This is a genomic window from Bacillus sp. FSL K6-1005 (genome assembly GCF_038000225.1).
In the GTDB taxonomy this organism is placed as follows: Bacteria; Bacillota; Bacilli; order Bacillales; family Bacillaceae; genus Bacillus; species Bacillus mojavensis.
Genome location: NZ_JBBOBP010000001.1, coordinates 3,610,344 through 3,725,686 on the forward strand (window position 1 = coordinate 3,610,344; position 115,343 = coordinate 3,725,686).

Consider the following 115,343-nt stretch of genomic DNA (forward strand, 5'->3'; position numbering starts at 1 on the left):
TGTAAACAGCAACGAGCAGTGAGATGATCATGGCAGTCGATGCATTTCCGATTAAACGGATGAAAGCCAGGAAACTGTTATCCGCAAATCCTATTGTTTCCTGAAGCAAATCAATGATGGTAGCGATCGACATGATGATAATCGGAAGCATTGCTGTAAATACACTGATTCCAAAGCCTGGTGTTTCTTCAAGCTTGAATGTTTTTTGTGTACCGAGTGACGATATATTTCCGTTTTTCGCAAATGATGCAGGAACGATTTTTTTCGCCAACTTTGTAAATATTGGCCCTGCAATCAGCACTGTCGGAACAGCAACAATGAAGCCGTACAGCAACACTTCACCGATGTTTGCGCCGTATTCCCCGGCAATCGCTGTTGGTCCCGGGTGCGGCGGCAGGAAACCGTGTGTGACGGATAATGCTGCGACCATCGGAATACCGAGATATAAAATAGAAATCTTCAATTCTCTTGAAATCGCAAATACAATCGGGATTAAGAGAACCAATCCTACCTCAAAGAACAACGCGATTCCGATAATAAATGAAGCAATCACAACAGCCCACTGTATATTTTTCTCGCCGAATTTGTTGACGAGCGTCATTGCTATACGCTGTGCGCCGCCTGAATCAGCAATCAGCTTGCCCAGCATCGCACCGAGTCCGAAGATGAGTGCGATGTGGCCAAGTGTCCCCCCTATACCTTCTTCAATGGAACTGACAACTTTATCAAACGGCATCCCAAGTGCCAGTGCCACGCCGAATGATACGATCAGTAATGAGATAAATGTGTTTAATTTTAAGCCCATAATCAAAATCAGTAAAGCTAGGATCCCAAGTGCAACAATGATTAACGGCATGGTAATGCCCTCCCCTTCATGTCATGTGCTATTTGTGTGTAATTAGGCTTCTTTGATAATTTGCAATTTGGGTATATTGATTTTCTAATGATCTTGATAGATTAATGAAAATCGGCATTAATGTTCTATATTCTTTGGCCGAATCTTCAATTGGCGTATGTCTGTACGTGCTGCCGACCATGTCGGACACGGCATCGAACGAATCGATTGTCCCTGTCGCATACAGGCCTAAAATGCAGGCGCCGAGACATGAACTTTCATAGCTTTCCGGAACGACAACCTCTGATTCAAAGATATCCGACATCATTTGCCGCCAAACCTCTGATCTTGCAAAGCCGCCAGTCGCTTGAATTCGGGTGACCGGTCCGTCCATGCATTCTGTTAGCGCCAGGAACACAGTGTACAGATTGTAAATGACCCCTTCTAATGCTGCACGTATCATATGTTCTTTTTTATGTGACATGGTCAGGCCGAAAAATGAGCCCCGTACATCCGAGTTCCATAACGGAGCGCGTTCCCCGGCGAGATACGGATGGAACAGCAGGCCGTCAGAACCCGGTCTGACGCGTTCAGCAATCTTTGTCAGCACGTCATACGGGTCAATTCCCAGTCTTGTCGCTGTTTCGATTTCTGATGAAGCAAATTCATCTCTGATCCAGCGAAGAACGATGCCCCCATTGTTCACCGGACCGCCGATGACCCAATGCTTGTCCGTTAACGCGTAGCAGAAAATTCTCCCCTTTTCGTCGGTTTGCGGCTGGTCGATAATGGTTCGGATAGCGCCGCTCGTACCGATCGTAACGGCGATTTCTCCTTTTTTAATGGCATTCACACCGAGATTGGACAGTACGCCGTCGCTTGCGCCGATGACAAAAGGTGTGTCCGGATTGATTCCCATCTGTATTGCTAATTTCGGGCTGCAGTGCTGAAAGATCTCGGTTGTCGGCACGAGTTTGGATAAGTGATCCGGCGTAATGCCTGCGATCGTCAGTGCTTCCTCGTCCCAATCCAAGCTTTTCAGGTTCATCATCCCTGTCGCTGATGCCAATGAGTAATCGATTACATACTCATTAAATAGCTGTTTGAAAATGTACTCTTTGATGCCGATATATTTTTTGGCTTTAGAAGCAATTTCTTTTCGTTCGTTTGTGATCCATGTAATTTTGCTTAACGGTGACATCGGATGAATGGGTGTTCCTGTTCGTTTGTAAACCTCATGCCCATTGAGCTCATCTTTAATCTTATGCGCCCAGCCTTCGCTTCGGTTATCTGCCCACGTGATGCATGGCGTCAGCGGCTGATCATTTTCGTCCATGGCAATGACGCTGTGCATGGCGCTGCTGAAGGAAATAAATGAGATTTGTTTATCCGGGTGCTGTTTCGTGATTTTTGCTGTTGTATGGATGACAGCCTGAAAAATCTCTTCCGGATTTTGTTCAGCTGTTGAGATGTCCGGTGTATGGAGCGGGTAGCCGATGCTTTCTTTCTGTACCACTTCTCCGTTCTCAGTGAATAATACAGCTTTTGTGCTGGTCGTACCGATATCGATTCCTAACATATAACTAGTCATTTTGGTGTTCAGCTCCTTTTGCCAGCATTTGTTGTGAGAGCCAGAGGTCCTCTACTTTTTCTTGCACATCGTCAAAATTCTGGTGCAGAGACTGAACCATCAGCGCCCTGTCCTTTGTTTTGATCGCTTGAATATATAGCTCATGGTTGTCCAGAATCCTTGAGAAATCTTCGTACTTTTCCTTTAACCGTACCCGCATTGATAAAAGAATAAAGCTTTCCATTACGGGTTTTAGATTGTTCCAGATCATCTGAATGTATGAGTGATCAATGGCGCGGATAATCGTTTCATGGAATAACACATCCTGAAATGAAAACTCGTCCGCGTCCTCGTATTTGATGGAGACTTTCATGATTTCTAGAATCTTGCTGAGATCTTTGACTAAAGGCTCAACGTCGATTTTGACAAGCCGTTCAAAGACAAACGTTTCTAATAATAAACGCACGTCATATATTTCTGCGATTTCCTTTTCAGTTAACCCAATCACAACCGCTCCCATTCGTTCTAAACGGATGATTTTTTCGGAAGCCAGTATTTTTAACGCTTCGCGAACCGGCGAACGGCTTACGGAAAACTCAGCCGCGATTGTATTTTCTGATAGAATGGTACCGCTTTCAATCATGCCTGAAATAATTCGCATTCTCAGCTCGCAAGCAACGCGAACGCCGGTTGACGCTTTTGAAAGCCATTTTGCGGGATATAACAGGTCCTTGGAATCTAGCATACGCTCACCTTCTTCACTAAGGAGTATACTTGTATACAAGTATGATAACGTGAATGTTTTATTAATGCAAACACTTTCATTTCTAATTTTTAATAAAATTTTTCCTTGTAAATTGGTATATATCGCCAAAAGTAATTATGGTAAATTGAAGAAAAGACACTATAAATCATCACTTTTTGAAAGAGGCGATTGGATGAAAATCATTATTGCACCAGATTCTTTTAAGGAAAGCTTATCAGCGTTGGAGGCGGCTCATGCCATAGAAAGAGGCTTCAAAACAGTTTTCCCGAATGCTGAATATCGGAAGCTGCCGATGGCGGACGGCGGTGAGGGAACGGTACAGTCATTAATCGATGCCACAGGCGGAATCATAAAAGAGCAGATGGTTACGGGTCCGCTCGGGGAACCGGTAAAAGCGTTTTTTGGCCTAATGGGAGACGGAAAAACGGCTGTGATTGAGATGGCTGCCGCATCGGGATTGCACCTTGTGCCCGCAGAGAAGAGAAATCCGTTTGCCACATCTACTAGAGGAACGGGAGAATTAATCGGAGCCGCTCTTGATGCGGGTGCGGAGCATTTGATCATCGGAATCGGCGGAAGCGCCACAAACGATGGCGGAGCCGGGATGGTTCAGGCGCTGGGCGGGAGGCTTCTTGATGAATCAGGCCATGAAATTGGACCCGGAGGCGGTGCGCTTTCTCAGCTTTCTTCAATAGATTTGGCAGGACTTGATCCCAGATTACGAAATGTAAAAATCGAAGTCGCCTGCGACGTGGATAACCCGTTAACAGGGCCAAAAGGGGCTTCCGCTGTTTTCGGTCCTCAAAAAGGCGCCACGCCTGACATGGTGCGTATCCTTGACCAGAATCTGTACCGCTTTGCGGATGTGGCAGAGAAAACGCTTGAAACAAGCTTCAGGGAAACAGAGGGCGCCGGTGCAGCAGGCGGTCTCGGATGGAGTCTTCTTGCTTTTCTCCGTGCTGATTTGAAGAGAGGCATTGACATCGTCCTCGATGCGGTCCAGTTTGAAAGCGAGGTTCAGGATGCAGATCTTGTGATTACCGGCGAAGGGCGGATTGACAGCCAGACAGTTTACGGGAAGACGCCGATTGGCGTGGCCAAAGCGGCTAAGGCATACGATGTGCCTGTCATTGGACTTGCGGGATCCGTTTCGCGAGACAGTGATGCGGTCTATGCACACGGGATGGATGCCCTTTTTAGCATCGTGCCGGGAGCCGTGCCCCTTGCAGACGCACTTGGGCATGCAGCCGAGAATATGGAAAGAACGGCAAGAAACATTGCGGCATCCTTAAAACTGGCGAAAACGATGTATCTGATATAATGCCGGGGCAAGCACATGCCCGTGCATATTCACCCTCCTTTCTGGGTACAGACAGGTAACAAGCACAACCTAGAAGGAGGACGCAGACATGACTGTACAAGAAATCAAAGGCAAAAAACTAGGTAAAGGCATCGCGCCGAATGTGAAACCCGAAGCCTTATTAAATGATAAACGAAAAGTATTTTTGTTTGGTTCTCCGAGTTACACAAACATCGGAGACCAAGCGATTGCGTATGCGGAAGAGAAATTTATTAAAAATCGTTTTCCGTACTATGAATATATTGAAATTATGGACTATGCGACGGATGAAGGCATCGAATTGGTGAAGGAAATCATCCGTGAAGACGATATTGTCTGCTTTACCGGCGGAGGAAATTTAGGCAATCTTTATCTCGATATTGAGGAGGACAGAAGGAAGGTCTTTGCAGCGTTTAAAAACTATAAATCCATTTCTCTTCCTCAATCCGTCTATTTTGAAGATACAGAGGACGGAAACAAAGAAAAGAAAAAAACACAGGATGCGTACCATCAAAATCCACATTTAACGATTGCCGCGCGGGAGACGCAGACGCTCGATGTTGTGAAAGAAACCTTCAATTCAAATGTGATCTTTACACCGGATATGGTGCTGTCTTTGGATATCGTACCGAAAGAGCTTGAACGGGACGGCGTTCTTTTTATTTTAAGAGCGGACAAGGAGAAGGTAACCGATGAAGATTTTATTTCACACATGATGAAATGGGCAGAAAAAACAACCTACGCGGAGCGTACAGACACGGTGCTTGATACGGTCGATATGATTGATTACGAGGATCGGGAAAAGCATTTTATGGAGATGCTTGACCGCATCGGTTCAAGTAAATTGGTCATTACCGACCGCCTTCACGCAATGATTTTCTCGATTATCACCAAAACACCATGCCTCGTCTTTGGAAATAGCTACGGCAAAGCGAAACATTCATACCGGGATTGGCTTGAAAGCTTAAACTTCATTGAATACACAGATAAAAATGATATTGAGGAATTAGAGCAAATGATTGACCGCCTGCTTCAAGCAGAGCCGAATGATGTTGATTTGTCTAAGGATTTTCAGCCGCTGGTTGATTTCTTTAGATCGTAATGGAGAAAAGCAGACTGGGAACAGTCTGCTTTTTTCTGTGCTAATGATCGTTTTCCAGACGCACAGTTTCATTCGTGATTCGTTCTCGCTGCGCCACTTTGTCGGAGATAATATCTTCCTTATTTTAAGCTATATTGACTCTCTACTTTATAAGCCAATGGAATTGATTACACTCGAAACATCAGAATGAACTTTATCAAATGAAAGGTGATCTTTCATTTTATCAGTGACACTATCTATTGCTTTTCCAGACATATGATGGTTGAGGATTTCTCGTTTTGTCTTTATAGCCTGCTCGGCATCTGTAATGTTTTCAAGGATCGAAGACAAATTCTTACGGTCTTCCTGGAATGCATAGCTTAATTGTTTTTTGATTGAATTCATTAACGCCAATTTTTGTTCTTGTCTCTTCCTCTCTTTGAACGCAGCCAATTGTTCAGGTGTCATTTCAGAGGTATTTACACCAGCATTTGAAAAAATCGAAGTGCTTGAATGCTGACTCGTCATTCTTTGCATAAAACGGTCAGCGTCTGTTGGTTTCTTATTCATAAAATCCATGTTTCTTTCTCTCCTTATGAAATCCCCATTCGACTGGCCGCTGCCAGATCTGCATCATGATACGCATGTCCCATATGTCCGAGATCATCTGCAATCATCTGTAGAAAGTGTTGCAGATTGAGCGCTGCATCTACTGCCTGATCATATTTTTCTTTTGAGTAAAAAAGGTGGTGCGGTTTGTTCATTTTGATCTTATTGATCAGATCATCGACATCGGAAACTGATAATTCATCATAGGCGCCAAAACCAACCATTCGTGCATGCATATTCCTGACATCCTCAATTGTATCCTTTACTTTGTCATCGATTCTTTCAATCTGGCGTATCATTTTTGACCATTCCGTTTCGGCAATATGCTTCAACTGAGTACTTGTATTCATTAATACATGTGATTTGATCAGAATCGAAACACCTGTATTGGCCTTTACATTCGTTGATTTCATTTGCTTAAGCATCGCTAATGCAAAGTCAGGGTTGTTCTTTAAAACATCATCCACAGTTTGGACAGAGCCATCTGAATGGAAGCTGTATCGATCCAAGCCGTGACTTCCCATCAAGGCTTCAGCAAATAGTGTAATATCAAGAGATTGATTACCATAATGTTTAAGTCCAAGGCCCAGCATTTTCACTTCATCAGGGAGGCTATTATTCTGTACACCACTCGGCAAAGCTTCGTCATACATCACTTTTACTTTGCCTACTTCAGCAGCATCCCGATTCAGCAAGGATAATCCATCATTTAAATTAATATATTCTGTTAAACGGCTGCGAAACTCTCCCTTTAACGCTCGGGCTTTTACATCCTCAGGCAGGTTTTTATATATGTTAGGATTCTCGAAAGTGACACCGCGTTCTATAAAGTCATTCATCACTACGACATAGCCTGCATTAGAACCGCCTAATGAGTGACCCGTTACTTGAATGTCAGCATTTTTAAAACTTTGATGTATTGTTTTTGCATATTGATCTGCCTGAATGGCCTGATTATCTGTTCCATCATCAAACGGCTTTTTGCCAACTAGATAACTAGTATCCATGTGAAGCCAATCTTGGATGATTTCATTTGCATATTCAGAGAAACCTGTTACTGAGTCAAAAGAAGACCCATCTTCATCAGCTGGGATATTGATCCCTTTTTTCTCAAGTTCTTTAATGAGCTCTTCTCTTTTTCCACGCTGGTTTGTTTCCTTAATCGTTTCTTTTAATTGGTTAGTGCTGATAGGTTCTGATCCGCGGTATGCGATGATGGCGTTTTGGATTTTTTCTTTGTCTTTTCCATTGTTTGAAATTGTATAATCTCTTTCATTAACAAGAGTTAAAGCATCAAGACCCTTTTCAGTTTTTTTATAATCAACAACATACAGCTTTTGGCCGTTGCTAATTTTTATTGTTTGACCAATGTGGTATTTTTTAAGGTTATATGCTGAACTGGAAATTTCATTATAATCTTCATCACTAATTTTTAAAGTGTTTTTTCTTATAGCCATTTCGATATTCCCCCAAACTTTACCTATCTTGTATAATAAAATAAAAAAGGATGAAATACCATGATAAATACCAAAAAAATACTGATTGTAGGGGTAGTTTTATTAATCTCACTAACATGTGCTTTTTATATTAATCATCAACTAAATAAACCAGAAAAACCGGAGGTCACAGGAGGTAAAAAAAATATGAATAATAAAGAAAAAAGCGAACAAGAAAAAGCAGAAGCATACGTTGAGGAAATGAAGCCAAAAATAGAAGAAGAGTTAAGAAAAGAGGATATTCATCATTTTATAAAGTCTGTGACTTTTGAAGATAAAGTTAATATAAACCCGATGGGAAGAATTGTAGTAAATGGTTATATAAATGACAACCCAGAGAAATTCGATTTTTCCGCAGATTTGATATACGAGTCCAATAAAGTTGATGGGATAAGTTATTCCCAAGATGTCTCAGACCGTTTCAGAGATTGGAGCGAATATAGCAAAGAGGTAAAAGATAAATATATCAAAACCGCTTACCCTGATAAAAAAGATCGTGAACAATATTTAAAAGACATAGGGGAAATGAAATAATCTATGAAAAAACAAGCGCCATTTAAATTGCTAGTTTTTGTTAGCGTTTTGTTAATTTTAATGGTTGGCTTCATTTAGAAATCAAAAAAACGTCAGACACTTCTAAGGATAATGAATACATAACTAGTAAAGAAAAAAGTGAACAAGAAAAAGCTGAAGAGTACGCTGAAAAGATGAAACCGAAAATAAAGGAAAAATTGAAAAAAGAGGATATTCATCATTTTATTAAGGATATTAAGTTTAATGAGAAGGTAACAATAAGTCCAATGGGAATGATTGAAGTTACTGGTTACATCAATAATGAGCCAGAGAAATTCTCATTTGATGCCTCTTTATATTATAAATCGAATGAAGTAGATTCTATTGGCTATTCAAAAGAAGTGGGAGACCGTTTTACAGACTGGAGCGATTACAGCAAGAAAGAAAAAGAAGAATATATCAAAACCGCATACCCTGATAAAAAAGAGCGTGAACAATATTTAAGAGACATAGGGGAACTAAAATAAACAGGCGAAATGCCTGTTTATTTTTTCGAGGCCGGCTTACTTCCTTCGCTTCATCATCCCCCAAGCCGCCAGTCCGGCAATAACTGCCGCAGTTACCGCCGGGCGCTTTGTGGCCTTTGCATAATAGCTTCTTGACCGAAGCCACCCTTTATTTGTCCCCCTGTCATGCATGCCGTAGCCCGCATGGTAAAGCGCGCTTTCTTCACGCGGTTTGGACGGTCTTTCCGCATGCTGGCTGTAGTACATGATTTTTTCCATCAGTCTGTCGGTCAGCCGGGGAAAGAGAGCACCCAGCATGGCGATGGCTTTTGCCTGCGAGCCGATGTACATGTCGCGTTTCGGATGTTCAGCGGCAAACAGGATGGCTTCGGCTGCAGCTTCCGGCGGATAGATCATAGAGCGGGAATGAGCCGGCTGTTTGTCCAGGTAGCTTCTGGCGTGTTCGTTGTAGGGTGTGTCGATTCTGCCTGGATGGATGAGTGTGACCGAGACGGGTGCCTGTTCTTTTTCAAGCTCCATTCGAATGCTTTCTGTCCATCCGTGAAGCGCGAATTTCGCAGACGCGTAGGTGGATTGAATGACGGTTCCTCTGTCGCCGAATAGGCTTCCTACATTGATGAGAGCACCCGGATCGCCTTTGCTTGTAAAGTGTTTGACGGCTGCCCTTGTTCCATAGACCGGACCCCAGAAATTGGTGTCAAACACGCGCTTCATGTCTTCGGTGGTAACGTCCATGGCGTGTCCGAAAACCGAAACAGCAGCGTTGTTAACCCATGTGTCAAAATGGTCGAATGTGCTGATCGCGGTTTCTGCGATGCGGTTGACGTCTTCTTCTTTTCCCACATCCGCTTTTACATAGATGGCTTCGTGCCCTTTTTTCTTTACTTCGTCAACGAGCTCCTGAAGGGCCTCTTCATTTCGGGCTGCTGCGACGACTTTTGCTCCTTTTTCGGCTGCCATTCTCGCGGTGACGAGGCCGATTCCGCTTGTAGCACCGGTAATGACGATGACTTGATCCTTTACTTTTTTCAGTTTGAGCTTCGTTTTCGGGTTTTGCTGTTTTTCAAGCTGTTCAGTATTGGTGACCGTATCATCATTTGGCATCGAGAATCCCCTCCTAGACATGTTTGTCTACATTTACCCCAACCGGGAGGCCACTACCCCTTTTTGACAATCCCAAGGTTCTTTTTTATATTATATAAGTCGCTCTACCATACCTAGGAGGGAATGTTTCAATGACTAGCAGAGGAGATTCACGTGAAAAAATCCTTCACACAGCATCACGTCTGTTCCAGCTGCAAGGATATCACGCGACGGGCTTAAACCAGATTGTGAAAGAAAGCGGTGCTCCTAAGGGATCGCTTTATCACTTTTTTCCGAATGGCAAAGAAGAATTAGCAATTGAAGCGGTTTCATATACAGGAAAGATCGTTGAGCATGTGATACAGCAAAGTATGGATGAATCCTCTGATCCAACAGAAGCGATTCAGCATTTTATCAAAAAAACCGCCAGCCAGTTTGACAATACGGAAAGCATTCAAGGGATTCCAGTCGGCTTGCTGGCGAGTGAAACGGCGTTAATCAGCGAGTCGCTGCGCACGGTTTGCATGAAGGTGTTTAAAAGCTGGGAAGCGGTTTTCGCCAGAAAATTAAAGGAAAACGGATTTGCAGAAGAAGAAGCAAATCAGCTTGGGATGCTGATCAATTCGATGATTGAAGGCGGTATTATGCTTTCGTTAACGAATAAAGACAAAACGCCCCTTCTTCTCATTGCCGAACAAATTCCAGTATTGGTGAGGAAAAAAGGGTAGCAATTTGTTATCCTTTCCCCTACAATTATATAGAACGGTCTAGTTAGAAACCTAAAATATATAGACTGGTCTAAATTGGAGGAAACAACATGAAAACGTTAAGTAAACATTCACTGCCCAAAGAAAAAGTGCCTTACTTGCTCCGCAGCGGAGAGGGAGAGCGCTACTTGTTCGGCAGACAGGTTGCGACAGTGATGGCAAACGGAAAGAGCACGGGAGATTTGTTCGAGATCGTACTGCTTTCTGGGGGAAAAGGGGATGCCTTTCCGCTTCATATTCACAAAAATACGCATGAAGGGCTTCTTGTTCTGGACGGTAAGCTTGAACTGACACTTGATGGTGAACATTATCTTTTAGTAGCTGGTGATTATGCGAATATTCCGGCCGGAACGCCGCACAGCTACCGGATGCATAGCCACAGAACACGGCTGGTGTCTTACACAATGAAAGGGAATGTCGCACATATGTATTCCGTGCTTGGAACGCCGTATGATCATGCTGAACATCCGCCGCACGCAAGCGAAGAGGTATCAAAAGAGCGTTTTGCAAAAGCGATTGAGGTGGCGGACATTATGTTTGCGGAGGATGAAAACCCTGCCGGTGCTCCAAAACTTGTGGAGAATACAGAACTTCCGGATGGCGTTGTTCCATATGTGCTTGAGTCTGGAGAAGGAGACCGTTTGTTGACGGGCGATCAGCTACACCGGATAGTGGCTGCGCAAAAGAATACAGACGGGCAATTTATCGTTGTATCATCTGAAGGCCCTAAAGGCGATCGCATCGTTGATCATTACCATGAGCATCATACAGAAACATTCTATTGCCTTGAAGGGCAAATGACGATGTGGGCCGATGGTGAAGAAATTCAGCTTAATCCAGGAGATTTTCTGCATGTTCCTGCCAACACTGTACACTCCTATCGCTTGGATTCTCACTATACAAAAATGGTGGGGGTATTGGTTCCGGGCTTATTCGAGCCGTTTTTCCGCACGTTAGGAGATCCGTATGAAGGGCATATCTTCCCGAGTGAACCTCAAGCTTTGCGATTCGACCGTGTCTTGCAGAATATCGACACATTAGATTTAAAGGTCATGAAACCATAATATCTCCGGGCTTCCTGTGAAGCCTGGTTTTTTATTGTGAAGGTGACAGGACTGTAAGGTTTTTCCTTTGTGTTGCCATCTAAATCGATGTTTCTTCGCTTCTTTTTTTCATACGCTTGAGGTATAGAAAAAAGGAGCGTGATCCATATGGCTTCATTACAGCCGATTCTGACAAATGAGCGTATTGGTGTGCTTGACGTGTTAAGAGGAATTGCCATTTTCGGCATTCTATTTGTGAATTTGGCGCACTTCAGTTATCCGGATATGTATTTGTCTATGCTTGAAAAGGATAATTTTTTCACGGAAAAGTGGTCTGGTGCCGACTTTGCTGCAGCAGACATATTGAAATTTTTGATTCAAACCAAATGTATTTTACTGTTTTCATTTTTATTTGGGTTTGGCATGGTGGTGATGATGGAGAGAGCGTTAAGCAAAGGAAAACGTTTTGTCCCGCTTTATATCAGAAGATTATTGGCACTCTTCATCTTTGGAACCATTCATGCTTTTTTGATATGGGACGGGGATATCTTAACGGAATACGCCCTGCTTGGCTTGGTTTTCCTTTTGTTCAGAAAAGCAAAGCCGAAAACACTGTTGATATGGGCAGCCTCTTTGTATCTCCTGTTTTCGCTTCCGTTCATTTTGGCAAGCTTTCATCAAGCGAACGGTCAAGAATGGGCACAGGCGGCCAGTCAGCAGGCGAAGCAGGCGCTGCATGCTTACGGAAACGGCACCCTGAAAGACATTGCGGAACAGCGAATCCACGACCGTCTCGTTTATATGTCAATGAATGGCATGCTGACCTATAATCCGCTGAATTTCTTTTTTGCCTCCATCCAATATTTCAGTATGTTTTTGCTGGGCGCCGCGGCGGCAAAATCAAGATTGCTGCATCAGCCGGAAAAGCACCGCAAAGCGTTAAAAAGAGTATGGCTGTCTGGGCTGCTCATTGGCATCAGCGCTCATATATTGTACAGTGTGACCGAAAAAGAAGTATGTTTGCTGGTTGGAGCGCCTTTTCTTATGTTTTTCTACGTCACTACGATTGTGTATCTATATCATAAGACAAGACTGGCTAAGCCGCTGCAATACTTTTCCGCAGTCGGGAGAATGGCATTTACCAACTATCTCATGCAATCAATCATTTGTACGTGGATTTTCTATCATTACGGGTTGGGGTTATACGGCAAAGTGTATCCGGCTGCGGGCGTGCTGATCACGATCGCGGTATGTGCCCTTCAAATGATTTTCAGCCATCTTTGGCTTCGGGCATTCCGAATGGGGCCGTTTGAGTGGCTTTGGAGGAGCCTTACGTATATGAAATGGCAGCCGATCTTGAAGAAATCAAGATAAATAAAAGTCTAGACTCATATTGGAGTCTAGACTTTTTCATGTTTTCAATTATTTATATACAACTCGTGTGCGGCAAATGATGTCATGCAGGCCTTTTTTCTCTCCGAATGCCACCATGATAAAACCGATATAAAAGATAATTCCAGATAATATGTACGCAAAGTAACGGCCGATTGCCTGCCCGATAGACACGCGTCCGCCTTGTTCATTGACTACTTTCAGCCCGAGAATTTTTTTGCCGAGCGTGCCTTGCATTTTAGAAGCTGTAAGCAGCCCGTAATATAACACACTGATGACGATCATGATCAGCATGGTTGGCAAAAAGGCAAGCGTTAAGTATTTCACCATATATTCGTCTTTTGTCATGTATGGGTCTGTTGCGATGGAACCAGCGATAAATACAGAATTGATAATAAATAGAATAATATAGCTAGGAACAGATACAATAATGCCATCAATCAAATAAGCTAAAACACGAATCCAAAATCCTGCCGGTTTTTCCATGTATATTTCTCTCTCCTTTGAATTAATCTGGAACAGTATACTTTGTAAAAAAAGCTTTTGCAATATGATATGGTGATAAAATCCTGATATTACTGAAAAATGAGTCTTTTATCCTTTCTTTTCTACTGTATAAATATACCAGAGATCATTAAAAAGCATGTCTTATACATTATTAGAAGCCATAAAGCAGTGCCAAATGACTGAGGATGAAGTTCGTGAGAAAATTGGCTTGCTTCTGCCGGATAAACGAAAGGCGAAGGGCATCGGGGGTTTAGTGAGGACGATAAGAAACGACTGCTGTTGATCGACAGACGGGTTGGATGATATGAGCACGAGCTGCAAGCAGGTATGGGAGCTAATTGAAGCGAATCTGGAGAGCGAGGAAGGGTTTGGACCCTCGCATACTGGGTATTTACACCAGGTTTTGGCATAGAACACAACACTGAAATTAAGGTAGAAACACCATCGATTTCTATTAGTTTTTCCTTTATGATAATAAAGGTTAATATTTCTATTTTAGGAGGTGTCAATTGATCATGTCCAGAAAAAATCGCGTGGTGATCTTGACTGTGATTTCTGCATTCCTTTTTTGCGCTATGATTGCTGCGGCTTCACTTTCTCCGCTGGCAGACACGGGGTCCTCAGCCAATCAGTTCAACTCTATCGGTATGTGGTCGGCAATTGGTATGATACTTGTTTTCTATTTCATTCCCATCCTCATGTACATGCTGGGTGTGGATGCGATGAAATTTGTGATGGCGGCGCTTTGCGGCATGGGTTTGCTGCTTCACTTATCTACTGCCGCCATTGTGCTGATGGTCAGTATATTCAGTGACCATCCGCTCTCTGATGTGATCACTGTGATGGGGCTCTGTCTCGCTTCAGCGGCTGTAAACATCATTTGGTTTTTTGCCGCTTTTCGTTCTTCGTCAAAGAAACCTGTCACAAGGAATTTTACATAGTTTTCTATTTTTGCTGATGCATGATTTTTCTGTGAACTACATTTATTCACAAATTGGAAATGACTGAACTGGGGATGATAGAAAAAGAGAATCTGCAAGGGATGCAGATTCTCTGAACCATGTTTATTTAGTTGCTTGAATAAACACACCTTTTTCATGGGAGAACTCTTTAAATCCATATACCCCATGGTAAGAGCCGATTCCGCTTGTGTTGACGCCGCCGAATGGCAGGTTGACGTCACTGAAATGAACGACGACATCATTGATGGCTGCATTTCCTGATGTGGTATGTTGAAGGACATTGTCGATCAGGTCTTGGTTGTGGCTGAATACATAAAGCGCGAGCGGTTTATCGCGGTCATTTACGTAATCAATGACTTCATCGATGTCTTCATAGTTCATCATCGGCAGGATCGGTGCAAAGATTTCTTCCTGCATGATCTTCATATCTGGCGTAACGTTTTTCAAAACGGTTGGCGAGATCGTACGGTCGCTTGCATCAAATACGCCGCCGAACACAACTTCCGCGCCTTTCTCGATGGCATCGTCGTATAAAGCTTTGACGCGGTTAAAGTTGCGGTCATTGACAATTTGCGTAAATTTGTTTCGATCCGGCGTGTAATCATCTTCCATAAATCCTGCGTTGACGATGGTTTGCAAAATGCCCGCGAACTTGTCCTGCACGTCTTTTTTAATGAAGACATAATCCGGCGCGATGCAGGTTTGACCGGCATTTACGAACTTGCCGACAGCAATTTTTTTAGCTGCGTCCATTAAGTCGTATTCACTGTCGATGATGGTCGGACTCTTGCCGCCAAGCTCAAGCGTGACAGATGCCAAGTGCTTGGCGGCTGCTGTCATGACGATTTTTCCCACATTTGTGCTTCCGGTGAAGAAAATGTGGTCGAACGGCTGATCAAGAAGTTCAGTGGCCACTTCAACCTCTCCTTCAAAAATGGCAACTTCTTTTTCGTCGAAAGCATCTCGGATGACTTTTGCGGCAATGTTGCTCGTGTTCATCGTAAAGTCTGACAGCTTCACAATGGCACTGTTTCCTGCTGCGATAGAAGCGGCAAGCGGCGCCATCGTCAGCATAAACGGGTAGTTCCACGGACCGAGTATAAGCGTAACGCCTTTAGGCTCGTACATGAGGATTCCGTTGGCATCAGAGCTTAAGGATGAACCGACTTCTTTGGGTGTCATCCATGTTTCCAGGTTGTTCATATTATCTCTGATCGCTTTTTTTGTACCTTCGATTTCTGCTTTTTTGACCTCGTGATACGGCTTCCGCACGTCTTTGCGGATCGCTTCGATAATTTCCTCTTCATGTGCGATGACGGAATCCAAAAAGCGCTGAAGCTTTTCTTTGCGCTGTTCCGCTGTTGAAGCGCGCAGCACTTTTTGCTGTTTTTTCTGAAGCTGGAAGACGCGCTGAATGTCGTCTTTTACTTGCTGTTCCATTGTAAAATCCCCCTCATTTGCTTTCTGCTTATCTCGGAACTATTATAAAGTGGTATCTTTTCTATAAGAAAGACAACGGAGAATCATCTATACGTTACCGTACATATATCGAACATCTGTCTAAGTTTGGAGGTGAACCTTTTGCCGGAATCTGCTGAGGCTCAAATCAAACAGGCGCTTCAGGATTTATTAGAAAAAAGGGATATTCGACAGATTACAATGAAAGAAATTGCTGAACACGCACAAGTGAGCCGCGGGACACTCTATCTTTATTACGAGGATAAGTTTTCGATTATTGAGGATTTGATGGGTGACATGCAGGAAGGATTGAGCGAAGCGCTCTATGAAGCCTTCAAGCATATGGATACACTTTATCTCAGCCAAAAGCGGCAAACCGTGCATCCGACATTGTCTTTTGTTCATCAGCATCAATCTTTCTTCTCAGCAATGATGATTAGAGACAACGTACCGTATCACAATTTCCACCGATTTTTTAAAGATGTGTTTCAGCAGGATGTCATGCTGTCTCCGATTCATGTGAATTTGACGCCGATGGAGCAGGAGATTTACGGACATTACAGGGCTTTGTATACGTATGCGATTATTTTGTACTGGCTGAATGAGGATGCGTCTGCGTCTCCAGAAGCCATCAGCCACAAGGTATGGGAACTTGTTTCTCAGAAACGGTTTTATTGGCTGTTTGGGCAGGCTGTTGAAGCCGAGCCGGAGGAGAACAAGCAAATTGACCGTCGTGTTGTCCGCACGAGACAGGCGCTGCAGGAGGCGTTGCTGGACGTATTGGCGGAGAAAAAAGACTATGCGGCGGTGACGATTTCGGATATTACCAGAAAAAGCAACATTCGCAGGGCGACCTTTTATGATCACTATGCCAATAAAGATGAGCTGGTACAAGCGATGATTCATCAATCGTGTGCAGATATGATTGACCGGCTGACGGTGAGTGCCAGTCCGGATGAGCTTTCTTTAGCGGAAGCTGAGACGGCGCTTGCCAGCCTGCTTTCTGCGTTATCGGAGCGCTCGCCTATTGTCCGGTTTCTCAATCCTGAATGGGGAATTCCTCATGTGATACCCAGCATGTTCAAAGCGCTGGAATCTTTTTACCTGCATCAGCAGCTTGATATCCGCGCGGGAAAGAAACTTTATGCTTATTATGTTTCCGCTATGATTATCGGTTTGATGTTGTATCGGCTGGATGAGGGAAAGGCGCACGATCCGAGGGTGCTGGCCAGGGAGTTTTTGCAGTTTTTGGATGTGAAGAAGTATAAGGTTGTATTGCTTTGAAGCGGCCCGGAGACTTGACCCGGGCTTTGTGTTGTTAAGATACTTGGTCTTTTGATTTTCTTTCTTTTAAAGTGAGATTGAGAAATAGAAGAGCCAAAAGAATAAAAGCAATATTCACCGTCCAAGACTTCCAGCTTCCAGTGGGGACTAAAATCGTATTGAAGAGCAGGCGAACGCTTGAAGAAAATGAAAAGAGTAAAAATAATAGTTTGTTTTGAGACATGATTCTATACGTCCTATACCTTTCTTATAAAAAATAAAATGCCTCAAAGCAGATTCTCATCTGCTTTTGAGACATATATGAACATTTCTCTAAATGGAAATTAACGTAAGTGTAATACATCTAAAAAATAATCAATATATCTTTTTGAATCAACGATAATTGATACATCTGTCTGCATGCCATTTTTTAAATGTATTTTTGTTCCGTTATCTTTAACAATTTCTTTGCTTTCTATCGTGCTTTCAGCAATATAAAATTTTTGCCCGTTTTGATCACTAATACTGTCTGGACTTATTTTTGTAATGACACCTTTAATGGTTTGATTTGTATTTTCAATATGGAATCTAACCTTATCTTTTTCATTAATATTTGTGATCTCATGACTCGGAATATAAATGTTACCTTTAAGCTTCTCTTTATCAGGGACAATAGTCAAAATAGCAGTGCCTGCTTGTAAATTGTCACCTGGAGATATATTTGTTAATACATTAACATAGCCATCACTTGTTGCTTTTATTTTATATTTTTCTAATTGTAAATCTATCATCTTTAGATCATCTTCTCTTGATTTAAGAGTGGTCTGAAGATCTGTTTGCTTTTGAGATGTTTGATTTAGCAAGTTTGTTTTGAGTTGCTCAATTGAAAGCTTATAATTTGTTTGCTCTGAGTTATCGGAATCACTGTCAAAATCGTTACTTTTCATTGAACTGTTAATCTCATCAAGAGATTGTTTTAATTCGTCTTTTTCTTCACTTAGTTTTACTAACATATCTTGTTTTAAACTTTCTAGCTGTCCGTTCAGATTCTCTTTCTGCTGTGAAAAACTGTTTTTATCGAGCTCATCTTTCATCTTCTGTAGATCATCAAGCTGCTGCGCCACATTTTGTTTGTTAGTTTGATAACTATTATAGTAAGAACTATACTTATCATCCTGTTTGGCAAAGGATTTATTGTTTTTAATGGAGTCTTGCAGATCAGAAATTCGTCGAAGCTTTAATTCCACTTTGTTTTTTTTCTTATCGAGACTATTTTTTGCGGTTTTTTTCTGCTTCTCAAGTTTATTCTGTTGAGTTTTTGCATTTTCTTCTGATGACTCTAACAAATTACTCTGTTTTTTGTAAGAGAGATATTGATCTTGATAACCCCAATGATCATCCTCACTGAATAAGTTTTTGTCATTTTCAATACTTTTTTTTAGAGTTTTGTTTAACGCAGCTTGTTCTTTTAAATCTTTGATATCTGCTTTAACCGCCTTTTTCTGCGCTTGAATTTCAGTATTTTCTAGCGTAAGCAGTGTATCTCCCTTTTGTACCTTATCAACTTGTTTAAAAGTAACTGTCTTTACTTTCCCGGCTACTTCGTTTGTTACGTTGCTGTCAGGTATAGTATATTGGATGTCAGCTGTTGTTTTTAGAATCACTTCTTTCTTTCCATAGAAACTAAAAACAATAACAGCTATTAATAAGGCCATGAGTAAATAGACAAAGATTAGACCAATTGGTTTTGGTTTTGATTCATAGAGTTCTCTGCTGTCTTTTAATTCTTCTATATTAAAAAAGTTATATTTCATAACTAATTAGTCACCAACTTTTCTGATGACGTTTGATTATCCCACAAATTAAAATATTTACCTTCTAAGCATATTAATTCCTGGTGATTACCTTGTTCTAAGACTTCTCCGTTTTCAATTACAAAAATTTTGTCGCAATTTTTTACTATACTTAATCTATGAGCAATTATTATAGCGGTAATATCTTTTGAAAGGTTTCTAATAACTTTAGAAATCTCTATCTCAGTTAACGAGTCTAAATTACTTGTCGATTCATCCATTATTAGAATAGAAGGTTTTCTTAGCAATGCCCGTGCAATTGCAAGTCTTTGTTTTTGGCCACCGGACAAATTTGATCCATTTTCTTCAATAACTGTTTCGTAGCGGAAGGGTAGATCATTGATAAAGTCATGAATCATTGTTAATTTACAAATTTTAACTATTTCTTCAAAAGTATAAGAATTTGAAGATCCTAATAATAAATTCTCAATAATTGTTCCATTAAAAAAATAAGGTTCTTGTGGTATGTAACTAATTGCTTCCCTTAAAGTAGTTATACTTATATCTTTTAAATTATTTTCGTTAATTAAAATATCTCCACTTTCTACCTTATAAAAATTCATTAACAGTTTGGCTAGAGTAGACTTACCGGATCCGCTTTCTCCTACAAAAGCAACCTTTTCTCCAGATTTTATATTTAAAGTAACCTCGTTTAATATTTTTCTTTTTAAATCATATTGAAAACTGACTTTATTGAATTGAATAGGCCCTTTTATTAGTTCAGTATTAGTTATTTTAGTTCTAGCATTTTCTGTGTTTATTAGTTCTGGCTCTATCTCTAGAACTTCTTCTAGTCTTTTGGAAGCAACAGTAGCTGATTGGAGTTTAGATTGTAAACCAAGTAAACTTTGCAAAGGATCAAAAAAGTAAACTAGTAAAGCATTATAAGCAATAAGTTGTCCGATTGAAAGGTTGCCTTTCATCACTTGAATTGATCCTATCCAAAGGATAACAATGCCGCTTGTTAAATCAATAAAAACTTTTATCGAATTTTGGAAGTTATCAAGAACTCCATGTTTATATGCTGATCGTAGATATTTTACTAATTTTTTTTCTGTATCAGCAGTTACTTTATATTCGGCATTGTGAGCTTTAATTGTTTCCATGCCCTCTAGATAATCAACAATTGTAGAAGTTAGTTGTGCATTATTCTCCATTTCTTCATCATTTATCCTATGATAGGGTTTTACAAATAAAAGTACCACAAATATATATACAGGGACTATTGCTAAAACAACAAAGAATAAAGTTGAATTCTGCAAAAATAAAAATATTCCAGCTAACAGAAGCATAAATGTATCTAGAAATACAGAAATAGAAACACTTGCAATTGCATCAATTACTTTCGTAGCATCATTAAATCGTGATATAATCTCTCCTATTTTTCTGGTATTGAAAAATTTCATAGGGAGTTTTACTACATGTTTAAAGTATCCAAACATGATTGATATACTCAATTTTTGCCCTAAAATAATCATGAGATATTGCCTGAATGCAGTTAAAACTACTTTAAATAAAAACATTATCAGCATTCCTATAGAAAGGATGTGTAAAGTTCCTACTGAATTGTTAGGCAAGATATCGTCAATTATGTACTGAAAATAAAAAGCCCCCGTAATACCGAGGATTGTTATAATTAATGAAGTTAAAATTGTATGGATTATAAGCGATTTTTGATGTGCTATCAAGCGAAAAATATCTTGCTTTACTGTACTTCTCTCGTTATATTCCTTATAATTTGCTGCAGGGAGCATTAGTAGTAATACTCCAGTCCATATGCTTAAAAATTCTTCTTTTGTATACCTTACTAATCCCCTTCCAGGATCCGCTATAATTATTTCGTTTTTTTTGATTTTATGAATAACAACGTAATGCATTAAATTACCATCAAGAACGACATGAGCAATAGCAGGTAGCCCAAAGGGTTGATCTAAAACTGTATGATCTCCCCTGACCCCTTTGGCGGAAAAACCCAACTTTTCTGCAGCTTTAACTATACCTAAAGCGCTTGTTCCCTCTTGATTTGTGCCAGCAATGTCACGAATTTTCGACAAAGAAATTCGTGATCCATAATGCCTTAAAATTGTAGCTAAACATGCTGCTCCACAATCTTTTTCATCAAGTTGTTTTACACAATGATACTTTTTAAATAGCATTTTTTTCTCCAATAATTACTGAAAGTGAAATATTTATAATGAAAAAATTATATTTTCATAGGTGAAAGTTCATTTGCTTTTTAATTGATTTAGTTTTGCCTCAAGAAGTGTATAAAAATATGTTCCTACAAAACACAAAATTGCTATTACGGACAAGTCCATACATGCACCTAAGTAATCATGGGTCCTAAAGTAGGAATAAAAATCTTTATAATGCATGCCGCAAAAAATGAAAAAGAATGGCAAGCCCCATCCAAGTAAATTTAGTTTAAAATCCTTTTTAGTCATTTTCTTCAAATTAAACACCCATCTCATTATTCTTAAATCAAATTATCCCTCTTCGAAGAAGAGAGATAATTTACTATAATTAATGACGAATTGATTTATAGACACCATAGCCTGCACCAATGGCTCCCCCAAGAATCATGCCACCAACTATACTAGAACCTCCGGATACAGGAGCGCCTACCATACCGCGAATAAGTCCTTTACCTGCTCCTGTAATAGCACCACCTACAGCACCACCTACAGCATCACGTGCTACTGTTTTCCAGCCTCCTCCGTCTATTTCTAGTAATTCTTGTTCATTTAGTTCTAAACAATTTAAGTTTTTCAACAATATACCCTCCTATATTATGTTAATATGTATACTTTATCAATCCCCAGTAATCAAATATTTTACTGAGCTTCCGATTGCTCCGAAATGAGCTCCTACAAAAGCGCCTGCAGGGCCAGCAATTAAAGCGCCTGATCCGGCGGAGAAGGCAGTACCTGTTAATAACGTTTTAGCATAACCTTTAGCCGAATACTTACCTCCATCGATATTCATCAGTTCTTTTTCATCTAAAGCAATAAAGTTTGTATTCAGATCTTTTTCAACAGACATTTGAAAAAACCTCCTTTTCATAAATATATCGACGTCGCAAAAAGATTATATAGAAAAAATATACATAAATCAACATTTTATTTCAATTTTATGATCTTATATAACTGTTTATATGTATTTTTATAGACTTAAATACCCCCAAAAAGTTCGTGAGAATTCATCTTTAATAAATATTTAGGATTAAGTTTAGTTTGGATTTTTCAGGTTGCTCAATTATTATAAAGTAGTTAACCCTACATAAAATCACTATGGTTTTTTCTGATTATCTGTACAATTTTATTTACCTTATATTAAATAAGACGAGTCTAAGATTATTAAAATAAACGTAATAAAAAGAGAGAGGGACATTCCCTCTCTTACTTCTCTTCCTTCCATTTCTCATCAATCAGCATCTTCCCAGGCCATGTATACGCCATGATGCCGCCGTCTGCGGTGATGTCTTCGCCTGTGACGTATGAGCTGTCGTCAGATGCGAGGAACAGTGCCACCGTCGCCATTTCCTTCGGTTTGCCGAGTCGGCCGAGCGGCGTGATCCATTTGTTGGCTTCGCGGAATTTCTCGCCCATTTCCTGTTCCTTGGTGCCAGCTAATTTGTCAATCAGCGGCGTTTCAATCGTACCCGGTGAGATGGAATTGACCCGAATGCCGTTTCTTGCGTAATCAATTGCCATCGCTCTTGTCAGGTTTGTGATACCGCCTTTTGCGGCGTTATAGCCGGAGCGGTCAAGGTCCGCAGCCCTGCCTGACATGGAGGAGGTGTTGATGATGGAGCCTCCTTTTTCGAGCATGAGCGGAATCAGGTATTTGCTGCAAAGGAACGTGCCGCGCAGATCGACTGCGATAATGCGGTCAAACAGGTCAACGGGATATTCGTGGACTTTTCCGCCTTCCTGATCGACGCCGGCGTTGTTAAAGAGAATATCAATTGTGCCGTACGCGTCTTTGAGTTGATCAGCAAATTGTTTCACATTTTCTTCATCTGACACATCAAGATGAAAAGCCTCAGCCTGTCCTCCGTTTTGTCTGATCGTTTCGACTGTCTCTTTCATTTGATCTTCATTAATGTCGCCGACAATCACACGCGCGCCTTCATTGGCAAAAACCTCTGCCGTTGCTTGTCCAATGCCTGTCGCAGCGCCTGTGATCACAGCTGTTTTGTTTTCTAATCGTCCCATAACAAGAATCCTCCTTTTTTATTTGTCTTCCCGCTGTGTGCAGTGATAAACATGTGAAAAAAGTAATACCTGTATATGGTAAGATGAATGAGAAATTGTTGGGAGGTTTTATGTGTTTTGAAGGTACAGCATAAGAAGGAACTCAAATTTTATTGTCTTGTCACGATTCCGGCTGCGTTTGCTGTGCTGACTGTCATCTCTTTTTTATTGCAAGAGATTACGTTTCCGGTTACAGCTAGCGCACTTCTGAATGCTTCATGGCATAATCTATTGTTTCTGATACCGTTCTGTTTGTTTTTCTATCCGGTGCATATTTGGATGAAGCGGGAGTTTGGCCGTTGGAATGATGCAGGACAAAAGAGAGGCTGATCCTCTCTTTCTCTTATCCGATTGTCTAGAAAAAATAGTGAAAACTCACCCAACTAATGTTAAATTGACATATATATGCATCTATCGTTCTTTGATGAAAACCATATTGACAGAAGTCATCATTTGTGATAAATAGATGCTGAAAAGAGTTTACATAACATCACAAAGCATGAAAAAGGAGCGAGCGGAATGGCCAAAAAAGAGTTTAAAGCAGAGTCCAAACGGCTGCTGGATATGATGATTAATTCCATTTACACCCAAAAAGAAATTTTTCTGCGCGAGTTAATTTCCAATGCGAGTGACGCGATTGACAAAATCTATTACAAAGCGCTGACTGATGATGCGCTAACCTTCGATAAAGACAATTACTACATAAAAGTTGCGGCTGACAAAGGTGCGAGAACGCTGACGATCACGGATACAGGGATCGGAATGACAAAGGACGAGCTTGAACAGCACCTCGGTACGATCGCGAAAAGCGGCTCTCTTGCGTTTAAAAAAGAAAACGAACTGAAGGACGGCCATGACATCATCGGGCAATTCGGTGTCGGATTTTATGCGGCGTTTATGGTTGCCGACGTGGTGACCGTTATCAGTAAGGCGCTCGGCAGTGAAGAAGCGTATAAATGGGAGTCTGCAGGTGCGGACGGCTACACAATTGAGCCGTGTGAAAAGGATTCTGTCGGCACAGACATTATTCTGAAGATCAAAGAGAACACGGAAGATGAGAGCTATGATGAATTTTTAGAAGAATATCGTTTAAAAGCAATCATCAAAAAGTACTCCGACTTCATTCGCTACCCGATCAAAATGGATACAACAGTTAACAAGCCGAAGGAAGGCAGCGAGAATGAATTTGAAGAGGTACAGGAAGAACAGACAGTTAACAGCATGGTGCCGATCTGGAGAAAAAACAAGAGCGAGCTGACAGATGAGGACTATGAAACGTTCTATTCTGAAAAGCATTATGGATTTGATAAACCGCTCACTCACGTCCATATCAGTGTGGATGGTGCCGTTCGTTACAACGCGATTCTATTTATTCCTGAAAACATGCCGTTTGACTATTACTCTAAGGAATATGAGAAAGGCTTGGAGCTGTATTCCAACGGCGTGCTGATTATGAACAAATGCGCGGATCTGCTGCCGGACCACTTCAGCTTTGTAAAGGGTATGGTCGATTCTGAGGATCTGTCGCTGAACATTTCCAGAGAAATGCTGCAGCATGACCGCCAGCTGAAGCTGATTGCGAAAAACATCAGCAAAAAGATCAAAAGCGAGCTGCAGAGCCTGCTGAAAAAAGACAGAGAAAAATATGAGACCTTCTACAAATCATTCGGCAGACAGCTGAAGTTCGGCGTGTACAATGATTTTGGCGCGAATAAAGATCAATTGAAGGATCTCTTATTATTCTACTCTTCCAAAGAGAAAAAACTGGTCAGCCTAGACGAGTATGTATCCAGAATGCCTGAAGAACAGAAATATATTTACTACGCGACCGGTGATTCATACGATCGCATTGAAAAACTGCCGCAAACGGAAATGGTAGCGGACAAAGGCTATGAAATTCTTTACTTTACAGAGGATATTGATGAATTTGCGATCAAGATGCTCGCTTCATATCAAGAAAAAGAGTTTAAATCTGTATCAAGCGGCGACCTTGGCATTGATTCAGATGAGGATCAAAAGCAGTCTGAAGAAGAAGAAAGCAAATACAAGGATCTGTTTGAGGAAATGAAAAATATACTGTCCGGCAAAGTGAAAAACGTCAGAGTATCCAAACGCCTCAAATCTCATCCGGTCTGCCTTGCAGCTGATGGTGAAGTGACAATCGAGATGGAAAAAATCTTAAATGCGATGCCGGACAGCCAAAATGTAAAAGCGGACAAAGTGCTGGAAATCAACCCGAATCACGAGGTATTCAACACGCTGCAGAACGCTTTCGAACAAGATAAAGAGAAACTAAGCCTGTACACATATCTCCTGTACAATCAGGCGCTTCTGATCGAAGGTCTGCCAATTCAGGACCCTGTGGAATTTACGAACAATATGTGCAAAGTAATGGTGTAAGAATAAAAAAAGGGAATCGTCCAAATGAGACGATTCCTTTTTTTATTTATGACGTCCGTTCATTGAGCACACGGCTTTGTCTGTTGTTCTTTCTTTTAAAACGTTGTTTCAAGCTTGCTTCAATTTCTTCTAAGCTTTTCCCTTTGGTTTCAGGAACCATGTAAAGGGCGAAGAAAAATGAGAGAAGACAAATGACTGAGAAAATCATAAAGACCCATGCGATGCCCATCACGCTGAGCATGAGCGGGAAGACGAGCGACACGATCAGGTTGGCCGCCGATAGCACCAAAGTGGTGAACCCTGTCGCTGCTCCGCGCGCTTTGGACGGGAAGAGCTCAGGCATGAGCACCCAAACCACCGGCCCCCATGTCGCCTGGTAGAATACGATATAAACTCCGAGAAATACGACGGTGAGCCAAGCTGTTGATGTAGAGAGCCCCAGCATCAGGAGCACACCCGATAGTGCGGCCAAGCTCAGCGTAATGCCGACACTTCCCCAGATCAGAAGCTTTTTGCGGCCGACACGGTCAATTAAGATCATGGCGGTGATACACATGATGACGTTGAGGACACCGATTCCCATTGTGCCGAGTGCAGAAGCTGACGTACCAAGGCCAGCCTTTGTAAAAATGGTTGGCGCATAGTATATCACCGTGTTAATGCCGACAGCCTGCTGGAATATAGCAAGACCGACCCCAATCAAAAGCATGGGACGAATCCATTTGGCTTTTAACACGCCGAGTGTTGTTTCTTTTTTCTCAGCTTCCCCTTGCTTCATCTCCGCCAATTCTATTTCAATATCTTTTGGATCATGAGTGATTTTCATGATTCGTTTCGCTTCATCTTCACGTCCGCGCTTCACGAGCCATCTTGGCGATTCCGGCATAAACGCGATCCCAATTAATAAAAGCACGGCAGGAACCGCAGCCAGCCCCACCATCCAGCGCCACGCTTCAAACGGTGTGAATAGAAAGTTTACAATATATGCAAGTAAAATACCGGTGACAATCATTAGGTTGTTCATCGTGCCGAGTGTTCCGCGGATTTTTGTCGGCGCCATTTCTGAAAGGTAGACAGGCACCAGCGCCGTTGAACCGCCTACGGCTAAACCGAGAATGACCCGAGACATTATTAGCATGGTGACGGTTTGAGAAAACGCACAAGCGAGCGCTCCAATGATAAAAATGATGGAAAGGACAAATACGACTTTTCTCCTGCCCCAGCGATCGGAGCACGTTCCGCTGAATGCGGAACCAAAAATCGCGCCGAGTAGCAGCATGCTGACAACCAATCCTTCTGTCAGTGTTGTTAAAGGGATATCATTGTTGATAAATAGCAGTGCGCCCGAGATGACGCCCGTATCGTAACCGTAAAGCAGCCCCCCTAAAGCGCCGAAAAAGTAGATCAAATATTTCCTTATATTTGTCTTCACAAATGTTCCTCCTCAGTCTTTGAGCCAATGAGTATGTACTATATTTAACAAAGTTAATAGAGTAGTACCCTTTTCCTAATCGATTTGAAACATTTGTTTGAAGAAATCTTGATTTCACAAAAGGAAATTCAAAGCCAAAACGAGGGATATTGGCGGTTTTTACGCAAGTTATTGATCACGATAGCGAGGATCACAATGATGGCAGATCCAATGAAAACGGGAAACAGTAATTACAGCACTTCATGGACGGGAGGAAAAAACATAAAAAAACCTTACTCGCCCGGAGTAAGGTTTTAATTAGGACATTTTTATGCTTCTCCCTCGTTGACGAAAACCAAGGCGGAGAATCCTTTTTTCTTATCAAACTGCAATTCAACGACGGTAACGTCTGGATTGAAGTTATGGTACTCCTCTAAGAACTGAATAATGCCTTCTGAAATGTCATCCGACTCAAGCTGCTTGTGATGCAGGCCATATTTGGCTTCAGCGAAAAATCCTGTACGCTTGTTGTAAGACAGCTCTTTTACTTCAACGTCTTCAGGGTAAATCTCTTCTTCATTAGAAATATACACACAAATCCCGTCTACAATTTCTTGCTCGTTTAATACTAATTTCATTACCTAAAAGCTCCTTCTGTACGTCTTCGGTGTTTTAAATGCGCGAATGATTGCAATGACAATGATTAATATAATGATCAAAGCGATGACATCAACGATCCAGGCAATAGGCGAAGCGCCATAAGAAACATAGCCTGGGCCCCCGACTGGATGATAAGTGTAACCCCAAGGGTGCATCATGCTGATCATGAACATGCTCGTTGTGAATCCGCTATAATAGCCAAACCATCCTGATGGCGAGAATCCTGCATTGTAATAATGATTCACTGAAACATAACGTCCGCCAACATAAGCTTTAGATGTTTTTCCGCTGTATGTCTTTCCGCTTACTTTTGATGTGGCACCGGAAAACGTGCCTGACGATGTTTTAGAGCTTGATGAGCTTGTCTTATCGGAAGATTTCTTTTTCAGCGAAATCGATGATGATGAATCATCAGACGTTTTGGAGTTTTTGCTTGAAGAGCTTGATCCTGAACTGTAGCTTGATTTCGGGCTGGATTTATAGCTTCCGCTGTATGACGAGCTTGAACTTCGGCTGCTGTGACTGGATGATGAGCGGCCACTTAAACTTTTTGCATGAGAAATGGTTGATGGCAGCAGTACACCTAAAGCAACGGTTACTGCAACTAAGGCTTTTACATATTTCAGTTTCATTCTGTTTCCTCCATAGGCCGTAACGGCCCGTTATTTCTGGTTTGAATCATCAGCAAAAGTGAAAGAGAGGCCAGATAGATGAGCTTATTCTAGCGTTATATCAATCTTTCATATCGTATTTAGCTTTTTCAATCACTTTCTTTCTGAGATAAACTCCCTTTATTTTATCGGATTCATGACTCTTTTTGTAAGTTTTACATTAAAATCAAACCAATTTCTGGGCAAATAAAAACAGCCTTCCCAATGGAGAAGGCTGTTTTTTTCTTATGCGAACAGTTGATCAATAAATGAAATATCCTCTTGAGAAAGCGTCACGTCAGCTGTTTTGATGTTATCAAGCAGCTGATCGGCACGTTTTGCGCCAGGGATTAAAATATCGATTTCCGGTCTTGCCAAATACCAAGCCAATACGATGTGAGGGATGTCCACGTTGTGCTTTTCAGCAATTGGCGCAAGCTTGTTGACCTTTCTGATATTTTCTTTGAAACGCTCACCCTTGAAGTGCTCCTGTTCGTTTCGCAGGTCTCCTTCAGGGAACGTTGTATCTTCTGTATACTTTCCTGCCAATAATCCAGACACGAGCGGGAAGTAAGGAATAAATGAAATATTATGCTCCTTCGTATACGGGAAGAATGTGTTTTCCGCTTCACGGTTTAACAGGTTGTATTCGCCTTGCAATACATCTACTAATCCGTCTCTGTTTGCTTCTTTCAATTGCTCTAAAGAGAAATTGGATACACCGATGGAACGGATTTTTCCGGCTTGCTTCATTTCATTCAGTGCGTTAACCGCTTCATCCTTCGGCGTATGTTCATCCGGGAAGTGAATGTAGAACAGATCGATATAATCAGTTTTCAAACGCTTCAGGCTTTCATCAACCGATTTTTTAAGAAATGCTGGTGAATTATCAAAGACAAAGTCATTTCCTTCTTTTCGGTGTGCGGCTTTCGTGGCGATGACGACATCTTCGCGGTTGAATTCGCGCAGCACCTCACCAATTAATTCTTCGGAACGGCCGATCCCATAAATGTAAGCGGTATCTAACATGGTCACGCCATTGCGAATGGCCTCGCGAACCAATTCTTTTCCGGTTTCTTCATTCAGATTCGGGTAGAGGTTATGTCCTCCTACAGCATTTGTTCCTAATCCGATAGGGAATACCTGCAGGTCTGATTTTCCGAGCGTTGCTTTTTTCATGATCTACCTCCTGAAATAAAATTGATGAAAGACTCTCAATACTATTGTAAACGTTAAGCTAGATGAATGCCGATTTGGTGCTCATGGCAGTACTGCGTGTACTCGTCATCTAACGGCTGAGATGTCACAATACAATGCAGCCTGTCAAAGGGCGCATAGGTCAGCAGCGTTGATTTTCCGAATTTAGAATGATCGGCCAATAAATACACTTCTTTCGCTTTTTCAGAAATCCTCTTTTTAATGTCGTACTCGAGCAGATCCGAATTGGTCAATCCATGTGTCAGTGTTGTTCCGGTTGCGGACATAAAGGCTTTGTTGATATTGTACTTCTCCAAGGTACCGGGATCATCCATGCCGACAAAGGAGCGTGTTTTTCTTTTATAGTTGTTTCCGATGATGATTAAGTTGATATGTTTCAAAGCCGCCGCCGCATTGATAATGTCCAAACTGTTGGTTAAAATGGTGACATTTTTGTTCGGATCAAGCGTATCGAGAATCGATTTGGTCGTTGTTCCTGAGTCAATGAAGATTAAGTCATGGTCTTCAATAAAACGAGAGGCGTAATGGGCAATTTTTGTTTTCTCATCTTGGTGCTGGATGGTGCGATTCTCAAAAGGAACCAATGCGGTTTTCTCAATTGATGTTACGCCGCCGTATACTTTTTCGATGGCACCCTTTTCCGTTAGCTTGTTGATATCGCGTCTGACTGTGTTTTTCGAGACATTGAAAACCTGGCACAGCTCATCTAAGGAAACAGTGCCATGCGATAAAATGTACTCCTCCATTTCCTGTATCCGCATCAGTTTCATACAAAAAACTCCTTCTTGAATCTTAAAGTAATGTAAATATATAATAAAAATCAAAAGTTAATCAATAGTTGCTTAAAAAATGATAACATTGGTATAATTTTTTTTCAAGACTCACCGAACTTCCAGGCGATCTCTTCCATTGTTGAAAGATTAGTATAATAAAAATAATGAGAAAATTTAGTGTTTATGATTGACTTATGGGTATTATACGATTAGAATATAACCAAGAAATGACCAAGAAGTAACCTGACATATGTGATTTCAGTGATGAGATGGTTGCTTGCATAACACATGTATCTAACCATTGATTTTTTTTGGTTTTTTTGAAAGCGTTTAATTCTTATCATATGAATCTATCCTGAACCATCCATACAAGTGTATGTGTTTACTAATGAAGGAGGCAATAAGAATGGCAGAAATCAGAAAATTAAAAAACTATATCAACGGTGAATGGGTTGAAAGCAAAACAGATCAATATGAAGACGTTATCAATCCGGCAACGAAAGAAGTGCTGTGCCAAGTGCCGATTTCTACAAAAGAAGACATTGATTACGCGACTCAAACAGCGGCTGAGGCATTTAAAACATGGTCGAAAGTGGCGGTTCCGCGCCGTGCGAGAATTCTATTTAACTTCCAGCAGCTGCTGTCTCAGCATAAAGAAGAACTTGCTCATCTAATCACCATCGAAAACGGCAAAAACACAAAAGAAGCTCTGGGAGAAGTGGGACGAGGGATTGAAAACGTTGAGTTCGCGGCAGGCGCGCCTTCTCTGATGATGGGAGACTCACTTGCATCTATTGCGACGGATGTTGAAGCGGCCAACTATCGCTACCCAATTGGAGTTGTCGGCGGAATCGCACCATTTAACTTCCCGATGATGGTTCCTTGCTGGATGTTCCCAATGGCCATTGCACTCGGCAACACATTTATTTTAAAACCGTCTGAGCGTACGCCGCTGTTAACGGAGAAATTGGTTGAGCTCTTCGAAAAAGCGGGTCTTCCTAAAGGTGTTTTCAACGTCGTATATGGTGCACATGATGTGGTAAACGGCATTCTGGAGCATCCTGAAATTAAAGCGATTTCATTTGTTGGCTCTAAGCCTGTTGGCGAATACGTCTACAAAAAAGGTAGCGAAAACTTAAAACGTGTTCAATCTCTGACAGGCGCGAAAAACCACACGATTGTCCTGAATGATGCGAATCTCGAAGACACGGTCACAAACATCATCGGAGCAGCCTTCGGTTCAGCTGGAGAACGCTGCATGGCTTGTGCGGTTGTGACAGTTGAAGAAGGTATCGCTGATGAATTCATGGCGAAGCTGCAGGAAAAAGTGGCTGAGATTAAAATCGGAAACGGCCTTGATGACGGCGTGTTTTTAGGACCGGTTATTCGCGAGGACAACAAGAAACGCACGCTCAGCTATATTGAAAAAGGATTGGAAGAAGGCGCGAGACTCGTTTGTGACGGACGTGAAAACGTATCTGACGACGGCTACTTTGTCGGCCCGACAATCTTCGATAACGTCACGACAGAGATGACGATCTGGAAAGATGAAATTTTCGCTCCGGTCTTATCCGTCATCCGCGTGAAAAACCTGAAAGAAGCCATTGAGATTGCCAACAAGTCTGAGTTTGCGAACGGCGCCTGCTTGTTCACATCGAACTCAAATGCCATCCGCTACTTCCGTGAAAACATTGATGCGGGAATGCTCGGCATCAACCTGGGTGTGCCGGCACCGATGGCGTTCTTCCCATTCTCAGGCTGGAAATCTTCATTCTTTGGAACGCTGCATGCGAACGGTAAAGACAGCGTCGACTTCTACACGCGTAAAAAAGTGGTGACGGCAAGATACCCGGCACCTGATTTCAACTAAACGACGAACAGCCGAACGGCGTGTCTCTGCGCTGTTCGGACTCATTCTTACCATAGAAAGAGGAGGGCTTAACCATGAGTCATTTGTTGCGTAAGCCGCAGTCGAATGAAGTATCAAAAGGCGTCAACCTTGTGCATGAAGTAACGAAATCAAACTCAGATCTTACCTATGTAGAGTTTAAAGTGTTAGATCTTACATCCGGTGCAAGCTATGCAGAAGAATTGAGAAAACAAGAAATCTGCATTGTGGCAGTGACGGGAAAAATCACAGTGACGGATCATGAATCTACGTTTGAACATATCGGTACGCGTGAAAGCGTATTTGAGAGAAAACCGACAGACAGCGTCTATATCTCCAATGACCGTGCCTTTGAGATTACGGCAGTGAGTGATGCGAGAGTGGCGCTTTGCTATTCGCCATCAGAGAAACAGCTTCCGACAAAGCTGATCAAGGCGGAAGACAACGGGATTGAACATCGCGGAAAGTTTTCGAACAAACGGACCGTTCACAACATTCTTCCGGATTCAGACCCTTCAGCTAACAGCCTTTTAGTGGTTGAAGTGTATACAGACAGCGGAAACTGGTCCAGCTACCCGCCTCATAAACACGATCAAGACAACCTGCCTGAGGAATCCTTCTTGGAAGAAACCTACTACCATGAATTAGATCCGGGCCAAGGCTTTGTATTTCAGCGCGTATACACTGACGACCGCTCCATTGACGAGACAATGACTGTAGAAAATGAAAACGTTGTCATTGTTCCTGCGGGATATCATCCGGTTGGTGTGCCGGACGGATATACTTCCTACTATTTAAATGTCATGGCAGGGCCGACGCGAAAGTGGAAGTTTCATAATGATCCGGCTCATGAGTGGATTTTAGAACGCTAACAAGTGAGGAGTGGCTGTTTACGATGAAGTATACATTCAATGAAGAGAAGGACTTTGATATTGTTGCCATCGGTCGGGCGTGTATTGACCTGAACGCGGTTGAATACAATCGTCCAATGGAAGAAACAATGACATTTTCGAAATACGTCGGCGGTTCGCCTGCGAATATTGCGATTGGCAGCTCAAAGCTCGGCTTAAAAGCGGGCTTTATCGGCAAAATTCCAGATGACCAGCATGGCAGGTTCATAGAGTCCTATATGAGAAACACCGGTGTAGACACAACGCAAATGATCGTTGATAAGGAAGGGCATAAAGCCGGTTTGGCATTTACGGAGATTCTGAGTCCGGAAGAATGCAGCATCTTAATGTACCGTGATGACGTAGCGGATCTTTATCTTGAGCCATCGGAGGTAAGCGAGGACTATATCGCCAATGCGAAAATGCTGCTCGTTTCCGGTACAGCGCTCGCCAAAAGCCCGTCTCGGGAAGCGGTGATAAAAGCCATTCAATATGCAAAAAAGCATCAGGTAAAAGTCGTATTCGAACTGGATTATCGTCCATACACTTGGCAGTCAGCGGATGAAACAGCGGTTTACTATTCTTTGGTCGCTGAGCAGTCCGATATCGTTATCGGAACACGGGATGAATTCGATGTTATGGAAAATCGCACAGGCGGCAGCAATGAAGAGTCTGTCAATTCTTTATTTGAGCATTCAGCCGATCTCGTCGTCATCAAGCACGGCGTAGAGGGCTCTTACGCATACCGCAAATCGGGCGAAGTCTTCCGCGCCCAAGCGTACAAGACAAACGTGCTGAAAACCTTTGGGGCCGGTGATTCGTATGCTTCGGCCTTTATCTACGGGCTTGTCAGCGGAAAAGACATTGAAACCGCATTGAAATACGGCAGCGCGTCAGCCTCCATTGTTGTCAGCAAGCACAGCTCATCGGAAGCCATGCCGACAGCGGAAGAAATCGTACAGCTTATTGAAGCACAGTCATAATTGAAAAAGATCGAGTAAAGGTGGGATCGTTTGTGGGTAAGAAAATTCGCTTAACAACAGCACAAGCACTGATTAAATTCTTAAACCAGCAGTACATCCATGTTGATGGAAAAGAAGAGCCTTTTGTTGAAGGGATTTTCACGATTTTCGGCCATGGAAATGTATTAGGGATTGGGCAGGCGCTTGAGCAGGATGCAGGCCATTTAAAAGTGTACCAAGGGAAAAATGAACAAGGAATGGCGCATGCCGCAATGGCGTACAGCAAGCAAATGCTGAGAAGAAAAATTTATGCGGTCTCAACATCTGTCGGACCGGGAGCGGCCAACTTAGTGGCGGCAGCCGGCACGGCATTGGCAAACAACATTCCTGTTCTCTTGATTCCGGCAGATACATTTGCGACAAGACAGCCAGATCCTGTACTGCAGCAAATGGAGCAAGAATACAGTGCGGCGGTTACGACAAACGATGCATTGAAACCTGTATCGAGATACTGGGATCGCGTTACACGCCCTGAGCAGCTGATGAGCAGCTTGCTTCGCGCTTTTGAAGTCATGACTGATCCGGCCAAAGCAGGCCCGGCGACCATTTGCATTTCTCAGGATGTCGAAGGTGAAGCGTACGATTTCGATGAGAGTTTCTTCGTCAAACGGGTTCACTATATTGATCGCATGCAGCCGAGCGAGCGTGAGCTTCAAGGTGCGGCGGAGCTGATTAAAGCCAGCAAAAATCCTGTGATCCTCGTCGGCGGAGGCGCAAAATACTCCGGTGCGCGCGATGAATTGGTTGCCATTTCTGAAGCGTATGACATTCCGTTAGTTGAAACGCAGGCAGGAAAATCGACAGTTGAAGCTGATTTTCCGAATAACCTCGGCGGAATGGGCATCACAGGTACACTTGCGGCAAATAAAGCGGCCCGCCAAGCTGATTTGATTATCGGTATCGGCACAAGATATACAGATTTTGCGACATCTTCTAAGACCGCTTTTGATTTTGATAAAGCGAAGTTTCTGAACATCAATGTCAGCCGAATGCAGGCGTATAAACTCGATGCGTTCCAAGTGGTAGCGGATGCAAAAGTGACGCTTGGCAAACTGCACGGCTTGCTTAAATGCTATAAGAGTGAATTCGGTTCAACGATCAAGGAGCTGAAGGACGAATGGCTCGCTGAACGTGAACGCCTCAGCAAAGTGACGTTTAAACGGGAAGCATTTGATCCGGAAATCAAACATCATTTCTCTCAAGAGGTTCTAAATGAATACGCTGACGCGTTGAATACGGAGCTTCCGCAAACAACGGCATTGCTGACGATCAACGAGACCATTCCTGAAGACAGCGTCATTATCTGTTCGGCAGGCTCTCTTCCTGGAGATTTGCAGCGTCTGTGGCATTCTAATGTTCCGAATACGTATCACTTGGAGTACGGATACTCCTGCATGGGCTATGAAGTGTCCGGGACACTGGGGCTTAAATTAGCCCACCCTGATAGAGAAGTGTATTCCATTGTCGGGGACGGCAGCTTCCTGATGCTTCACTCCGAGCTGATTACGGCGATTCAGTACAACAAGAAAATCAATGTGCTGCTTTTTGACAACTCTGGTTTTGGATGTATCAACAACCTGCAAATGGACCACGGAAGCGGCAGCTACTACTGTGAGTTCCGCACAGATGACAACCAAATCTTGAATGTCGATTACGCGAAAGTCGCTGAGGGTTACGGTGCGAAAACGTACCGTGCTAACACAGTGGAAGAGTTAAAAGCGGCGTTAGAGGATGCGAAGAAACAAGACGTATCAACGTTGATTGAAATGAAAGTGCTGCCAAAAACAATGACGGACGGCTATGACAGCTGGTGGCATGTCGGAGTAGCTGAAGTATCTGAACAAGAAAGCGTTCAAAAAGCATACGAAGCAAAAGAGAAAATGCTCGAATCTGCTAAGCAGTATTAGAGGGGAGGCAACATGATGGGCAAACATGAAATCCTGTGGGGGATCGCTCCCATTGGGTGGCGGAATGATGATATGCCTGAAATTGGAGCGGGAAATACACTTCAGCATTTGTTAAGTGATATTGTCGTCGCACGTTTTCAAGGGACGGAAGTCGGGGGCTTTTTCCCCGAGCCTGCCATCCTCAACAAAGAGCTTAAGCTTCGCAATTTGCGCATTGCCGGAAAATGGTTCAGCAGCTTCATTTTGCGTGACGGACTCGGTGAAGCGGCGAAGGCTTTTACCCTGCATTGTGAGTATTTGCAGCAAGTGAATGCGGATGTCGCAGTTGTCTCTGAACAAACCTACAGCGTGCAAAGCCTTGAGAAAAACGTGTTTACAGAGAAGCCGCATTTTACTGATGAGGAATGGCAACGGCTTTGTGAAGGATTAAATCATCTTGGGAAAATTGCCGCTCAGCATAGCTTAAAGCTGGTATATCATCACCACCTCGGTACTGGTGTCCAAACAGCGGAAGAAGTGGACCGCCTGATGGAGGGAACAGACCCTGCACATGTGCATCTCCTCTATGATACAGGCCATTCATATATTTCTGACGGCAATTACATGGGCATGCTGGAAAAGCATATTGATCGCATTAAACACGTGCATTTTAAGGACGCCCGTCTGAATGTCATGGAACAATGCAAACTCGAAGGGAAATCGTTTCAGCAATCGTTTTTACAAGGCATGTTTACGGTTCCCGGTGACGGATGCATTGATTTTAAAGAAGTGTATCAGCTGCTGTTAAAGCACAATTATTCCGGGTGGATTGTTGTTGAGGCTGAACAGAATCCCGATATCGCAAACCCGCTGGAGTACGCATTGATCGCCAGAAACTACATTGATAAGCAATTGTTGGGTGTGGCGAAATAACTAGAGGGGGAGTGAATATATGGGCAATACCATTGCAGATTCGGCCCTCAATAAACGGACCATCGCGGCAGCCTTGGCCAACTATATTGATGCCGGTTCGATTGTGGCTGGATCTGCTGGTTTATCGTTATGGGTCAGTTACCTGAAACTGTCAGATACCCAAATCGGTCTGCTTGGCGCGTTGAGCGCAAACGCCATTTCTGCCGCTGTCGGCGCTTTGCTCGGCGGATTTCTGGCGGATAGAGTTGGGCGGAAAGCTGTTTACACCAACAGCATGCTCGTTTACGCGCTTGGGATTTGTTTAGTCCTGTTTGGAGTCAATTTCCCCATGTTATTAAGCGGTTACATGATTATCGGGTTATCGGTTGGCGCTGATATCACCGCATCGTGGACCATTATCGCGGAAAACGCGCCTAAGAAAAACCGGGCCCGCCATTGCGGAGTCGCACAGGTCGCTTGGGCCGCGGGGGCAGTCGTTGTGTTGCTTCTCTCCGTATTGGTCGGTGACTTAGGCCTCTTGGGAAATAAAATTGTGTTTGCCCATCTGCTGGTCATTGCGCTGATTACGTACGTCCTCAGAATCAGACTTCCTGAGTCAGATGCATGGCAGCAGAAAAATCAGCCCGCAGACACACAAACAGAGAAGCCGGCTGTATTAAACAAAACATCGTACTTTGATTTGCTCAAGCCTATGTATCTAAAAAGCATCCTGTTTTTGATGGGTGTGTACCTGATTTGGAATTTAGCCGCCGGGGTGATGGGCTTTTTTATGCCATACATTTACCAGCAGGTCGGCGGAGTATCTGCCAATATGGCAAATCTTTTGCAAATGGGACTGTTTATCTTTACCGGACTGGGGGTCGCCTTGATCTTCATGCCTTTTGCAGATCAATATAGAAAACGTGTTTTTGGAATCGCAGCTTTTATGGCAGTGATCGGCTGGTCGCTGTTTCTGCTGCCGGTTGAAGGCCTGCCGGTTCTACTCCTGTTTATTGTCGTGATCGGCATCAATAACGGAGCCGGACAGCAAGCGAACTATCAGTTATGGGCCAGTGAAATCTTTCCTACGCAATATCGTGCTTCTGCACAAGGACTGATGTTTTTCCTCGTCCGTATTTCAATAGGGATTTGGAGTCTGTTTGTCCCAATGATTATGACCAATTTCGGCATTGGAACGATGGCTGCAATTCTCCTCGGATGTGTGACGGCCAGTATGATCATCGGGCTTCTCTTCGCGCCGAATACGTCTGGCAAGTCACTTGAACAAATTCAAGAGGAACTCTACGGTTCGCCTTACAATCACGTAAAGCAAGGCAAAGAAAGCAAAATGATGTAACCAACAGAAGGAGTGGCTGTCAATGAGTTTACGTATTGGTGTTATTGGAACTGGAGCAATCGGAAAAGAACACATTAACCGCATCACAAACAAACTGTCCGGCGCAGAAATTGTGGCTGTAACGGATGTGAATCAAGAAGCCGCACAGAACGTCGTCGAGCACTACCAATTAAATGCAGCAGTATATCCTGATGATGACAGCCTTCTGGCAGCTGAAAATGTAGATGCTGTCCTAGTGACAAGCTGGGGGCCTGCGCATGAATCGAGTGTTTTGAAAGCCATTAAAGCCCAGAAATATGTATTCTGTGAAAAACCGCTTGCGACAACTGCTGATGGATGTATGCGCATCGTCGAAGAAGAAATGAAAGTGGGGAAACGCCTCGTTCAAGTCGGATTCATGCGCCGTTATGACAGCGGTTACGTACAGCTGAAGGAAGCGCTCGATAACAATGTGATCGGCGAGCCGCTGATGATTCACTGCGCGCACCGCAACCCGACTGTAGCGGAAAATTATACGACTGATATGGCAGTTGTTGATACGCTCGTTCATGAAATTGATGTGCTGCACTGGCTCGTCAATGATGACTACGAGTCCGTTCAAGTCATCTATCCGAAAAAATCGAAAAACGCCCTGCCGCACTTAAAAGATCCGCAAATCGTAGTCATTGAAACAAAAGGCGGTATCGTCATCAATGCTGAAATCTTTGTGAACTGTAAATACGGCTATGACATTCAATGTGAGATTGTTGGAGAAGATGGCATCATCAAGCTTCCTGAACCATCAAGCATCAGCATGAGAAAAGAAGGGAAATTCAGCACAAACATTCTGATGGATTGGCAGAGGCGCTTTGTGGATGCGTACGATGTGGAAATCCAAGACTTCATTGATTCGATCCAGAAAAAAGGCGAAGTCAGCGGGCCGACGGCATGGGACGGCTATATTGCTGCCGTTACGACTGACGCGTGTGTAAAAGCCCAGGAATCTGGACAAAAAGAAAAGGTTGAATTGAAGGAAAAACCGGAATTCTATCAATCGTTTACAACAGTAGAAAACTAAAAAAAGAGGAGTGATAATATGAAATTAGCATTAGATCCATCAATGTATCGAGATGATTTAACGTTAGAGGAAATGGTCTATAAAACGGCGGAGCTTGGCTATGAATATATTGAACTATCGCCGCGCGAGGATTTTTGCCCATTCTATAAATATCCGAAAGTCGATTCAGCAAAAATCAAACAATTAAAGCGGCTTTTAAGGGATACAGGTGTTAAGCTTTCATCACTCCTTCCGCTTTACCACTGGGCGGGTCCTGAAGAAGACCGCCGCCAGGCTGCGGTACGCAACTGGAAAAGAGCGATCGAAATTGCGGTTGATCTTGAAGTGGATTTGATGAACAGTGAATTCAGCGGTTCAAAATATGATCCTTTAACAAGTGAAGAAAAATTCATCAAATCCATGGATGAGCTTCTGCCCGTCTTTGAAAAAGAAGGCATTAAACTCAATCTTCAAGCCCATCCATACGATTTTATCGAAACGCATAAAGGTGCGATGGATATGATCCGCGCGCTTGACAAGGATTGGATCAATCTTGTCTACTCGACTGCCCATACGTTCTTCTATGATGACGGCAAAGGCGACATCGAGACCATGTTTGACGAAGCCGGCGACCGCCTCACACATGTTTTATTTGCGGATACCTTTAATCATAAAGCGGCTCATGGCCTCCGCTACATCGTCAATCCGCCTGACGCGAAAGTAACGGTTCACCAGCATTTGGACATTGGTCAGGGTGAGGTTGATTTTGAGACGATTTTCAGAAAGCTGAGAGAGATGAAGTTCGACGGAATTGCGACGAATGCCGTTTTTGCTTGGGTCGATGAAAGAGCGGATGAATCAAGCCGATTTATGCTTAAAAAAATGAAAGAAGAATTAGGTCTGGCATAAGCTGAGCATGGAGTTCGGCGGGATATGGCGAACAGCCTTCCTGCCGAACTCCCTTCATATCTAAAATTGCAGATGGGGGAGTCTGGCATGAAACTTTGTTTTAACGAAGCAACAACATTGGAAAACTCAAATCTTAAACAGGATGTAGAACTATGCGAAAAGCACGGCTATGATTATATTGAAATCCGCACAATGGATAAGCTGCCGGAGTACTTAAAAGATCATTCATTGGATGATCTTGCGAAATATTTTCAAACCCATCACATCAAACCGCTTGCCTTAAACGCACTCGTGTTCTTCAACAACCGTGATGAAAAAGGCCGCAATGAGATCATCGCTGAATTTAAAGACATGATGGAAACGTGCAAAACCCTCGGTGTGAAATATGTCGTAGCCGTACCGCTTGTGACTGAGCAGAAGATTATAAAAGAAGAAATCAAAAAGAGCAGTGTAGAGGTACTGACTGAGCTTTCAGATATCGCAGAGCCGTATGGCGTAAAAATCGCGCTTGAATTTGTCGGCCACCCGCAATGTACGGTCAATACGTTTGAACAGGCGTACGACATCGTAAACACTGTCGAGCGTGACAATGTCGGGCTTGTCCTCGACAGTTTCCACTTCCACGCCATGGGTTCCAATATCGAAAGCTTAAAGCAAGCGGACGGAAAGAAAATTTTCATCTACCATATCGATGATACAGAAGATTTTCCAATCGGGTTTTTAACAGATGAGGATCGTGTATGGCCGGGCCACGGGGCGATTGACTTAGATGCCCACTTATCGGCTCTGAAGGAAATCGGCTTCTCTGATGTTGTATCGGTTGAGCTCTTCCGGCCTGAATACTATAAGCTGAGTGCTGAGGAAGCCATTCAAACAGCGAAAAAAACAACGGTTGATGTCGTATCAAAATACTTCAACATGTAATGGATAAAGGAGGGGTGGACATGGCTTTTGTATCGATGAAAGAGCTTCTTGAAGATGCAAAGCGGGAGCAATACGCGATCGGCCAGTTTAATATCAACGGTTTGCAGTGGACGAAGGCGATTTTGCAAGCGGCGCAAAAGGAGCAATCACCAGTCATCGCTGCGGCTTCTGATCGCCTTGTCGACTATTTAGGCGGATTTAAAACGATTGCCGCCATGGTCGGCGCGTTAATGGAGGACATGGCGATTACCGTTCCCGTGGTGCTTCATCTTGATCACGGAAGCAGTGCGGAACGCTGCAGACAGGCCATTGATGCCGGATTCAGCTCAGTGATGATTGACGGCTCTCATCAGCCGATTGACGAGAATATCACGATGACAAAAGAAGTCACCGATTATGCCGCAAAGCACGGCGTGTCAGTAGAAGCCGAAGTCGGCACGGTCGGAGGAATGGAAGACGGGCTGGTCGGCGGGGTCCGCTATGCCGATATCACGGAATGTGAGCGGATCGTCAAAGAAACCAATATCGACGCGCTAGCCGCTGCCCTCGGCTCTGTACACGGCAAATATCAGGGTGAGCCGAATCTCGGATTTAAGGAAATGGAGGCTATCTCCCGCATGACTGATATTCCCCTCGTTCTTCACGGGGCATCCGGGATTCCTCGGGATCAGATCAAAAAAGCCATCGGGCTCGGCCACGCGAAGATCAATATCAATACGGAATGTATGGTGGCCTGGACAAACGAAACACGCCGCATGTTTCAGGAAAACAGCGATCTGTACGAACCGCGCGGCTATATGACACCCGGCATTGAAGCCGTGGAAGAGACAGTGCGAAGCAAAATGAGAGAGTTCGGATCAGCCGGTAAAGCAGCTAAGCAGCAGGTCGGCTGAAGAGACCTGAAACCGCCGAGATGGCGGTTTTTTTGTGCGGTGTTGCGTCCGTACCCCCGAAACGATTATGATGATGGCAGCAGTGTAAGAAACGGGAGTGGTTCAGTTTGAATAAAATCATGATTGTAGAAGACAGTGAAGACATTCGCGGACTATTGCAGAATTATCTTGAAAAATACGGATACCAAACCGTGGTCGCCGCGGATTTCACGGCTGTTCTTGATGTCTTTTTGCGAGAAAAGCCTGATGTGGTGCTGCTTGATATCAACCTGCCGTCCTATGACGGCTATTATTGGTGCCGCCAGATCCGCCAGCACTCCACAAGCCCGATCATTTTCATTTCAGCCAGAAGCGGGGAAATGGATCAGGTGATGGCGATTGAAAACGGCGGAGACGATTATATCGAAAAACCCTTTTCCTACGATATTGTGCTGGCGAAAATCAAAAGCCAGATCCGCAGGGCATACGGAGAGTACGCCGCAAAACAGGGAGAGAAAGTGGTTGAATATGCCGGCGTTCAGCTCTTTGTGGAACGGTTTGAACTGCGTTTTCAGGATGAAAAAAGCGAGCTTTCTAAAAAAGAAAGCAAGCTTTTGGAAGTGCTGCTTGAGCGGGGAGAAAAGGTGACGAGCCGGGACCGTCTCATGGAAAAGACGTGGGATACCGACATATTCATCGATGATAATACACTTAACGTGTATATCACGCGGCTCAGAAAAAAACTGCGGGAGCTTAATGCGCCTGTTTCTATTGAAGCGGTGCGGGGCGAAGGCTACCAGCTGAGGGCACAGTCATGAAGCTGTTTCTCCGGTCTCATACAGTGCTGATTCTGCTTTTTCTCCTCCAAGGGCTGTTTGTGTTCTTTTATTACTGGTTTGCGGGTCTTCATTCTTTTTCTCACTTGTTTTACATATTGGGCGTGCAGCTTCTTATTTTGGCGGGCTATCTTGCCTATCGCTGGTACAAAGACCGCGGCGTGTATCATTGGCTCAGCTCGGGGCAGGAAGAGACGGACATCCCGTATCTCGGTTCTTCAGTGTTTTGTTCAGAGCTGTATGAAAAGCAGATGGAGCTGATGCGTCTGCAGCACCAGAAGCTCCATGAGACTGAAGCCAAGCTTGACGCGCGGGTGACGTATATGAATCAATGGGTGCATCAAGTAAAGACACCGCTGTCGGTCATTAATTTAATCATTCAGGAAGAAGATGAGCCCGTTTTTGAACAAATCAAAAAAGAAGTCCGGCAGATTGAATTCGGGCTGGAGACGCTTCTTTATTCTTCAAGGCTCGACCTGTTTGAACGGGATTTTAAAATCGAAGCGGTTTCCCTGTCAGAGCTTCTCCAATCGGTCATTCAAAGCTATAAACGATTTTTTATTCAATACCGCGTCTATCCGAAAATGGATATTCGCGATGATCATCAGATTTACACCGATGCCAAATGGCTCAAGTTTGCGATCGGCCAAGTGGTCACAAATGCGGTCAAGTATTCGGCAGGCAAGAGTGACAGACTTGAGCTGAATGTCTCCCGCGATGAAGACAGGACGGTGCTTGAAGTCAAAGATTACGGTGTCGGCATACCCTCGCAAGACATCAAGCGGGTGTTTGACCCTTATTATACCGGTGAAAACGGGCGGCGTTTCCAAGAATCTACGGGAATCGGCCTCCATCTCGTCAAAGAAATTACGGACAAGCTCAATCATACGGTGGACATCAGCTCGTCTCCCGGTGAAGGGACCTCGGTTCGATTTTCATTTCTTACAAAAGTGTAAGGCTGCGTTAAGAAAACAACATAGATCGTTTTGTTTCCCCTTGATAACATGGATTTACGTCAAGGGGAATTTTTATGTCGAACGTCCCGATACTACATGAAAGCAGCCCAGACCAACAAGAATAGAACCATAAGGAGGATTTTCATGGCGAATATGCTTGAAGTCAAACATATAAATAAAACCTATAAAGGACAAGTGTCCTATCAAGCCTTAAAGCAAATTTCATTTTCAATAGAAGAAGGAGGATTCACGGCGGTGATGGGACCGTCCGGTTCCGGAAAAACAACGCTTTTGAATATCATTTCAACGATCGACCGGCCGGATTCAGGCGATATCCTGATTCACGGAGAAAACCCGCACCGGCTGAAGCGGACAAAGCTCGCTCATTTCCGCCGAAAGCAGCTCGGATTTGTGTTTCAGGATTTCAACCTTCTGGACACGCTGACGATTGGTGAAAATATCATGCTGCCGTTAACGCTTGAAAAAGAAGCACCGTCTGTAATGGAAGAAAAACTGCAAGGCATCGCGGCAAAGCTCGGAATCGAAGACCTGCTCAACAAACGGACGTTTGAAGTGTCCGGAGGCCAGCGCCAGCGGGCCGCCATCGCAAGAGCGGTCATTCATAAGCCGTCACTCATCCTGGCTGATGAACCGACGGGGAACCTGGATTCCAAAGCGTCAAAAGACGTCATGGAAACGATGCAGAGCCTGAATCAGGATGATCATGTCACGGCTTTGATGGTGACCCACGATCCTGTTGCGGCAAGCTACTGCCGCCGCGTCATCTTTATAAAAGACGGCGAACTGTTTAATGAGATTTACCGCGGGGAAAACCGCCAAGTATTTTATGAACAAATTCTTGATGTGCTGTCTATGCTGGGGGGAAACGCAAATGACCTTTCTTCAGTTCGCTTATAAAAACGTCACCAGAAACAAAAGGGCCTATCTTGCATTCTTTTTAAGCAGTGCCTTTTCCGTTTTGATTTTCTTTACCTTTGCGATGTTCCTGTTTCATCCGGCATTAAAGGAAGGCTACCTGAATAACATCGCCAAAAAAGGCTTAACCGCTGCGGAATGGATGATCTTTGTTTTTTCTTTCTTATTTGTTCTGTATTCGGTTAATGCATTTTTGAAATCGAGAAATAAAGAATTCGGCATCCTGCTCATGCAGGGCATCACGCCGGGGCAGCTGAGAAAGCTCATTACGGCGGAAAATATGATTATCGGCGTCATGTCAATTGCAGCCGGCATTATCGGAGGATTCATTTTTTCAAAGACGTTCTTTACGGTCGGCGCTTATATTTTAGAAATGGACGCGCTGCCTTTGTATATGCCTTGGAAAGCGCTCGGTATTACGGCTGGCGGATTTCTGCTCTTATTTTTCCTTTTATCGCAGTTTACGATCCTTTTTGTCAGATCAAATACGGTTATCAAATTAATAAAGGGCACTGACAAGATTAAGCCGGAGCCAAAGCCGTCCGTGCTACTGTCCTTATTCGGCATCGCCTGTCTGTGCTACGGGTACGGCATGGTCCTTAAAGGCAATATCCACGGGACCGAACCGTTTATCATTTTACTGCTCACCGTCATCGGAACGTATTTCTTTTTCAGCCAAAGCAGCATCTGGATTCTGCGCGCGCTGAAGAAGTGGAAAACCTTTTATCTACGCGGGAAAAATATCATTTGGGTTTCTGACCTTGTCTATCGTTTAAAAGACAACGCCCGCTTGTTCTTTATTGTCAGCATTATTTCCGCGGTTGCGTTTACGGCTACGGGCGTGCTCGCAATGTACAAATCGACCGTCGGGGCGGAAGAGTCCGCTTATGAGATGGAGTATATATCTTACAGCGGCAATCCAAAAGAAGAGACTCATTTGAAAAAAATTGACCATGAACTGAAAACACACGGCTTTACGTATAAGAAAGACGAGATAAATGTTTCTTATGTTCGCTATCAGGAAGGAGAGACGGTTCCCCCTGTTTACATGATCAGCGAATCGGATGTATCAAAATACTTCCATGTCAAGCTGAACGGCCTGAAAAATGATGAGGCTATCTTTTTCCCGGGCACGTATGACCGAAATTTCAAAAACGAAGCGCCGGATCAGCTGAAGCTGCTGAACCAAAAAGGCAAGCCGTCTGACCAAAAATTGTCGGTAAAAGAAGTCAAAAAACCGCTGATTTCATTAAATGCCATCATCGCGGTGAACGATCAAACCTTTGATCAGCTCAAATCACTCGGTGATAAAGCGACATTATACGGCTACAGCTATGATCATTGGAAAGACAGTCTAGGGTTCAGCCAATCCTTGAAAAATGAGATTTACGGCAATTATATCGACGTGCATTCTGATTTTATGGCAAAAGCCGGGACTTACTATGATACGGTGCAGCTGCCGAGCTTAAGTTTATTCATCGGACTGTTTATCGCGATCGTCTTCTTTATCGCGGCAGCAAGTTTCTTATATTTCAGGCTGTTCACCGATTTAGAAGAAGATCGGGAGCGTTACCGTTCGCTGGCCAAAATCGGTTTGAGTGAGCGTGAGATGTCACAAAGCGTGACGATACAATTGGCGATTCTCTTTTTCTTTCCATTTGTCATTGCTGTCATGCATACGCTGTTTGCCTTGAGAACATTAGCCGTGGATGGCTATTCCGTAGTAGCGGGACCGCTCAGTCTCACCATCGGAGGGTTTTTCATTTTTCAGCTTCTGTTCTTCCTCGCGGTGCGGTCGAGCTATTTGAAAAAAATGAACAAGTAAGGGGCGTGCAAAGATGAAAAAAGCATTGGCAATCCTGGCCGTACTAGCGGCCGCTGCCGCAATATGCGGGCTTCTCTTTTTTCATAACGATGTTACAGACAGGTTTAATCCGTTTATTCACCAGCAAAATGTCTATGTCCAGATTGATCGAGATGGCAGACATCTTAGCCCGGGCGGTACTGAGTATACATTAGACGGATACAATGCATCCGGAAAAAAAGAAGAAGTGACCTTTTTCGCCGGTAAAGACCTTCGAAAGAACGCGTATTTGAAGGTGAAGGCAAAAGGAAAGTATGTCGAGACTTGGGAAGAAGTCAGGTTTGAAGATATGCCGCACTCCGTACAGTCAGCATTAAAGTGAATCATAAAAAAACGGCACAGTGTCATAACTGTGCCATTTTCTTTATTTTTTATTTTCTTCGGCCCGTTTGATCAGCATGTCGGTGATGATATCCACCTGTTTGCTGACAGAAATCGGATCGTACGGGTAGAACGTGTCAAAGTCATTGATAAACACGCGATTATGTTTGACAGCGTCTAGGTTTTTCCAGATAGAGGAGTCCTTCAGCTTGTCGAGCGTTTTGCTTTCGCCTTTCGGATTGTAGTCCGTAATGAACATATAATCTGCGGCATACTCGGGAATGACCTCTTGAGAGAGCTGTTTCATCTCTCCTTTTTTGATGACATCTTGTTCAATTTTTTCAGGCGCTTTTAACCCAAGCGCGTTGTATACAGCTTGGCCGCCGCGACCGCCATTGTCATTGAAGACCCAGAATTCGCCTTTGTCTGTGTTTTCATAAATGCCGAAGGTCGCATCTTGGTCGATGACGCCGGCAATTTTCTTTTTGGCTGCTTCCGCTTTTTTGTTAAAGTCAGCCATAAATGCTTTTGCTTTATCCTTGGCGCCCGCAATATCTCCGAACATTGCAACGGTATCCTCGATGTTTTTCGCGGTGTTATAAGGAACGACAACGGTTGGAGCGATTTTCTTTAATTTATCGACGTTCTCTTCATTCATGACAACAATTAAGTCAGGCTGAAGTTCCATGACTTTCTCAACGCTGATCGGATCACCAACATCCTTTACATCTTTCAGCTTTGATTTTAAAAATGGATTATCAAATGACCATGAGCCCGAGCCGACCACATTCGCACCGACAGACAGCAATTCCCCAGCATAAAAATCAGTAACGATGCGTTTCGGATGTGCAGGAATGTTGACGTTCCCTTTTGTTGATTTGTATGTTCTCATTTCTGTCTTATCTGAAGCTGAATGACCTGAGCTTCCTTTCGAAGCCGTGCCGCTGCAAGCACTGACAAACACGAGAAGCAGCACCAGCATGCCTGCGAGCAATATGTTCTTTTTCATCAAGAACCCCCCAATATGTATGTTCATTAATTAGTAATGATTATCATTATCAACTAATAATATAGCAAGAAACCTGTTCTCCGTCTATCACAATTTTAAAGGGAGAAAGTTTTTGTTATACAAGTGACGCGGTATTCATTATCGATTATTATAGGTAAATAGGAGGAGGAGAATATGGAAATCACAAAAAGAGGTGCTGCGTGGGAATGGCTTCATAGCTGGTGGATGCTGTTTATTCTCATGCCTTTTGCCATTACCAGTTTTTTTGCCTTTTTATTTATTGGCATCAAGGTCAGAAATAAAAAGTGGATCATGTACGGAATTATTTATTTTTTGGTATTTGCATTTGCTTTCGTGCTGCCTGACCCGCCCGGACTACTTATTGTGCTCCCGTTGTGGGCTGTGACCATTATTCACGGTTTTAAAGTGCGTCCGCTGTATTTGATTCAGCTGGATGTCTACAAAGACAATGTGGAGGCACGGGCCTTTGCCGAGGCAAGAAGTGAAGCCGAGAGCAGATTTCATGCGCCGAAACAGTCTATCCAAGATATACATATTCGCAAAGACCGGTAAGAAAAAAGCTCAACACTAAACATTGTGTTGAGCTTTTTATATGCTACTGCTGATAGGAATGCTGCTGGAATGGCGTTTGTTGACTGAATGGAAGTGTAGATACATTTGTATTCATCATACTTGATTGTCCATTGAGTTCCTGCTGCATCTGGTTGCACATGTTGACAACCTGCTGGCATTTTTGAATGGCTGCGTCATGCCCTTGCAGCGCTTGCTGAATGGTATGTGCAGCTTGTTGTTCGTGATTGAGGATCTGCTGCAGCATTTGAATGTTTTGCTGCTCTTGATGAAGCATTTGACGATATTGGTTGCTGCTTTGCTGTGTTTGCTGAATAAGCTGCTGCGCTGTCTGGCGGCATTGGTTCAGCTGCTGCAAACTGTGTTGCGTATTGTGCATGTATAATCCCTCCATGTGTTCAATTGACATTTGTCGGTCTTATCATGCAACCCGAACCAGAAGAAATTCGGCAAAAGGAGAACTACAATTATTTTCCTTGCACCCCTCGTCCTTTGAATGACATCGGCAAAAATTGTATACTTGTAAAAACCCTTTTTATGTAAATGTCCCGCCCTGCACATAAGAATAGCGGAAAACGAAACTCCGACATCTGGAGAATCGTATTCCGCTTTTTTCTTTTCTTGCTTCAGAAACCGCCTTCGCCCGCAGTAAATGGGATATTTAATCTGTTTTCTACCGTACGAAGACGCTGATTGAGCCGGTTTAAGCGGCGTGTATGGCGTTCAACAGCCTGGCTTAGCTGATTGACCTGATCGGCCATCCTTGCAATTTCCCGGTTTTGACGGCGATCCTCATTCGACAGACGGGTTAATTCTCTTGTCTGCTGTTCGTTTTGCCGTTCAAGCGCAGCAATTCTTCTTTCCAATGCCGGCTGTCTGTCCGTCTGGTATGGCTGGTATACATCCTGCTGCGGATATGGATTGTATTCATATTGGCTATAGTAAGGTTCCTGCTGAGGGAGCTGCGGGCTGTAATATTGATAAGGGTTCATGTAATCAATCTCCTTAAAAAGAATGTGGGTGAATTCCTTATAATCTATGTAGTCATTGGCACAGTGCCACGGCATTCGCCTAAAAAGGGGCAGAAAGGAAGGTGATGACATTGTGCAGAAAAGGACCTATCATTTTGTTCTTGTCTGCTGTATGGCTCATGCTTACGGGCTGCCAGCAGCCAAAAGAAGAGACGCCATTTTATTACGGAACGTGGGATGAGGGCATTACCCCCGGTCCCGCAGACGGCGTGAAATCAGCAACGGTCACATTTACCAAAGACAAGGTGCTGGAGACGGAGGTGATTGAAGGGAGAGGAGAGGTGCAGCTGCCCTTTATGGAATACAAGGTGATGTCTCAAAGCACTGACGGCTCCATTGAGATCCAGTACCTTGGCTCCTATTATCCGCTCAAAAGCAAACTGAAAAGAGGAAGAGACGGAACGTTGATATGGGAACAAAATGGTCAGGCCAAAACGATGACAAGAATCGAGTCAAAGGCCGGCAAGGAGGAGAAACATGAGAAATAAAAAAGCGGAAAGTCTAGTGGTGACAGGCCTTATTTTACATATCATTCAGTGGATATTCGTATTATGGGCTTTTCTCAAAATCAAGCATTTATTTAGTGGCTATACGATCTACAATCCGAATGTCATTAACGGGTCGATGCAGTCGTTATCATTTATGCAAATGCTGCGTTCTATGATGTACTCGGGCGCACTGGTGAATTATGTTCTGTTTTTTGTGATTGCATTGCTTATGTATTGTTTAGTGCTGCATGCGATCATGATTATTCTCGAAATAGCTGCTTATGTGATGATCAGACGGAACCCTTCATCTTCTTGGGCATATTTTTTGACGGCGGCGGGTGTGAAGCTTGCCATCTTCAATATCACGGGTATTCCATTTTTAGCTGCCGGCTTCCTGCTGATGAAACAGAAACAAGCAGAGACCGGCGAAAAGGGTCCAGAACCAAAGCGCAAGCCGCGCACGCGGATTCGGAGACAAGGCAGACGTCTAAACAGAAACAGGAGAAAATCATCTCTTGCGGTTGAATATCAAAAAGGAAAAACGATATGATGGGACTATAGCCTGAAAACGACACGAAGGAGATGCAGAATGTACAAATTAATAGCAATCGATATGGACGGAACACTTTTAAATGATCATCATGAAGTGACGGCGGAGGTCCGTGACGCGCTGCATGCCGCAAAAGCGGAAGGGGTAAAAATTGTCCTTTGCACCGGCCGGCCTATCGGGGGTGTTCGGAGATACTTAGATGAACTCAATTTAATTGAGGAAGGCGACTATGTGATTGCCTATAACGGGGCGCTTGTCCAAAATACGCATACAAAAGAAGTGGTGACGGAATTGTCTCTAGGATATGATGATTTGGCATCATTATATGACCTGAGCTTAGAGCTGGAGACACCGATGCACTTCTTCGACTCAGCCAACCTGTATACGCCTAACCGTGATATCAGCGAATTTACCGTATATGAGTCGTACGTGACACAGGTGCCGCTTCATTACCGCAAAATTGAGGAGATGCCTAAAGACATTCTCATTCCGAAAGTGATGTTTATTGATAAACCAGAGCACTTAAGCCACGTCATTACATCGATACCAAAAGACGTGAGAGAAAAGTATACGATGGTCAGAAGCGCGCCTTTCTTTTACGAAATTCTGCATCCGGAAGCAAGCAAAGGAAATGCTGTGCGTCAGCTGGCGAATCTGCTCGGAATCGAGCAGGCTGAAGTCATGAGCATAGGCGACAACGGCAACGATCTGACAATGATCGAATGGGCCGGCTGCGGTGTTGCCATGGCAAACGCCATTCCGGAAGTGCTTGAGGCCGCAAACTTTCAAACGCGCTCTAATAATGAACATGGCGTTGCACATGCGATTCACGAGCTTGTTTTGGCTAAATAAAAAGTCCAGCCTTCTAAAGGCTGGATTTTTTCGTTTTATTAGATGTAATGTCAATTCTTTGACGAATCGATCTGACTTTCGTTATGCTGATAAAACCAATTCATTCACAATATGTATGATATTAATCTGAATTGAAAAGGGGACTGATCAAATGTGCACAAGTCTTACATTGGAAACTGCTGACCGGAAACATGTATTAGCAAGAACAATGGATTTTGCATTTCAGCTGGGGACAGAGGTGATTCTCTATCCGCGCCGTTACAGTTGGAGTAGTGAAGCTGACGGAAAGGCCCATCAGACACAGTACGCTTTTATCGGTATGGGGAGAAAACTTGGGAATATTTTATTTGCAGACGGCGTTAATGAAAACGGTTTATCGTGTGCTGCACTTTATTTTCCGGGCTATGCGGAGTACGAAAAAACGATACTGGAAGACACCGTTAACATTGCCCCGCATGAGTTTGTGACATGGGCGCTGTCAGTCTGTAAGTCTTTGGAAGACGTGAAAGAAAAGATTCGATCTTTAACGATTGTAGAGAAAAAATTAGATCTATTGGATACAGTTTTACCGCTTCACTGGATATTGTCAGACCGGACGGGACGCAGCCTGACGATAGAACCGAGAGCAGACGGCCTCAAAGTCTATGACAATCAACCTGGTGTCATGACGAACAGCCCCGACTTTTTATGGCATGTGACCAATTTGCGGCAATATATTGGAATCAGACCGAAGCAATTAGAGAGCAAGGAGATGGGCGGATTACCGCTGTCCGCTTTTGGCCAAGGCTCTGGGACTGTGGGCCTTCCGGGGGATTATACACCGCCTTCCCGGTTTGTCAGAGCTGTGTATTTGAAAGAACATCTAGAGCCGGCGGCCGATGAAACGAAAGGGGTAACAGCCGCTTTTCAAATTTTGGCCAATATGACGATACCCAAGGGCGCAGTGATAACGGAAGAAGATGAAATCGATTATACGCAATATACTTCCGTGATGTGCAACGACACTGGAAACTATTATTTCCACCACTATGACAATCGGCAAATCCAAAAAGTAAATTTATTTCATGAAGACCTTGACTGCTTAGAGCCTAAAGTGTTTTCCGCTAGAGCAGAAGAGAGTATTCATGAGCTTAATTAATTGACTCAATCAGCTGATTCCGGTTTGAACCCGGAGTCAGCTGTTTTTTTATTAGATAGTTACGATAGGCGGTTTGCAAAAGAGAAGAAAAGGCAAAGGAAATGTTAAAAACTGCATTTCTATAAAAATGTTTGGATAGAAACTGAGTCGCTGCTTCATCAGACTCAGTTTCTTTGCCGTTATGGAGGTTGCACTAGTTGAATGAACCAATGTTATTCCATCATGTTCACGCAAGGAACTCTTCGGCTTGTATAGAAAAAATTGATCTCAACTCATTGACAAACTCGCCATACAAATGTACATTTTGATTTATTCACATTAAACAACTAGGAATATAGGAGTTTATTTTTCGGACTTTTCAGCCTAAAACATGATAAAAGGAGTAGTAACGTCATGACAAGCAAAAAGAAGCAAATCAAATTAGGAGTTTTTCTTGCGGGAACCGGCCATCATGTTGCGTCTTGGCGGCATCCGGACGCGCCTGCGGATGCGAGCATGAACTTGGATTATTTTAAAGAGCTGGCGAGAACAGCAGAGCGGGGCAAGCTGGATATGCTGTTTTTAGCAGACAGCCTGTCAATTGACAGCAAATCGCATCCAAATGTGTTAACAAGGTTTGAGCCATTTACTTTGCTCTCCGCTTTGGCGCAGGTGACATCAAGCATTGGCCTGACTGCTACAGCCTCCACTACTTATAGCGAGCCGTTTCACATTGCCAGACAATTCGCGTCACTGGATCACCTGTCCAACGGCCGTGCCGGATGGAATGTCGTGACCTCATCCATTGAGTCAACGGCACTGAATTTCAGCGGGGAAAAGCATCTCGAACACCACTTGCGCTATCAGCGGGCAGAGGAATTTGTCGAGGTCGTAAAGGGACTCTGGGATTCATGGGAAGAGGACGCCTTTATCCGCAATAAAGAAACAGGTGAATTCTTTCATAAAGAAAAAATGCACGAGCTCAACCACAAAGGAGAGTATTTCTCAGTCCGCGGGCCTCTGAACGTTTCAAGGTCGCCGCAGGGCCAGCCTGTCATGATTCAGGCGGGTTCATCAGGGGACGGGAAAGCGCTGGCTGCCAAAACAGCTGAAGTGATTTTCACGGCACAAAACCATTTGGAATCGGCACAGGAATTTTATGAATCAATTAAAAAGCAGGCAGCCGAGTTTGGCCGCGATCCTGAAAAAATCGCGATCATGCCGGGCATTTTTCCGGTCATCGCGGATACTGAGGAAGAGGCGCGGGCTAAATATCAAGAGCTTCAGGATTTAATCATTCCATCTGTCGGTCTGCAAATCCTTCAGAATTATTTAGGCGGAATTGATTTGTCTGCTTATCCGCTTGACGGGCCGCTGCCAAAGCTTGACGCGGATGCATCCAACGCGGTGAAGAGCCGATTTAAGCTTGTTCAAGAGATGGCTGAACGGGACAATATGACGATACGTGAGCTTTACAAATACGTTGCAGGCTCCAGAGGCCATCACATTTTTGTCGGAACGCCGGAACAGCTTGCCGACAAGATGCAGGAATGGGTGGACCATAAAGCTTGTGACGGATTTAATATCATGCCCCCGCTTCTTCCGGAAGGAATTGAACTGTTCGTTGACAAAGTGGTTCCGATTCTACAGGAGCGTGGTGTGTTCAGAAAAGAATATGAAGGCACAACATTGAGAGAGCATTTCGGTTTAGAAAAACCGGTAAACCGTTATGCGAGGTAAGGAGGAACGCTCGATGAAGACGCAATATCGCCTGGCAACTGAACGTGATGCCGAACAGCTTCTCGAGCTGACAAGGCGCGCCTATGAACCGATTCGAAAGCTCGGCATTCGTTTTGCCGCGGCCCAAGCCGATCTGGATCTGGTCTTAAACAATATCCGAAAAAACGCCTGTTACGTCATGGAAGAAGACGGGCGGATCATTGCGACCATCTCCTTACGAATGCCTTGGGGACAGCAGCCTGGACCGTATGGCGTTCCTCATATCTGGTGGTTCGCTGTTGATCCTGAAACCGGACAAAAGGGAGTCGGGACAAAACTGCTTCAATGGCTGGAGCAGACCATCCTGCGTGATACGTTAAAGGTTCCGTTTGTATCGCTTGGAACAGCGGATAAGCACCCGTGGCTGATTGAGATGTACGAAAGAAAAGGATATGTCCGAGCAGGCCAGCAGGATCTGGGCAAAGGACATATGACAGTCTATATGAAAAAACAACTGCGACATGACCTATAAAAGATAAAAGGCGGGAAAATCAAATGAAAATGAGAAAATGGACTGTGCTGGTAGTTGCTGCGTTATTAGCCGTGCTATCAGCTTGCGGCAATGGGAACAGCAGCAGTAAAGAGGATGACAACGTACTTCATGTGGGTGCGACCGGTCAGAGCTACCCGTTCGCTTATAAAGAAGACGGAAAGCTGACAGGTTTTGATGTAGAAGTAATGGAAGCTGTTGCAAAGAAAATCGGCATGAAACTGGACTGGAAGCTGCTCGAATTCAGCGGTCTGATGGGAGAGCTTCAAACAGGCAAGCTTGACACCATTTCCAATCAGGTAGCGGTGACAGATGAACGAAAGGACATGTACAACTTCACAGAACCGTACTCTTATGCAGGAACACAGATTGTCGTCAAAAAAGACAACAATGACATCAAATCAGCAGACGATTTAAAAGGAAAGACAGTAGCTGCTGTATTAGGTTCAAATCACGCGAAAAATCTTGAAAGCAAAGATCCTGACAAAAAAATAAATATCAAAACATACGAGACACAGGAAGGCACGCTGAAGGATGTCGCATACGGACGTGTGGACGCTTACGTAAACAGCCGAAGTGTGCTGATCGCGCAAATTAAGAAAACAGGCTTGCCATTGAAGCTTGCCGGAGATCCGATTGTGTACGAACAAGTCGCATTCCCATTTGCCAAGGATGACGCGCACGACAAGACCCGTAAAAAAGTTAATAAAGCACTCGATGACCTGCGCAAAGACGGAACGCTTAAAAAGCTTTCAGAAAAATATTTTAACGAAGATATTACAGTAGAACAGAAGCATTAAGAAACGGCGGTGAACCACCAGAATGAATACGATTGATTGGGAATTCATGATCTCAGCATTCCCGACTTTAATTCAGGCCCTTCCGATTACATTGTTTATGGCTGTAGCAGCCATGGTTTTTGCGATTATCGGCGGACTTATTCTCGCACTCATTACAAAGAATAAAATTCCAGTGCTTCATCAGCTGTCAAAGCTGTATATCTCATTCTTCCGGGGCGTGCCGACACTTGTGCAGCTGTTCTTAATTTATTACGGGCTGCCGCAGCTGTTTCCGGAGATGAGCAAGATGACAGCTCTCACAGCTGCCATTATCGGTTTAAGTTTAAAAAACGCGGCCTATTTGGCAGAAATCTTCCGTGCTGCCCTTAACTCTGTTGATGAAGGTCAGCTGGAGGCGTGCCTGTCTGTCGGTATGACGAAGCTGCAGGCCTACAGACGAATTATCCTTCCGCAGGCAGTCAGAAATGCGATACCGGCAACGGGTAATACATTTATCGGCCTCCTAAAAGAAACCTCATTGGCATTTACTTTGGGTGTCATGGAGATGTTTGCGCAAGGTAAGATGTATGCATCGGGAAATCTGAAGTATTTTGAAACCTATTTGGCGGTTGCGATTGTCTATTGGGTTCTTACAATCATTTACAGCATCCTGCAGGACTTGTTTGAACGCACTATGAGCAAGCCATACCGGACTTAGAGGTGAAATCAGTTGATAAAAGTAAAAAATATTCGCAAAGCGTTTAAAGATCTGGTTGTGCTGGACGGAATCGACCTTGAAGTCAAACGTGGAGAAGTGGTGGCAATCATCGGTCCGTCCGGTTCCGGAAAGTCAACGCTTCTTCGGTGCTTGAATCTATTGGAGCGCCCCAATCAAGGCATCATTGAAATTGGAGAAGCCAAGCTGAACGCGGAAAAGTTTACACGCAAGGAAGCATACCAGCTCCGTCAGCAAACGGCCATGGTCTTCCAAAATTACAATCTGTTCAAAAATAAAACCGCCCTGCAAAACATTACGGAGGCTTTACTCACGGCTCAAAAAAAATCACGCGATGAAGCGAACCGCATTGGGATGGAGATTCTGAAGCAGGTCGGTTTAGAGCATAAAGCGGACAGCTACCCGATCACAATGTCCGGCGGCCAGCAGCAGCGAATCGGCATCGCGCGGGCACTAGCGGTCAACCCGCATGCGATTTTGCTGGATGAACCGACTTCGGCGCTTGACCCGGAGCTTGTGGCGGGTGTGCTTCAAGTCATCAAATCGATTGCTGAAAAACAAACAACAATGATCATCGTCACGCACGAAATGGCATTTGCAAGAGAGGTTGCAGATAAAGTGATTTTTATGGCGGACGGCCATATTATCGAGCAGGGAACGCCTGAAGAACTGTTTGACCATCCGAAAAATGAACGGACAAAACGATTTATCAAGCAGGTGGGAGAGCCTGCAGAGCTTATATAGAAGGGAAGAAGAAGAATGGCCGAAGAAACGTTTCATACACGTTTAATCAATATGCGGCGTGACCTTCATGCACACCCTGAACTGTCATTTCAAGAGTTTGAAACGACAAAAAAAATCCGCCGCTGGCTTGAAGAAGAACATATAGATATTGTTGACGTTCCTCAATTAGAGACTGGCGTGATTGCCGAAATCAAAGGGCGGGAAGACGGCCCCGTTATTGCGATACGAGCGGATATTGATGCGCTCCCGATTCAAGAACAAACGAATCTGCCGTTTGCCTCTAAAATAGACGGCACGATGCATGCGTGCGGGCATGACTTTCATACCGCTTCCATCATCGGCACGGCGATTTTGCTGAATAAAAGAAGAGACAAGCTGAAAGGCACGGTCCGCTTTATCTTTCAGCCTGCGGAAGAAATCGCCGCAGGAGCAAGAAAGGTCATAGAAGCTGGCGTACTTGATGACGTTTCCGCCATTTTTGGCATGCACAATAAGCCTGATTTGCCTGTCGGCACCATTGGGATAAAGGAAGGTCCGCTCATGGCAAGCGTTGACCGGTTTGAGATTGTTGTGAAAGGGAAAGGCGGACATGCCGGCATCCCAAATAACAGTATTGATCCAATCGCTGCAGCAGGACAAATTATCAGCGGCCTGCAATCTGTGATCAGCCGCAATATCAGCTCATTGCAAAACGCGGTTGTCAGCATCACAAGATTACAGGCAGGCAGTTCATGGAACGTGATTCCGGACCAGGCTGAAATGGAGGGTACCGTTCGCACCTTCCAAAAAGAAGCGAGAAAGGCCGTTCCCGAGCATATGAAGCGAGTGGCTGAAGGAATCGCCGCGGGCTACGGGGCACAGGCCGAATTCCGGTGGTTTCCTTATTTGCCGTCCGTTCAGAATGACGGCACATTTTTAAACGCGGCATCCAAAGCTGCGGCACGGCTTGGCTATCATACGGTTCATGCGGAGCAATCCCCGGGCGGAGAAGACTTCGCTCTTTATCAAGAAAAAATCCCTGGTCTCTTTGTCTGGATGGGAACAAACGGCACAGAAGAGTGGCATCATCCGGCGTTTACATTGGATGAAGACGCACTGCAAGTTGCAGCCAGCTACTTTGCTGAGCTGGCTGTACTTGTACTGGAGTCAATCAAATGATCCGAACAGAACTGACAGCAGGTCTTGCTGAGGCTGTAAGATTATCACAACCTGAGAACGCCATTGACGCGATGCATGAAGCCAAAAAGGGATTGCTTGATTTTACAGCCGTATCATTCGCAGGAAGAGAAGAAAAAGGCATTCAAAAGCTTTTGCATCTGATCGAAGAGGAAGGCGGCACGCCCCTTGTCCCTGTTATCGGGCAAGGGAAAAAGGCAGCGCCATTACAATCTGCGCTGCTCAATGGATTTATCGCCCATGCTCTTGATTTCGATGATGTCCATTCCGATGTAAGGGGACATCCAAGTGCAGTGATTTTGCCGGCACTCATTGCTTCAGCTGCCGCTCGCGAAAGTGACGAGCGGCTTCTTGGCGCTTATATTGTCGGTGTAGAAGTGATGGCAAGGCTTGGAGAGTCGATTGGCAGCCTGCACTATGAAAAAGGCTGGCACAATACGGGAACGCTCGGAGCCATAGCTGCCGCCTGTGCTGTCGGGTACGCGGAGGAACTCACTCAAGAAGAACTGGAAAAAGCAATCGGTTTTGCCGCAACGCAGTCTGCCGGAATGAGGGTGCAATTCGGTACAGAAATGAAACCGCTGCACGCAGGGCTGGCAGCTCAATCAGGCTTGCTTGCTGTTAAGCTGGCCCAATCTGATGTTGGAGGCACTCGTACGGCATTGGATGGAGAAAAAGGTTTCTTCGGCCTATACGGTGATGTAGACAAGGCGCAAACCACGCTGTTAAGCCATTGGGGCGAACCATGGAGAATCGTGAAGCCAGGGCTATGGTTTAAAATCTATCCATTCTGCTCCGCGGCACACCACGCGGCAGATGCCATTCGCCAGCTTATCTCTCAGGAAGCTATTTCTGCTGACAATACAGAACGGATTGAAGTCGTCTTTCCGCCTGGCGGAGATGCTGCGTTAACGGCAAGATCACCAAAAACAGGAGAGGAAGGCCGCTTTAGCGTTGAATATGTCATTGCCCTTGCCCTGCACGGACAGAAGCTGATTGCTGAACATTTCAACAGCGACCCGATACCAAATCACATGCACGCCGCAATGCGTCATATTCAGCGTGTGTATGACAATCGCATTCAGCCAGCCTCTCAAGCGGTTCCAAAAGGCCGTTTCACCATTGTTCGGGCATTTTTATCAGATGGCCGCATATGTGAAGCGCGTGTGGACTGCCCAAAGGGAGCTCCCGGAAACGGTCTGTCTAAAGAAGACGTAAAAGAAAAATTGAAATCAGCGCTGTCAAGTGATGTGCAAAAAGCAGCGCAAATCATAGGAGCCATTGAGCGCGCTGACATGAAAGAATTTTTATCGCATTTAGATTAGAATCCGCCTCCCATCCCCTCCTCCAGATGATATGATAAAGCCAAATCTTACGTTTGAAAAAGGAGAAAGGCCATGACGGTAAATGATGCGGTTGTATGTATTCTGGCCATCTTTTTATTATTGGGAGCAGCCGATTATTGCTTGGGAAACAGGTGGGGGCTTGGCGAGCGGTTTGCGGAAGGCTTTAAGGCCATGGGGCCGCTTGCGCTGTCAATGGTCGGGATTGTGTCGCTGGCGCCAGTGCTTGCGGGAATACTGATTCCCGTCGTGTCCCCGGTCTATGCCGCCATTGGCGCAGATCCATCCTCCTTTGCCAACACCATTCTGGCCATTGATATGGGAGGCTATGCGCTGGCAGCAGAAATGGCGAAAGATCCGGACGCGGGCGTGTTTTCATGGGTATTTCTGGGGACGATGATGGGGCCGACAATCGTGTTCACCATTCCTGTCGCTCTTGGCATGATTGAAAAACAGGATCACCCCTATTTTGCAAAAGGTATTTTAATTGGACTGTGCACTGTACCGATCGGATGCTTCGTAGGTGGAGTAGCTGCGGGTTTTGAGATGGGATTGATCCTGAAAAACATTCTGATTCCCATTCTTTTTTCTGCGGTTATCGCTTTTGGATTATGGCGCTACACCGACAAGACAATCCGCGTATTTCACGTTTTTGGGAAGGTTGTCAGTATAGTTGCGATCATTGGGCTTGTAGCTGTCTCGATTGAAACGATGACAGGCATTTTACTGATACCAGGCCTCGAAAAGATGGAAACAGGCATACAAACCGTAGGCACCATCGCGGTTGTATTAGCGGGCGCTTTTCCGCTGACAGCTTTTATCACAAAAGCTTTTGGCAAACAGCTCTATACTTTGGGCAGGGTATTACACCTAGATCAGGCAGCAACAGCAGGAATGGTTGCTTCTTTGGCACACCATATCCCAATGCTCGCCACCTTAAAAGACATGACGCCGAGAGGAAAGGTTATCAATGTCGCGTTTGCGGTCAGCGCCGCCTTTGTGCTCGGCAGCCACCTCGGCTTTGTGGCGGGAATGAAAAAAGAAATGGCAGCAGCCATGATCATCGGGAAATTAGCTGGCGGTATTACAGCTGTCGCGGCAGCTGCGTGGGCCACGCCCGCCTATTCGGCCGGGCAGCAAAGACATGACTCTCTTAAACAAAACTGAGGAAGGCTGTTTCAACTCTCCTTATTAGGGAAATGATACAGTAACGATTCGGAAAGAGGGTTGGGCACATGGATGCGAAGGACCAGTGCATCTCAAAAATAAAACAGGAATCCAAGCCTTGGATAAAGCGGTTCGGAAGGCTTGGTTATTTTACATTCGGCGGTGTTTTTATCTTGCTCGGCATTCTGGCATTGATGACGGCTGCCGGTTCTGGCAGCGGGGCAAAGGATTCAAGCGGAGCACTTCAAACCTTATCACGCATGCCGTTTGGGTCGATTTTGCTTTTCTTCATCGGAGTCGGACTCATCGGGTATGTCATATGGATGGTGCTGAGTGCGGTTAAGGATACAGAGGGCCACGGCACAGGAAGAAGGGGCCTGTCACGAAGAACGGGAAATTTGTTCAGTGCCGCCGTATACGCATCAATTGCGTGGAATGCCCTTCGGTTTGTCTTTGATCGTGGGAGCGGCAGCACTTCAGAACAGACGTGGTCTGCTTATATATTGGCGCAGCCGTTTGGGCAGTGGCTGACGGGACTCACAGGTGCGGGCTTTATCCTATTTGCAGTGGTTCAATTCATAAAAGGTATCCGTGCTTCTTTTATGAAAGAATTCGATACGTCAAAAATGAGCAAAGAAATGATATGTATTGCAAAAAACACAGGACGCGCAGGCAACATCGCCCGTGCTATTATTTTCTCAGCCATCGGCTTCTTTCTCATAAAAACCGCTCTCACTTCTGATCCGGACGACACAAGAGGCTTTGACGGGGCGCTCGCTGAACTCGCGCAGCAGCCGCATGGCAGACTGATTCTGATCTTCTTGGCGTGCGGGCTTGTGTTATATGGAATATACGCCATCATGAAAGGCATTTATCAATATATGAAGTGGGAAAAATAAGCTCTGGGCAGATCTGTGCCAGAGCGTTTTTCAGTTTCTCATAAAACAGGTGGATGAAAGCCGTTGCCAGCCTGTATAATAAAAGCAAATCGAAAGCAGGTTCACCACGAACTGATCCAAGGGAGGTGCGGAATGGATCGGGAAAAACAACAATTAAGCATAGAAGCGGCAAGGCTTTATTATCAGTCTGACTACAGTCAGCAGCAAATCGCAGAGCAGCTCAGCATTTCAAGGCCGACCGTTTCCCGATTGCTGCAATACGCAAAAGAAAAAGGATTTGTCCAAATTCGCGTGATGGACCCTTTTGAAGATTTAGATGCGCTGGGTTCGATGCTGGAAGAGAAATATGGGCTTCTCGAAGCACACGTTGTGTTTTCTCCGACACCGGACTATGCAGCAATTACACATGACTTGAGCCGTTACGGTGCAGAATATATGCATGAAACGGTAAAAGACGGCGACATCGTCGGCGTCAGCTGGGGAACCACCATGTATCAGATCGCGCAAAACATGCAGCCAAAGCAAATAAAGGGTGTAGAGGTCGTCCAGCTGAAAGGCGGCATCAGCCATTCCCGGGTAAACACCTATTCGGCTGAAACGATTCAGCTGTTTGCAGAGGCTTTTCAAACGATGCCGCGCTATCTCCCGCTTCCCGTTGTTTTTGATAACGCCGATGTAAAGCGAATGGTAGAGAAGGATCGCCATATCGCACGCATTATCGAGATGGGCAAGCAGGCCAATATCGCACTCTTTACTGTTGGTACCGTCCGGGACGAGGCGCTGTTATTCCGGCTCGGCTATTTTAACGAAGAAGAGAAAGCATTGCTAAAACATCAGGCTGTTGGAGATATCTGTTCGCGGTTTTTTGACAGGGAAGGGAATATTTGCAGCACCGCCATCAATGACCGGACCATAGGCGTCGAGCTTGAAGATCTGAGGCTGAAGGAACGCTCTATATTAGTGGCCGGCGGAAGCCGAAAAGTGCCTTCTATCCACGGTGCGTTAACAGGAAAGTATGCCAACGTGTTAATCATTGATCAGCATACCGCAAGGGCACTTGTTAATGATTTGTGACACCTTTAGACCTTTCATTGAACAAAATTTCAATTACCAATTTACATATGTTCAAAAGTCGGTTATGCTAAAAAATATCTTAACAAAAAAGGAAGTGTGCGAAGGATGACATTAGCCAATAAAATTGATCATACAGCTTTGAAACCGCATACACAAAAAGCGGATATTCTGAAATTAATAGAAGAAGCGAAAACATACAAATTCGCTTCTGTATGTGTAAACCCGACATGGGTGCAGCTGGCTGCAAAAGAGCTTGAGGGAACAGGAGTTGACGTATGTACAGTCATCGGCTTCCCGCTCGGCGCCAACACAACAGAAACAAAAGCGTTCGAAACGAAGGATGCGATTTCAAAAGGCGCCACTGAAGTGGACATGGTTATTAACATCGCCGCTTTGAAAGATAAAGAAGATGAAGCGGTGGAAGCGGATATTCGTGGTGTGGTGGAAGCTGCAGCCGGAAAAGCGCTTGTCAAAGTTATTATTGAAACATGCCTGCTGACAGATGAAGAAAAAGAGCGTGCATGCCGTTTAGCAGTTTCTGCGGGAGCGGATTTCGTGAAAACCTCAACAGGTTTTTCAACAGGCGGCGCAACGAAGGAAGATATCGCTTTAATGCGCAAAACAGTAGGTCCTGATATTGGCGTAAAAGCATCTGGGGGTATCAGAACGAAAGAAGATGTAGACACGATGATCGAAGCAGGTGCAAGCCGCATTGGCGCAAGTGCAGGCGTTTCCATTGTAAAAGGAGAGAACGGAGCCGGCGGAGACAATTATTAAGAAGCAGACGGAAGGCAAATTGCTTTCCGTGCCCTGCTTTTCTTTCCGGGGAAATAATAATGTAAGCGAATACAAATAAAGGAGAAACACATATGAAGTATTTGATCGGGATTATCGGTTTAATCGTGTTTTTAGGCCTTGCGTGGATCGCGAGCAGCGGCAAAAAAAGAATTAAGGTCCGCCCAATTATTGTCATGCTCATTTTGCAGTTTATTCTCGGTTACATTCTCCTTAATACGGGGATCGGGAATTTTCTCGTAGGCGGATTTGCACAAGGATTCAGCTACCTGCTTGGCTATGCGGCAGAAGGAATTAACTTTGTATTTGGCGGTTTGGTGAATGCGGATCAATCGACATTCTTTATGAACGTTCTCTTGCCGATTGTATTTATTTCTGCACTCATCGGAATTCTGCAAAAATGGAAGATCCTCCCGTTTATTATTAAATACATCGGCCTTGCCCTCAGCAAGGTAAACGGAATGGGAAGACTTGAGTCGTATAATGCTGTCGCATCTGCAATTTTAGGGCAATCAGAAGTCTTTATCTCCTTGAAAAAAGAACTCGGTTTACTGTCACAGCAGCGTTTGTACACACTTTGCGCTTCTGCGATGTCAACCGTATCCATGTCAATCGTCGGCGCTTACATGACGATGCTGAAGCCTGAATACGTCGTAACGGCTCTTGTATTGAACTTATTTGGCGGTTTTATCATTGCCTCTATCATTAATCCTTACGAGGTCGCAAAAGATGAGGATATGCTCCGTGTAGAAAATGAAGAAAAACAATCCTTCTTCGAAGTGCTCGGAGAATACATCTTAGATGGTTTCAAAGTAGCGGTTGTTGTCGCAGCAATGCTGATTGGATTTGTCGCGATTATTGCTTTGATCAATGGTATCTTTAACGCTGTACTCGGTATTTCCTTCCAAGACCTGCTTGGATATGTGTTTGCTCCATTCGCTTTTCTTGTTGGTATTCCATGGAATGAAGCTGTTAACGCCGGAAGTATTATGGCAACAAAAATGGTATCGAACGAGTTTGTCGCTATGACGTCTCTTTCGCAAAACGGTTTTCACTTCAGCGGCCGCACAACAGCGATTGTATCAGTATTCCTCGTATCGTTCGCGAACTTCTCTTCCATCGGTATCATTGCCGGTGCTGTAAAGGGTCTGAATGAAAAGCAAGGAAACGTTGTTGCTCGTTTCGGTCTGAAATTATTATACGGTGCTACGCTTGTCAGCTTTTTAACAGCGGCAGTTGTAGGTCTGATTTACTGAACATAATCGAAAAGGATCGGTGACTAAAATGAGAATGGTAGATATTATCATCAAAAAACAAAACGGAAAAGAACTCACCACAGAAGAAATCCAGTTTTTCGTGAACGGCTATACGGACGGAAGCATTCCTGATTATCAGGCAAGCGCGCTTGCCATGGCGATTTATTTTCAGGATATGAGTGATCGTGAACGGGCGGATTTAACAATGGCTATGGTGAACTCCGGTGAAACGATTGATCTTTCTGCCATCGAGGGAATTAAAGTGGATAAACATTCAACCGGCGGCGTCGGCGACACGACAACACTCGTCCTCGCACCGCTTGTCGCGGCTCTTGATGTGCCGGTTGCCAAAATGTCCGGCCGCGGCCTCGGTCATACGGGCGGAACAATTGATAAATTAGAGGCGATCGACGGGTTTCACGTGGAACTGTCTAAGGACGAATTTATTAAGCTTGTGAACCGCGACAAGGTTGCCGTCATTGGCCAAAGCGGCAACTTAACGCCGGCGGATAAAAAACTGTACGCCCTGCGTGATGTAACGGGTACGGTGAATTCCATCCCGCTTATCGCTAGCTCCATTATGAGCAAAAAAATCGCTGCCGGAGCGGACGCGATCGTGCTTGACGTAAAAACGGGAGCGGGCGCCTTCATGAAAACAGAGGAAGATGCGGCTGAACTCGCGAAAGCAATGGTACGAATCGGCAACAAAGTCGGTCGCCAAACGATGGCTGTCATCTCCGACATGTCCCAGCCGCTCGGCTTTGCGATCGGAAATGCGCTTGAAGTGAAAGAAGCGATAGACACGCTCAAAGGCGAAGGCCCTGAAGACCTGCACGAGCTAGTCTTAACACTCGGCAGCCAAATGGTCGTGCTTGCGAAAAAAGCAGGTACATTAGACGAAGCAAGAGCGAAGCTTGAAGAGGTCATGAAAAACGGAAAAGCGCTAGAGAAATTCAAAGATTTCTTAAAAAACCAAGGCGGTGACAGCTCGATTGTTGACGATCCGTCTAAGCTTCCGCAAGCGGCTTATCACATTGATGTGCCAGCAAAAGAAGCGGGTGTGGTCTCCGAAATCGTAGCGGACGAAATCGGCGTTGCTGCCATGCTGTTAGGAGCCGGACGCGCCACAAAAGAAGACGAAATTGATTTAGCCGTCGGCATCATGCTCCGCAAAAAGGTCGGCGACAAGGTTGAAAAAGGCGAACCACTTGTGACGCTTTACGCCAACCGCGAAAACGTCGATGAAGTCATCGCGAAAGTTTATGACAACATCCGCATCGCAGCGGAAGCGAAGGCGCCGAAGCTGATTCATACATTAATTACGGAATAAAAATAAAGCACATCCCATCCTGAGTGGGGTGTGCTGTTTTGATTACAGGATATGATCAACCTGATAATCCTCTTGTTCGATTTTTTTTGCTTTCGTAAGATTTTTTCTGAAATAGTAGATGAGATAGCATAGGATGATACAAGGAATTCCGCAGAAGAGAGCGATTCTTTGATTGGGATCAAAAGCCAGACCGATACAAGAAGCTGAACATAATAAAAGAGCGGCTATAGGCATAAGAGGATAAAGCGGTGTGCGAAATGTCAGATCTTTTACATTCCCCCCTTTTTTAAGAAATCTCTTTCGGAACAAGAGTTGAGACAGCGCAATGCTCATCCAGACCACAACCCCCGCAAATCCAGCAATCGCTACCATCACCACATATACAGTTCCAGGTGCCACAATACTGGATACGAGAGATAAACAAGATACAGCCATACTGATGATTAAGGCATTGAGTGGAATGCCTTTAGATGTGACTTTTTTAAAACGAGAGCTGATCATGTTTTCATTTGCTAACGACCACAGCATACGGGTTGAGGCATACAGGCCTGAATTGGCCACGGACAGCAAGGCTGTTAATATAACAAAATTCATAATATCTCCGGCGTAAGGGATTCCGATTTCTGCAAACACTGCTACAAAGGGGCTTTCAATTACTCCTGCTTCTTTCCATGAAATCAGTCCGGATAATACGAAGATGGCACCAATGAAAAAAATGACTGTCCTCCATGCGACATTACGGATGGAGCGCGGAATATCCTTTTGAGGATTTGCGGATTCTCCTGCTGTGACGCCGATTAATTCTGTTCCGGAAAAGGCAAAACTCACAGATATCATGGCGATAAATACAGCGAGAAAGCCGTTCGGAAACAATCCTCCATGACCGGTGAAATTTGAAAACATAGGGGCATCGGCCGTCCCGTTTAAAGAGATCAAGCCAAACATGGCGGCGCCTCCTAAAATGATAAATAAAATGATGGTGACAATCTTCACGCTCGAAAACCAAAATTCGGTTTCCGCAAATAATTTGACTGAAAATGCGTTGCATACGAAAAGGAGAGCTGCAAAAATCGCGCTCCACATCCATACGCTGCTCTCAGGAAACCAGCGCTGCATGAGAATACCGGATGCGGTAAACTCAGAACCTACCGTCACCACCCAATTCACCCAGTACATGATGCCGACCATAAAACCGGTAGATGGCCCGATGAATGTTGTAGCGTATTTTTGAAAGGAACCGGTCACCGGCATGGCGACTGACAACTCACCCAGACATTGCATGACGAGGTACATCATCAATCCGCCGATTAAATAAGCGAGTATCGTACCGCCGGGCCCGGCTTGGCTTAGCGTATAGCCCGTACTGAGGAAAAGTCCTGTTCCTATGACGCCTCCCAATGAGATCATAAATAAGTGCCTGCTTTTCATTGTCCGTTTCAGCTGATGGCCGCTTTTCTCCTGAAGACCCACCGTCTCGTCCTCCTTTTAGCTGCCGTTTATCAGGCAGATGAGTTTCTTGTTACCAACATACAACCTGCCGGAAGATCACTTGAATCGGGAGCGTTTTATCCCTTTTAATGCGTGTAACAGAACGTGAGCTGCGGCTCTGCTTGTCATATCCCGAAAATCGAGGGTGGGATCAACTTCAACGATTTCGATCCCTGCGACATTGGGCTCTTGTGCGATGTACTTGATTGCTTCGAGTAATTCGTCTGTATAGAGGCCGCCCGGCCCAATCGCTGGACAGCCGGGTGCGTGAGACTGGTCTAAGACATCCATATCAACAGATATAAAAATAAAGTCTGTTTGAACAGCAGGCAGGATTTCTTTAATAGTCGGGATCAGGCCTTTCTCACGAATCATTCCCATCGTGTGGATGTCCACGTGATGATTTTTCGCGTATGTTTCATAAGCCAAGCTGTTGCTGAATTCTCTGATACCCAGTTGAATCAAATGCTGACCTTCTATGATCTCTTCATCCAAAAGGCGGCGGAAGGGGGTGCCGTTTGTCGGCCCCCCGTCCTCAGTGTTCCGCACATCATGATGGGCATCAAATTGAATAACGGCTGTCGTTCCTTTCGTTTGCGCAATCGCTTTTATGGTGGAGTAGCTGATGGAGTTATCTCCCCCGAGTATGAGCGGCACCCAATCTGGATAATCCGAAAGCAGAGCATGCATGGTTTGGAAGATTTGATCATGTGATTTCACGATATCAGTCACATGAATATCGACATCCCCCAGATCATAAAGAAAATCTGATACGACATGTTCCCCAAGCTCAGCAGAATAAGCCGATGAATGTTTTAGAGCCTGGCGTATTGTTCCGGGGGCAAAGGAAGCGCCGGAATGACTGATGGACGATTTTGATAGGGGGACACCTATCAGTCCCGGCCCCTTAATGCTTTGGCCGTTCCATTTTTCTATCAGATCGCTCATTTTTGTGACATCTCGGTCTTTAAACGAAGAACCTGCCTCTCTGAGAAAAGGGTATTTATTCATAAATGCCTCCCTCCCTGTTGACTACAATTGTTCCGTTTTTCATGACTTGATGTACATGATTGACGCCGTAGTGATACGGAATATACATGTAATTCGAGGCTTGCCAAATGACAAGATCTGCAGAGCGTCCAGCTTTGAGCTGCCCTGCTTCATCACCTTTTCCTATGGCATATGCGGCATTGACTGTGACGGCATGCCATATTTCTTCTGCGGTCATTTTCAGGTGAAGCGCGGCAATCGACATGATCAGCTGAATATTTTCAGTTGGGGAGCTGCCCGGATTAAAGTCCGTTGCCAAGCTGACACGTACCCCCGCATCAATCATGTCTCTTGCTCTGGCATATGTGTGTTTGCCAAGGTAAAACGTCGTGCCCGGCAAGAGGACAGCAATGGTTCCTGATTCAGCCATTTGCTGTATGCCTTCATTTGAGGCGCCCACCAAGTGATCGGCTGAGACAGCTCTTAGCTCAGCCGCTAATTCAGCTCCTCCAAGAGGATCAATTTCATCAGCGTGGATTTTTAATCCGAATCCCGCCTCAGCCGCTTTTTTTAAGTAACGTCGGGATTGGCTGACTGTAAAAACGCCTGTTTCTGTAAAAATATCTGCAAAGGCTGCGAGCTCTTCCGCTTTTATTTCCGGCAAGAGAGCCAGCATGCGATCTAAAAACTCATCGGGGCGCTCCTTATTTTCAGGAGGAATGGCATGAGTGCCCATGAAAGTGGAGACAAGGTCAATGGGCTGGCTCTCATGCAGTTGTTTCGCGACACGCAATTGTTTCAGCTCTGTATCTTTATCTAATCCGTAGCCGCTCTTCACTTCAGCCGTGGTCGTGCCGTATGACAGCATTCTTTTCAGATGTAAATGGCCTTTTTGCAGCAGCTCTTCCTCCGAGGCAGCCCGGGTGTCTTTGACAGTGGACAAAATCCCGCCGCCCTGCGCCAGAATTTCTAAATAGGAAATGCCCTGAAGCTTTAGATTCATCTCCTTTTCCCGAGATCCGCCAAATACAAGATGGGTATGCGGATCGATGAGGCCCGGCGTTACAAGCCGTCCCGAACAGTCAATGATTTCGTCTGCCTCGTAATCGGCTTCAGCCCCTTTTTTTCCGGCGAACACAATCTTCTGTTCGTGGATTCCGACAACAGCATCTTCGATCACATGAAGATCCTGCATGCTTTTGCCCGCGCGGGGGCCGCTGCTTTCCATCGTCAAAAGCTGACCAATGTTGATGAGTATCGTATCAATTTGTTTCGGCATGTCATCACTCCCTTATTTTTGCATCGGCACGATAATGTCTTGTTTTTTCGCTACTTCAACAGCACGTTCATAACCCGCATCCGCATGACGGATAATGCCCATTCCCGGATCGCTCGTTAAGACTCGGGCAAGCCGTTCGTCAGCCAGCTTGCTTCCATCGGCAACCGCAACCATACCGGCATGCAGAGAATAGCCCATTCCAACGCCGCCGCCATGGTGGAAGGAAACCCAGCTCGCACCCGCCGCTGTGTTGACAAGCGCATTTAGCACAGCCCAATCGCCGACAGCGTCACTTCCGTCCATCATCGCTTCTGTCTCCCGATTTGGAGAGGCGACAGACCCGCAGTCCAGATGATCTCTCCCAATGACGACAGGCGCTTTTAGCTCCCCGTTTCGAACCAATTCGTTAATGGCAAGCCCCATCTTTTTTCGTTCTCCGTATCCAAGCCAGCAAATACGGGACGGCAAGCCTTGGAAAGCGACTTTTTCCTGAGCCATATCGATCCAGCGGTGAAGGGCTTTATTTGCCGGGAACAGTTCTTTTAATAACGCATCCGTACGGTAAATATCTGCCGGATCACCGGAAAGCGCCGCCCAGCGGAATGGCCCTTTTCCTTCACAGAATAAGGGGCGGATATAAGCAGGGACAAACCCCGGAAAATCGAAGGCATTCTCCAGCCCTTCATCCTTAGCAACTTGCCGAATATTGTTACCGTAGTCAAATACAACTGAGCCCTTTTGTTGAAAGGCCAGCATGGCTTCCACATGTTTTTTCATGCTTTGTTTCGCAAGGCGCACGTAAAGGTCTGGATTGTCTTGGCGCAAACGATCAGCTTCATCAAGTGAATAGCCCTCAGGAACATAACCGATTAATGGGTCATGGGCAGACGTCTGATCGGTGACGATATCAATGGTGACGCCGCGGTTCAGAAGAGTATGGTGAACCTCTGCCGCATTTCCAAGAAGAGCGATGGAGAGAGGTTTTCCTGCTAGCTTTGCTTCTTCAGCCCACGCTAAGGCTTCCTCAATCGACGCTGTTTTCCGGTCACAGTATTTTGTTTCAATTCGTTTATCGATTCGTTTCTCATCAACCTCGACGGCAATCACAACTCCATCATTCATCGTGACAGACAGCGGCTGGGCGCCTCCCATTCCACCGAGCCCGGCTGTCAGCGTCAATGTCCCTTTTAAGCTTCCTCCGAAATGCTGTCTCGCGAGCTCAGCGAAGGTTTCATAGGTTCCTTGCAAAATGCCTTGTGAGCCAATGTAAATCCAGCTGCCTGCTGTCATTTGCCCGTACATCATTAACCCTTTTTTCTCAAGCTCGTGGAAATGCTCCCAGTTCGCCCACTTCGGAACAAGCACAGAGTTTGCTAAAAGCACGCGCGGCGCCTGCGGGTGTGTACGGAACATGCCAACGGGCTTTCCGGATTGCACGAGCAATGTCTCATCATGTTTTAGTGTTTTTAAGGATTGCTCAATGGCGTGAAAAGCGTCCCAATCCCGTGCGGCTTTGCCAATCCCGCCATATACAATCAGGTCCTCCGGCTTCTCGGCGACTTCCGGATCAAGATTGTTTCGAAGCATCCGAAGCACCGCCTCTTGCTCCCACCCTAAGCATTCAAGTTCTGTTCCTCTATTGGCACGGATTGATTTTTTTACATCAGTCATATGTTCATCCCCCTTAGTTCTTCTTTCTGATAATTAGGTAATAAAGATTCCTTCTTCAGCCAGTCAGTCAAGCGTTCAATGTCATAGGAAAAAACACGGTCCTGTTGAATGGACGGCACGACTTTTCTCATTTCTTGAAAAAGCTGTTTGGTGTAGGAGGCTGCATGTTCTATGCCTCTGTATTCAACAGCCTGCAATGCGCAAATTGCTTCAATCGCAATCACTCTTCTTGTATTTGCGATCACCTGATAAGCATGCCGCGCGGCGATGGTTCCCATGCTGACGTGGTCTTCTTGGTTGGCGGATGACGGAATAGAGTCCACACTTGCGGGATGGGCCAGGGTTTTATTTTCAGAAACAAGTGAGGCCGCGGCATACTGCATGATCATTGCACCGGATTGCAGACCGGGATGAGGGCTTAGGAATGGCGGCAGGTCATTCAGCTGCGGGTTTACAAGGCGCTCTATCCTGCGTTCTGCGATATTCGCAAGCTCTGATACTGCGATTTTTAGAAAATCCATGGCAAAGGCGATCGGCTGTCCGTGAAAGTTTCCGCCAGAAATGACTTTGTCCCCGTCATTGAAAATAAGAGGGTTGTCCGTAGCTGCATTCATCTCAATCTCTAATTTTTCTTTCACATAGCCTAACGTCTGCCAGGTCGCACCGTGCACTTGCGGAATACAGCGCAATGAATAAGCATCCTGAACCCGCAGTTCTCCCTGAGAGGTCGTCAAGCTGCTGTCAGATAGATAAAAACGGATTCGCTCTGCGACATCGATCTGCTCCTGATAGCCGCGGGCGGAGTGAATATCCTCGTCAAACGCATCGATAATTCCGCGGAGCCCTTCAATCGTTAAGCTGGCAATGCGCTCTGTTTGATAGGCTAGTTTTTCCGCTTCAATGTATGCGACCACACCCATAGCAGTCATGGCCTGAGTCCCGTTAATCAAGGCAAGCCCTTCCTTGGATGTCAGTGATACCGGCTGAATTCCAGCTTTTTTCAAGCCATTCATTGCCGGCATCCTTTCTCCCTCAAAAAAGACTTCTCCTTGCCCGATCAGCGCAAGCGCCAGATGGGAGAGCGGCGCCAGATCCCCGCTTGCGCCAAGTGATCCCTGCTGGGGGATGACAGGATGGACGCGTTTATTTAAAAAGGCAAGCAATTGTTCGATCAGCTCAGCGCGTACACCGGAAAAGCCTTTTAACAGCGCATTGGCGCGCAAAAGCAGCATGGCCCGAGAAACACACTCAGGAAAAGGATCGCCGACTCCGCAGGCATGAGAAAGGATTAAATTCAGCTGCAGCGCCGCTGAGTCTTCTTTCTGAATCAAGACATCACTGAATTTGCCAAACCCGGTGGTGATGCCGTAAATTGTCTTTTCCTCGTGTACAATCCGTTCCACTGCCGCTCTGCTTTTCTTCACGCGTTCCATACTTTCCTCGGAAGCCGCTGCCTCTTCAAAATCAAACAGCACACGAGCAACGTCCACTGTTGTCAATGAAGAACCGTCTAAAGTCACCATAAGCCCAACTCCTTTTTCTTTACTTTGGTAAAGCACCCATACAAAAAGGGGCTATGCTGTGAAAATTTGATTTCACGCATAGCCCCCTATCGTCTAAGATCTATGGGCTGTTTCATATGTGATTAATTCCAACGCCGAATGTTTCATGCTCAAGTCCCTTAATCGGTGCTCCTATTGTTCCGTAAAGCGAGACAGCGATCCAATCGCCTTCCGCTTCACTTTCATAAGGATTTCCCCTCAAAACGGCAAACCTCAAGCCCACCGTCCGAAGCAGCGATCCTAGCAGCATTTCACCTCTGGTCACGCCATGCAAAGCCTCCATCGTCGCATGATAAAGCGCATGTGACTCGCGATAGCCCTCAGATTGAATGACACCGCTCTTTTTGGAAGCGGTTTCAATTGCGGCTACTACTTTATGCGCGTCCATTGATCCTACCTTGCCAAGACAGACCTTCCATCCATCTCGCTCCAGCTCCTCGACCTGTGTACGTTCTTCAGCTTCATGAAGCAGCAGAAGAACAGACAGCCGGCCGATCCGGCGCTCTTTATGCAGTGTCATATGAATCACTCAATTCCTAAAAATTCTGATAACTATTAACTGAGTATTATATTAAGTGTTTCAGCAATAGAAGTCAAAAGGTTTTTTACAGTCTTTAACAAGTTAGATTGGTATTGTGATATCGTGATGCAGAAATCTCAGCACATTGCACATCATAGCCAGATAGGTGTGTGGATGGCGGCGCACTCTTGGACACAGGAGCCTATGCGCTCTCGTTCGCAAGGTATTTTCTCACGAGCCAGCCGAATGAAATCCTCAGCCCTGCCAAGCCGACTGTAGACGAGCAGTCGGGCATCATCTTAAAAAACACCGACAACGAAATGGTTGTCATATCGCTGACCATGCGCGCAAAAATGCCAAAAAGGGGCGTGGTCGCTGAAGAAAACGGCCCTTTATCACAGTCGACGACTTTACAAAGCCGGGCAAAGCAGTCATTACATACGCCAATGGAAAAACAGAGATGATTGAAGAAGGAGAAACCGCAAAAGGGTTGAACTATGAAGAAGAGGATATGCAAGCAGCAGTCCTGCACCAAACAGGCAGCCAGACCATCAGTCTCTCCAAGGAATGTCATGAGCATCTTGGACAATGTCAGAGAACAGTGGGGCTTACCTACCCGTTTGAATATGAAAACATCCGGCCTTCCTAAAGGGCGGGTGTTCCTTCATAAAATGTAAGCGCTTAAAAATTTAATAAAAAAGAGAGGCGAACTGTACAGATGTTCAACCGATTGCTCCGTGTATGTTTTCTTGCAGCCCTTATCATGGCCTTCACCCTGCCAAACTCTGTCTATGCGCAAAAGGCAGAAAAACCCGTCTTTAAAGAAGTCAGTGTCCATGATCCTTCCATCATTGAGTCAAACGGCACCTTTTATGTTTTTGGATCTCATCTCGCTTCAGCAAAAACGAATGACCTCATGCAATGGCAGCAGCTGACCACCAGCGTCAGCAACAACAACCCTCTTATTCCCAATGTCTATGAAGAATTAAAAGATACCTTCGAATGGGCGCAATCCAATACCCTGTGGGCGGCTGATGTCGCGCAGCTGGCGGACGGCAAATACTATATGTATTACAACGCCTGCCGCGGTGACTCTCCAAGATCCGCCATGGGAGTAGCCGTCGCTGATAACATCGAAGGCCCGTACAAAAACAAAGGCATCTTTTTGAAATCAGGCATGGAAGGCACAAGCAGTGACGGAACACCTTATGACGCAACCAAACACCCGAACGTCGTAGACCCACATACCTTCTTTGATAAAGACGGCAAGCTGTGGATGGTGTACGGATCATACTCAGGCGGCATTTTCATTCTTGAGATGAATCCGAAAACGGGCTTCCCGCTCCCTGGACAGGGCTACGGCAAAAAACTGCTCGGCGGCAACCACAGCAGAATCGAAGGCCCGTATGTGCTCTACAATCCAGACACCCAGTATTACTACTTATACCTATCATATGGCGGTCTTGACGCAACTGGCGGTTATAACATCCGTGTCGCCCGCTCCAAGAATCCGGATGGCCCGTATTATGATGCAGAGGGCAACTCAATGATTGACGTCCGCGGCAAAGAAGGCACATTCTTCGACGACCGCTCCATCGAACCATACGGCGTCAAACTCATGGGCAGCTATTCATTTGAAACAGAAAATGAAAAAGGAACCGGCTATGTCTCACCGGGCCACAACTCCGCATACTATGACGAAAAAACCGGACGCTCCTATTTAATCTTCCACACCCGCTTCCCGGGCAGGGGTGAAGAACATGAAGTCAGAGTCCATCAAATGTTCATGAATAAAGACGGCTGGCCGGTAGTGGCGCCATATCGTTACGCAGGAGAAATACTGGAAAAAGCAAAACAAAAAGACATCACAGGAACCTACAAGCTCATTCAGCACAGTAAAGACATCTCAGCAGACATCAAAAAAACCATCAACATTCAGCTCAACAAAGACCACACCATTTCCGGGGAAATGACCGGAACGTGGAAGAAAACTGGAAATGACGCAGCCGAAATCACGTTAGCCGGCAAGAAGTATAATGGCGTATTTTTACGCCAGTGGGATTCGGTGAGAGAGAAGAACGTGATGACGTTTAGTGTGTTGAATGGCAGCGGTGAGGCTGTATGGGGATCTAAATAAGATGGAGACGGCGCCTTCTATGGAAAGGCGCTTTTTCCTTTTACATAAGATGACGTTTCCAGATTATAAATGTTTTATCACCTATATTGACGATAAGAAATGGGGAAGGACAGAAAGCGAAAGAGAAAAGGTTAGGGGAATAAGACCTATTCTTATAGTCCTTTTATGTTGAATGTCACTACTTATTATAGAGGATCGATAGGTTTATAGCGATTTAGACCCTCTACATTTCTGTTTAACACAAACCTTTTTACCTATTTATCCAATATGATCCATCATGTAATATGAAAATAGTCTGTATTGTCAAAGATTAACACAGTTTGATAGAAACACGAGGTGTTGCGGCATGCATAGTGAAATGTTGTTACATTCGGTCAAAGCCGACTTACATGAAAAACAGGAACAGATCCATCAGTTAAAACGAGTGCTGCACGAAATCAGGCAAATCAAACACGAATTTTCCGAGGCCCAGCATCTCATTCATCGGCCTCATCTTAACGGGAATGCATGGAGAGGAACACATGCTGAGCGGTTTGAAGATATTCGTGAAGGAATGAACAAAGCATATCGTCAAATCAAAAGCGAACAAGTCAACGGAATCATCGAAAGTATAGATGAAAAAATTCACTCTCTAGAGGGTGACGTCTATTCCATGAGACGCCAAATCACGAGAATAGAGCATGAAATAGAGAAGGAAAAACATAAAAAGTGAGGTGAGCGCAAATGGCACAGGAAATCAAAATGGTCTATGGAACCGTCAAACAGGGACTTTCTCAGCTTAAGAACTCAGCTGAACTCAAGTCCTCCTTGCCCGGCCATCTCTCAGGACGAAACCATTTGAATGTTGTAAAGTCCATCGAGCAATTAAATGAGGACATCAAAGAGCTCACTGAAGCATATGCGTCCGTTCTCGCCAAGCATATCGCACAAACGGAAAGTGCGGTAAACGCCATGAAGGAAACGGACGAAAACATATCATCTTCCATGAAATAAAGCGCGGGAGGACAAGGGATTGAAAACATTAGATGTCCACGCTCTTCACGAGGGCATTCAGCATACGATTGAAAAACTGGACAAGCAGAAACAGCAGCTGGAGAAGCTGGAAAAAAGTGTTGAGCATCTGGCAGGCATGAAGGATGCGTTAAAAGGAAAAGGCGGAGATGCCATCCGGACCTTCTACGAGGAGTGCCACAAGCCTTTTCTCCTTTTCTTTGGCATGTTTATCGACGAATATAAAAAAGTGCTGAAACAAACACAGCATGCGATTTCCTCTGTAGAATCTGACTCCCACGGCATGATTGCAGAGGATTTTCTCTCACACGATGCCAGACACGGGGTCAAGCATGCACGAGAAGTGACAGAGCAGCTCACAGACGCAGTGAATCGTCAGACATCAGCCATTGATCACATCGTCAGCCTGCCGACGGTCAATGACTCCTTTTTTCGGTTGGAAACAGAGCAGGCTGAGCGGCTGATTACAGACACCCTGCATAAGCTCTTTCAATTTGACGGCCAGCAAACCAACGCATTAGAAACGGCAAAATCAGATTTTCAAACGATGAAAAAATATATCGATCAGCTAGAAACCATGTACACCGGTCCTAAAATTGAAATCACAGGGTACAAAAGCGGTTCCATCTTGAAATCACAGGAAGAAGAAAAGATCAACCAAACATTTGGCGCCATCAATCCGCAAATGAAACAGCCGGATGATTCACCGATGGAGATGATGCTGAAGAAACTGGAGAAACATAAGCAATCAAACGTTGATTCTGTGATGATGGATGACAAACAACAAAAGATCGAGCGTGAGATTTATGGTGATGACAGTAACTTGACGGTACTGCAGAAAGAAGCAGCTAAGATATCTCTAAAAGTAGCTGGAGATATTCGAGTGATAAATGGTAAACTTTATAACGTTAAGGGCTGGAAAGTGGTCCAAAGAGTAGATGTTGCTGATGAAACTGTGAGGGATCAAGCAGATATTAACTATATCGGCGGAGTATACAGTATCTACGAAAATGGCCAAATCGTTCGGCGATATCTTAAAAATGGTAAACCTAGTATAGAAATTGTTGAAAAGATTCCAGAAGGCAGAAGTGTTGGTGGAGTTAAAAATATTGATGAAGAAGTACCTGGTTTAGGGAAAATAACGGATACAATAGGTGAATTTTTTGTTGTTAATGATGGAATTCGGGCAACAACTGGCGAGGATCCTAAAACTAATAAAAAAGTGTCGGTTGATGAACGAATATTGAGTACTCTTTTTATTATTCCTATTGCTAAGATTGGAAAGTATGTTTTTGTGTGGAGCAAGGGAGAGAAAGCACTAAAGAGAGTTCCGAGTGTAGAAAAAGAAATAGGCAAAATTAATATTCCTTATAAATTTGCAAATCGAAATAAATTAGAAGGACATTTCAAAAAACATGGTAATGAGTTTAAAGGTATTTATAAAAATGCTGAACAATACCTGAAAGGTGCACAATATATAGTTAATAACGGTACAAAAGTTCAGTATCGATATAAACTAAAAGACGGCACGATTGAAATCCGAACAGGTTATGTTAAATTTATGGGAACTACAAGGAAAGGCGCAGCTAAATTCGAATTTGTAGGTACAAATAATCAAGGGTATATCACCACTTATCATGTTGAGAGTGACAAGGACTTTTGGAAGATGTTGAATGGCGACAAGCATATGAAGGTGATTAATCCTATTCATTAACTAAAGAGGTGATACTGTTATGTATAGTGCATATGTAAAGGGATTTAATTCAGATATAGAAGAAGAAGTAATATTAGAAGTAAACGGTGTAGAAATAATAGGTTTCATGCCATTTGGTATTCATTTTGAACCGAAAAGGGGTATCCAGTATCCAATCTCGATGTCTTTAGTTGTTTTGGACGATTTAGATATTCAAGAGGTAAAGGACTTTGAATTTGGGTTCTACCGTATAGATGAAAGTTATTCCTATAAGATCAAGGGCATCTTAAATTGCGAAAAAAAGACTATTAACGCTGGATTTGAGTTAAGCCTTGAAGATGAAATGCTCGAAGACTTGTGGCAATATGATAATAAAAACATCCAAATTAAGGTTGATAGGATTAACATCGAATTTGCAGAAGAATAATAGATGAAACATATAAAGGTTATAGTAAGAGACTTTCGATTGAGAATAAATGATTTTGAATTTTATCCTGACATAGAAATATATGATGAGTTTGAGAATGATAAATTAATATTTTTTGAAGGTAGTGAATCGGCATTAATGTCAATTGATTTAAATGATAACAATGAAAATCCAATTTACTATTATGATATTCAAATTGCAACTTCTCTTACCGAATTTTTAAGAAAAATAGAAGAGAACGATCAGTATTATCTTGATTTATTAAATGATGAATGATTTACACATTATAGCTTTAAAATGAAATATCTAATATGGGGTAGTTATCCCATTATCTCTCCCTAAAAGGAGCGAGATGACATGTTATCGATCAGTAAACAAGAGGAACCTGTTTTTCAGTTTTTGGCTGGAACATTCCATCAGGATATTGAATCTCCTGATGACGCTTTACAAGAGTTGTTAACAGAGGAAAGTAAGGAATATTTGGAGTATGCTATTGTCTTTTTAACGGATTTTATTGAAAGTGAGCATTCAGATAACGAGAAAAATGATTACATTCAATCTTGCGCAGATGGCGTGTATTTTCCTGCGTTTAATTTAGAACCAATTGAATGGCTAAAAAATGTAATAGTACAAATAAAGAAGTCTTTAAATAATTTAAACGATGACGATTCTTAAGCTTTTCAAGATTTTTTAAGCCAAGAACGACGTTCAAGCCGAAATCATTTACACGCTGGGCGAGCCGGCACACGAAATTTTAAATACCGCAAAAGCGAAAGGTGTCTGCCTGATCGTAGTCGGCAGCCGGGGGCATCAGCGGCCTGAAAGAGATGATGCTTGGTAGTGTCAGCCACAAAGTGTCTCAATTATCGCCTTGTCCTGTATTAATTGTTCGATAGATAAAAATGTACATGTTACCCAAAAGAGGCGCTCCCTTAATCAGTAAGGGGACGCCTCTTTCTTGTTTGGCTTCAAATATTAATACGCATATGTTTAAATGACCAATATACTTTTATATCTTTATTTCTCTGTTGATTTATTGGCCGGCGCAAACCAGCCGAATAAAGCAATGGCTACTAATACGCCGTAGAAGATTAGCGTCCAGGTGGTGCTGTGTGGAAAGTGATGATCTAGGATTCCAATGTCTTCATGGGCAAGGGTAATGACCACCAGTTTGACGCCGACCCAGGCCACAATGGCATATGCGGTTGTTTCCAGTGCAGGGCGTTGATTAAGAAGCTTTACAAACCAAGTTGCTGCAAACTTAATTAGGATAAGGCCTGCAATCCCACCTAGGACAACAATAATAAATTGTCCTCCATCCATGCCGCCGAAATCATCAAGTGGTGAATCAGGAAGCCCGAGAGCTAAAGCAACCGCAGCCAGAATCGAATCAATGGCAAAAGCGAGGTCCGCTAAAGCAATTTTTCCGACTGTGGGCCAGAAACCTTTCCCGGCAGCCTCCTCTTTGTCCTCCTCATGAATATTCTTACTTTTTTTCCCGAAACGGGCCTTAATCACATGCTTTAAGCCCAGGTAAAGAAGATACGCTGCTCCTATCGCCTGAATCTGCCAGACGTTTGCGATAAACGAAATGGCAAAAAGCGCCGCAAATCGGAAGGCAAATGCCATTATGATACCATAATTTATCGCTTTCTTTTTCTGATCATTGGGTAAATGCTTGGCGATAACTGCCAGTACAAGAGCATTGTCAGCCGATAGCAGTCCTTCTAATCCGATTAAAATGAACAATGTCCAGACATATTCAAGCCAGATAGACTCCATCCACATCTTTCCTTTCTAAAATGTAAAGTATGCCGTAAAAGTATCAATATCAACAGTATTACCCTTCTCATTTATAGTTAACTCTAAAGAGTAGTTCGGTATTTAATGGATTTTTCTTTCTTACTAGAAAAAATAACCTGGAACAAGAAAGGAATCCGGGGCTTTTTTGAAACAGATACAGATGTAAAATAGTCATTTGATCATTTCATCGTGCACCTGAAGCTTGAACCATAATGATCTCTCTCCTTAAAAAACAGGTGAGTTTTTTGGTAAATGTCTGTATGATAAACATATGGAAAATAGAGGATGGGTGGCGATCCTACATGATATTACAAACTATAATATGCAAGCTTATGTAAAATTATCAAAGTGAGTAAAAGCAGAAAATGGCAAAAAAAGAATGACTAATTACTGGGGCAAATAGAGAAACGGCAATCAGCTTTTCGGCGGTCACATAATCTTTAGCGGACAGCTTTCGGGTCGATGGAGTAGATATTCAAACAAATGAAATGTCAGAATTTATAGTAAACAGGAAGAGGCAGACTTGTCTGAAGTCCAGCAGACGGAATCTTTGATGCCAAAGCTTGAAAAAAAGCCAATTACATCCGGATATCTTATTCACGCAGCAGGAATATGGGAAATCACCCCTGTTCTAGAATGATCAGCCGCATCATTCAAATAGTCATATACATGATAGCAAGGCTGTAATCTGAGGGGGGAAAACAAGGTGTATGATTAACATCGCTCTGTGTCCACTTAATGGCATAGCCTGCGCGGGCTATTTATAATGTCCTCCAAGCATGCGGTCATCAGACTGACAAAGCAGCTCGCTATGTTCAAAGGGAATCAGGAATAGCATTTCAACGGGTGTGATCCAAACAGAATTAACGGAAGAATCGTTTCAAGGACGATGAAATGGTTCAGTTATTATAGATAATCATGCCCCTCATACGCGAGGGCAGTCAAGTAAAATATCGTTTCTCTATGACGTTAATGCTTCTAATGCGGCACACTTTATTACAGCTCAAACTTAGCCATAGACGGCTGGACGGCCGGACGGCCGGCAAGAAACTATAATAAAGGGTGCATTTCCATATACATAACTGGAGGTAGAATACGTTTGATGCAGCAAAATCTTTTATTATTACCAAAACAAAAATCAACAGCCGTGCTGAAAATGGTCATCTCTATGGTGATTTTCGGTTCCATTGGCTTTTTTTCAGAGCATACCAATCTGCCGTCATTTGAATTGGTATTTGTCCGCTGTCTGTGCGCGACGTTATTTTTAAGCGTCTGCTGGCTGGCGTCCGGTCAGCATAAAACTGAAAAATGGAGCAAGCGGGAAGTCCTGCAAACATTAGCATGCGGTTTCTTTCTGGTATTTAATTGGGTCTTCTTATTTAAGTCTTTTGAAGAAACGTCAGTTACCATTGCCATCTCTGTATACCACCTTGCGCCTGTTCTTGTTCTTCTCCTGGGGAGTATCATTTATAGAGAAAAATTAAATGTGATATCAGTCAGTTCCATTATGATCTGTTTTCTTGGAACGGCGCTGATTTCAGGCATTAACGGCAATACTTCATTCAGCCAGCTGATGGGATCGGGTATCATTTGGGCCGTTCTCGCCGCTCTGTTTTACGCATTCACAACGTTATTAGGAAAGGGCATTCACAATCTGAGCCCCTATACGACAACCTTTTTGCAGACCGGATTAGGTGTCATCATCCTCCTTCCGTTTATTCATTTTGGCGCTTTTGCTGACCTGTCTCAGGGGAACTGGATCATGGTCGTCTCCACTGGTATTATTCATACAGGTATTGTGTATTTGCTGTTTTTTGACAGCTTGCGATTTTTATCAACGAAATTTATTTCGGTCATTGTCTTCCTCGACCCCGCTGTCGCGATCGTGCTCGATACCGTGTTTACGGGATTCCGCCCGGACTTTTATCAAACGATCGGCATTGTGATGATCTTTGCTGGTATGGCTTCAACGCTTGTGAGGAGGCAGGGGAAGGCGGATGCAGCTGCTGAAGAAAAGGATTTAGAACAATTTCAATCATGATAGAAAAAAGTGTAAAGGCCTTAAAGGGCCTTTTTTTGATTTTTTGGGTCTTTTTGCTCTGTCCAAATCTTAAAATAAGATAAATTTTCTAGAAAAATATTGTAATAATATTTCAGTGACGTTAACATTGTTGAGTAAATATTACTTTTATTACAAAAGGAGAGAGGAAATGAAAAAAAGAAAGAGGCGGAACGTTAAGAGATTCATTGCCGTATGTTTAGTGTTGGCTCTAATGATTTCATTATTGCCAGTAGATGTACTGGCAAAAACTTCAGAAGAAGAGTCCGGAAATCGTGTCGCAACTGCTGATCCGGAAGAAACCCTTCTGAATGATCAAACAGAGAAAGCTGTACCATTTAATGAGAAGGATATAAACAAAGAGGGAGAAATCACCTCAGAAAGAACGGAAAACACAAAGCTTTATTATGAAGGGGACGGTGTTTATAAACAGGAAGTATACCTTGATCCTATTCATACAAAAGAAACATCGAATGCAGACTGGGAGGAGATTTCTCCTGAATTAAAAGAAACGACAAGCAAACAAGTTGAAACTGAAAATGCTGTTTTGAATTCAGATTTTCAAAAACAAATGAAGAACGGACTTTATGCGACTTTTGAGCACAATGATCACAAGCTTACATATTCACTTGTAGAAGCAAAAGGTCCAAATAAAACTTCACTTACTCCGAAAGATACTCCAGCAGATTATAAGACTGATGGTAATGAGATTGTTTATCCGGATGTTTTTCCGAACATTGATCTTCAGACTTTCACATTCAACGAAAACATAAAAGAAGATGTAGTCCTTCATCAGTATGATGGATACAACACATTTTCATTTCAGGTCACAACCGATTTGCAGGCAAAAGAACAAGAGGACGGATCAATAGATTTTTCTGATGAAAAAGGAAAAGTTGTTTTTTCTGTGCCTAAACCTTTTATGACTGATTCAAAACTGGATGAGCTTTCCGGAGAGGTGGGACGATCAGAAAAAGTCAGCTATAAGCTGGAAAAGAATGATGAAGGGTATTTGCTTCATCTCACGGCAGACGAGAACTGGCTGAAAGACCCTGAACGCGTGTATCCAGTGTCTATCGACCCGTCAACGTCCTTATCTGTTTCATCAGATACGTTTGTCATGAGTGCCTACCCAACGACCAACTATTCGGCATCTTCACAGAAATGGGATGCTAATCTGAAGGCCTATGTACTGAAAACGGGTTATTACGACAAAACAACAGGCACAAACTATGCGTTCATGAAATTTAACAATTTAAAACCGATTCAAAATATGACTGTCACCAAAGCGACATTAAAAACATACGTAGCCCATTCCTATTACGGAACAAAGGCAACTGGTCTTTGGCTGGATACGGTCAACAGCAATTATGATCATGCAAAAGTAACTTGGAACACAAAACCCGCGTCTAAAAATATCGGAAAAGCTGACGTTCATAAAGGACAGTGGGCGAGTTACGATGTGACTGCGGCTGTAAAGGCATGGAACTCCGGCGGGGCCAACTATGGATTCAAGCTTCATGCAAACGGAAACGGTAAGGAATACTGGAAAAAACTAATTTCCTCAGCGAACTCAAACAATAAGCCTTATATTGAAGTGACATACACCATCCCGAAGGCGAGCACACCTGCTGTTAAAGCATACAATAACGGGAACGGCACTGGTTTTTTCAATATCAGCTGGAAAAAGGCCGAGGGTGCCAAAGGCTATAAGGTATGGATTTATAATGGGAAAGAATATCAAGCGATCTCAGTCGGCAACACGACATCCTGGAGCACAAAAGGGAAAAACATTTGGCCGACAAGTGCAGAAATTTCATCCGGTAAGTACAAGCTTCACCTTGATGGCAAAGGCGGTACTGAATTAGCGCTAGATCCATCTCCAGTGTATAAAAACTCCGGCGGAAGCTATGCCACAAGCAAAAACTATTGGATTGGCGTCAGTGCAATCTTTGATCAGGGAGAAGGAGCGATGTCCGCACCGGCAAAGCCTGTTATCCCTAATGTAGGAAAAGCGCAAGCACCGTCAACAAAGGGCTTTAATAATGGGAATGCCACAGGATACTTCGATCTTTCTTGGAAAGCTGTATCCGGTGCAACAGGCTATAAAGTCCAAGTGTTCAATGGGAAAGGCTTTGAGACACTTGATCTCGGAAATCAGACGTCTTGGACCACCAAGGGGAAAAAGATCTGGCCGACAAGTGCAGAAATGAAAGCGGGAAAATATGCTCTTCACCTAAAGGATGGAAACGGAGCAGAGCTGCCGATCAATCCCGGACCAACCTATAAAAACGCCGGTGGGGATGCAACCAAAAAAAATTACTCATTTAAGATAATCGCCTATAACAAAGACGGCGAAGCCATCGCATCACCGGCTGCCAACCCGACACTTCCTGATATCGCTAAACCAAAGAACTTATCCGGTTATGTGTATACAAACACAAAGTCGAGTCAAACCGGCTATGTGAATTTGATATGGGAAAAGGTTCAAAATGCGAAAGGCTATAAAATTAATATCTATAATGGCAATGAATATCAGTCCTATGATGTTGGGGACGTGGATCATTGGACAACCCAAAATAAAAACATTTGGCCGACTTCTGAGGAAATAAAAGCCGGAAGCTACAAGCTGCATACAGACGGAAAAGGCCGTGAATTGGCACTTGACCCGTCACCTGTCTATAACAATGCAAATGGAAATTATAAAGGGAAGAAGAATTATTCCTTCACTCTTTCCGCCTATGATGCGAATGGTGAAACGATCCCGACAGCACCCTTTAACCCAACGTTCCATGAAGGCGCAGAATTCCTTGGAACAGAAGAATACTGGTCTATCATTGATATCCCAAGCGGCCAGTTAAACGGTGCGACAGGAAATGTCATTGTGAATGAAGAAGATCTGTCAATTGACGGGCGCGGACCGGGACTTGGCTTATCGAGAACCTACAACAGTCTTGACAGCTCCGATCACTTATTTGGACAAGGCTGGTATGCTGATGCAGAAACATCTGTCATCTCGACGGACGGCGGGGCAATGTATATTGATGAAGACGCTACTACTCATCGCTTTACTAAAAAAGGCGATGGCACGTATCAGCCGCCGACCGGTGTCTATCTTGAATTAACAGAAACAGCTGATCAGTTCATATTAAAAACAAAGGATCAAACAAACGCTTATTTCAATAAAAAAGGCGGCAAGCTTCAAAAGATAGTGGATGGCCACAACAATGCAACCGTCTACACTTATAATGACAAGAATCAATTGACAGCCATTACAGATGCACCAGGCCGCAAGCTCACATTCACATATGGTGAAAATGGCCATGTGACTTCGATCATCGGGCCTAAGAATAAGAAAGTCACCTACTCATATGAAAATGATTTGCTGAAGAAAGTCACGGATACAGATGGGACTGTCACAAGCTATGACTATGATGGTGAAGGACGCCTTATCAAACAATATTCAGCCAACAGTACCGAAGCAAAGCCTGTCTTTACCGAATATCAGTATAGCGGGCACCGTCTCGATAAAGCGATTAACGCTAAGAAAGAAACATATGTCTATCGCTATGATGCTGATAAAAAGACGCTTCTCATGACACAGCCGAATGGCCGGAAAGTACAGTACGGCTATAATGAAGCGGGAAATCCGATTCAGGTCATTGATGATGCGGAAGGGTTAAAAATTACAACGAATACAAAGTATGAAGGCAACAATGTCGTAGAAGATGTAGATCCAAACGACGTCGGAACAGGAAAAGCAACGGAAAGCTATCAATATGACAAAGATGGCAACGTTACGTCTGTTAAAGACGCATATGGAACTGAGACATACGAATACAACAAAAACAACGATGTCACAAAGATGAAGGATACCGAGGGCAATGTCACGGATATTGCCTATGACGGACTAGATGCTGTATCCGAAACCGATCAGAGCGGAAAATCATCTTCAGCAGCCGTTTATGATAAATACGGAAATCAGATTCAATCCAGCAAAGAGTTATCAGCCTCAACCAATATCCTGAAAGATGGAAGCTTTGAAGCGCAAAAATCCGGCTGGAATTTGACTGCATCTAAAGACAGCGGCAAAATCTCAGTGATCGCCGATAAAAGCGGAGTTCTTTCTGGATCAAAGGCATTGGAAGTCTTGAGTCAATCAACGTCTGCCGGAACAGATCACGGGTATTCGTCAGCGACTCAAACAGTTGAGCTGGAGCCGAATACAACCTATACATTAAGCGGGAAAATCAAAACAGATCTAGCGAAATCAAGAGCCTACTTTAACATTGATTTGCGAGACAAAGATCAAAAACGAATTCAATGGATTCACAATGAATACAGTGCATTAGCCGGAAAAAATGACTGGACAAAACGGCAAATCACTTTTACGACTCCTGCGAATGCAGGAAAAGCTGTTGTGTATATGGAAGTCGATCATAAAGATAAAGATGGCAAAGGAAAAGCATGGTTTGATGAAGTTCAGCTGGAAAAAGGCGAAGTATCGTCAAGCTATAACCCAGTTCAAAACAGCAGTTTCACATCAGCAACGGAAAACTGGAGCGCAAGCGGGGCATCCGTTGATTCTGAAGAAGGCTTTAATGATGACGTATCATTAAAAGCTGCCCGGACCAGTGCGTCCCAAGCCGGATCAGTAACAAAACAAACCGTTGTCTTAGGGCAAAGTACAAACGACAAACCAGTTTATCTCACACTGACAGGAATGTCGAAAGCCAGCAGCGTCAAGTTCACAGATGAAAAAGACTATTCTCTGCAGGCGAATGTCACTTACGCGGACGGAAGCACAGGCTTATACAACGCGAAATTCCCTTCTGGAACACAGGAATGGAACCGCGCAGCTGTTGTTATACCAAAAACAAAGCCGATTAATAAAGTCGATATCAGCATACTGTTCCAAAAGAGTGCGACAGGAACAGCGTGGTTTGATGATATCCGTCTGATTGAAGGAAGCCTTTTAACAAAAAGCACGTATGATAGCAATGGAAACTATGTGACCAAGGAAGAAGACGAACTAGGTTACGCTACTTCAACTGATTACGATGAAACGGGTAAGAAAACGGCTGAAACGGATGCAAAAGGTGAAAAAACAACCTATACGTATGATCAGGCAGACCAGTTGACAAACATGACGCTCTCCAACGGCACGTCTATCCTTCACAGCTATGATAAGGAAGGCAATGAGGTAAGCAAAACCATTCGGGCGGGAGCAGATCAAACCTATCAATACGAATATGATGTCATGGGCAAGCTTGTGAAAACAACTGACCCTCTGGGCAATGTGCTAGCAAGTGAATATGATGCCAACAGCAACCTGACCAAAACCATTTCACCGAATGGCAACGAAGTGTCTCTTTCTTATGATGGAACAGACCGGGTGAAATCAAAATCGTATAACGGTACAGAAAAATACAATTTCACATATGACAAAAATGGAAATGAAACTTCGGTCGTTAATAAAGAGCAGAACACCACAAAGAAACGGACATTTGACAACAAAAACCGTTTAACCGAATTGACTGACCGCGGCGGCAGCCAAACTTGGACATATCCTAGTGACTCCGATAAGCTGAAAACCTTCTCATGGAGCCATGGGGACCAAAAAGGAACGAATCAATTTACGTATAACAAACTGGATCAAATGGTTGAGATGAAAGACAGTACATCTTCCTATTCATTTGATTATGATGAAAATGGCAACGTCCAAACCTTTATTACGGGCAACGGCGGCGGAACAAGTTTTTCATATGACGAAAGAAACCTTGTAAGCTCGCTGCATATCGGTGACAAAAATGGCGGAAGCATTCTGACAGAAAGCTATGAATACGATGCAAACGGCAACCGCACAACGATAAACAGCTCAGCAAGCGGCAAGGTGAAATATGAGTATGGAAAGCTGAATCAACTTGTCAAAGAAACCCATGAAGACGGTACTGTCATTGAATACACATATGACGGATTCGGGAACCGGAAAACCGTTACAACTGTAAAAGACGGTTCAAGTAAAACGGTGAACGCTTTCTTCAACATCATGAACCAGCTGACAAAAGTCAATGATGAAAGCATGTCTTACGATAAAAACGGCAACCGCACATCCGACGGCAAATTCACATATACGTGGGATGCAGAGGATAACCTGACTGCCGTTACAAAAAAAGGCGAAGACAAGCCATTCGCAACATACAAATATGACGAAAAAGGAAACAGAATCCAAAAAACCGTCAACGGAAACGTCACGAACTACTTCTATGACGGAGACAGCCTGAACGTCTTGTATGAAACAGACGCGGACAACAAAGTCACAAAATCATACACGTACGGTGACAGCGGCCAGCTGTTATCCTACACGGAGAATGGCAAGAAATATTTCTATCATTACAATGCACACGGAGACGTCATCGCGATCTCAGACAGCACTGGAAAAACCGTTGCCAAATATCAGTACGACGCATGGGGAAATCCAACAAAAACCGAAGCAAGCGATGAAGTAAAAGACAACCGCTACCGCTACGCAGGCTACCAATACGACGAAGAAACCGGCCTGTACTATCTCATGGCCCGCTACTACGAGCCAAGAAACGGCGTGTTCCTATCGCTCGACCCAGACCCGGGCAGCGACGGAGACTCATTGGATCAGAATGGGTATGCTTATGGAAACAATAACCCGGTGATGAATGTTGATCCGGACGGGCATTGGGTATGGCTAGCAATTAATGCTGGATTTGCGGCTTATGATGCTTACAAAGCATATAAATCTGGTAAGGGCTGGCGAGGTGTTGCTAAAGCTGCAGCTATCGGTTTAATAGGGGGGACGGCTTTAAAAGGTGCTAAAATTGCATATCGTGTATATCGTCTTAACAAAGTGCATAAAGCCCCAGCCCATGTGCGAAAGGTAGCACATCATATATATAAAAAAGGAAACGCGCCAAAGGGATATAAAGGTGGAAGGAATTATCGGAATAAACCTAAAAAGAAGCGCCATTGGAGACTTCCTAAAAAACATAGTTATAGGGAATATGATGTTCACCCATATAGAAAGGGAGTTAATAGAGGAGCTGAAAGGATTGTATATGGAAGTAATGGAAGAATGTATTATACAAAGAATCATTACAAAACTTTTAGAAGAATAAGGTGAAATTAATTATGAGTTGGTATCCATTAAATGAGGAGAATAATGATTATATATGGAGTCAAGTTAATGGTATTATCAAATGGAAACCAGGCAGTGAATTCTATAAAATAAAGCCTCCTAAGCCATATAGCGTTTTTGATGTATCTATAAATATTGATAAAGAAACGATAGATGATTTAGAGTCAAAGATGCTAAAAGCTTTCCAGGCTTGCACTACTCCACAGGAGACAATGTATGCACTGGATTGGCAGCATGAATCCTATGTTTTTCATCCCCACGGACGGATTCCAAAAGATGAATTTGGTGAGTGGCCTGTACCAATTTTTCCAAATGGAGATTACTATTTCTTTTTTCATCAGAATTTTGAATGGGGAGTGCTAGGTGATCCTTGGCAACAAACAATTACTCTGTTTGGTGAGAAAATATTAAATCAAATAGAGCATGATAAGCCGATAATTTTCGGAGAAAATATATAAATACTAATCAAAACTATAAGAAATTATGTGTTTTTAAAAGGTAGGTACCGACACCAAATCTTAAAAGTCCACCTGTTTTTATCGGTGGGCTTTTTTATAAAATTCAAAGGGGAAATAAAGCTTATAGTACAGACTTTTTAGTTTAGTTATTATTCAGAGGTAATTGAAAATTTTAATTTCTAAGGTATAGAATTTAGATCAGACGCTACTTTTTTATTAATATGAACAGCGTATTGATAACCTTATTGAGGTCTAATTGTGGATATAGTTTTTTGAAGTAAGTGCCAAACAAAGTCAAATCAATGCTGATCTTCAAGGATATTAAATATTACTCCAGTGTATAAAGAATGGCGTTTTTATCGGGAAACAGATCACGTGCTTGGTGCCATTTATACGATTGAGTTAGCAGCTGTTTATCATTCCCGTTCAATTGTTGTCACATTCAAAGACGTTTCAGCCGTTACGATACGAGATATGGAAACCCTAACGGATCTGTCTGATGGGTTTCTAAATATTAAAATGCAGCCGCAAGGCATGTACCTTGTGGAAGAATGGGAGGAGCAGACGTTCCGCTTTTATTGCCGGCAATATGAGGTGGTGGAAGGGAGAGGATCGCGTGTTTGAAAAACTGAGAAAAAGACAGCAAGAGCTTGAAGAAACGCCGTATCCTGATGAATTGTACGGCTTTGAAGCGGAAATATATGAGTTTTTTATGCTTGTTGCTGGCAGTCTGGGTTATGTGCTGGCGAATAAAAGGATGCCCCGGCATCAGCGGTATTCGTTGGAGAAAAGCTTTTTTGAGCAGTATCCTGACATCCCGCTGGATATGATCAAACACGATACTGATTTGTATCATCACATTCTTTTGTACGAGCAAGTCAGACAAGAGATTTGCGCTGCGCTATCCAACTGATAAGGAGAAGTTTATGGAAAAAACCTCTATAAGCAGTATCGGCAATTTGGACATGATCGAGCTTAAACCTGACCAAACCGTTATGTCATGCGAGCTTGAAGATGCTGAGTCTTTTTATCGTTTTTGGCAAGGGCTTGCCTGTGAGCGAATCATGATACAGGTGATAACGGGTGGTTCATTTATAGAAGACCTGTCAGAGTTTTTCAAAGGCTATGCTTACAAAGTGACGAAGCTGGCGAAAAGGCAATTTCATTTCCAATGCGTAGTACATGAAACAGACCGGGGCATTGCAGATTTTCTCTTTCTGTTAGCTTCCATCAATGATGATGTTTTTCTGATCACTGACCCTCAACCAAAAAACTATCTTTCCGAAGGCAAACTCCAGTGCCTAACGGACTCAGGCGAACGGATCATGTGGTTTGAATACGATGCTGCGGAGATCTATATGGTTGGCGATGAAACATAAAAGGAGGAGGAATCCATATGAATATCACACAATATGAGAAAATGAAACAGCATCTTTCTGATGTGGATACAGGTCCATTTACATTAAACGAGTTTACTTTCTATATGAAAGAAGATGATCGTTATATTCATATTCCTGTGTTTGAATTAAAACTATCTGCTCAAACCTGTGACATTCATTTGCGGTTTGAAGACATCAGTGCATCAAAGCTGGATGACCTTGAATCCATCGATTCGGTTGACTTGGAGCTTTTACCGACTGACGACCAATGGGAAAGGCTCCGTTATTATGTGTATGACGAAGAAAACCAAATAAGCTTCTATTGCGGAGGATGGGATGTAATCAAGTGTGACAAGAAGTCACACTGATTTTCCCCACTTTCCAAGCGTTCTTGCTTTTGTTGCGGCATATGTCACGAGAAACGGGATAGTCACAATCAGAAAAAACAAAGGTATCCAATTTGATAATCCGGTTACATAATGGAGTGTAATGGACAAGAGAGTCAGGAAACTGAAGGTGCAGGTGACATTTCGAATGTCTTTTTCACTTCTTTTATATTTCTCTCTCATGGTGGATGGATCACTGTATATCGGCGAAGTCCCGGGCACAGCCGAAAAGATATGCATACCTTGTGAAGAGCAAACACGCTCCCACCCGGCCGCTTCAAACATCTCGGTGTATTCCGCCAAGCTTTCTTCCCCAACATCATGATAATCAATACTGTAGATCAACTTCCGCGGCTCAGCTTTTCTAAGCTTATACCCCATAACCGCAAAAGAATCGAGCACCCAGCCTTTGCTGGCCATGTCACTTAGTCTCTTCATATCCTTTTCTTCTGAAAAAGCCAAGCCTTCGGACATCATATATTTTTTCTGTTTCATGATGAATCCCCTTTCAATTGTTGAAAAGCGCGTTCGCCGTGTTCAGCCATCACCTTTCTGCGCTGCATTTCTTTTTTGAGTAATTCTTGGCCGTGCAGGGTGGTCTGGTACACTTTGCGGCGCGGGTTGTCGTTGTTGACAAGCTCAATGATCTCTTCCTGCAGTAATTTCTTTAACAGTGTATATAAGGTAGCCGGGCCGATCGTAAAGGAGTCATCGGTCATGTCCTCAATCTCCTGCATGATCGAATATCCGTGTTTTGGCTCCAGCAAGGTTAAGACAATATAATAGGCTGCGTCGGTAAGCTGATCCATTTCCTGCGGACGTTGCTTTGGCAAGCGGTCACCTCATTTCTTATATCAACTAATGATATATCAATTATTGATATAATAAAATCTTCCTTTTCTTTTGTCAATACAATTTTTTTCTGCGTTCAGTCATCATAAAGAAACAATCACCGAGTATGCATTAACGAATGCGTTTTCATAGAGGGGGATTCTTAATGAAAAAATGGATAACGGCGGGTTTTGTGATGATGTTGATGTTGTGTTTCAGCGGGGCAGAGAGTTTGAAGGCGTCTGAGCCGAAGGTGTATCAGTTTGACTTTGGGAGCGGTTCGGTTGAGCCTGATTACATTGGGGTAAGGGCGTCTGACCGTTATAACCCATCAAAGGGCTACGGTTTTCAAACGCCGGAACATATGAAGGATGTGGCGGCATCCGGGACGGGCGTGAAAAGTGATGCGGTTCAATTTTTGGCGTATGGGACGAAAAGCGACAACACGTTTAATGTGGATCTTCCGAATGGTCTTTATGAGGTGAAGGTGACGCTGGGCAATACGGCGAGGGCAAGTGTGGCGGCGGAGGGTGTGTTTCAGGCCATCAATATGACGGGAGACGGTGCGGAGGATACGTTTCAAATTCCTGTCACCGACGGGCAGCTGAATCTGCTGGTGACTGAAGGCAAGGCGGGTACCGCTTTTACGCTCAGCGCCCTGAAGATCAAGAAATTGTCTGATCAGCCGGTGACAAACCGAACGATCTATATCGGCGGCGATTCGACGGTGTGCAATTATTATCCGCTCAACAGCAGCAAGCAGGCGGGCTGGGGGCAAATGCTGCCTCACTATGTCGACAAGCGTACCTTTCAAGTGAGAAACATGGCGTCAGGCGGGCAGATTGCGAGAGGGTTTCGAAATGACGGACAGCTTGAGGCGATCTTGAAGTACATCAAACCGGGTGATTACTTTATTTTGCAGCTCGGCATTAACGATACAAATCCGAAGCATAATGAATCTGAAGCGGAATTTAAGGAGATTATGCGTGATATGATCCGGCAGGTGAAAGCAAAGGGAGCGGAAGTCATCCTTTCAACACCTCAGGGCCGGGCGACCGATTTCACTTCTGAAGGCATCCATTCGTCTGTAAACCGATGGTACAGGGCTTCTATATTGGCTTTGGCCGAAGAGGAAAAAACACATCTTATTGACTTGAATGTCCTCAGTTCGGCATACTTTACATCGATCGGTCCGGAAAAAACGCTCGCGCTTTATATGGATGGAGATACACTGCATCCGAACCGCGCGGGGGCCGATGCACTGGCGCGATTGGCCGTTCAGGAACTAAAAAGACAGGGGATTGATGGCTTCTAAAACGTCATTTTTCGGCAAAACACATACGCTGCCGTAAATTAGAGTATAATGAGAACATCTGCAAGAGACAGGAGTTTATACATGAGTCATTTTAAAAACTATCAAATCAGTCATGACATTTTACGAGCATTGGAAGGACTGGGGTATACAGAACCGACCGAGGTGCAGCGAAGCGTGATTCCGGCAGCCCTTGAACGAAAAGATCTTGTCGTCAAATCACAGACGGGAAGCGGGAAAACGGCTGCGTTTGGCATTCCTCTCTGCGAGCTGGCGGATTGGGACGAAAACAAACCGCAGGCACTGGTGCTGACGCCGACCCGTGAGCTTGCCGTGCAAGTAAAAGAGGATATCACGAACATCGGAAGATTTAAACGAATCAAAGCCACAGCTGTGTTTGGAAAATCATCTTTTGATAAACAAAAAGCCGAGCTGAAGCAAAAAAGCCATATCGTTGTCGGCACTCCGGGGCGTGTCCTGGATCATATTGAAAAAGGCACGCTGCCGCTGGATCGCCTTTCCTATCTGGTCATTGATGAAGCGGATGAGATGCTGAATATGGGCTTCATCGATCAGGTGGAGGCGATTATCAAGCATCTCCCGGTTAAGCGCACAACGATGCTGTTTTCTGCGACACTGCCAGAGGATATTGAGAAATTAAGCCGTCAATATATGCAAAACCCAGAGCATATCGAAATCAAAGCGGCTGGCCTCACCACAAGGAATATTGAACATTCGGTGATTCAAGTCAGAGAAGAGAATAAGTTTTCTTTGCTGAAGGATGTACTCATCACTGAGAACCCGGACAGCTGCATCATTTTTTGCCGGACGAAAGAGCATGTGAATCAGCTGACCGATGAATTGGATGACTTAGGATATCCATGCGATAAAATTCACGGCGGGATGATTCAGGAAGACCGCTTTGACGTCATGAATGAATTTAAAAGAGGCGAGTACCGTTATTTAGTCGCGACAGACGTCGCCGCGCGGGGGATCGATATAGAGAATATCGCCCTTGTCATCAACTATGATCTGCCCCTTGAGAAAGAAAGCTACGTACACCGTACAGGACGGACAGGGCGAGCCGGGAATCAGGGAAAAGCAATTTCATTTGTGGCACCGTTTGAAAAGCGGTTCCTAGCTGAAATAGAAGACTATATCGGATTCGGGATTCAGACATTAGAAGCCCCGTCCCAAGAGGAAATCGCAAAAAAGAAACCGGATTTTCTCGCTAAACTGAAGGACCGTCCGAAAATCAAAAAGGACAAAAGCGAAGAGCTGAATAAAGACATTATGAAGCTGTACTTTAACGGCGGAAAGAAAAAGAAAATCAGAGCCGTTGATTTTGTCGGAACGATCGCTAAAATCGACGGGGTTTCTGCTGATGACATTGGCATCATTACAATCATGGATAACGCCTCGTACGTAGAAATTTTAAACGGAAAAGGCCCTCGTGTTCTCAAAGCCATGAAGGATACAACCGTCAAAGGGAAAAAGCTTAAGGTGAATAAAGCGAATAAATGATGAATGACCTGCTCCCAGTTAAAGGGGCAGGTCATTTTTGTGATGGCTGACATCGGCACTGTTCTCTTCCGGCACAAACGCGAGGATGACAATTCCGATCACAAACAAAATGATCAGGCTGAACACCGCAGTCGAGGATTTCCCGGTCAGCTGGGCGGTAACGGCAATGAGCAGCGGCCCCATAATCGAGGCGAATTTCCCGAAAATATTGTAGAAGCCGAAGAATTCATTTGCATGGTGTTTTGGGACGAGCTTGGCGAAATAGGAGCGGCTTAATGCTTGAATGCCGCCCTGCGAGGTGGCGACAAGCATGGCTAGAATCCAGAAATCAAACGTCGTTTCCAGAAAATACGCATATACGCATACAATCATATATATGACGATGCCAACGTACAGCATTGTTTTCCCCGTAAAGCGCTCCGCCAGTCTTCCGTATAAAATGGCAAACGGCGCGGCGACGACCTGAGTGACAAACAGGATGATCAGGAGACTTGTGGAACTGATACCCAAGTCTGACCCGTAGGACGTCGACATCGTAATAATGGTGCCGACCCCGTCGATATAAAAGAAATAAGCGAGCAGAAAGAGGAACAGCGCCCGGTACTGCCGGATCCGTTTCATCGTTTGCCCGAGGCGTTTAAAGCTGTTGGCTATGATGCGGGGTTCTTTTTTGATGTAATAGCGCTGATGCACGTTTTTCAGCATCGGAATGGTAAACAGCCCCCACCAAGCGGCCGTTATAAAAAAGGACAGCTGGCTTGCGGCAGACACGGACATCGGAATTGTTTCTGCTTGTGCAAGCAGGATGACGGCGATGCTGAGGATAAATGGGATCGTGCTGCCGATATAGCCTAAACCAAAGCCGCGAGCGGAAACAAGATTCATTCGCTCCTCAGGCGTGACGTCAACGAGGAAGGCGTCGTAGAATACATTGGCGCCGGAAAAACCGGCAGCCGATATGGTGTAGAACAGCAGCAAAAGCAGCCAATGTTCACTAGGAATTAAGGCAAGCGCCGCAGTGCTGGCGACACCGGCAGACACAAAGAAACCGAAAAACTTTTTTTTGCAGCCTTCATAGTCGGCGATGGTTCCTAAAATCGGGCCGAGCATGGCGAGAATAAAGGTAGAAATCGCTATCGTATAGCCTAAATAAGCAGTAGATTGAGCAGCGCTGACACCGCCTTCCGCAGCGGCTGATTTATAAAACAACGGAAATACTGCGGTTGTGACGACTATTGAATAAGCAGAGTTTGCCCAGTCATATACAACCCAGCTGTTTTCTTGTTTCGTAAAACGTTTCATCTGCAGAGCCCCTCCCCAGTAACGATACTTCTATTGTACGAGAAACCACGTAGAAAAAGATGGAACCGCCGTCAATTTTTACAAAATGTTTAGTCTATGACCGCTACAGCTGCCATTGATCATGACAGAAAACGGGTTAGGCGCTTTCGATAAATTCGATGCTGCAAGAAAAGCTTTTATTGGTATAAAGAGCTGATGGCTTCGAGTGGCAGGCCATTAAATAAATAGAAAAAATAAACAATTCATGAAAATAAATATATTTATGTAAATGATCCGAGCTCCTCGCCGATATGTATAGTATAAAATTGGAAAGGGGTTTGTATATGAAGAACAAAAAAATTGTTTCACTGCCTTTTTTGTGTACTGTGTTGCTTATTGTTTTTAGTTTAGGTATGAATTCAAATGCTGCCTCAGCGCAAAGTGTGTTAAAAGAAAAAACAATCATGGAGCAGCAGGAAAAACTGAAAAAACAAAAGGAAACTGAGGGTGTTTCATTAAATCAAGCGAAACAAGTAAGCCTTAAAACAGACAATAAAACAGAAAAGATGAAAGTGAAGAAGCCTTCGAATGAGAATGGTTTTAAAACAAGTTCCATGTACAACTCCGATGACCAGGTTTTCAATACAACCTCTGTCCTTGATGAAAATAATCCTGATGATATGTACTTTTTCAGTACTTCGTCAGATCGAACCCTTATCACAAGAATTTTTTCAAACAACAGCGATTACCATCTGAAATTGTATGTTGTCAATTGGGATACAGGAGAAGCTCAGCCGTCTAATATATCAATGGCAGCAGGGAACTTAGTGCTTTTAAAAGAGCTTCCCGCTGGCGATTATATGATCCGGGTTTACTCTGAAGGAACGACGGGAGATTCATATAATATTCAGTTAAACGCGAAAAACCCTTCAAATTATTCAAGTGTAAAATCGGTAACGTCTAATTTACAAGCCTTTGTTGCTGAGTATGGAGACGGTTCAGTGTATGCGAATGGTACACTGCTGTACAATTCTAATACGAAAACATCTTCATTAAACTGGGAAAGAGTATATTATTTTTCCTATGGTGGCGGGTATAATCAGCGCACCCATTCCATTTCTGATGTGAAGGTTAAACATATTTCTGACCCTGTCACTTATCGTTCGAGTTATGCAAGTTCAAGCTCAGCCATCATGGTTTACTTAGACACAGGCACGCTTTTTATGCATCATGTATCAGCTTATCAGTCCGGGGTAGGTTATGATGATTCTTTCCTTGATACGTTAGGTAAAAAAACACCGAGAAGGCTTGATGCGGATGATCAGAACTATGGGGATCATATATTAATCGTTGATCTAAAAACCGGCAAAGCGGTAGACTTTTTCAGTGTTTTAAATTACTACTATGCTTCAGGTGTTGAAAGCTTGCCTGTCATAAAATATATCAATTAAATGACCAAAAAAGGATTTCCGGCAGCGGAAATCCTTTTCTCACGTTAAAACGAAATAATCCCAATCAGCAGTGCCGCAATCGTCATCACAATGGTTGTTCCCACGGCCCATTTGATCGTGAATTTTTGATGGTCGCCAAAGCTGACGCCCGCCATTCCGACCAATAAATAAGTGGAAGGCACGAGAGGACTGAGCAAATGCACAGGCTGGCCCAGCAAGGAGGCTCTGCCGATTTCTGCGGCATCGATCCCATAAGCAGCGGCGGCTTCTGTGATGATCGGCAGAACACCGAAGTAAAAGGCATCATTCGACATAAAAAAGGTAAATGGCATGCTGACGATGGCTGTAATCAAGGGCAGGTGCGGGCCCATGGCGTCAGGGATGAGTGATACGAGAGAATGCGCCATGGCGTCTACCATTTTAGTACCCGACAAAATGCCTGTGAAAATGCCGGCGGCAAACACCATGGAGACAACGTTTAAGGCATTTCCTGCATGCGCTGAGATTCGCTTTTGCTGCTCTTTTACATTTGGATAGTTCACCATCAAGGCGATAGCAAATGCGATCATAAAAAGAACAGGGAGCGGGAGCAGGCTGGTGATCAAAGCGGCCATCAGCACGACAGTCAGTAGCAGGTTAAACCACTGGAGAGCGGGGCGTTTGAGCGGCGCTGTATCCGGATCGGACGCGTGCTGGTGTTCAATTGAGATGACGCCGAGCCGTTTCCGTTCTTTTTTTCCTAGAATATAGGCTACGGCAAGCACCCAGAGAATGCCGGCAATCATAGCAGGAATCAACGGAGTGAAGACTTCTGACGTGTCCAATTTTAAAGAAGCCAAAACCCTTGCAGTCGGACCACCCCACGGAATAATATTCATGACTCCCGACCCAAGCATTGCAATTCCCGCCAACACCAGCCGGTTCATGCCGAGCCGTTTGTATAGCGGTAGCATCGCCGCAATGGTAATCATGTACGTTGTTGTCCCATCTCCATCCAGCGAAATGGTCATCGTCAACACCGCTGTGCCGACAGCGATTTTTAATGGATCTCCTTTGACAAGGGATAAGATTTTGGCAATGAGCGGATCGAACAAACCTGAATCAATCATGATGCCGAAATACAGGATCGCAAATAATAGCATGATGCCTGTCGGAGCGAGATCTGTTACACCCTGAAGCACCATATCGCCCAGGTCTTTGCCGAATCCGCTGATCAGGGCACACACAACAGGAACGACAATCAAAGCAATAAGAGCGGAAAGCCGATTTGACATAATAAGATACATGAAGACAATGATCATCACAAAACCGAGTATCGCAAGCACGATATGACCTCCCCCATTCAACAGCACAATTTTTAGTAAGCGCTTCCATATTTCAGGAAGGCTTATTTCAAATATTTATGACCTCATGTTGACAAGTAGACCTAAAAACCTAGAGAGCAGATAAGCAGTTTATATGCAGGTCGCCAAGGGTAAATGTGCTATAGAATGTTTATTTTTTGAGATCTGGAATAGGAAAAGGGGGAGCAGACATGAGTGATGACCAAAACAAACGAGTCAATGAACACTCAAAAGACGAGCAGCTCGAACAGTATAGGGTTGATAACAGCGGAAAGAAAATGACGACAAACCAAGGCGTACGGGTGTCTGAGGACGAACATTCGTTAAAAGCCGGAGTTCGCGGCCCGACGTTGATGGAGGATTTTCACTTTCGGGAGAAGATGACCCATTTTGACCATGAGAGAATCCCTGAACGGATCGTGCATGCGCGCGGGTATGGCGTGCATGGCTTTTTTCAGGTGTATGAGCCGATGACAGAATTCACCCGGGCGAAATTTCTTCAGGACCCTTCGGTGAAGACACCGGTATTTGTCCGGTTTTCAACGGTTGCGGGCTCCAAAGGCTCCGCTGACACAGTGCGTGACGCCAGAGGATTTGCGACAAAATTTTATACTGAAGAAGGAAACTATGATCTTGTAGGCAATAATATCCCGGTATTCTTTATTCAGGATGCGATCAAATTCCCGGATTTGGTGCATGCGTTTAAGCCTGAGCCGCACAATGAAATGCCTCAGGCCGCGACAGCTCATGATACGTTTTGGGACTTTGTCGCCAATAATCCAGAGTCGGCTCACATGGTGATGTGGACGATGTCTGACAGAGGCATTCCCCGCAGCTACCGGATGATGGAGGGCTTTGGCGTTCACACGTTCCGTTTTGTCAACGAACAAGGAAAGGCGCGTTTCGTGAAATTCCATTGGAAGCCGGTGCTCGGCGTGCATTCTCTCGTATGGGATGAAGCGCAGAAAATTGCCGGAAAAGACCCCGACTTCCACCGCCGCGACCTGTGGGAAACAATTGAAAACGGCGGCACGGTTGAATATGAGCTAGGCGTGCAGATGATAGAGGAAGAAGATGAATTCAAATTTGATTTTGATATTCTTGATCCGACGAAGCTTTGGCCGGAAGAGCTTGTACCGGTGAAGATCATTGGGAAAATGACGCTGAATCGCAATCAGGATAATGTATTTGCGGAAACGGAGCAAGTCGCATTCCACCCGGGAAATGTTGTGCCGGGCATCGACTTCACAAATGATCCGCTCCTGCAGGGACGGCTTTTCTCTTATACGGATACACAGCTGATCCGTCTTGGCGGCCCGAACTTCCACGAGATTCCGATTAACCGCCCGGTATGTCCGTTCCATAACAACCAGTACGACGGTTATCATCGGATGACCATCAATAAAGGGCCGGTCGCTTATCATAAAAACTCTCTGCAGAACAATGACCCGTCTCCTGCGTCAGCCGAAGAAGGCGGTTACGTCCACTATCAGGAGAAAGTAGAGGGCAGAAAAATCCGCCAGCGGAGCGACAGTTTTAATGATTATTATTCACAGGCAAAACTGTTCTGGAACAGCATGTCCCCGGTGGAGAAAAAGCACATCATTTCCGCCTTTTGCTTCGAGGTCGGGAAGGTCAAAAGCAAAGATGTGCAGCGGCAGGTCGTCGATGTCTTCAGCAACGTAGATACTGTCCTGGCAGAAGAAATCGCCAAAGGAGTAGGTGTGGCGCCGCCGGCGAAACGCAAAGCATCAAAAGAAATCCTTACCTCACCTGCATTAAGCCAAGCCCGTACAGTGAAAACAGCGTCAACGAGAAAAGTCGCGGTTCTCGCCGGCAATGGTTTTGATGAAAAAGAACTGCAAACAGTGCTGGACGCCTTAAAACAAGAAGGGATCACAGCGGATGTCATCAGTCAAACGCTGGGGTACATCACAAGCGGCGCCGGACAGCAGCTTGAGGTCGGCGGCACATTCCTGACGACAGACTCCGTTCTATATGACGCCGTCTATACCGCAGGGGGACTTGAACTAAAAGAAGATAAACAAGCGATGGCGTTTATTAGAGAAGCCTACAATCACTATAAGGCGGTCGGTGCGGCAAATGAAGGAGTTGGCCTCCTCAAATCAGCTGTCGGCGCAACAGAGGGGCCGGGAATTGTGACAGCAAAAGACGAAGAGGACTACACCGGCTTCTATAAAGCGTTTATCGAAGCAGTTGCCGCCCACCGCCATTGGGATAGACGAATTTGATTCGCTCCTGTATCGTAGAGGAAGATACTTATGGATAAGGAGCATGACATATGAACGAAAAACAGCTCGCAGAGGCTTACGAGCGCGACGAAAATATGATGATATTAGTATTCGCCCAATGGTGTGTCAACCATGATCTTGATCCGTTGGATCTGTATGCCAAAGCGTATCCGCAGCAAAAGCTGAATGAAAGCTTAAAAAAAACGGTGGAAGAACTGATCGTGCCGAAGAACGAGTCAGAACAAATACCTGACCAGACCGTCATTGCGGTGTTAGAGATGTTTGGGAATATTGATTTGGCACAAGCGGTTCACGAAGTGATTGCTGAGCATAAACAATAAAAAAGAGACAGTATGTTGTCTCTTTTTTATTTGGGAAAAAATCGAGCAGATCGACCTAGAAACTTCTTTTCACTTCATCGGTCTATAAAAGTGTGCGCTGCAGAAAAAAGGGAATGATAAACAAAGAAAATCAAAGGAGGAGATTGTATGAAATGGAATAAAATGATGAGGCTCGCCGTAGCTGCTGCTGTCCTGCTTTTTAGTGTATTTGCATATGCGGCCCCAACTGTAAAAGCGGTTCAAGCGAAAACGCCGACTGTCAGCAGCCATACGTACAAAAAGATCAAGGAATTAAAGTATCCTCAGGTGCATCACATCGGGAATGCCGCGTTTGAAAAAAACATCAATCAAGAGCTGAAAGCCTACATTGAACAATCGTATCAAGAATACCTGAAAAACAAAAAAGCCGGTGAACAGCAGGGCTTCAAAGCGGAATATCAAACATCCTTCAGCGTCAAATATAATGCGGCGGGCAAGCTCAGCATTCAAACGCTTAATTATATCTATTCAGGCGGCGCCCATGGTTTAACGTCTGTTCAATCCTTCAACTATGACTTGAACACACACAAGCGGGTGACACTGAATCAGATTCTGAATACCAAAACTAAAGTCAGCAAAACGAAAGATTACCTATACAGCTATATCAAAAAACATGACACGCTGTTTTTCCCTGATGTAAAGAAAGAGGAGATTATCCTTAACCAGGACACAATGTTTTACTTTACGAAAAACGGTATCGCCATCGTCTTCGGCCAGTATGACTTGGGACCTTATGCAGCTGGAATCCGGGATGTACAGGTGCCTTCCTCTGTTTATCAATAATCAAAAGAGCCATATCCTTAAAAAGGGATATGGCTCCATTTTTCTACCACACAAACAGACCGACAATCGCAGCACTTAGTAAAGATACCGCAATTCCGCTGACGAGCAGCTTCCATACGTTTTTCCCGATCACGGTTGACTTTTCGCCGTCAAGGATCGAGTTGTACGTTCCGTAAATCATGCCGACAGTACTGAAGTTGGCAAATGACGTCAGGAATGTCGTTGCTACCGCAACTGTGTGAGGGGGTAGTGTTTTAAGATTGTTTTTCAAGTCAAGCATCGCAACAAACTCGTTCGTTGCCAATTTCATTCCCATCAGCTGAGCGACATACATCGCATCGTGTACCGGCAGCCCAAGCAGGAATGCGAAAGGACTGAAGAGATAAGCAAAAATCGTCTGGATGGTCAGGCCGTGTACGAAAACGCCAAGAATGCCATTGACTGCTGACGTTAACGCCACATATCCAATCACCATTGCCAAAATAACGATCACCATGTTCATGCCGACAAGCATACTGTTAGAAATCGTAGAGAAAAAGTCTTTTTTCTCTTCTTTAGGCGGTGTATAGATGATGTCTTCATCCTCCGGCACATGCACTGGATTCAGCAGGTTTGCGATAATCAGCGCGTTTAAGCAGTTTAAAGGAATCGCTGTAAACACGTATGTCGCCGGCACCATTGACAGGTAAGATCCGATAATAGAACCGCTGATGCTGCTCATGCTCATTAAGCCGAATGTGAGCAGGCGGTTGTTGTTTAATACTGTGAGCTGCTGGCGGATGACTGCCAGAGCTTCTGTATTTCCCAAAAACATCATTTGAATAGAGAAAAAGCTCTCTAATTTCGGCAAGCGGGAAGCCTTTGAGATCACCCAGCCGATTTTATCAATCAGCCATGGCAAAATGCCGAAATATGTTAAAATGTCAAAGAATGTGACGATGAAAATAATTGGAAGAAGTGCGCTGAAGAAAAAGTCTACCGTTTCATTTGCCATCACAGAAGGGAATGCAAAGGCGATCCCGTCACTGGCACAAGCAATCAGCCAAGTGAAGAAATTTCCAATTTGTCCGATGGCCCAGCTGCCAATTTTTGTCCCCAGCATAAACCACGTAATCAAAAGCTCCAGAACAATTAACGTAATGATCGGACGCCACTGGATTTTCTTTTTCTGCGGGGAGCATAGGAACACAACTGCCATAATCACAATGAGACCGACAAGGTTTAATAAAAAGTACATGATAGCAACTCCTATGAGGTTTATTATGGAAATGAAAAAAGCCCTTATTCTTCACAAATTCTGGAAGTTCAGAAAGTGTGAAAAATAAGAGCAAACAGAAAAGAACTTGTCCTTTTCAACTCGTTCAAATTTATTCAAACTTTCTTGTAGTCTAGTTTTTTACGGTTACTAGGTAGAAACAATCAGACCATATTACTGATCATATACAAGAATGTCTTTTTTCTAAGATGATAGCAGTATTTTATCCTTTCACTTTTTGAAAATCAACCTTTTTAACTATTTTCAAAATAATAAATTTATATTTCGAAGTCGAGAAAATAAAGGAAATTCATATTGGATTGCTATGCTGAAATTGTGATCAGGAGGGAAAAACGAAGCATATCATCACAGGCACGCCAATACATGCTGACCATCGGCTTTACTGTATTTCAAGACAGAATAATCAAAAGCTGACCGACTTGGACAGCAGTGATTTGAGAGATAGCCACGGGATCGAGGCGCTCTATGATGAATTGTTTCAGCACATTAGCCTTAATACGGAGCCGGAAGCGTTTATGTAATCAATAATGCTGGTGTACTGGCTCCATTGGGCCGATCGAACAACAAAACGGAGGAGCTGAAGAAACAGCCCGCTTATTAATTGATCTTCTAAACAGTGAGGAGTTCGGGCAGCCGCCTCTCGGTGAGAATCTTAGTTCCTATTCCTGGATGATTGTTGTATCATAATAGCGGGGAAACCCTCTATGCAGCAAAAAGGAGTTCTTTTTTATGATTATTCAATTCATTCGTTATAGATAATGACAGGTATAGACGACTTTCCAGGCCTGGCCAAAAAGTTAGATAGGCCCAGGTTTATTTGTCTATGCCTTTTTCATTTATTTAAAAACGAATGAATGAGGTGTTTTTTGTGTCAAACATAAAGAAGCATGCTGCTTATATGAATCAATTTGTCTCTCTATTTCGATGCCCGATTTGCGATTCTTCAATGAAGGTCACATCTTGGAAAAGTTTGGTTTGTTTCAAGAGCGGGCATACGTTTGATATATCCCGGCATGGGTACGTAAATTTCCTGACAAAGCCGGTCAAAAGCAGCTATCGGGCGGGGCTTTTCGAAGCAAGAAGCCGGCTGATGGCAGAATATCACTTTTTTGCACCGCTTCATCAGGCATTAGCTGACTTGATCAGTGACCGGAAGTCTGAAAAAGAGACGTTAACCATTTTAGATTGCGGATGCGGTGAGGGGACCCACTTGAAAGCGGTTTGCGAGCTGCTTCAAGAGAAGAAAACAGTGCACGGCATTGGGATTGATATTGCCAAGGATGGCATATTACGAGCGGCAAAAAATATTGGCGGGAAGCTGTGGGCCGTAGCTGATGTAGCTAATGCGCCCTTTCAAGACCGGCAATTTGATGTCATTCAATCGATTTTCTCACCTTCAAATTATGCAGAGTTCCACAGACTGCTGAAAAAAGATGGTTTGGTTATAAAGGTTGTCCCTCAAAAGGATTACTTAACAGAACTAAGGCAGGTTTTATATGCAGATTCAGAAAGACGAACCTATTCCAATGCACCTGCAATTGAGCGCTTTACCACACATTTTCAGCTCGATCATCTGATGAGGCTGCGGTATACCAAAACGCTTCATCAGCAAGGCGTAGAATGGCTTCTGAACATGACACCGTTAGCCTGGTCCGCATCGGCTGAAAAAATCAACCAGTTTATAGAAATGAAATCGGCTCAGCTGACAGTTGATGTTGATATATTAATCGGAACGAAATGAGTGAAAGAGGAAAGCTCCCATAAAGAGCTTTCCTTTTGTTTTCCGCAAAAACGGAATTTTCCACTGGGTTGGAATAGTTATCACTCATTTTCCGTAAATATGGAAGAGGAAAGGCTTGAAATGGTGTTCTGGTGACTGGCACAGAACTTGCATTAGAAATGACGGAAAGGGAGGGGATATTTTGTAAACGCTTTCCTTTTCTCAGACAAGCGGAAAAGAGGGATGTTTGTGGACATTATGATTATTCTTTTGGCTTTGGGTTTGCTGATGTTTGTCGCCTATCGGGGGTTTTCTGTCATTTTGTTTGCTCCGATTTGCGCCTTATTTGCTGTGCTGCTGACAGATCCAAGCTTTGTGCTTCCTTTTTTCTCAACCATATTCATGGAAAAGATGGCAGGCTTTATTAAGCTGTACTTTCCAGTATTTCTGCTTGGCGCCATTTTCGGAAAGGTCGTCGAGATGTCCGGTTTGGCGGCTTCCATTGCGAAGACTATTGTCAGATTGATCGGGGCGAAACGAGCGACACTCGCTATCGCATTGATGGGCGCTATTTTAACGTATAGCGGAGTCAGCCTGTTTGTTGTCGTCTTTGCTGTATACCCCTTTGCGAAAAATCTGTTTAAAGAAGCTGACATCCCGAAGCGCCTCATACCGGGAACGATTGCTCTCGGGGCATTTACTTTTACGATGGACGCACTGCCGGGTACACCGCAAATCCAAAATGTAATTCCTACGACGTTTTTCAAAACAGACATTTATGCCGCCCCTTGGCTTGGTATGATCGGCGCGGTATTTGTGCTGGCGGCGGGTATGTTCTACTTGGAATCGAGGCGAAAAAAAGCAGAAAAAACAGGAGAAGGCTACGCCGGTTTTCGATCGGAGATTTCTGCCGCGCGTGAGCCAACTGATCTTGCCCCGGAACAAAGCTCACCGGCCTTAGAGCCCGACACAAGCAGGGTCCGGCACGCACTCGCTTTTGTTCCTCTTATTCTTGTTGGTGTGATGAACAAATGTTTCACCACGATCCTCCCCAAGTGGTATCCGAATGAATTCGATTTTTCCGCCATAGGATTGGGAGAGTTCGGGAAACTTGATATCTCCTCCGCGGTTGCCATTTGGTCAGTGGAGCTGGCCCTCCTGATCGGAATCATCGCAACCATTTTGTTTGATTGGAGAAAAGTGTTTGGACAGCTAAAGGAAGGGCTGAATGAAGGGATCGGCGGCGCCCTGCTGGCATCAATGAATACAGGCGCCGAGTATGGTTTCGGCGGCATTATTGCTGCGCTGCCGGGGTTTCATAAGCTGAGCAGCGGCATTTCACATACGTTTACAGATCCGCTTGTGAACGGAGCGGTAACGACAACAACGCTGGCAGGGATCACCGGATCGGCCTCAGGGGGAATGGGAATCGCGTTAAGCGCGATGTCTGATCAATATGTGAAAGCGATTCAGACCTACAACATACCGCCCGAAGTGATGCACCGGGTCATTTCGATGGCGTCAGGAGGCATGGATACGCTTCCGCATAATGGGGCGGTGATCACCCTGCTGGCTGTGACGGGTTTGACTCATCGCCAATCGTATCGGGATATTTTTGCGATTACTCTCATCAAAACCGCCGCCGTATTTGTGATTATCGCGATTTACAGTTTGACGGGCCTTGTATAGGACAAAACGAAAGGGGAATCAGATATGGGAAAAGTGCTGTCATCGAGTAAGGAAGCCGCGGAACTCATTCGGGAGGGGGATACACTGATCGCGGGCGGATTCGGCCTGTGCGGAATTCCCGAGCAGCTCATTCTGGCGATAAGGGATAAAGGGGTAAAAGATTTAACCGTCGTCAGCAATAATTGCGGAGTTGATGATTGGGGGCTCGGTCTGCTGCTGGCAAACAAGCAAATCAAAAAAATGATCGCTTCCTACGTCGGAGAAAACAAAATTTTTGAAAAGCAATTTTTAAGCGGAGAATTGGAAGTGGAATTGGTTCCCCAAGGGACCCTCGCTGAAAGAATCCGAGCCGGAGGAGCGGGTATACCGGGATTTTACACAGCCACAGGCGTCGGAACATCTATCGCTGACGGGAAAGAGCATAAAACCTTTGACGGACGCAACTATGTGTTAGAAAAAGGGATTACTGGGGATGTCGCCATTGTAAAAGCGTGGAAAGCGGACTCCATGGGAAATTTAGTTTATCGGAAAACGGCAAGAAATTTCAATCCGGTTGCCGCCATGGCGGGAAAGATCACAATTGCCGAGGCAGAAGAAATTGTTGAGGCGGGAGAGCTCGATCCCGACCACATCCATACGCCTGGTATTTACGTACAGCATGTTGTGCTCGGCACACATGAAAAGCGGATTGAAAAACGAACTGTTCAGCAAGCGGAAGGAAAGGAGGCGGCACAATGAAGGAAGCCAGAAAAAGAATGGTCAAACGTGCTGTAAAGGAAATAAAAGACGGTATGAACGTCAATCTTGGGATAGGGATGCCGACACTTGTCGCAAATGAAATACCGGAGGGCGTTCATGTGATGCTTCAATCAGAAAACGGTTTGCTTGGGATCGGTCCGTATCCGCTGGAAGGAACGGAAGACCCGGATCTGATCAATGCGGGGAAAGAAACGATCACCGCCGTAACAGGCGCATCCTATTTTGACAGCGCAGAATCCTTTTCGATGATACGAGGCGGTCATATCGACCTGGCTATCCTCGGGGGCATGGAGGTTTCTGAGCAAGGGGATTTGGCGAACTGGATGATCCCGGGGAAAATGGTGAAGGGAATGGGCGGCGCTATGGATTTGGTCAACGGGGCTAAGCGAATCGTCGTCATCATGGAGCACGTCAATAAACATGGGGAATCGAAGGTGAAAAAACAATGCTCCCTCCCGCTGACAGGACAGAAAGTCGTTCATCGGCTGATCACTGATTTAGCTGTTTTTGATTTTGATAACGGCCATATGACACTGACTGAGCTCCAGGAAGGCGTCACGCTGGAAGAGGTATATGAGAAAACTGAAGCTGACTTCGCCGTAAGCCAGTCAGTCATCCGGCAAAAATCTTAAGCAGGAAGGTGTATGACATGAAAACACAAGTCGCTCTTGTGACAGGCGCAGCCGGCGGAATCGGATTTGAAATTGCAAAGGAATTCGCCCGGGAAGGTGCCGAAGTCATTATTTCAGATGTAAATCAAAAAGTGTGCGGGGAGGCCGCCGCCAAGCTGAACGAGGAAGGCTTTAACGTCACGGGCATTCCATGTGACGTAACAAAGGAAGAGCAAATTGCTGATATCGTCCATACTATCAAGACCCGATACGGACGTTTGGATACTTTGGTGAATAACGCAGGCATGCAGCATGTCGCGCCGATTGAAGAGTTTCCGACAGAACGGTTTGAACAGCTTATTCGCGTCATGCTGACCGCGCCATTCATTGCGATGAAGCATGTCTTTCCCCTTATGAAAAAACAGCAGTTCGGCAGGATCATCAATATCGCGTCTGTGAACGGACTGGTGGGGTTTGCGGGAAAAGTCGCTTATAACAGCGCAAAGCATGGCGTCATTGGGCTGACAAAGGTGGGGGCGCTGGAAGGCGCGCCCCACGGGATTACGGTGAATGCACTCTGCCCGGGATATGTGGACACACAGCTTGTCCGCAATCAGCTGAGTGATCTTTCTAAAACAAGAAATGTTCCCTATGAATCGGTTCTGGAAGAGGTGATTTTTCCGCTTGTGCCGCAAAAACGTCTTCTCTCGGTGAAAGAAATTGCTGATTATGCCGTATTTTTGGCGAGTGAAAAGGCGAAAGGCGTAACAGGGCAGGCGGTCGTGCTGGATGGAGGCTACACAGCTCAATAATAGATTCTTGTATTCATAGGAGGCTCTCGTTTATCATAAGGTTGAAAGCGATTACAAAATGTGACGGGAGCGACAGGGAGATGAAACATTCTATTAAAAGATTACCCTATGAATGGCTGGATGAAATCATCAACCTTGCGGCGGAATGTATTGTTGTGGTTGATCATGAGGGGAACATTCTCTATATCAATCCGGCATACTGTGACTTTCTGAAAAAAACAGAGAACGAAGCGATAGGAAAACCCGTTCAGGACGTGATTGAAAATTCGAGAATGCATATCGTGGCGAAGACGGGGCGTACAGAGGCTGCCGCTATTCACCCAATTAACGGCAGTGAAATGATCGCCAACCGGTATCCGCTCTATGTGAACCAGCAGCTTGTCGGAGCGGTCGGAACCGTTATGTTTCGCAATCCGCAGGAATGGATGGATTATTCACGAAAAATTAAACCCATCCTCAATGAACTCAATTACTATAAAAATAGATACGAAAAAGAGCTTTTCAGTAAATATCACTTTGGCGACTTGATCGGAAACAGCCCTCTCTTTATGGATGCGAAACGGCTGGCTGAACGGGTATCTGACAGCCAATCGGCCGTTTTGCTTTTAGGAGAATCAGGTACGGGAAAAGAGCTGTTCGCCCACGCCATCCATCAGAACAGCCGCCGCCGGTATGCTCCCTTTCTGCGTGTCAACTGCGCTTCGATCCCGGAGCAATTGTTTGAATCAGAAATGTTCGGATACGAAGACGGAGCGTTTACGGGGGCGAAAAAAGGCGGGAAAAAAGGAAAATTTGAACTCGCGCATCAAGGAACCATTTTCCTTGATGAAGTAGGTGATATGCCGCTGCATATGCAAAGCAAAATCCTTCGCGTCCTGCAGGAGAAAGAGATAGAGCGGGTCGGCGCAGGAAGCCCGGTCCCGATAGATGTACGAGTGATTGCGGCGACACACCGAAACCTCGAAAAAATGGTCCGGGAAGGAGACTTCCGGCAAGACCTCTATTACCGATTGAATGTAATCAAAATTCAAATCCCGTCCCTAAGAGAGCGCATAGAGGATGTTGTGCCCATCGCAGGGCTTCTATTAAAAAAACTTGAACGGAAATTTGGATTTGATGGCTTGGAGCTTTCTAAAGAAGCGATTGCGGTGCTTCAGAGCTATTCTTGGCCGGGCAACATACGTGAACTGGAAAACGTCCTAGAACGGGCTGTCAACGTCCTCGACGGCAAACAAATCGAACCGAAACACCTGAATCTCGCTCCTGAAGCTCAACCCATCCAAAGAACAATCAAAGTCCGAGAATATCAATCGATACAGCCATTAAGAGAGACAATCGCTGAGGCGGAAAAAAACGCGATCATCGAGGCGCTTGCCGCAGCAGACGGCAATAAAATAAAGGCAGCAAAGCTATTAGGCATAGGAAAAACAAGCTTATATGAAAAATGCAAAGCCTATCAAATTGAGCAGGCATAAAAAACACACTTGTCCCGCCAAGGAATCAAGTGTGTTTTTCTGTTCTTTATTTCCAAACATCGTTAGCGATCTCAACAACATGGCGCAGCTTCGCCCATTGCTGTTCCTCGGTCAGCTTGTTGCCTTCCTCAGTCGAAGCGAACCCGCATTGCGGACTCAGGCATAGCTGGTCAAAGCTGACATAACGTGACGCTTCTTCAATACGGCGTTTCACGTCGTCCGGATCTTCGAGCTCACCGAATTTAGATGTAACTAAACCGAGGACAAGCTGAAGATCAGTGCGTTTCACATAACGGAGCGGTTCGAATCCGCCTGAGCGTGAATCATCATACTCTAAGAAAAGCCCGTCCAGATTCAAGCCGTCAAAAATGGTTTCGGCCGCCGCATCATAACCGCCCTCAGCTGTCCATGTGGACTGAAAGTTGCCGCGGCAGATATGCATGGTGATTGTCATATCATCCGGACGATCAGCAATGGCGTCATTGATCGACTTCGCAAACAGCTGGCGAAGCTCGTCAGGCGTTGTTCCGAATGCTTCCACTTGTTTTAAGCCTTTTTCAGATAAGAAAACAGCCCATGCTGTATCGTCAAGCTGGAGGTAGCGGCAGCCTCTGTCATAAAACGCTTGAATCGCTTTCTTATATGCTTTTGATACATCATGCTGGAAAAGAGCATAATCGTTCTTGTAGGCATCCTTTTCCAGTCTCCCCCGGAAAAAGAGCATATTCGGACTCGGAATTGTCATTTTTGGCGTGGCATCACCAGCGATGCCATGTAAAAATGAGTAATCTTCGAGCATCGGGTGGTTTGAGAAATCAATATCGCCCGTCACTTTGATGCCGCGTGCTTTTGTCTGCACATTATGGAACTGGATACCCTGTTCAGGTATAAACGGCTCAACGCCATCCAGATTTTCCAGGAAATCAAAATGCCACCACGCTCTGCGGAATTCTCCGTCTGTCACGACGTTCAGGCCGGTTTCCTTTTGTTTTTCCACAATGCGGATGATTTCATCGTTTTCAATCTGGCGAAGCTGTTCGGCAGTCATTTCGCCGGCCGCCTTTTGCAGGCGCGCTTTTTTGACGGGCTCAGATCTCAGCAGGCTTCCGACTTGATCCGCGCGAAACGGCGGTTTTTTTCTCTGGAGCGATTGTTTTTGTTCTGCGGGTGTTGTTTGCTGTGACATGTTGTTCATTCCTTCTTTCCATTCAAATATAAAAAAGCTCTTCCTCAGGATAAGGAAGAGCTTGCGTGAACAATCTCAACCTTATCTACAAGAGCACAAATCTGCTCTAAAGGATTTAGCACCATTCTGTGTAAAACAGCGGTTGCCGGGTATCGCAGGGCCAGTCCCTCCACCTCTCTTGATAAGGAAAATCTTTTTATGAAATTTTCTGATAGTATCTATTATTCACACATTTTTTGTTTCTGTCAACGATAGATTATTTCCACACATCATTGGCAATGTCGACCACATGACGGAGCTTCGCCCACTGCTGCTCCTCAGTCAAAAGGTTTCCTTCTTCTGTAGAAGCGAAACCGCACTGCGGGCTCAAGCAAAGCTGATCTAAGCTGACAAAGCGCGCAGCTTCATTGATTCGGCGCTTGACATCCTCTGGATCTTCAAGCTCTCCGTATTTGGATGTAATCAAGCCCAAGACAATCTGCAGATCCTTGCGTTTGACAAAGCGAAGCGGGTCAAAGTTTCCGGAACGGTCATCATCGTATTCCAGGAACAAGCCATCAAGGTTTAAACCGTCAAGAATCGTTTCCGCTACAGCGTCATAGCCTCCTGATGCGGCCCAAGTCGAGCGGAAGTTGCCGCGGCAGATGTGCATCGTAACCGTTAGGTCATCAGGACGGTCCGCCACTGCATCGTTAATTGTTTTGGCAAATAACGCAGGCAATGTTTCCGGATCACCGCCGAGGGCACGGACAACCTCTCTGCCTTTTTCTTCAAAGAAGAGAGACCAAGACGTATCATCGAGCTGAAGATAGCGGCAGCCCGCATCATAGAAAGCGGTAATCGCTTTTTTGTACGTCTGGGCCAGGTCATGAAAATATTCCTCCTGATCGGGATATACGCCTTGATCAGCTTTTTCACCGAAAAACAGCATATTCGGACTTGGAATCGTCAATTTTGCTGTCGCATCTCCGGCAATGCTGTGTAAAAATTGATAATCGGCAAGCGCCGGATGGCTGGTGAAATCCAGTTTTCCTGTGACTTTAATGCTGCGGGCTTTTGTTTTCGCATGATGGAATTGAATCCCTTCGGCTGGAATGAAGGGCTCTACACCATCAAGCCCTTCAAGAAAATCGTAATGCCACCAAGAACGGCGGAACTCTCCGTCGGTTACGACGTTTAGGCCGATTTCCTTTTGCTTTTCGACAATGCGGGTGATTTCTTTATTTTCAATATCGCGAAGCTGTTCTGCCGTGATCTCGCCGGCCGCTTGATTTTGCCGCGCCTCTTTTACTGGTGCGGATCGTAATAAACTGCCGACATGATCAGCGCGGAAAGGAGCTTTCTTCTGTTTATCTGATTTCTGTGCTGCAAGGTTTACTTGTTGAGCCATATCATTCGCCTCTTTTCTGAAATGTTTGCTGCATGAAAAAAGCTCTTCCTTTGTGTAAGGAAGAGCTTGAACGATCAAATCTCTGCCTCATCTGCAAGAACGCGATGTTCTTAAGGATTTAGCACCATTCTGTGTAAAACAGCGGTTGCCGGGTATCATAGGGCCAGTCCCTCCACCTCTCTTGATAAGGTAAATCTTCATATTGAGTTTTCAATTATCTTAATATTATTATTTTTGCATGAATTGTCAACAGTTTTTTAGAAGTTTGGCTTATCTTCATCGTCAACCCATACCATATCCAGCACAATCGCGATGGCTGTGCAAATCAGCACATCTTCCCCATGTGCAATCTGCAGGCGATACGTATCACCCCAGCTGAGCCGCTTTTTGCTGACAGATATTCGCCCATTCTGGCCGTCCGTCAGCTAAAATTTGTCCTTCCATCAATCACCGTCGGTTTCCCAGTTCAGTTGTTAATTTCAAATTTCGGTTTGAATAATGTTAATTTCTTCGTCACCTCACAAACCGTTTCTCCCCCGATAGAAATATCATAACGGGGTAAAAAAGACATGGGCTTCTGCTCAATGGAAGCGAGCGTTTCTCCAGAGGAATCTGATATGTGTAACGAGTCTCCGAATGAAAACAAACGGCCCTCCACCTTGAATTTCTCTTGTTCATTCTGACCGTAAATGTGTTAAACGAAAAGATCCGTTGTTTTCATCAATCATTCGATCATTACTGAAGTCTAGTTTCAGGAATAACGAAAAGGCTGCATATCTGCAGCCTTTTCATTTATAAGGTATGTCTTAGGAAAGGTGCATCCGGCGTTTTTGGCGGATGGCGTCAAGGTCGATTAGGTTGTTATGATGAGGAACGGGTGCAGGCAGAGGGCTTGTCTTTTGCGGTTTTCGTCTATTGTCTTTGCTGAACGAAAAGAGAAGATAGCCACATAATGCGATGATAATAAATAAGATCATTTTACATACCTCC

105 protein-coding genes, 7 pseudogenes and 3 riboswitches (2 of these 115 cut by a window edge) are annotated in these 115,343 nt (G+C 44.5%); of the genes and pseudogenes, 74 read left to right on the forward strand and 38 right to left on the reverse strand.

What is annotated here, in order from left to right; all coding sequences use genetic code 11:
* The 3 genes in view from gntP to gntR are tightly spaced (at most 28 nt apart) and all read right to left on the reverse strand, a layout consistent with a single transcriptional unit that may run on beyond the window.
* Positions 1-856: the 5' portion of a gluconate permease GntP gene (gntP, locus tag NST16_RS18700; protein WP_168749245.1), read on the reverse strand. Its footprint begins 491 nt before the window's first position; only the first 856 of its 1,347 coding nucleotides appear in the window; it begins with the start codon at positions 854-856; the stop codon falls past the left edge of the window.
* Between the two features lie 28 nt (positions 857-884).
* The gene (gene gntK / locus NST16_RS18705; protein ID WP_340887943.1) at positions 885-2,426 is read right to left on the reverse strand and encodes a gluconokinase; all 1,542 of its coding nucleotides are present in this window, start codon (positions 2,424-2,426) and stop codon (positions 885-887) included.
* Positions 2,419-3,150: a gluconate operon transcriptional repressor GntR gene (gene gntR / locus NST16_RS18710; RefSeq protein WP_010332563.1), complete on the reverse strand. Its 732-nt coding sequence runs from the start codon at positions 3,148-3,150 to the stop codon at positions 2,419-2,421. Before gntR ends, gntK begins: the two co-directional genes overlap by 8 nt.
* A gap of 193 nt (positions 3,151-3,343) precedes the next feature.
* Here gntR and NST16_RS18715 point away from each other — a divergent pair, with 193 nt between their 5' ends.
* Positions 3,344-4,492 carry a glycerate kinase gene (locus tag NST16_RS18715; protein ID WP_340887947.1) on the forward strand — a complete coding sequence of 383 codons (1,149 nt, stop codon included), beginning with the start codon at positions 3,344-3,346 and terminating at the stop codon, positions 4,490-4,492.
* Positions 4,493-4,580: 88 nt separating this feature from the next.
* The gene (locus NST16_RS18720) at positions 4,581-5,612 is read left to right on the forward strand and encodes a polysaccharide pyruvyl transferase family protein (protein ID WP_340887950.1); all 1,032 of its coding nucleotides are present in this window, start codon (positions 4,581-4,583) and stop codon (positions 5,610-5,612) included.
* A 147-nt stretch (positions 5,613-5,759) separates the two neighbouring features.
* Here NST16_RS18720 and NST16_RS18725 read toward each other — a convergent pair whose 3' ends face one another.
* Both NST16_RS18725 and NST16_RS18730 read right to left on the reverse strand, forming a co-directional pair.
* On the reverse strand, positions 5,760-6,170 hold the full coding sequence (locus NST16_RS18725) for a hypothetical protein (protein WP_010332560.1): 411 nt from the start codon (positions 6,168-6,170) through the stop codon (positions 5,760-5,762).
* 14 nt (positions 6,171-6,184) lie between these two features.
* Positions 6,185-7,657 (reverse strand): lipase, encoded by a 1,473-nt coding sequence (locus NST16_RS18730; RefSeq protein ID WP_340887953.1) that lies wholly within the window; start codon positions 7,655-7,657, stop codon positions 6,185-6,187.
* A gap of 60 nt (positions 7,658-7,717) precedes the next feature.
* Here NST16_RS18730 and NST16_RS18735 point away from each other — a divergent pair, with 60 nt between their 5' ends.
* Positions 7,718-8,230 carry a DUF1433 domain-containing protein gene (locus tag NST16_RS18735; RefSeq protein ID WP_326331793.1) on the forward strand — a complete coding sequence of 171 codons (513 nt, stop codon included), beginning with the start codon at positions 7,718-7,720 and terminating at the stop codon, positions 8,228-8,230.
* 173 nt (positions 8,231-8,403) lie between these two features.
* Positions 8,404-8,736, forward strand: a complete 333-nt coding sequence (locus NST16_RS18740) for a DUF1433 domain-containing protein (protein ID WP_326331794.1) — start codon at positions 8,404-8,406, stop codon at positions 8,734-8,736.
* A gap of 36 nt (positions 8,737-8,772) precedes the next feature.
* On the opposite strand, the gene NST16_RS18745 is transcribed toward NST16_RS18740, so the two are convergent.
* Entirely contained in the window at positions 8,773-9,840 is a 1,068-nt protein-coding gene (locus NST16_RS18745) for an SDR family oxidoreductase (RefSeq protein ID WP_340887955.1), read from the reverse strand.
* Positions 9,841-9,971: 131 nt separating this feature from the next.
* Between NST16_RS18745 and yxaF the strand changes: the two genes are divergently transcribed.
* The 3 genes from yxaF (at position 9,972) to NST16_RS18760 (ending at position 13,003) form a co-directional block, all read left to right on the forward strand.
* Positions 9,972-10,547: a transcriptional regulator YxaF gene (gene yxaF, locus NST16_RS18750; protein WP_010332554.1), complete on the forward strand. Its 576-nt coding sequence runs from the start codon at positions 9,972-9,974 to the stop codon at positions 10,545-10,547.
* Positions 10,548-10,636: 89 nt separating this feature from the next.
* The gene (locus NST16_RS18755) at positions 10,637-11,650 is read left to right on the forward strand and encodes a quercetin 2,3-dioxygenase (protein WP_339179057.1); all 1,014 of its coding nucleotides are present in this window, start codon (positions 10,637-10,639) and stop codon (positions 11,648-11,650) included.
* A 147-nt stretch (positions 11,651-11,797) separates the two neighbouring features.
* The gene (locus NST16_RS18760) at positions 11,798-13,003 is read left to right on the forward strand and encodes a DUF418 domain-containing protein (protein WP_340887960.1); all 1,206 of its coding nucleotides are present in this window, start codon (positions 11,798-11,800) and stop codon (positions 13,001-13,003) included.
* Between the two features lie 48 nt (positions 13,004-13,051).
* On the opposite strand, the gene NST16_RS18765 is transcribed toward NST16_RS18760, so the two are convergent.
* On the reverse strand, positions 13,052-13,507 hold the full coding sequence (locus tag NST16_RS18765) for an RDD family protein (protein ID WP_010332551.1): 456 nt from the start codon (positions 13,505-13,507) through the stop codon (positions 13,052-13,054).
* A gap of 536 nt (positions 13,508-14,043) precedes the next feature.
* Between NST16_RS18765 and NST16_RS18770 the strand changes: the two genes are divergently transcribed.
* On the forward strand, positions 14,044-14,469 hold the full coding sequence (locus NST16_RS18770; protein ID WP_340887963.1) for a DUF5391 family protein: 426 nt from the start codon (positions 14,044-14,046) through the stop codon (positions 14,467-14,469).
* Positions 14,470-14,592: 123 nt separating this feature from the next.
* On the opposite strand, the gene NST16_RS18775 is transcribed toward NST16_RS18770, so the two are convergent.
* A complete protein-coding gene (locus tag NST16_RS18775; RefSeq protein ID WP_340887964.1) occupies positions 14,593-15,930 on the reverse strand; it encodes an aldehyde dehydrogenase family protein in 1,338 nt (445 codons plus the stop codon).
* Positions 15,931-16,071: 141 nt separating this feature from the next.
* Here NST16_RS18775 and NST16_RS18780 point away from each other — a divergent pair, with 141 nt between their 5' ends.
* A complete protein-coding gene (locus NST16_RS18780) occupies positions 16,072-17,232 on the forward strand; it encodes a TetR/AcrR family transcriptional regulator (protein WP_340887966.1) in 1,161 nt (386 codons plus the stop codon).
* A 323-nt stretch (positions 17,233-17,555) separates the two neighbouring features.
* On the opposite strand, the gene NST16_RS18785 is transcribed toward NST16_RS18780, so the two are convergent.
* From NST16_RS18785 to NST16_RS18805, 5 genes are all read right to left on the reverse strand, one after another.
* Positions 17,556-19,025 (reverse strand): HlyD family efflux transporter periplasmic adaptor subunit, encoded by a 1,470-nt coding sequence (locus NST16_RS18785; RefSeq protein WP_340887968.1) that lies wholly within the window; start codon positions 19,023-19,025, stop codon positions 17,556-17,558.
* Positions 19,026-19,027: 2 nt separating this feature from the next.
* Positions 19,028-21,220: a peptidase domain-containing ABC transporter gene (locus tag NST16_RS18790; protein WP_340887970.1), complete on the reverse strand. Its 2,193-nt coding sequence runs from the start codon at positions 21,218-21,220 to the stop codon at positions 19,028-19,030.
* A gap of 367 nt (positions 21,221-21,587) precedes the next feature.
* Positions 21,588-21,836 carry a Blp family class II bacteriocin gene (locus NST16_RS18795; protein WP_010332541.1) on the reverse strand — a complete coding sequence of 83 codons (249 nt, stop codon included), beginning with the start codon at positions 21,834-21,836 and terminating at the stop codon, positions 21,588-21,590.
* 39 nt (positions 21,837-21,875) lie between these two features.
* On the reverse strand, positions 21,876-22,106 hold the full coding sequence (locus tag NST16_RS18800; RefSeq protein WP_010332540.1) for a Blp family class II bacteriocin: 231 nt from the start codon (positions 22,104-22,106) through the stop codon (positions 21,876-21,878).
* Positions 22,107-22,462: 356 nt separating this feature from the next.
* Positions 22,463-23,281 (reverse strand): SDR family oxidoreductase, encoded by an 819-nt coding sequence (locus tag NST16_RS18805; protein WP_340887975.1) that lies wholly within the window; start codon positions 23,279-23,281, stop codon positions 22,463-22,465.
* 117 nt (positions 23,282-23,398) lie between these two features.
* Here NST16_RS18805 and NST16_RS18810 point away from each other — a divergent pair, with 117 nt between their 5' ends.
* Positions 23,399-23,650, forward strand: coding sequence for a hypothetical protein (locus NST16_RS18810; RefSeq protein ID WP_268447835.1), 252 nt, complete (start codon positions 23,399-23,401; stop codon positions 23,648-23,650).
* 189 nt (positions 23,651-23,839) lie between these two features.
* A complete protein-coding gene (gene htpG, locus NST16_RS18815; RefSeq protein WP_010332537.1) occupies positions 23,840-25,720 on the forward strand; it encodes a molecular chaperone HtpG in 1,881 nt (626 codons plus the stop codon).
* Between the two features lie 46 nt (positions 25,721-25,766).
* On the opposite strand, the gene NST16_RS18820 is transcribed toward htpG, so the two are convergent.
* The 6 genes and pseudogenes from NST16_RS18820 to iolR all read right to left on the reverse strand — a co-directional run bounded on the left by NST16_RS18820 (position 25,767) and on the right by iolR (position 30,429).
* Positions 25,767-27,152 (reverse strand): sugar porter family MFS transporter, encoded by a 1,386-nt coding sequence (locus NST16_RS18820; protein ID WP_010332536.1) that lies wholly within the window; start codon positions 27,150-27,152, stop codon positions 25,767-25,769.
* Between the two features lie 128 nt (positions 27,153-27,280).
* Positions 27,281-27,382: pseudogene (locus tag NST16_RS18825) on the reverse strand (HPP family protein); the annotation flags it as partial.
* 78 nt (positions 27,383-27,460) lie between these two features.
* Complete coding sequence (locus tag NST16_RS18830; protein ID WP_095712624.1) at positions 27,461-27,769, reverse strand: DUF2653 family protein; 309 nt, start codon at positions 27,767-27,769, stop codon at positions 27,461-27,463.
* 3 nt (positions 27,770-27,772) lie between these two features.
* Complete coding sequence (locus tag NST16_RS18835) at positions 27,773-28,423, reverse strand: hypothetical protein (RefSeq protein WP_340887985.1); 651 nt, start codon at positions 28,421-28,423, stop codon at positions 27,773-27,775.
* Between the two features lie 264 nt (positions 28,424-28,687).
* Positions 28,688-29,620, reverse strand: coding sequence for an aldo/keto reductase (locus NST16_RS18840; RefSeq protein ID WP_010332531.1), 933 nt, complete (start codon positions 29,618-29,620; stop codon positions 28,688-28,690).
* A gap of 53 nt (positions 29,621-29,673) precedes the next feature.
* The gene (gene iolR / locus NST16_RS18845; RefSeq protein WP_010332530.1) at positions 29,674-30,429 is read right to left on the reverse strand and encodes a myo-inositol utilization transcriptional regulator IolR; all 756 of its coding nucleotides are present in this window, start codon (positions 30,427-30,429) and stop codon (positions 29,674-29,676) included.
* Positions 30,430-30,838: 409 nt separating this feature from the next.
* On the opposite strand from iolR, the gene iolA reads away from it, so the two are divergent.
* From iolA to NST16_RS18920, 15 genes are all read left to right on the forward strand, one after another.
* A complete protein-coding gene (iolA, locus tag NST16_RS18850) occupies positions 30,839-32,302 on the forward strand; it encodes a methylmalonate-semialdehyde dehydrogenase (RefSeq protein ID WP_340887990.1) in 1,464 nt (487 codons plus the stop codon).
* A gap of 74 nt (positions 32,303-32,376) precedes the next feature.
* Positions 32,377-33,192: a 5-deoxy-glucuronate isomerase gene (gene iolB / locus NST16_RS18855; RefSeq protein ID WP_340887992.1), complete on the forward strand. Its 816-nt coding sequence runs from the start codon at positions 32,377-32,379 to the stop codon at positions 33,190-33,192.
* Positions 33,193-33,215: 23 nt separating this feature from the next.
* Positions 33,216-34,193, forward strand: a complete 978-nt coding sequence (gene iolC, locus NST16_RS18860; RefSeq protein WP_340887994.1) for a 5-dehydro-2-deoxygluconokinase — start codon at positions 33,216-33,218, stop codon at positions 34,191-34,193.
* A 32-nt stretch (positions 34,194-34,225) separates the two neighbouring features.
* The gene (iolD, locus tag NST16_RS18865) at positions 34,226-36,139 is read left to right on the forward strand and encodes a 3D-(3,5/4)-trihydroxycyclohexane-1,2-dione acylhydrolase (decyclizing) (protein WP_340887996.1); all 1,914 of its coding nucleotides are present in this window, start codon (positions 34,226-34,228) and stop codon (positions 36,137-36,139) included.
* A 15-nt stretch (positions 36,140-36,154) separates the two neighbouring features.
* Positions 36,155-37,051 carry a myo-inosose-2 dehydratase gene (gene iolE / locus NST16_RS18870; RefSeq protein WP_340888428.1) on the forward strand — a complete coding sequence of 299 codons (897 nt, stop codon included), beginning with the start codon at positions 36,155-36,157 and terminating at the stop codon, positions 37,049-37,051.
* Between the two features lie 19 nt (positions 37,052-37,070).
* Entirely contained in the window at positions 37,071-38,387 is a 1,317-nt protein-coding gene (gene iolF / locus NST16_RS18875) for a myo-inositol transporter IolF (protein ID WP_326230186.1), read from the forward strand.
* 22 nt (positions 38,388-38,409) lie between these two features.
* Positions 38,410-39,444 (forward strand): bifunctional inositol 2-dehydrogenase/D-chiro-inositol 1-dehydrogenase, encoded by a 1,035-nt coding sequence (gene iolG / locus NST16_RS18880; protein ID WP_268447853.1) that lies wholly within the window; start codon positions 38,410-38,412, stop codon positions 39,442-39,444.
* Positions 39,445-39,462: 18 nt separating this feature from the next.
* Positions 39,463-40,332, forward strand: coding sequence for a sugar phosphate isomerase/epimerase family protein (locus NST16_RS18885; protein ID WP_010332522.1), 870 nt, complete (start codon positions 39,463-39,465; stop codon positions 40,330-40,332).
* An 87-nt stretch (positions 40,333-40,419) separates the two neighbouring features.
* Positions 40,420-41,256: a 2-keto-myo-inositol isomerase gene (gene iolI / locus NST16_RS18890; protein ID WP_268504226.1), complete on the forward strand. Its 837-nt coding sequence runs from the start codon at positions 40,420-40,422 to the stop codon at positions 41,254-41,256.
* Between the two features lie 20 nt (positions 41,257-41,276).
* Positions 41,277-42,149, forward strand: a complete 873-nt coding sequence (gene iolJ / locus NST16_RS18895; RefSeq protein WP_340888004.1) for a 6-phospho-5-dehydro-2-deoxy-D-gluconate aldolase — start codon at positions 41,277-41,279, stop codon at positions 42,147-42,149.
* 107 nt (positions 42,150-42,256) lie between these two features.
* The gene (yxdJ, locus tag NST16_RS18900) at positions 42,257-42,946 is read left to right on the forward strand and encodes a two-component system response regulator YxdJ (RefSeq protein WP_014666014.1); all 690 of its coding nucleotides are present in this window, start codon (positions 42,257-42,259) and stop codon (positions 42,944-42,946) included.
* On the forward strand, positions 42,943-43,920 hold the full coding sequence (gene yxdK, locus NST16_RS18905; RefSeq protein WP_340888005.1) for a two-component system sensor histidine kinase YxdK: 978 nt from the start codon (positions 42,943-42,945) through the stop codon (positions 43,918-43,920). The genes yxdJ and yxdK overlap by 4 nt, the downstream gene beginning before the upstream one ends.
* A gap of 144 nt (positions 43,921-44,064) precedes the next feature.
* Positions 44,065-44,838 carry an ABC transporter ATP-binding protein YxdL gene (yxdL, locus tag NST16_RS18910; protein WP_106019832.1) on the forward strand — a complete coding sequence of 258 codons (774 nt, stop codon included), beginning with the start codon at positions 44,065-44,067 and terminating at the stop codon, positions 44,836-44,838.
* Positions 44,813-46,681 carry an ABC transporter permease YxdM gene (gene yxdM, locus NST16_RS18915; RefSeq protein WP_340888010.1) on the forward strand — a complete coding sequence of 623 codons (1,869 nt, stop codon included), beginning with the start codon at positions 44,813-44,815 and terminating at the stop codon, positions 46,679-46,681. The genes yxdL and yxdM overlap by 26 nt, the downstream gene beginning before the upstream one ends.
* Positions 46,682-46,694: 13 nt before the next feature.
* A complete protein-coding gene (locus tag NST16_RS18920) occupies positions 46,695-47,042 on the forward strand; it encodes a YxeA family protein (protein WP_340888013.1) in 348 nt (115 codons plus the stop codon).
* A 42-nt stretch (positions 47,043-47,084) separates the two neighbouring features.
* On the opposite strand, the gene NST16_RS18925 is transcribed toward NST16_RS18920, so the two are convergent.
* Entirely contained in the window at positions 47,085-48,050 is a 966-nt protein-coding gene (locus NST16_RS18925) for an iron-hydroxamate ABC transporter substrate-binding protein (RefSeq protein WP_340888014.1), read from the reverse strand.
* A gap of 174 nt (positions 48,051-48,224) precedes the next feature.
* On the opposite strand from NST16_RS18925, the gene NST16_RS18930 reads away from it, so the two are divergent.
* Positions 48,225-48,623 (forward strand): hypothetical protein, encoded by a 399-nt coding sequence (locus NST16_RS18930; protein ID WP_268444913.1) that lies wholly within the window; start codon positions 48,225-48,227, stop codon positions 48,621-48,623.
* 43 nt (positions 48,624-48,666) lie between these two features.
* Here the strand turns inward: NST16_RS18930 and NST16_RS18935 are convergent, their stop codons facing one another.
* Both NST16_RS18935 and cotNE read right to left on the reverse strand, forming a co-directional pair.
* Positions 48,667-49,020, reverse strand: coding sequence for a hypothetical protein (locus NST16_RS18935; RefSeq protein ID WP_340888017.1), 354 nt, complete (start codon positions 49,018-49,020; stop codon positions 48,667-48,669).
* 247 nt (positions 49,021-49,267) lie between these two features.
* Positions 49,268-49,633 carry an inner spore coat protein CotNE gene (gene cotNE, locus NST16_RS18940; protein WP_010332511.1) on the reverse strand — a complete coding sequence of 122 codons (366 nt, stop codon included), beginning with the start codon at positions 49,631-49,633 and terminating at the stop codon, positions 49,268-49,270.
* 104 nt (positions 49,634-49,737) lie between these two features.
* On the opposite strand from cotNE, the gene NST16_RS18945 reads away from it, so the two are divergent.
* The 18 genes and pseudogenes from NST16_RS18945 (at position 49,738) to NST16_RS19030 (ending at position 66,247) form a co-directional block, all read left to right on the forward strand.
* Entirely contained in the window at positions 49,738-50,160 is a 423-nt protein-coding gene (locus tag NST16_RS18945; protein ID WP_340888430.1) for a DUF3255 family protein, read from the forward strand.
* The gene (locus NST16_RS18950) at positions 50,150-50,710 is read left to right on the forward strand and encodes a hypothetical protein (protein WP_340888020.1); all 561 of its coding nucleotides are present in this window, start codon (positions 50,150-50,152) and stop codon (positions 50,708-50,710) included. Before NST16_RS18945 ends, NST16_RS18950 begins: the two co-directional genes overlap by 11 nt.
* A gap of 39 nt (positions 50,711-50,749) precedes the next feature.
* Entirely contained in the window at positions 50,750-51,562 is an 813-nt protein-coding gene (gene yidA, locus NST16_RS18955; protein ID WP_010332508.1) for a sugar-phosphatase, read from the forward strand.
* A gap of 151 nt (positions 51,563-51,713) precedes the next feature.
* Entirely contained in the window at positions 51,714-52,700 is a 987-nt protein-coding gene (gene yxeI, locus NST16_RS18960) for a penicillin V amidase (protein ID WP_340888023.1), read from the forward strand.
* A pseudogene (locus NST16_RS18965) lies at positions 52,687-52,905 on the forward strand (hypothetical protein). Before yxeI ends, NST16_RS18965 begins: the two are co-directional and overlap by 14 nt.
* 188 nt (positions 52,906-53,093) lie before the next feature.
* Positions 53,094-54,419, forward strand: coding sequence for an LLM class flavin-dependent oxidoreductase (locus NST16_RS18970; protein WP_286059245.1), 1,326 nt, complete (start codon positions 53,094-53,096; stop codon positions 54,417-54,419).
* Positions 54,420-54,432: 13 nt separating this feature from the next.
* Positions 54,433-54,930, forward strand: a complete 498-nt coding sequence (locus NST16_RS18975; protein WP_168749196.1) for a GNAT family N-acetyltransferase — start codon at positions 54,433-54,435, stop codon at positions 54,928-54,930.
* A 23-nt stretch (positions 54,931-54,953) separates the two neighbouring features.
* On the forward strand, positions 54,954-55,748 hold the full coding sequence (locus tag NST16_RS18980; RefSeq protein WP_268444901.1) for an amino acid ABC transporter substrate-binding protein: 795 nt from the start codon (positions 54,954-54,956) through the stop codon (positions 55,746-55,748).
* A gap of 22 nt (positions 55,749-55,770) precedes the next feature.
* A complete protein-coding gene (locus NST16_RS18985) occupies positions 55,771-56,445 on the forward strand; it encodes an amino acid ABC transporter permease (RefSeq protein WP_268504245.1) in 675 nt (224 codons plus the stop codon).
* Positions 56,446-56,457: 12 nt separating this feature from the next.
* Positions 56,458-57,207 (forward strand): amino acid ABC transporter ATP-binding protein, encoded by a 750-nt coding sequence (locus tag NST16_RS18990; protein ID WP_326334119.1) that lies wholly within the window; start codon positions 56,458-56,460, stop codon positions 57,205-57,207.
* A gap of 15 nt (positions 57,208-57,222) precedes the next feature.
* The gene (locus tag NST16_RS18995; protein WP_340888034.1) at positions 57,223-58,365 is read left to right on the forward strand and encodes a M20 peptidase aminoacylase family protein; all 1,143 of its coding nucleotides are present in this window, start codon (positions 57,223-57,225) and stop codon (positions 58,363-58,365) included.
* Positions 58,362-59,708, forward strand: coding sequence for an MmgE/PrpD family protein (locus NST16_RS19000; protein ID WP_340888035.1), 1,347 nt, complete (start codon positions 58,362-58,364; stop codon positions 59,706-59,708). Before NST16_RS18995 ends, NST16_RS19000 begins: the two co-directional genes overlap by 4 nt.
* 72 nt (positions 59,709-59,780) lie before the next feature.
* Positions 59,781-60,893, forward strand: coding sequence for an ethanolamine utilization protein EutH (gene eutH / locus NST16_RS19005; RefSeq protein WP_340888036.1), 1,113 nt, complete (start codon positions 59,781-59,783; stop codon positions 60,891-60,893).
* A gap of 68 nt (positions 60,894-60,961) precedes the next feature.
* Positions 60,962-61,792, forward strand: coding sequence for a DUF1206 domain-containing protein (locus tag NST16_RS19010; protein ID WP_010332498.1), 831 nt, complete (start codon positions 60,962-60,964; stop codon positions 61,790-61,792).
* Between the two features lie 132 nt (positions 61,793-61,924).
* Complete coding sequence (gene deoR, locus NST16_RS19015) at positions 61,925-62,866, forward strand: DNA-binding transcriptional repressor DeoR (RefSeq protein ID WP_326191380.1); 942 nt, start codon at positions 61,925-61,927, stop codon at positions 62,864-62,866.
* A 105-nt stretch (positions 62,867-62,971) separates the two neighbouring features.
* Positions 62,972-63,643 (forward strand): deoxyribose-phosphate aldolase, encoded by a 672-nt coding sequence (gene deoC / locus NST16_RS19020; RefSeq protein ID WP_105954544.1) that lies wholly within the window; start codon positions 62,972-62,974, stop codon positions 63,641-63,643.
* A 92-nt stretch (positions 63,644-63,735) separates the two neighbouring features.
* The gene (nupC, locus tag NST16_RS19025) at positions 63,736-64,917 is read left to right on the forward strand and encodes a nucleoside permease NupC (protein ID WP_010332495.1); all 1,182 of its coding nucleotides are present in this window, start codon (positions 63,736-63,738) and stop codon (positions 64,915-64,917) included.
* A 28-nt stretch (positions 64,918-64,945) separates the two neighbouring features.
* On the forward strand, positions 64,946-66,247 hold the full coding sequence (locus NST16_RS19030; RefSeq protein ID WP_010332494.1) for a pyrimidine-nucleoside phosphorylase: 1,302 nt from the start codon (positions 64,946-64,948) through the stop codon (positions 66,245-66,247).
* 42 nt (positions 66,248-66,289) lie between these two features.
* Here the strand turns inward: NST16_RS19030 and NST16_RS19035 are convergent, their stop codons facing one another.
* The 6 genes from NST16_RS19035 to hutP all read right to left on the reverse strand — a co-directional run bounded on the left by NST16_RS19035 (position 66,290) and on the right by hutP (position 73,757).
* A complete protein-coding gene (locus NST16_RS19035) occupies positions 66,290-67,717 on the reverse strand; it encodes an amino acid permease (RefSeq protein WP_340888044.1) in 1,428 nt (475 codons plus the stop codon).
* A 75-nt stretch (positions 67,718-67,792) separates the two neighbouring features.
* Positions 67,793-68,746 carry a formimidoylglutamase gene (hutG, locus tag NST16_RS19040; protein WP_326203858.1) on the reverse strand — a complete coding sequence of 318 codons (954 nt, stop codon included), beginning with the start codon at positions 68,744-68,746 and terminating at the stop codon, positions 67,793-67,795.
* Positions 68,739-70,004 (reverse strand): imidazolonepropionase, encoded by a 1,266-nt coding sequence (gene hutI, locus NST16_RS19045; protein ID WP_340888045.1) that lies wholly within the window; start codon positions 70,002-70,004, stop codon positions 68,739-68,741. The genes hutG and hutI overlap by 8 nt, the downstream gene beginning before the upstream one ends.
* Positions 70,005-70,016: 12 nt before the next feature.
* Positions 70,017-71,675 carry a urocanate hydratase gene (hutU, locus tag NST16_RS19050; protein ID WP_229148386.1) on the reverse strand — a complete coding sequence of 553 codons (1,659 nt, stop codon included), beginning with the start codon at positions 71,673-71,675 and terminating at the stop codon, positions 70,017-70,019.
* Complete coding sequence (gene hutH, locus NST16_RS19055) at positions 71,672-73,198, reverse strand: histidine ammonia-lyase (RefSeq protein WP_340888048.1); 1,527 nt, start codon at positions 73,196-73,198, stop codon at positions 71,672-71,674. The genes hutU and hutH overlap by 4 nt, the downstream gene beginning before the upstream one ends.
* A 112-nt stretch (positions 73,199-73,310) precedes the next feature.
* On the reverse strand, positions 73,311-73,757 hold the full coding sequence (hutP, locus tag NST16_RS19060; protein WP_010332488.1) for a hut operon transcriptional regulator HutP: 447 nt from the start codon (positions 73,755-73,757) through the stop codon (positions 73,311-73,313).
* 188 nt (positions 73,758-73,945) lie between these two features.
* Between hutP and NST16_RS19065 the strand changes: the two genes are divergently transcribed.
* The 10 genes and pseudogenes from NST16_RS19065 to NST16_RS19110 form a co-directional block, all read left to right on the forward strand.
* The gene (locus NST16_RS19065) at positions 73,946-74,221 is read left to right on the forward strand and encodes a hypothetical protein (RefSeq protein WP_286059256.1); all 276 of its coding nucleotides are present in this window, start codon (positions 73,946-73,948) and stop codon (positions 74,219-74,221) included.
* A complete protein-coding gene (locus NST16_RS19070; RefSeq protein WP_340888051.1) occupies positions 74,218-74,406 on the forward strand; it encodes a hypothetical protein in 189 nt (62 codons plus the stop codon). The genes NST16_RS19065 and NST16_RS19070 overlap by 4 nt, the downstream gene beginning before the upstream one ends.
* A gap of 69 nt (positions 74,407-74,475) precedes the next feature.
* On the forward strand, positions 74,476-75,894 hold the full coding sequence (locus NST16_RS19075; protein WP_340888053.1) for a glycoside hydrolase family 43 protein: 1,419 nt from the start codon (positions 74,476-74,478) through the stop codon (positions 75,892-75,894).
* Between the two features lie 346 nt (positions 75,895-76,240).
* Entirely contained in the window at positions 76,241-76,606 is a 366-nt protein-coding gene (locus NST16_RS19080) for a YwqH-like family protein (protein ID WP_106019816.1), read from the forward strand.
* Between the two features lie 11 nt (positions 76,607-76,617).
* Positions 76,618-76,887, forward strand: coding sequence for a YwqI/YxiC family protein (locus tag NST16_RS19085; RefSeq protein ID WP_014481382.1), 270 nt, complete (start codon positions 76,618-76,620; stop codon positions 76,885-76,887).
* 19 nt (positions 76,888-76,906) lie between these two features.
* Positions 76,907-78,619 (forward strand): T7SS effector LXG polymorphic toxin, encoded by a 1,713-nt coding sequence (locus NST16_RS19090; RefSeq protein WP_340888056.1) that lies wholly within the window; start codon positions 76,907-76,909, stop codon positions 78,617-78,619.
* 19 nt (positions 78,620-78,638) lie between these two features.
* Positions 78,639-79,025, forward strand: a complete 387-nt coding sequence (locus NST16_RS19095) for a hypothetical protein (RefSeq protein ID WP_268444863.1) — start codon at positions 78,639-78,641, stop codon at positions 79,023-79,025.
* 24 nt (positions 79,026-79,049) lie between these two features.
* Positions 79,050-79,301: pseudogene (gene yxxD, locus NST16_RS19100) on the forward strand (type II toxin-antitoxin system antitoxin YxxD); the annotation flags it as partial.
* Between the two features lie 81 nt (positions 79,302-79,382).
* Positions 79,383-79,700 carry a contact-dependent growth inhibition system immunity protein gene (locus tag NST16_RS19105; RefSeq protein ID WP_340888059.1) on the forward strand — a complete coding sequence of 106 codons (318 nt, stop codon included), beginning with the start codon at positions 79,383-79,385 and terminating at the stop codon, positions 79,698-79,700.
* Between the two features lie 19 nt (positions 79,701-79,719).
* Positions 79,720-79,921 (forward strand): annotated as a pseudogene (locus NST16_RS19110) (universal stress protein); the annotation flags it as partial.
* Positions 79,922-80,042: 121 nt separating this feature from the next.
* On the opposite strand, the gene NST16_RS19115 reads toward NST16_RS19110, so the two are convergent.
* On the reverse strand, positions 80,043-80,807 hold the full coding sequence (locus NST16_RS19115; protein ID WP_326232277.1) for a TerC family protein: 765 nt from the start codon (positions 80,805-80,807) through the stop codon (positions 80,043-80,045).
* 1,123 nt (positions 80,808-81,930) lie between these two features.
* On the opposite strand from NST16_RS19115, the gene NST16_RS19120 reads away from it, so the two are divergent.
* From NST16_RS19120 to NST16_RS19150, 7 genes and pseudogenes are all read left to right on the forward strand, one after another.
* Positions 81,931-82,869, forward strand: coding sequence for a DMT family transporter (locus NST16_RS19120; protein WP_340888432.1), 939 nt, complete (start codon positions 81,931-81,933; stop codon positions 82,867-82,869).
* Between the two features lie 169 nt (positions 82,870-83,038).
* Positions 83,039-90,040 carry a DNRLRE domain-containing protein gene (locus tag NST16_RS19125; RefSeq protein WP_340888063.1) on the forward strand — a complete coding sequence of 2,334 codons (7,002 nt, stop codon included), beginning with the start codon at positions 83,039-83,041 and terminating at the stop codon, positions 90,038-90,040.
* A gap of 8 nt (positions 90,041-90,048) precedes the next feature.
* A complete protein-coding gene (locus tag NST16_RS19130; RefSeq protein WP_340888065.1) occupies positions 90,049-90,513 on the forward strand; it encodes a DUF2716 domain-containing protein in 465 nt (154 codons plus the stop codon).
* 375 nt (positions 90,514-90,888) lie between these two features.
* The gene (locus NST16_RS19135) at positions 90,889-91,137 is read left to right on the forward strand and encodes a hypothetical protein (RefSeq protein WP_340888067.1); all 249 of its coding nucleotides are present in this window, start codon (positions 90,889-90,891) and stop codon (positions 91,135-91,137) included.
* The gene (locus NST16_RS19140; protein WP_340888069.1) at positions 91,130-91,426 is read left to right on the forward strand and encodes a YxiJ family protein; all 297 of its coding nucleotides are present in this window, start codon (positions 91,130-91,132) and stop codon (positions 91,424-91,426) included. The genes NST16_RS19135 and NST16_RS19140 overlap by 8 nt, the downstream gene beginning before the upstream one ends.
* 13 nt (positions 91,427-91,439) lie before the next feature.
* The gene (locus tag NST16_RS19145) at positions 91,440-91,892 is read left to right on the forward strand and encodes a hypothetical protein (RefSeq protein WP_340888070.1); all 453 of its coding nucleotides are present in this window, start codon (positions 91,440-91,442) and stop codon (positions 91,890-91,892) included.
* A gap of 17 nt (positions 91,893-91,909) precedes the next feature.
* Positions 91,910-92,038, forward strand: a pseudogene (locus NST16_RS19150) (hypothetical protein); the annotation flags it as partial.
* Positions 92,039-92,251: 213 nt separating this feature from the next.
* On the opposite strand, the gene NST16_RS19155 reads toward NST16_RS19150, so the two are convergent.
* Together NST16_RS19155 and NST16_RS19160 are read right to left on the reverse strand one after the other, a co-directional pair.
* Positions 92,252-92,773, reverse strand: coding sequence for a DUF2812 domain-containing protein (locus tag NST16_RS19155; protein WP_340888072.1), 522 nt, complete (start codon positions 92,771-92,773; stop codon positions 92,252-92,254).
* Entirely contained in the window at positions 92,770-93,111 is a 342-nt protein-coding gene (locus NST16_RS19160) for a PadR family transcriptional regulator (RefSeq protein ID WP_168749152.1), read from the reverse strand. The genes NST16_RS19155 and NST16_RS19160 overlap by 4 nt, the downstream gene beginning before the upstream one ends.
* Positions 93,112-93,275: 164 nt before the next feature.
* Here NST16_RS19160 and NST16_RS19165 point away from each other — a divergent pair, with 164 nt between their 5' ends.
* Both NST16_RS19165 and NST16_RS19170 read left to right on the forward strand, forming a co-directional pair.
* Positions 93,276-94,424 (forward strand): rhamnogalacturonan acetylesterase, encoded by a 1,149-nt coding sequence (locus NST16_RS19165; RefSeq protein ID WP_340888074.1) that lies wholly within the window; start codon positions 93,276-93,278, stop codon positions 94,422-94,424.
* 81 nt (positions 94,425-94,505) lie between these two features.
* Positions 94,506-95,945 carry a DEAD/DEAH box helicase gene (locus tag NST16_RS19170; protein WP_340888077.1) on the forward strand — a complete coding sequence of 480 codons (1,440 nt, stop codon included), beginning with the start codon at positions 94,506-94,508 and terminating at the stop codon, positions 95,943-95,945.
* An 18-nt stretch (positions 95,946-95,963) separates the two neighbouring features.
* On the opposite strand, the gene NST16_RS19175 is transcribed toward NST16_RS19170, so the two are convergent.
* Positions 95,964-97,247: an MFS transporter gene (locus NST16_RS19175; protein WP_340888078.1), complete on the reverse strand. Its 1,284-nt coding sequence runs from the start codon at positions 97,245-97,247 to the stop codon at positions 95,964-95,966.
* A gap of 323 nt (positions 97,248-97,570) precedes the next feature.
* On the opposite strand from NST16_RS19175, the gene NST16_RS19180 reads away from it, so the two are divergent.
* On the forward strand, positions 97,571-98,677 hold the full coding sequence (locus tag NST16_RS19180) for a hypothetical protein (RefSeq protein ID WP_340888080.1): 1,107 nt from the start codon (positions 97,571-97,573) through the stop codon (positions 98,675-98,677).
* A gap of 44 nt (positions 98,678-98,721) precedes the next feature.
* On the opposite strand, the gene citH is transcribed toward NST16_RS19180, so the two are convergent.
* The gene (gene citH, locus NST16_RS19185; protein WP_340888082.1) at positions 98,722-100,002 is read right to left on the reverse strand and encodes a citrate transporter CitH; all 1,281 of its coding nucleotides are present in this window, start codon (positions 100,000-100,002) and stop codon (positions 98,722-98,724) included.
* Positions 100,003-100,211: 209 nt separating this feature from the next.
* Between citH and NST16_RS19190 the strand changes: the two genes are divergently transcribed.
* From NST16_RS19190 to NST16_RS19200, 3 genes are all read left to right on the forward strand, one after another.
* Positions 100,212-102,272 (forward strand): catalase, encoded by a 2,061-nt coding sequence (locus tag NST16_RS19190; RefSeq protein ID WP_340888084.1) that lies wholly within the window; start codon positions 100,212-100,214, stop codon positions 102,270-102,272.
* Between the two features lie 50 nt (positions 102,273-102,322).
* Positions 102,323-102,613, forward strand: a complete 291-nt coding sequence (locus NST16_RS19195; protein ID WP_340888086.1) for a hypothetical protein — start codon at positions 102,323-102,325, stop codon at positions 102,611-102,613.
* Positions 102,614-102,760: 147 nt separating this feature from the next.
* The gene (locus NST16_RS19200) at positions 102,761-103,435 is read left to right on the forward strand and encodes a DUF3298 and DUF4163 domain-containing protein (protein ID WP_340888088.1); all 675 of its coding nucleotides are present in this window, start codon (positions 102,761-102,763) and stop codon (positions 103,433-103,435) included.
* A 43-nt stretch (positions 103,436-103,478) separates the two neighbouring features.
* Here the strand turns inward: NST16_RS19200 and NST16_RS19205 are convergent, their stop codons facing one another.
* Positions 103,479-104,672, reverse strand: a complete 1,194-nt coding sequence (locus NST16_RS19205) for a NupC/NupG family nucleoside CNT transporter (protein WP_010332441.1) — start codon at positions 104,670-104,672, stop codon at positions 103,479-103,481.
* Between the two features lie 127 nt (positions 104,673-104,799).
* Positions 104,800-104,901: riboswitch (purine riboswitch) on the reverse strand.
* A 708-nt stretch (positions 104,902-105,609) separates the two neighbouring features.
* Here NST16_RS19205 and NST16_RS19210 point away from each other — a divergent pair.
* From NST16_RS19210 to NST16_RS19235, 6 genes are all read left to right on the forward strand, one after another.
* Entirely contained in the window at positions 105,610-106,452 is an 843-nt protein-coding gene (locus NST16_RS19210) for a methyltransferase domain-containing protein (RefSeq protein ID WP_340888434.1), read from the forward strand.
* A gap of 228 nt (positions 106,453-106,680) precedes the next feature.
* Positions 106,681-108,120, forward strand: a complete 1,440-nt coding sequence (locus NST16_RS19215) for a GntP family permease (RefSeq protein WP_340888090.1) — start codon at positions 106,681-106,683, stop codon at positions 108,118-108,120.
* A gap of 24 nt (positions 108,121-108,144) precedes the next feature.
* Positions 108,145-108,858: a CoA transferase subunit A gene (locus NST16_RS19220; RefSeq protein WP_340888091.1), complete on the forward strand. Its 714-nt coding sequence runs from the start codon at positions 108,145-108,147 to the stop codon at positions 108,856-108,858.
* Positions 108,855-109,511 carry a CoA transferase subunit B gene (locus tag NST16_RS19225; RefSeq protein WP_340888093.1) on the forward strand — a complete coding sequence of 219 codons (657 nt, stop codon included), beginning with the start codon at positions 108,855-108,857 and terminating at the stop codon, positions 109,509-109,511. The genes NST16_RS19220 and NST16_RS19225 overlap by 4 nt, the downstream gene beginning before the upstream one ends.
* Before the next feature lie 17 nt (positions 109,512-109,528).
* Positions 109,529-110,302, forward strand: a complete 774-nt coding sequence (locus NST16_RS19230) for a 3-hydroxybutyrate dehydrogenase (protein ID WP_340888095.1) — start codon at positions 109,529-109,531, stop codon at positions 110,300-110,302.
* 80 nt (positions 110,303-110,382) lie between these two features.
* Positions 110,383-111,777, forward strand: coding sequence for a sigma-54 interaction domain-containing protein (locus NST16_RS19235; RefSeq protein WP_340888096.1), 1,395 nt, complete (start codon positions 110,383-110,385; stop codon positions 111,775-111,777).
* Between the two features lie 46 nt (positions 111,778-111,823).
* On the opposite strand, the gene NST16_RS19240 is transcribed toward NST16_RS19235, so the two are convergent.
* From NST16_RS19240 to NST16_RS19255, 4 genes and pseudogenes are all read right to left on the reverse strand, one after another.
* On the reverse strand, positions 111,824-112,963 hold the full coding sequence (locus NST16_RS19240) for a 5-methyltetrahydropteroyltriglutamate--homocysteine S-methyltransferase (protein WP_340888098.1): 1,140 nt from the start codon (positions 112,961-112,963) through the stop codon (positions 111,824-111,826).
* A 78-nt stretch (positions 112,964-113,041) separates the two neighbouring features.
* Positions 113,042-113,151: riboswitch (SAM riboswitch) on the reverse strand.
* Between the two features lie 68 nt (positions 113,152-113,219).
* On the reverse strand, positions 113,220-114,353 hold the full coding sequence (locus NST16_RS19245; protein ID WP_229148450.1) for a 5-methyltetrahydropteroyltriglutamate--homocysteine S-methyltransferase: 1,134 nt from the start codon (positions 114,351-114,353) through the stop codon (positions 113,220-113,222).
* Positions 114,354-114,437: 84 nt separating this feature from the next.
* Positions 114,438-114,544, reverse strand: a riboswitch (SAM riboswitch).
* A 66-nt stretch (positions 114,545-114,610) separates the two neighbouring features.
* A pseudogene (locus tag NST16_RS19250) lies at positions 114,611-115,044 on the reverse strand (LURP-one-related/scramblase family protein).
* Positions 115,045-115,159: 115 nt separating this feature from the next.
* A pseudogene (locus NST16_RS19255) lies at positions 115,160-115,343 on the reverse strand (hypothetical protein); it runs 95 nt beyond the window's last position.

Excerpts from the sequence above, each read along its gene's own strand:
- gntK (WP_340887943.1), bottom strand. The coding sequence starts at position 2,426 with ATGACTAGTTATATGTTAGGAATCGATATCGGTACGACCAGCACAAAA.
- gntR (WP_010332563.1), bottom strand. The coding sequence starts at position 3,150 with ATGCTAGATTCCAAGGACCTGTTATATCCCGCAAAATGGCTTTCAAAA.
- NST16_RS18715 (WP_340887947.1), top strand. The coding sequence starts at position 3,344 with ATGAAAATCATTATTGCACCAGATTCTTTTAAGGAAAGCTTATCAGCG.
- NST16_RS18720 (WP_340887950.1), top strand. The coding sequence starts at position 4,581 with ATGACTGTACAAGAAATCAAAGGCAAAAAACTAGGTAAAGGCATCGCG.
- NST16_RS18725 (WP_010332560.1), bottom strand. The coding sequence starts at position 6,170 with ATGGATTTTATGAATAAGAAACCAACAGACGCTGACCGTTTTATGCAA.
- NST16_RS18730 (WP_340887953.1), bottom strand. The coding sequence starts at position 7,657 with ATGGCTATAAGAAAAAACACTTTAAAAATTAGTGATGAAGATTATAAT.
- NST16_RS18735 (WP_326331793.1), top strand. The coding sequence starts at position 7,718 with ATGATAAATACCAAAAAAATACTGATTGTAGGGGTAGTTTTATTAATC.
- NST16_RS18740 (WP_326331794.1), top strand. The coding sequence starts at position 8,404 with ATGAAACCGAAAATAAAGGAAAAATTGAAAAAAGAGGATATTCATCAT.
- NST16_RS18745 (WP_340887955.1), bottom strand. The coding sequence starts at position 9,840 with ATGCCAAATGATGATACGGTCACCAATACTGAACAGCTTGAAAAACAG.
- yxaF (WP_010332554.1), top strand. The coding sequence starts at position 9,972 with ATGACTAGCAGAGGAGATTCACGTGAAAAAATCCTTCACACAGCATCA.
- NST16_RS18755 (WP_339179057.1), top strand. The coding sequence starts at position 10,637 with ATGAAAACGTTAAGTAAACATTCACTGCCCAAAGAAAAAGTGCCTTAC.
- NST16_RS18760 (WP_340887960.1), top strand. The coding sequence starts at position 11,798 with ATGGCTTCATTACAGCCGATTCTGACAAATGAGCGTATTGGTGTGCTT.
- NST16_RS18765 (WP_010332551.1), bottom strand. The coding sequence starts at position 13,507 with ATGGAAAAACCGGCAGGATTTTGGATTCGTGTTTTAGCTTATTTGATT.
- NST16_RS18770 (WP_340887963.1), top strand. The coding sequence starts at position 14,044 with ATGTCCAGAAAAAATCGCGTGGTGATCTTGACTGTGATTTCTGCATTC.
- NST16_RS18775 (WP_340887964.1), bottom strand. The coding sequence starts at position 15,930 with ATGGAACAGCAAGTAAAAGACGACATTCAGCGCGTCTTCCAGCTTCAG.
- NST16_RS18785 (WP_340887968.1), bottom strand. The coding sequence starts at position 19,025 with ATGAAATATAACTTTTTTAATATAGAAGAATTAAAAGACAGCAGAGAA.
- NST16_RS18790 (WP_340887970.1), bottom strand. The coding sequence starts at position 21,220 with ATGCTATTTAAAAAGTATCATTGTGTAAAACAACTTGATGAAAAAGAT.
- NST16_RS18800 (WP_010332540.1), bottom strand. The coding sequence starts at position 22,106 with ATGTCTGTTGAAAAAGATCTGAATACAAACTTTATTGCTTTAGATGAA.
- NST16_RS18805 (WP_340887975.1), bottom strand. The coding sequence starts at position 23,281 with ATGGGACGATTAGAAAACAAAACAGCTGTGATCACAGGCGCTGCGACA.
- htpG (WP_010332537.1), top strand. The coding sequence starts at position 23,840 with ATGGCCAAAAAAGAGTTTAAAGCAGAGTCCAAACGGCTGCTGGATATG.
- NST16_RS18830 (WP_095712624.1), bottom strand. The coding sequence starts at position 27,769 with ATGAAATTAGTATTAAACGAGCAAGAAATTGTAGACGGGATTTGTGTG.
- NST16_RS18835 (WP_340887985.1), bottom strand. The coding sequence starts at position 28,423 with ATGAAACTGAAATATGTAAAAGCCTTAGTTGCAGTAACCGTTGCTTTA.
- NST16_RS18840 (WP_010332531.1), bottom strand. The coding sequence starts at position 29,620 with ATGAAAAAAGCAACGCTCGGAAAATCAGACCTGCAGGTATTCCCTATC.
- iolR (WP_010332530.1), bottom strand. The coding sequence starts at position 30,429 with ATGAAACTGATGCGGATACAGGAAATGGAGGAGTACATTTTATCGCAT.
- iolA (WP_340887990.1), top strand. The coding sequence starts at position 30,839 with ATGGCAGAAATCAGAAAATTAAAAAACTATATCAACGGTGAATGGGTT.
- iolB (WP_340887992.1), top strand. The coding sequence starts at position 32,377 with ATGAGTCATTTGTTGCGTAAGCCGCAGTCGAATGAAGTATCAAAAGGC.
- iolC (WP_340887994.1), top strand. The coding sequence starts at position 33,216 with ATGAAGTATACATTCAATGAAGAGAAGGACTTTGATATTGTTGCCATC.
- iolE (WP_340888428.1), top strand. The coding sequence starts at position 36,155 with ATGGGCAAACATGAAATCCTGTGGGGGATCGCTCCCATTGGGTGGCGG.
- iolF (WP_326230186.1), top strand. The coding sequence starts at position 37,071 with ATGGGCAATACCATTGCAGATTCGGCCCTCAATAAACGGACCATCGCG.
- iolG (WP_268447853.1), top strand. The coding sequence starts at position 38,410 with ATGAGTTTACGTATTGGTGTTATTGGAACTGGAGCAATCGGAAAAGAA.
- NST16_RS18885 (WP_010332522.1), top strand. The coding sequence starts at position 39,463 with ATGAAATTAGCATTAGATCCATCAATGTATCGAGATGATTTAACGTTA.
- iolI (WP_268504226.1), top strand. The coding sequence starts at position 40,420 with ATGAAACTTTGTTTTAACGAAGCAACAACATTGGAAAACTCAAATCTT.
- iolJ (WP_340888004.1), top strand. The coding sequence starts at position 41,277 with ATGGCTTTTGTATCGATGAAAGAGCTTCTTGAAGATGCAAAGCGGGAG.
- yxdK (WP_340888005.1), top strand. The coding sequence starts at position 42,943 with ATGAAGCTGTTTCTCCGGTCTCATACAGTGCTGATTCTGCTTTTTCTC.
- yxdL (WP_106019832.1), top strand. The coding sequence starts at position 44,065 with ATGGCGAATATGCTTGAAGTCAAACATATAAATAAAACCTATAAAGGA.
- yxdM (WP_340888010.1), top strand. The coding sequence starts at position 44,813 with ATGACCTTTCTTCAGTTCGCTTATAAAAACGTCACCAGAAACAAAAGG.
- NST16_RS18920 (WP_340888013.1), top strand. The coding sequence starts at position 46,695 with ATGAAAAAAGCATTGGCAATCCTGGCCGTACTAGCGGCCGCTGCCGCA.
- NST16_RS18925 (WP_340888014.1), bottom strand. The coding sequence starts at position 48,050 with ATGAAAAAGAACATATTGCTCGCAGGCATGCTGGTGCTGCTTCTCGTG.
- NST16_RS18930 (WP_268444913.1), top strand. The coding sequence starts at position 48,225 with ATGGAAATCACAAAAAGAGGTGCTGCGTGGGAATGGCTTCATAGCTGG.
- NST16_RS18935 (WP_340888017.1), bottom strand. The coding sequence starts at position 49,020 with ATGCACAATACGCAACACAGTTTGCAGCAGCTGAACCAATGCCGCCAG.
- cotNE (WP_010332511.1), bottom strand. The coding sequence starts at position 49,633 with ATGAACCCTTATCAATATTACAGCCCGCAGCTCCCTCAGCAGGAACCT.
- NST16_RS18945 (WP_340888430.1), top strand. The coding sequence starts at position 49,738 with ATGACATTGTGCAGAAAAGGACCTATCATTTTGTTCTTGTCTGCTGTA.
- NST16_RS18950 (WP_340888020.1), top strand. The coding sequence starts at position 50,150 with ATGAGAAATAAAAAAGCGGAAAGTCTAGTGGTGACAGGCCTTATTTTA.
- yidA (WP_010332508.1), top strand. The coding sequence starts at position 50,750 with ATGTACAAATTAATAGCAATCGATATGGACGGAACACTTTTAAATGAT.
- yxeI (WP_340888023.1), top strand. The coding sequence starts at position 51,714 with ATGTGCACAAGTCTTACATTGGAAACTGCTGACCGGAAACATGTATTA.
- NST16_RS18970 (WP_286059245.1), top strand. The coding sequence starts at position 53,094 with ATGACAAGCAAAAAGAAGCAAATCAAATTAGGAGTTTTTCTTGCGGGA.
- NST16_RS18975 (WP_168749196.1), top strand. The coding sequence starts at position 54,433 with ATGAAGACGCAATATCGCCTGGCAACTGAACGTGATGCCGAACAGCTT.
- NST16_RS18980 (WP_268444901.1), top strand. The coding sequence starts at position 54,954 with ATGAAAATGAGAAAATGGACTGTGCTGGTAGTTGCTGCGTTATTAGCC.
- NST16_RS18985 (WP_268504245.1), top strand. The coding sequence starts at position 55,771 with ATGAATACGATTGATTGGGAATTCATGATCTCAGCATTCCCGACTTTA.
- NST16_RS18995 (WP_340888034.1), top strand. The coding sequence starts at position 57,223 with ATGGCCGAAGAAACGTTTCATACACGTTTAATCAATATGCGGCGTGAC.
- NST16_RS19000 (WP_340888035.1), top strand. The coding sequence starts at position 58,362 with ATGATCCGAACAGAACTGACAGCAGGTCTTGCTGAGGCTGTAAGATTA.
- eutH (WP_340888036.1), top strand. The coding sequence starts at position 59,781 with ATGACGGTAAATGATGCGGTTGTATGTATTCTGGCCATCTTTTTATTA.
- NST16_RS19010 (WP_010332498.1), top strand. The coding sequence starts at position 60,962 with ATGGATGCGAAGGACCAGTGCATCTCAAAAATAAAACAGGAATCCAAG.
- deoR (WP_326191380.1), top strand. The coding sequence starts at position 61,925 with ATGGATCGGGAAAAACAACAATTAAGCATAGAAGCGGCAAGGCTTTAT.
- deoC (WP_105954544.1), top strand. The coding sequence starts at position 62,972 with ATGACATTAGCCAATAAAATTGATCATACAGCTTTGAAACCGCATACA.
- nupC (WP_010332495.1), top strand. The coding sequence starts at position 63,736 with ATGAAGTATTTGATCGGGATTATCGGTTTAATCGTGTTTTTAGGCCTT.
- NST16_RS19030 (WP_010332494.1), top strand. The coding sequence starts at position 64,946 with ATGAGAATGGTAGATATTATCATCAAAAAACAAAACGGAAAAGAACTC.
- hutG (WP_326203858.1), bottom strand. The coding sequence starts at position 68,746 with ATGAATAAATACCCTTTTCTCAGAGAGGCAGGTTCTTCGTTTAAAGAC.
- hutI (WP_340888045.1), bottom strand. The coding sequence starts at position 70,004 with ATGCCGAAACAAATTGATACGATACTCATCAACATTGGTCAGCTTTTG.
- hutU (WP_229148386.1), bottom strand. The coding sequence starts at position 71,675 with ATGACTGATGTAAAAAAATCAATCCGTGCCAATAGAGGAACAGAACTT.
- hutH (WP_340888048.1), bottom strand. The coding sequence starts at position 73,198 with ATGGTGACTTTAGACGGTTCTTCATTGACAACAGTGGACGTTGCTCGT.
- hutP (WP_010332488.1), bottom strand. The coding sequence starts at position 73,757 with ATGACACTGCATAAAGAGCGCCGGATCGGCCGGCTGTCTGTTCTTCTG.
- NST16_RS19070 (WP_340888051.1), top strand. The coding sequence starts at position 74,218 with ATGATTGAAGAAGGAGAAACCGCAAAAGGGTTGAACTATGAAGAAGAG.
- NST16_RS19075 (WP_340888053.1), top strand. The coding sequence starts at position 74,476 with ATGTTCAACCGATTGCTCCGTGTATGTTTTCTTGCAGCCCTTATCATG.
- NST16_RS19080 (WP_106019816.1), top strand. The coding sequence starts at position 76,241 with ATGCATAGTGAAATGTTGTTACATTCGGTCAAAGCCGACTTACATGAA.
- NST16_RS19085 (WP_014481382.1), top strand. The coding sequence starts at position 76,618 with ATGGCACAGGAAATCAAAATGGTCTATGGAACCGTCAAACAGGGACTT.
- NST16_RS19095 (WP_268444863.1), top strand. The coding sequence starts at position 78,639 with ATGTATAGTGCATATGTAAAGGGATTTAATTCAGATATAGAAGAAGAA.
- NST16_RS19105 (WP_340888059.1), top strand. The coding sequence starts at position 79,383 with ATGTTATCGATCAGTAAACAAGAGGAACCTGTTTTTCAGTTTTTGGCT.
- NST16_RS19115 (WP_326232277.1), bottom strand. The coding sequence starts at position 80,807 with ATGGAGTCTATCTGGCTTGAATATGTCTGGACATTGTTCATTTTAATC.
- NST16_RS19120 (WP_340888432.1), top strand. The coding sequence starts at position 81,931 with ATGCAGCAAAATCTTTTATTATTACCAAAACAAAAATCAACAGCCGTG.
- NST16_RS19125 (WP_340888063.1), top strand. The coding sequence starts at position 83,039 with ATGAAAAAAAGAAAGAGGCGGAACGTTAAGAGATTCATTGCCGTATGT.
- NST16_RS19130 (WP_340888065.1), top strand. The coding sequence starts at position 90,049 with ATGAGTTGGTATCCATTAAATGAGGAGAATAATGATTATATATGGAGT.
- NST16_RS19145 (WP_340888070.1), top strand. The coding sequence starts at position 91,440 with ATGGAAAAAACCTCTATAAGCAGTATCGGCAATTTGGACATGATCGAG.
- NST16_RS19155 (WP_340888072.1), bottom strand. The coding sequence starts at position 92,773 with ATGAAACAGAAAAAATATATGATGTCCGAAGGCTTGGCTTTTTCAGAA.
- NST16_RS19165 (WP_340888074.1), top strand. The coding sequence starts at position 93,276 with ATGAAAAAATGGATAACGGCGGGTTTTGTGATGATGTTGATGTTGTGT.
- NST16_RS19170 (WP_340888077.1), top strand. The coding sequence starts at position 94,506 with ATGAGTCATTTTAAAAACTATCAAATCAGTCATGACATTTTACGAGCA.
- NST16_RS19175 (WP_340888078.1), bottom strand. The coding sequence starts at position 97,247 with ATGAAACGTTTTACGAAACAAGAAAACAGCTGGGTTGTATATGACTGG.
- NST16_RS19180 (WP_340888080.1), top strand. The coding sequence starts at position 97,571 with ATGAAGAACAAAAAAATTGTTTCACTGCCTTTTTTGTGTACTGTGTTG.
- NST16_RS19190 (WP_340888084.1), top strand. The coding sequence starts at position 100,212 with ATGAGTGATGACCAAAACAAACGAGTCAATGAACACTCAAAAGACGAG.
- NST16_RS19195 (WP_340888086.1), top strand. The coding sequence starts at position 102,323 with ATGAACGAAAAACAGCTCGCAGAGGCTTACGAGCGCGACGAAAATATG.
- NST16_RS19200 (WP_340888088.1), top strand. The coding sequence starts at position 102,761 with ATGAAATGGAATAAAATGATGAGGCTCGCCGTAGCTGCTGCTGTCCTG.
- NST16_RS19205 (WP_010332441.1), bottom strand. The coding sequence starts at position 104,672 with ATGTACTTTTTATTAAACCTTGTCGGTCTCATTGTGATTATGGCAGTT.
- NST16_RS19210 (WP_340888434.1), top strand. The coding sequence starts at position 105,610 with ATGAATCAATTTGTCTCTCTATTTCGATGCCCGATTTGCGATTCTTCA.
- NST16_RS19220 (WP_340888091.1), top strand. The coding sequence starts at position 108,145 with ATGGGAAAAGTGCTGTCATCGAGTAAGGAAGCCGCGGAACTCATTCGG.
- NST16_RS19225 (WP_340888093.1), top strand. The coding sequence starts at position 108,855 with ATGAAGGAAGCCAGAAAAAGAATGGTCAAACGTGCTGTAAAGGAAATA.
- NST16_RS19230 (WP_340888095.1), top strand. The coding sequence starts at position 109,529 with ATGAAAACACAAGTCGCTCTTGTGACAGGCGCAGCCGGCGGAATCGGA.
- NST16_RS19235 (WP_340888096.1), top strand. The coding sequence starts at position 110,383 with ATGAAACATTCTATTAAAAGATTACCCTATGAATGGCTGGATGAAATC.
- NST16_RS19240 (WP_340888098.1), bottom strand. The coding sequence starts at position 112,963 with ATGTCACAGCAAACAACACCCGCAGAACAAAAACAATCGCTCCAGAGA.
- NST16_RS19245 (WP_229148450.1), bottom strand. The coding sequence starts at position 114,353 with ATGGCTCAACAAGTAAACCTTGCAGCACAGAAATCAGATAAACAGAAG.